The following is a 115,343-nucleotide window of genomic DNA, read 5'->3' as shown; positions in this document are numbered from 1 at the left end:
GAAATTCGTGCACTGAATCCGAACATTCGCATCGAAACACTGGTTCCTGATTTCCGTGGTCGTATGGATATTGCACTGGATCTGTTGAAAGACAACCCGCCAGATGTGTTCAACCACAACTTAGAAACGGCACCGCGTTTGTACCGTAAAGCGCGTCCAGGTGCGAACTATAAGTGGTCACTACAGCTACTACAAAAATTCAAAGAGCAGCATCCAGAAATCCCAACTAAATCGGGATTGATGATGGGGCTTGGTGAGACAAAAGAAGAGATCATCGAAGTGATGAAAGATCTGCGTGCTCACGGCGTAACAATGCTAACGCTAGGTCAATACTTAGCGCCAAGTCGTCACCACCTGCCTGTTGAACGTTACGTTCCACCAGCAGAGTTTGATGAGCTAAAAGAAGTTGCTCTTGGACTTGGCTTTACACATGCCGCATGTGGTCCATTTGTGCGTTCTTCATACCACGCAGATATGCAAGCTCAAGGTTTAGAAGTTAAGTAATCCATACTTAGATAACTAAATCGGTTAAAAGGCGATATGTCTTCGGATATGTCGCCTTTTTTGTGTCTATGATTGAATAGATGCAAATAGTTTTATAGGCTTACCACTGACTTTTTAAATCATGAAGGACAATGATAATGAAAAATTTAACGATGCTCGCTCTAGCTCTGACCGCAGCAGCCATTACAGCCGGTTGTTCTTCGAACACTCAAACAGACAACTACCGTGAAGCCTCTTTTGAACTCTGTAATACAGAAGTGGATATTTATTCGGTCAGTGACGACGGCAAAGTTCGGATTGTTTGCTCAGATGGTTCTAAATTCGCTCTGGCAAGTGAAGATACGCTAGAAGTGATGCGTGAAATTAATATCGAATACTGTGATGGTGAAGGTCTAGGTAAGTTTACAGAAAGTAACAAATACTACATGTTCAAATGTAAATCCGGCACGTTAATCAGTATGGCGAAATAGAATTGGTCATTGTTCTTTAACCACAGAAAGCCAGTTTCAAAACATAAAAAAGGCCTGCTATGCAGGCCTTTTCAATATCTTGTAAAGATTAAGCGTAAACAGGTAGACGCTTACAGATATCAAGAACTTTTTGTTTAGTTGCTTCGATAACTGCTTCGTCGTTGATGTTGTCTAGAACATCACACATCCAGTTAGCTAGTGCTTTCGCATCTTCTTCACCGAAACCACGACGAGTGATCGCAGGAGTACCAACACGGATACCAGAAGTTACGAATGGGCTGCGAGGATCGTTCGGCACTGAGTTTTTGTTTACAGTGATGTTTGCTGCACCAAGTGCTGCATCTGCTTCTTTACCAGTGATGTCTTTGTCGATTAGGTCAACAAGGAACAGGTGGTTTTCAGTACCGTTAGATACGATTTTGTAACCACGCTCTTGGAATTGAGCAACCATTGCCTTCGCGTTCTTAACAACACGCTGTTGGTAAGCTTTGAATTCAGGTTCCATAGCTTCTTTGAACGCTACCGCTTTACCAGCAATAACATGCATTAGAGGACCACCTTGGCCGCCAGGGAATACTGCTGAGTTCAGCTTCTTGTACATCTCTTCGCCAGCGTTTGAAAGAATCAAACCACCACGTGGGCCAGCTAGAGTTTTGTGAGTTGTAGTCGTTACGACGTGAGCGTGTGGGATTGGTGTTGGGTATACGCCAGCAGCAATCAGACCAGCAACGTGTGCCATATCAACAAACAAGTAAGCATCTACTTTGTCAGCGATTTCGCGCATGCGTTTCCAATCAACGATTTGAGAGTAAGCTGAGAAACCACCGATAATCATCTTAGGTTTGTGCTCTAGAGCAAGTGCTTCCATCTCGTCGTAGTTGATTTGACCAGCTTCGTCGATACCGTAAGGAATAACATTGTAGTGTTTACCAGAGAAGTTAACTGGTGAACCGTGAGTCAAGTGACCACCGTGAGCTAGGCTCATACCTAGAACTGTGTCACCTGGATTTAGAAGAGCCATGTACACTGCGCTGTTTGCTTGTGAGCCAGAGTGAGGCTGAACGTTAGCATATTCGCAACCAAATAGTTGGCATGCACGATCGATTGCTAGAGCTTCCGCTTTATCCACGTACTCACAACCGCCGTAGTAACGCTTGCCAGGGTAGCCTTCAGCGTATTTGTTTGTTAGCTGAGAACCTTGAGCTTCCATTACACGCGGACTGGTGTAGTTTTCTGAAGCGATAAGTTCGATGTGCTCTTCTTGGCGAAGAGTTTCTTCCTGAATGGCAGCGTATAGCTCCGGATCATAATCAGCGATGTTCATATCACGCTTAAGCATCTGTATCTCCTGACTCAGATTTGACTGAAAGTAGCAAAAAACCACACAACGACCAAAAGCAAACGTTTTCGTCACCGTAATATGGCGCGCATTCTACATAATTTGATTTATATCATAAAGCCCAAATTACAGAATTTATCATGCAGTTTTTTCATGTTGATTAACAATACTGCTCATCTTTAAAGCTTTTAAGATGAGTGTCTACATTTTCTTTACACAGTGTAAATTTGGAATTACATAGGTTTACCCTAATTTTTGTTCGCTAGCTACCGAAAAGATCGGGTTTTAATTAGTATCCACTTATTCTTTACCAATTACTTATTTTTTAGCAATTAATGGCATCTCAAATGGAAACACATTCACGGAAGGAAGACTGGATAGCAATCTTCACTGGCACATTTATCGTGTCCCAAGGCTTATTTTTTCTCAAAGCAGCCAATCTTATAACTGGTGGCACCGCGGGTTTGGCACTTCTTTTGACTCATATTTTCCCTTGGAGCTTCGGTACACTGTATTTCTTCGTTAACGTGCCGTTCTATCTGCTCGCTTGGAAACGCTTCGGTGTTAAGTTCTCGGTTAACACAGCAATCTCTTGTGGCTTGGTTTCTGTTTTTACGGATCACCTTTCGAACTTCATTGCCATAGAACATATTGATGCAGCTTACTGTGCTTTGGCTGGCGGCTTGTTAACTGGCTTAGGTATGTTGATTCTATTCCGCCACCGCTCAAGCTTGGGTGGTTTTAACGTGCTATGCCTGTTCATACAAGACAAATTCGGTATTTCAGTTGGTAAGACACAGTTAGTTTTAGACTGCATTATTGTTTTCGCATCTCTATTCTACTTAACACCATCGGTCATCATGTTCTCTATTGCTGGTGCTGTAGTACTGAATATCGTGCTTGCCATGAACCACAAGCCATCTCGCTATTCGGTCAAATATATCTGAAACTCATAAAAGAAAGCCCGCTAACTTAGCGGGCTTTTTAATACATGGAAATAAGGTCTGGCTAGTGCGTTGTGCGACCTTTATTGTCGTGTCCCAACTCTTTGTTGAGCTCAGCTTCAACATGTCCCGGAGCTTGTGTCTTAGCGGAGATCAATCGATACATTGCTGGTATTACAAACAGAGTCACTACAGTGGCAAATGCCATACCAAAGAAAATCACCGTACCCACCGCAACACGGCTCTCATAACCCGCACCTGTAGAAACAATAAGCGGGATAGAACCCGCCAGTGTAGTGAATGCCGTCATCAGAATTGGACGCAAGCGGCGCGCTGACGCATCGACAATCGCTTTTTCAAACTCAACACCTCGGTCACGTAACTGGTTAGCAAACTCAACGATTAAGATGCCGTTTTTCGTTACCATACCAATCAACATCACCATACCGATCTGGCTATATACGTTCATCCCCTGCCCCATAATCAACAGGCCAAGGAAACCACCGAAGACACCCATAGGTACCGTAAACATAATAACCATTGGGTTGATAAAGCTTTCAAACTGAGCAGCAAGAACTAAGTACGCAACTAGCAGCGCTAAAGCGAATACCGCCGCAACGCTCGATTGGTTTTCTTTGAAATCTTTTGACTCACCTGAATAGCTAACCGAGATATCACTAGGCAACATTTCTAACGCTTTTTGATCCATATAATCTAAAGCCTGACCTAATGTTGCACCGTCAGCTAAGTTTGCTGTTATCGTAATGGCTTTTTGTTTGTTGTAGTGAGACAAGCGAATAGCCGAGGCGACTTCTTCAATCTTAGTCACAGTATCCAGAGTAACCAGATCACCATTTCCGGTACGCATGTAAATCTGACTTAAATCAGCTGCGTTATTGAAGCTGTTCTCATCACCACGCAGATAAACGTCATATTCTTCACCACGTTCAACGAAGGTAGTCACCGCTTTACCACCTAACATCACTTCAAGCGTATCGGAGATATCTTGAACACTGATGTTAAGCTCTGCAGCTCTTTGTCTATCAACCGTTACCACCAATTCTGGTGTTTTCTCTGAGTAGTTGATATCCACGCCCGTCATCAAACCAGAATTCGCGGCTTCTACCTCTAGTTTCTCAGACCACTCTTTCAGCTCTGTATAATCCGAGCCTCCCAGTACAAACTGAACGGGTTCGTTAGAACCACCACGGAAACCCGGCATAAATGGAATAACACGTACGTCCGGAATACCTGTTAGTGCTTTTCTCACTTCCCCCAGAGCTTTTTGAGCGGTGATACTGCGTTCATTCCAGTCATCCAACGTCATAATGACGAAGCCAGTCTGGTCACCCGCGTTACCGCCAAATGCAGGAGATTGAATACTGAATGATTTTAGGAAACCCTGTCCGAGCAGAGGCTTTAATCGTGCTTCAACCAAGTCCATGTTGGCAGACATACGGTTATAGCTGGTCGCATCAGCACCACGTACCATGGTAAAGATAACGCCGCGGTCTTCCGATGGCGTTAACTGCGCTGGGACATTCTGCATAAATTGGTAGCTACCACCAATACAACCCAAAATGATTAACGGCGCTAACCATTTGAAACGTAATGCGTACTTCAACAGGAAGCGATACGAAGATTCAAGCTTGCCAAACAGTTTGTCTACAACACGGTTAAAACCGTTTGGTTTTACATTCGCTTTGAGGATCTTACTTCCCAGTACTGGTGTTAGCGTCAATGCAATCAGAGAAGAGAAGATGACAGACATTGCCAACAGTACCGAGAACTCTGTGAACAGCAGCCCCACCATCCCATCCATAAAGGAGATAGGCAGGAACACCATTACTAGTACGAGCGTGGTTGCAATAACGGCAAACCCGACTTCACGCGTACCTTTATAAGCGGCTAGCAGTGGTTTCTCACCCTGTTCAATATGATGGAAGATGTTCTCCACCACCACAATCGCGTCATCCACCACCAAACCAATTGACAGTATCAATGCCATCAAAGTAATTAGGTTGATAGAAAAGCCAAAATAGTAAGCTGCAATAAATGAAGAAATCAGCGATACAGGAACTGTGATAGCTGGAATCAAGGTTGCACGGGCTTGACCAATGAAGATGTAAAGCACCAAAACAACCAGACCACCAGTAATAAATAAGGTGCTGTATACCTCTTCTATAGAGCGTTCAATAAAGATGGTCGAGTCATAACTGATATTTAACTTGGTATCTGCTGGCAGAAACTTCTGAATATTGTCAACCTGCTCGTGAACTCGTTTAGCAACTTCTAGAGGGTTAGAGTCGGACTGAGGGATGATCCCCATACTCACGTTTACAACGCCATCTGTCTTGTAGGTCGAGTTCTCGTTTTCCGCGCCAAGGAACACATCAGCAACATCTTTCAGGTAGATAGGCGTACCACTGGCACGTTTAACAACCAAGTATTGAAAGTCTTCCGGCTTTTGATAAGTACGCGCAGTACGAACCGACATTACGGTTGAATCGTTGCGTACCTCACCTCCCGGGCTTTCAATATTTTCACGACGTAAAGCAGCTGAAATATCCGATGTGGTAACGCCGCGTCCTGCCATTAACTCCGGTTGAAGGCGAACATACATCACTTTGTACAAGCCACCAGAGACGTTTATAGAACTGACGCCTGAAATCAGGCTAAAGCGGTCAACAAGGACACGTTCCATATAATCAGTTAACTGAGTCCGGTCCATAGTGGTCGAACTCAAGTTGATATACATAGACGCTTGGCCAGAACCGTTGTTCTTATATACCAGAGGATCATCGGCTGCATCCGGTAGCGATCGCTGCGCACGCGCTACCGCATCACGAATATCACTGACACCTGTATTTAGGTCATAACCGAGGTTGAACGTAACCGTTATACGTGAAGAACCATTACGGGTTACCGATGTAATTTCATCGATGCCACTGATACCAGTGAGCTGTTCTTCAAGCACCGAGGTAATTTGGTTTTCGATAATGGTGGCGGAAGCACCTTGATATCGAGTGGTAACAGAAACGACGGGGTTTTCAATATCCGGCATTTCGCGCACAGCAAGCTTCGTAAAAGAGACAAAGCCAAACACACACAGCAGCATGCTCAGTACGAGCGCAGCTACTGGGCGTTTTACTGAAACATCAGAGATCAACATTAGTTGTCATCCTTGTTTACTGGGCGACCATCCACCGTCACTTCTAACACTTTAGCACCGTCACGCATGTTTACGATCCCTTGAACGACGACTTTCTCACCGATCTCGAGTCCTTGTTCAATCACAACTTGGTTTTCTACACGAGCTCCAAGCAGAACTTCTGTTCGAACCGCTTTGTTTTCTTTATTTACAACATAGACATAGCGCTTAGTACCAGAGTATTCGAGCGCTTGAACTGGAATAATCGGCGCTTCAATCGCTGGGAACGCTAAATTAGCTGAAACTAACATTCCCGGCTTAAGTAAACGTCCAGCATTTGAAAAATGAATACGCACTCTCAGATTCAAAGTCTCTGCGTTAACACGGGAATCAACGCCAACGACTTCACCTTCAAATGACTTACCCGGCCACGCATTCGTGGAACCAACCACTTTCATGCCTTTAGTGAGCATGGAAAGGTAACGCTCAGGTACTTGAAGATCCAATTGCATTAGAGAAAGGTTATCCAAGGTCATCAGTTCAGTGCTGGAGTTAACAATCTTGCCTCGACTGAAATCGATAAAACCCACAGTGCCATCAAATGGCGCTCTGATATGAAGGTCATTCCAATTGGCTTCTGATGCTTCTAAACGCGCTTGAGCAATATCGACACTGGTTTTCTGGGCATCAATTTCTGTCTGGGTAATAGCGCTTCTCTTCAACAGACGCTCGTATTCGGCCAGTTTACGTTTTTCATCACGCAGGTAAGCTTTTGCCTCAGCTACAGACGCACGGGCTTTTTCATCTGACAACTGAACAAGTATTTGGTTTTTCTTTACTTCTTGATTGGCTTTAACCGCGATGATGTCCACTTTTCCGGAAACTTCTGGAGAAATAATCACTGACTGCTCGGCTTCCAACTTGCCAACTAACGATAGAGATTGAGATACCTGATGCACCTGAACTAAATCAGTAACAACAGAGATTGCAGGTGCGCCTTTAGGGCCTGCGGCTATAACACCCTCACTTGCAAATAAAGCCATAGCAAGAGCGATAGAAAGAATCGAAACGTTTTTCATAAACCACATCAGCATATAAGAAAGAACTTTTATTATAACTAGTTATAGAGGGGCGAAACGTAAAGGAACGTAAATTTGATATTTCCATCTCCTTTTTGAACCACTATTTCAAAAAGAAAATGGGGAATTACGGCCATCTTTGCCCAAAAAGGCAGCATTCAATTCAAAAAGGCAAAAAAAGGGTTTACACCAAGTCCGAGTTTGATAATATGCGCTCCGCACTTGCTTGATGTGTTGGGAAAACATCATTTAAGCCTCTTCTTATAAAAGATTAGGAAAACACCCTGGAGGGGTTCCCGAGTGGCCAAAGGGAGCAGACTGTAAATCTGCCGGCTCCGCCTTCGATGGTTCGAATCCGTCCCCCTCCACCATATTTTCTTGTGAGATATTAACGCTCATGAGAGCAAAACTTGATTGATGCGTTGGGAAAACGTCAGTTAAGCCTCTTCTTGTAAAAGAATAGGAAACACCCTGGAGGGGTTCCCGAGTGGCCAAAGGGAGCAGACTGTAAATCTGCCGGCTCCGCCTTCGATGGTTCGAATCCGTCCCCCTCCACCATATTTTCTTGTGAGACATTAACTCTCATGAGAGCAAAACTTGATTGATGCGTTGGGAAAACGTCAGTTAAGCCTATTCTTGTAAAAGATTAGGAAAACACCCTGGAGGGGTTCCCGAGTGGCCAAAGGGAGCAGACTGTAAATCTGCCGGCTCCGCCTTCGATGGTTCGAATCCGTCCCCCTCCACCATATTTTCTTGTGAGATATTAACTCTCATGAGAGCAAAACTTGATTGATGCGTTGGGAAAACGTCAGTTAAGCCTATTCTTGTAAAAGATTAGGAAAACACCCTGGAGGGGTTCCCGAGTGGCCAAAGGGAGCAGACTGTAAATCTGCCGGCTCCGCCTTCGATGGTTCGAATCCGTCCCCCTCCACCATATACGGAAAAGCCAGCTCATTGAGCTGGCTTTTTTTATTTCAGATATTTGTTCACTCGATATAAACAAAAAGCCCCAACGCTTTGGGACTTTATTGCATCAAAACTATCACTGATGAAAGTGCTCGTTAACGCTCAAATCAATATAACTCTGGTTTCATAAGCTCTCAGCGTTTGTTTACGTTCCACCGCATGTTGTTCTATGTCAGCGTAGTTACCAATAAGATAACTAGCTTTACTTAGCTCTAGTTGCGCAGGCAGTTCACATTCAGCTTCTACACCATAATAGTTATTCAGGCATACCAATATCTGAGTAGTGCTACGTCTTAGATATGCGAAAACAGATTCGTGATCCGGTAGAAAATCTTCATAGTCACCGTCCGTAATTATCGGGATAGTTTTCCGTAGCTGAATCAGTTTCTGATAGTAGTAAAATACCGAATCTTCATCGTCTAATGCTTGCTCTGCATTGATATGTGGATAATTGTTCGCCACAGAGATCCACGGTTCTGCTTTGCTAAATCCGGCATATTGTTCGCTATTCCACTGCATTGGCGTACGAGAATTATCACGAGATTTCTGCGCCAAAATAGCCAGCATATCGGCATCGCTAACACCTTTTTGCTTAACCATAATGCCGTACATATTAGTGCTTTCAACATCTCGATATTGGGAAATCGAACTGTAACCCGGGTTCGTCATACCAATTTCTTCACCTTGGTAGATATAAGGTGTTCCCTGCATCATGTGTACAGAGGTGGCGAGCATTTTGGCTGACTCAACACGATACTGAGTATCGTTACCCAGCCGACTCACAACTCTAGGTTGATCATGATTACACCAGAAAAGAGCTCCCCAACCTTTTCCGTTTAAACCGGTTTGCCAGTGGTTAAACACTTGCTTGAGCTGAACGAAATCAAACGGTGCTTTGGTCCATTTTTCACCATTCGGATAATCCGCTTTCAGATGATGAAAGTTGAACACCATAGACAGCTCTTTGTTATCTAGCGAAGAATATTGCTGACAGTGCTCCAACGTAGTCGACGACATCTCACCCACCGTCACACTGCCATATTTTTGGAAAACATCGCGGCTAATCTCTTGTAAATACTCATGAACGCGAGGTCCATCGGTATAAAATCGTCGCCCATCTCCTAAATCATCGTTTGGGAAATCCTGCTGTTTAGAAATCAAATTAATTACATCTAAACGGAATCCATCTACACCTTTCTCAGCCCAAAAGCTAATCACTTCTTTGACTTCATCTCGAACCAACGGGTTTTCCCAGTTCAAATCCGCTTGTTCTTTCGCAAATAGATGTAAGTAATATTGATTGGATTTTTCGTCGTATTCCCAAGCGCTACCACCAAATTTGGATTGCCAGTTATTAGGAGCTTGCCCGCCTACTGGCGACTTCCAAATGTAGTAGTCACGATAAGGGCTAGATTTATCAGCTACAGCAGATTGAAACCACATATGCTGCGTTGATGTATGGTTAACAACGATATCCATTATGATTCGAATACCCTTTTGATGAGCCAACTCTAGCAAGCTATCAAAGTCACCCATGGTGCCAAAATCTGGATTTATCGAATAGTAATCCGCAATATCGTAACCATTATCTACCATTGGCGACTGATACACAGGTGTCAGCCAAATGGCATCAATCCCCAATTTTTGCAGATAATCCAATTTAGAAATAATTCCCTGGATATCCCCAGTCCCTTTTGCGCCACTGTCACAAAAACTTTTGGGATAAATTTGATATATAGAGGCGGTCTTCCACCAGTCAGATGCTGTATTAGCAAAGGCCATTCGAATCTCACTTACCAAAAATAAAATAGAAAAAGAGTGGCTAAAAGCCACTCATAAAAAGGTTTATGCTGATGCGGTTGATAGCACGCCTTTGCCTTGTGCGCGTTTGTACATCACCAAAGTCAAAGCTGCTGGAACCACAATTGCCACCAGCATTGCAATTAGGTAAACACTCCAGTATTGAGGTTGAATAGATAAAATGCCTGGTAAACCACCGACACCGATACCATTAGCCATCACGCCAGCGCTACCACACACCGCCGCAGCTAGAGCGCTACCAATCATTGCGCATAGCATTGGGAACTTGTATTTAAGGTTAATACCGTACATGGCAGGTTCAGTTACACCTAGATAAGCGGAAATCGCCGCTGGAACTGAGATATCGCGTTCGCCATGCTTTTTACTGATAAGAATGATGCCTACAACAGCCGATGCCTGTGCAATGTTTGACAGAGCAATTAAAGGCCAAATCGGTGTTCCACCAAGCTCTTGCATAAGCTGCAAATCCACTGCGTTAGTTGTGTGATGGATACCAGTGATCACCAATGGTGCGTACAAGAAACCAAAAATCATTGAGCCTAATACCGCGAAATCGCCTGTCATTGCAGCTTTGGCTGCAAATGCAACGCCGTTACCTAACATACGACCAAATGGGCCAATTAATGTATGCGATAAAATTACAGCCAGAATTAAAGAAACAAACGGCACAACGACAAGATATAGGTACGCTGGAATGACTCGTTTTAACGTGTTTTCAATAAAGGCTAGCAATACGCCCGCTAAAATGGCTGGAATAACTTGAGCTTGGTAGCCTACTTTTTCAATTACAAACAGGCCGAAATCCCAGACTTCTGGCACTTGCTTACCGATGAGATAGGCATTCATAAGTTGAGGAGAAACAAGCGTCACACCCAAAGTGATACCCAAAATTGGCGTACCACCCAATTTCTTCACTGTAGACCAACACACACCAACGGGTAGGAAGAAGAAAATTGCTTCGCCAATCAACCACAAGAATGAGTGAACACTTGCCCAGAACTGGCTAATTTCGGTTAGAGTTTGGCCATCGAACATCTTGATGTCGCCAATCACATTACGGAAACCTAAGATCAAACCACCGGTAATAATGGCAGGAAGCAGCGGTACAAAAATTTCTGCAAGATGGGAAATACCGCGCTCTAAGATGTTCATGTTTTGACGTGCCGCTAGTTTCGCATCTTCTTTCGAAGCCCCAGCCTGACCTGTTACATCCAAAAGCACTTTAAACACTTGGTCGACTTCGGTGCCAATAACAACTTGGAATTGACCTGCATTGGTAAAGCAACCTTTCACTATGCTGAGAGATTCCAAACCTTGTTTATCTGCCTTTTCTGGTTCATTCAGTACAAACCGTAAACGTGTTAGGCAGTGGCTAACACTGGCGATATTTTCGCTACCGCCAACCAATTCAACAAGACGCACGACATCTTGTCTCGCTATCTTACTCATACCTTTGTCCACCCTGTTACTTATAGCTTTTATATTAGTTGAATCAATAATGGGAACATTCCCACCAAAGTTTTCAGTATAGTGGCACAACTCATTAAAGCTTAAAATGGGAACAGTCCCATTAGTTGAGAACGATCACATTAGACGGTGAATTTTTCGACAAACTTAAGGTAAGAATAGAAAGCTATAGAAGATGAATGATCAAAGCGAAAAATGTTCATCGCTTTGATCAGAGAGTCGCTCGCTAGCGAATAGACGGCGTTTGAGTAAGATGGACAAGATGCTGAACATCTCCGCTAAGATGTTGAATTAAAAGCTTTGCAGCCTGTTTACCCGCTTGTCGATAACCTGGATCAACACTGTAAATCTTAGGAAATAAGAAGCTAAGAAGTTCATTTCCTCCAACCCCAGTAACCATAACATCTTCTCGCTGGCACTCTTGCAGGCGTTTGATAACCCCCAACGCTAAAGTGTCACTGGCACAAACAATAGCCTGAGTCTCTTTGTTTAGCACCTTATCGACCAGCTGATAGGCACTCTCGTGCTTCAGTTGCCCCGTTTCATAACAAGGCTTGAGTTGATGATTCTTACACCAATCGAGGTACGCTTTTAAACGCATTTCACCCGTTGTCGCATCCTTAGGATCAACACCGATAAAACTGATGCGATTTAATCCTTGGGATGTTACGTGTTCCAAGGCTTGGTTGATGATGCCAGTATTATCGTAATTGATAGAAGAGACTTGCTCGGAATGTGTTGCAATGACGACTGCTTTTAGCTGCCAAGGAACCAAAGCCTGAGCATCGAGATCAGTAAAGCCAAAGATAATCACACCATCGACGTTGCGTTTCATCAGCACATCTAAGTGTTCGTTGGTTTTCTCTCTATCAAACTGGCTTTCCATAATGACGACGTCATAACCGTTTGCGTACAGTGTCTCAAGCATACTGCTGACAGAACGATTTTCAGACGGCGAATCAAGACGAGAGATAATAACACCAACAACTTTTTGACTGCCACCACGCATAAGCTGTGCTGACTTTGAAGGAACGTAACCCGATTCTGCAATTACCTTCTCTACCTTCTCTCGAGTTTCAGGCTTCACTTTTGGATCATTGGTGAGTACGCGAGAAACGGTAGATTTACCGACTCCGGAAAGTTTTGCGATATCAAGAATGGTGAGTTTTTTGCTCATGAAATATGGTCTGCAAGGTGATAAAAGCGGTGGCGAAACCACCGCACTACTTATGCTCTAGGCCATATATAAGCAAAAATTCACTCTATCCGGCAAGTTTTATAGATAATACCTTTGACTTCTAACCTAGCGTCGTTGCCTTTCGTGAACAAGGTAACAGGATTAACGACCACAGAGGTGTGATCATCCAGTATGTATTTTGCCCCTGAGCCTGTTGGAATACTGACTAAACGGTACATGCTTTCAGACGTCCTCAATACTGCGTTTTCAGACGATACATAAGCCACGTCAAACTGCTTCTCATCGTCACACACGTAATGTTGGAAATCACTGTCTTTAACTTTAAGCCCATCGACTTCAGTTGAGCTTGAGCAGGCGGTTAATGCAGTCAAAGATAGTGCCATCAGGCAAAACGCAACAAGGTTATCGTTTCTCTTCATGATGATTCTCTCTTTTAGTAATAAAAAAGGCCGCACAAGCGACCTCCTAATACCAAACCCAGCAATGTATCTACTACCGATTACTTGTAATGGTATTATTTGCGCTCTTTTAAATAGTTAGGCACATCGCGCAAACTGTCCAGTACAACGGTCGCTAAACTTTCACCTTTTTCTGTCACAGGCTTACCAGTGCGCACTAAAATTTTAGTACCTACACCAGCAGCTTCGGCGGCCATCATGTCTTCGGCTTTATCGCCCACCATAACAGAATTCGCCATGTCGATTTTTAGAAAATCTCGAGCTGAGATAAACATACCTGGCTTAGGCTTACGGCAATCGCAATCTTCTTTATATTTACCTACACCATGTTCTGCGTGGTGAGGGCAGTAATAAATGCCATCGAGTTCGACGCCGTTATCAACGAAATTCCAATCCATCCACTGTGTTAATGAAAGAAAACGATCTTCGCTAAACATGCCACGAGCAATACCTGATTGGTTAGTAACAAGCACAAGCAAGTAACCCATTTCATGCAGCTTTTTCGTTGCATCAAAAACACCATCGATAAACTCAAAGTCATGTTCGTCGCTTACATAGCCATGATCCACGTTTATCACGCCGTCACGGTCTAAAAACACAGCTGGTTTCGCCAAAATATTCATCTCTATAAAGTCAAACTACGCGAATTATTGCACGCTTTATTTCTTTCATCACTATCTAATTACTTAACGATCTCTCTCGAATGACCATTTAGACGTCTAGACGTAAAAATATCTATTGACTTGAAGTTAGTTAAGCCATAGCATCCTCTACCAAGTTAGAACGAGTTAAATATTTTATTCTGTTGTTACTACTATTTTAGTAATACAAAGGTAACTCGTTACAAAACAACCAAGATTTATCCCTGCGCAGGTTTTTCAATGATTGAGATTAGTCACGTCAACAAGGTGTTCTATCAAGGCACGAAAGAAATCAATGCCTTAAAAGACATCAACCTTAACATCCAACAAGGCACAATCTTCGGTGTTATTGGCTCTTCAGGTGCTGGTAAAAGTACTCTGATTCGTTGTGTGAACATGCTAGAACGCCCAACTAACGGTAGCGTTATTGTTGATGGTGTTGATCTAACGAAGCTTAGCTCGAAACAATTGAGCGAAGCACGCCGTAACATCGGTATGATTTTCCAGCATTTTAATCTGCTTTCATCACGTACTGTGTTTGAAAACGTTGCTCTGCCACTAGAGCTATCAGGTAAAAGTGCAGCACACATTGATAAGAAAGTGTCTGAACTTCTTCAACTGGTTGGTCTTTCAGAGAAACGTGACACTTATCCATCAAACTTAAGTGGTGGCCAAAAGCAACGTGTTGCGATAGCTCGTGCTCTAGCGTCTGATCCAAAAGTATTGCTGTGTGACGAAGCAACCAGTGCTCTTGATCCAGCGACGACACAGTCAATTCTTGAGCTATTGAAAGAGATTAACCGTAAGTTAAATATCACTATCTTGTTGATTACTCACGAGATGGATGTAGTAAAAAGTATTTGTCATGAAGTGGCTATCATCGGTGATGGCGAGTTGGTAGAAAAAGGCACTGTGGGTGAAATCTTTGCTCATCCAAAAACAGAACTTGCACACCAGTTCATTCGCTCAACATTGGATTTATCAATTCCAGATGATTATCAAGCACGCTTACAGCAAACACGAGTTGAAGGCAGTTACCCATTGGTGCGCTTAGAATTTACTGGCGCCACAGTAGACGCGCCATTGATGTCGCAAATTTCACGTAAGTTCAATATCGATGTCAGCATCTTAAGTTCCGACCTTGATTACGCTGGCGGTGTGAAGTTCGGCATGATGGTAGCGGAAATCTTCGGTAACGAAGAAAACGACAATGCTGCAATTCAATACCTTCGTGACAATAAAGTAAAAGTAGAGGTACTTGGTTATGTCCTTTAATACCATCACAAGTTGGTTATCACTAAACGGTGACCTGCTTTTAACAGCAACTTGGCAAACAGTGTATATGGTAGCAGTTGCAGGAATTATTGGTTTTGCACTAGGTATTCCACTAGGCGTTATTCTTCACACCACTAAAAAAGGTGGTTTGCTAGAAAACACGAAATTGAACAGTGCACTTGGCGCAATCGTCAACGTTGGACGTTCAGTACCGTTTCTTGTGTTGATGGTTGCAATTATCCCTGTGACAAAGTTGCTTGTGGGTACTTTCATCGGCACAACAGCAGCAATCGTACCTTTAACCATCGGCGCTATTCCATTTGTCGCTCGCTTGATTGAAGGTGCATTGTTGGAAGTTCCAACTGGTCTTGTTGAAGCTGCACAATCTATGGGTGCGACACCAATGCAAATCATTCGCAAGGTGCTGCTACCTGAAGCAATGCCAACCATTCTTAACTCTGTAACTATCACGCTAGTAACTCTTGTGAGCTATTCAGCAATGGCAGGTACGGTAGGTGGTGGTGGCCTAGGTGATGTGGCTATTCGTTACGGTTTCCACCGTTACGATGTCGTGATAATGGCTGTAACCGTTGTCATGCTTATTGTTCTAGTACAAATAATTCAATCAATCGGCGATGCATTCGTACGCCGCGTTGATCACAGATAAAAACGATATAAGAATTTCTAACAAGGAGATTACCATGAAATTCAATCTTAAAAGTTTACTGACCATCGCTGCTGCTGCATCTGCTCTTGTGCTAGCTGGCTGTGGTGAAAAAGAAGTTGATAACAACAAAGTGAAAATTGGTGTAATTGCTGGTGCTGAAGCTCAAGTAGCAGAAATCGCTGCAAAAATTGCAAAAGAGAAATACAACCTAGATGTTGAACTAGTAACTTTCACTGATTACGTAACACCAAACGCAGCGCTAGACGACGGTTCAATCGATGCAAACGCATTCCAACACAAGCCATACTTAGATCAGCAAATTGCTGACCGTGGTTACAAACTAGCAATCGTTGGTAACACGTTTGTTTACCCAATTGCGGGTTACTCAAAACAAGTGAAATCTGTTGATGAGATCCAAGACGGTGACCGTATTGCAGTACCAAACGATCCAACAAACCTAGGCCGTTCTCTGCTTCTACTTGAGCAACAAGGTCTACTAAAACTACGTGAAGACGTTGGTCTACTAGCAACTGTACGTGACATCGTAGAAAACCCTAAAAACATTAAGATCGTTGAACTAGACGCAGCTCAACTTCCACGTTCTCTTGATGACGTTACGCTTTCTATCATCAACACAACTTACGCAAGCTCTATCAATCTGACTCCAGAGAAAGATGGTATCTTCGTAGAAAACAAAGAATCACCTTACGTTAACCTGCTTGTTGCTCGTGAAGACAACGTAAACGCTGAAAACGTACAAAATTTCCTAAAAGCTTACCAAACAGATGAAGTAGCAAACGGCGCTTCAGAAATTTTCCACGGTGGCGCAGTTAAAGGCTGGTAATCACTAGATTATTGCTAAGACTTTTAATTGTCAGATAGTTCAAGGGCTCCGATTGGAGCCCTTTTTATTGAAGGTGGTTGAGCCTTATGAACGGTCGATAAGTTTTAAAACTAATTACTTCAGATGATCCCAAGAGATGTTAGAAACGATTCGGCAGTTATCGCACTTGAAATGAAAAATGTCATGCAAGGGTTCTTCTAACAACCATTCCCCACCGCACTTAGGGCAAGGTCTCGCTTTCTCTTCCGCCAAACTCTTACCACCCACTCGGTATTGATAGTAATAAGTTGGAATTTTCGTGATGTATTCAATACGTTTACTCAGATCCCAGCCACGGCGGAACAAGTCACTGTCTACATCGCAAATCTCTTTCAAAGCCGCATGTTCAGCTTTGCAGCCACCCGCCATTTGCAGCTCATCACACGCTTGCCACTCTGTTTGCCATTTAATGACTGACTTATGGTCACCGTTTAACGTTGCTTCATTTCGATAAAGAGGTATCGGCAACAAAGTTTCACCACTGCGAAGCGGAGAACAGGTATGCACATAAGTGGTGTATAGAACCTGCCAACTTGGTGTTTCTTCTTCCGCAGCTTGCTCAGAATTGATGTCTCTGCCAAGCAAACGAAACTTTGGTGCTAGCAAACACGCATCAGAAAGACGATTAAAGCAAACTTTGACAAAATCCGAGTGATTATTTGGATGCAGGCTATCTTTTTCTGGGCAAACCACTCGAACAGAAAACTCCCCATCGCCCATGATGATTGGGAACTCACGGCCGAGTATTTGCCCGTTATAACGCAATGCATCCATTAATCCGTTGATGGCTTTGTCAACAGCGGTAATGGTAGTGTTATCAAAACATTCAAATTCCAGTTCAACAACGTACATTATGCCTGCACCTCTGGCTCAAGCTGTTCTAGAAAACTCGCTACATCTTCACTCAGAACTTGACGGTTATCTGTGCCTAACTTTTCGAGAATGACATTTCCGGTGAGATTGCATATCGACACAACTTCCATTTCATCGTCCGTGGTCGCGATGAATACTGTTGGTTTTTGCTTTAAACGGCGCTGCATGACTAGATGTCCGAGAATGTTTTCCTGCAATCGTTCGTAATCTTCATCGCTCCAAACTTGCAAAAGGTTAAGCGCATTGCCCTTCCAGCTTGCAGGCATGTCAGCACTGTATTGAGAGCCGTAAAACGCATGAATGTCTTCATGCAAAGCAATCTCTATCCCATTTTCAACATTGGTAAAATCAGCAGCGACATCTCTTATAACTGGTTGCCAGTAGACACTATCTGCAAGCTTTTGCGCCACACATGGCGAAACCCAGTCCAGTAGCTCTTCATTTTCAGGTAAATGTTGGTGCACCGCTTGATAGGCATCTAAATAGCGTTGGCTAAAAGTACGTAAGGCTTCTGCAACAGAATACGCCATGAAAATCTCCAATGTTCCCGTTCGATTGAGCTAACTCGCAGCCCTTTGATGACATAGGCTACGGTATTGCGTAAAATTCTGCTTATTCTAATCGAATTAAGCATTAAGTATGAGCAAATATTCCGATGCCAAAGAGTTAGCAGGTCTGACTTTAGGTAAAAAAACCGATTACTCACATCAATATGATCCTACGCTGTTGCAACCTGTACCACGCAGCTTAAACCGTGACGACCTTAATTTAGGTAATGAGCTGCCTTTTAAAGGCTGCGATATCTGGACACTCTACGAGTTGTCATGGTTAAACAGCAAAGGTCTACCTCAAGTGGCTATCGGTGAAGTTGCTATACCAGCTACCAGTGCCAATTTAATTGAGTCTAAGTCCTTCAAGCTTTATCTCAACAGCTTTAACCAGACGAAATTTGAAAACTGGCAGCAAGTGGAAGAACACTTAATTGCAGACCTTTCGGCTTGCGCAGGCGAAACCGTTGAAGTGAAAGTGAAGAAACTAAGCGACTATACCTCTGAACCAATTGTCACTATGAAAGGCGATTGTATTGACGATCAGGACATCGAAGTTAATAGTTACGATTTTAATGAAACCTTATTAGAAGGTGCAGCCCATGAAACTATCGTGGATGAGACGCTTCATAGCCATCTTTTGAAATCGAACTGTCTGATCACCAACCAGCCAGACTGGGGAAGCGTGGAAATTGAATATCGTGGTCCGAAAATTAACCGCGAAGCACTTTTACGTTATATAGTCTCTTTCCGTGAGCACAATGAGTTTCATGAACAATGTGTTGAGCGTATCTTTATGGACATCACTCGTTTCTGCAAACCGGAAAAATTGACCGTATTTGCACGCTATACACGCCGTGGTGGATTAGATATCAACCCATACCGTTCAACAGAACAAGCTGCACCACAAGACAATAAACGTATGGCTCGCCAATAAAAGGACTTAACTCAGGATGGGATTTATTCGCTGGAAGCTTTGGTTTTCTCTAGCTCTTTTCTCTTTTTCAGTGTTTTCACAAGCTGCGCCGTATTCATCACCGACGCTTAACGAAGCTGAAAGTTTGATAGAAATTTCGCCACAACAAGCTAAGGATCTTACCAGTGAATATTTGACGGTAAGAAAGATGGCCGAGAAAACTGAACAAAACCCATCTACCGTTGCCAGAGACGAAACCGATAGTCGTCTACGTACTCCTACAAGTACCGTAGACGCTATGAAAATTCTCGCCCAAGCCGAGTTTAACCTCGGTTATCCGATTGCGGCTTTTCGCTTGCTGGATGACGCCTACAAAACAACTCGAGAGTTCAATCTGCCTTATTTGCAGCTAGAGATTCAACTGCTGCAAATTCGCCTGCATTGGCTTGACGATAATGATGTAAACACTGCACGTGAAAAGCTGCGTGACATCACTCAGCAATACGAATCCATCAAAACCAAAGAACTTCCAGCAAGAGGTATTGGCTACAAAATCAAGTTGCTAAGGGCTGAGGTAGCCTCTAAAGCTGACGATGTTGAGCTGGCAAACAAACTTTTTAGTGAACTGAAGGACGATCTTGAGCTTCTGCAATCTGAAAATACTAAGATTGAGTACCACATTACTGTCGGCGGTCATTACTTAAACCATGAGCGTTATAATCTGGCACTATCAGAACTGTTGATTGCTTATTGGGGGGCTATTGAATCAAATTCCAGTGCATTGCTCGCCAGAACCAATACCTTGTTGGCCCAGCTATTCTATGAACGCCGAGTACTGGATAAAGCGCTGGTTCACCTGTCTCAAGCTGCAGATTTTTACGACAACTATGAGAAATCACCTAAGCTTGCTGTGGTATTAAAACGCATGGGTGATGTGTACTTTGATTTAGGCAAATACAACCTTGCATTAGTGCATTACTTCAACGTCATCGATCATGAAAATAATAACAACAATATCGAAAGTGTGATTGAGACTCGCTTAAACCTAGCTGCCACTTACATCCATCTTTATAACTACCCGCTCGCCGAACAGTATTTGTTGCGTGCGGAAGATCTGCTTCAGTACGCCGATCTCCCTAGATTAAAAGGAAAAGCGGCGCTTCTAAACGCGGGTTTAGCCTATCATCAACATCGAAGTGAACAGGTAATTTTAAACGCCCAGAGAGCACTGGCTATTAGCCAGTCCATCGCTAATCAAGATATTGAGCAACAAGCTTATCGCCTAATGTCACAAGGCTATGAGCAGACTGGTCAGTTTGCTCGTGCTATGGAAACGATGAAACGCAGCAATGTGTTGGAAAAACTTCATCAAGAAAAACTCAACCAAATCAGTGAAGATGCCTTCCGCCAACAAAAAGAGTTCGTTGAACAAACACTGCACTTAGTTGGACAAGAAAAAGAGCTTAAAGAGACCAAGCGCCAATACTCAAAATTGCAAAAATTAACCTTTACTCTGTTTATTGTCGCAGGTGGTCTGTTTTTGCTAGTTTTACGCCGTAGTTACGTTATTCAGACTCAAAACGAAGAAATTGAAGAACTTAATACCAACTTGTTTACGCACTCTCGCTCACGTCTGCGTAACTTACGTATGCTAAATGCGAAACTGCCGAAATCCCTACAGAGAAGCAGCCAAAATTTCGAGCTTTGGCATGTAGGTGAATTGATTCACGAGCCGCTAAACGATCGTCTGCGCTTTGCTATGATCGATGTACCGTTTCTACGCAACATGTACCTGCAACATGGCTACACTGCGGGTTTAGAATTGGAGCGTGCATTCGGAGAATACTTAAAATCGAAGATTGAAGAACCCGCAAGGCTCTATCATTTCTCTGACTCAAATTTACTCTATATAGAACCGAGTACCGACAGAGATAGCCCTCCAGAAGAGATGTTCGAAAAGATCCAAGAATGGATCCGAGAGTTCCAACCTGAGCGTAAAGTAAATCGAATTATTCGTATGGGTATTACTGATTACCCATTTTTGCCAAGAGCCTATACGGCTATCAACGATAAAGAATTGCTGGATATCTTATTGATGGCAACCAGTGCTGCTCGTGAACTCAGTATGAAGGAAAACTGCTCACATTGGGTCTATTTAAAAGCGATTGATAATGCGCCAGCAGCCAGCTTTGCTTCGAGCAATATGCGTAAATCTTGCAAACACGCTATCAACCAAGGTTTGATAAAAGTCCACTCATCTCACAATAATGAGGAGAATATCAAAAAAATATTAAAAGATGGTTAGTTCCCAGCCGATTAACAAAGAGATACGATGACGTATCAAATAAATTTGCTATTATCGACAGATTAGTAAGTAAGATTGTAATCTCCCTAAACATTTAGCATTTTTATAAATGGGCGTATTAGAGCAAGATATCCAGATTCAGTTACACCAACTCAAAATGCAGTTGGAGCAGACGCGTTTAACACATAGGGATAACTCGCTCAAATTTAAACTAGAGCAGAAAGTCCTTAAACGAATCGTCGCATCACTCAGTCTTGCCTGTAAGGGTGAGGATATTCGCCTCAACCAAAATTTGGTGGAATTACGAGAAGCGCTTGAACAACAGAAAGATGTCAGCATTTTAATTCCTCGCTTGGCCGTATTGGAGCGCATGTTGAAGAAGCAAACGTTAGACACCCAAAAGCAAAATCAGCATTTGGATGAACAGGTGAAGCATAGTGGTGAAGTGTTACTACGTATCCCAGGTTTGCCATCTAAAATCAAACGCGATCTTCGTGATCTTCTCAGTTTCTCAACGGGCCAAAACCTGCCTAAAGTTGACCAAGCTTTACGTCTTCTTGCTATCTATGAACGTTCAATCAAAATCATTACTACCAATCCAAATGCTGTCGTAGAAGAACTGACTCAAAGCGCGGATAAAGAGATCCTTCTCAAGCTGAATGAAGAGCTTCAGTTGCTAATCACAGAACTTGATTTTGAAGGTGAATCCGGCGATTTGCTCAATGATATTCGAGCAAAGCTGCTGCTCGGTGTTAGTACTCAAACCTTATTAGAACTCACTTTAGAAGTACTTAAGTTGGTTGTGGCAGGTACAAACTACGAGCGTAAAACATCAGAAAAATTTCTTGAGCAGGTGAATGCTTCCCTATCCACCAGCTTAAAAAGCTCGACTCAGAACGTAGAACAGAGCCAAAACTACTTTGAACACCGCAAAGATATGCACCGCGAACTGGGCTCTCTTGTTTCAAGAAGCCAACTTGCACTTCGTGATGGTACAGAAATCAACGCTCTAAAAAGCACGTTGAATCCATTGATGAGTGAACTTGCTTCGCTATCAGAACGACTGACACTGGCGGAAGCCCGAGAGCAAGCGCTGATCGAACGTATGGAATATTCCAAAAATCAAATGGAATCACTTTACGAAGTTACACAGGATTATCGCCGTCGTTTAGAAGATCAAGCTCAGCGAATGCTGCAAGATCCCCTCACCAAGGTTTACAACCGCACTGCCTTTAATGATCGCCTCGAACTGGAATACCGCCGTTGGATCCGCGCACAACACAACCTTCGTGTTGTAATGCTTGATATCGACAAGTTCAAAGTAATCAATGACAGCTTTGGTTATGGCGCAGGTGATAAAGCATTAAAAATTATTGCTCGTACCATCAAGAACAATATTGAAGATACCGATACCGTTGCGCGTTTTTCAGGTGAAGAGTTCGTATTATTACTGCCTGAACGTGCTGACTCAGAGTGCTACCAAATAGTACAAAAGATTCAGCGCAGCATTTCTCATTTGCCATTCAAGTTCCGTGATAAAAACATCACTATTACTCTGAGCGCAGCGAGCACATTGTTTAAAGATTCAGACTCTCCAGAAATTGTTCTTGAGCGTTTACACATCGCTTTGAACAACGGTAAGAAATTTGGTCCAAACCAAATCACTTGGAAATAACAGAGCCTTTGGGAATCTCATTGAGCAAATTTCAAGCAAACTAACGACAATTACACGATACAAATCACAGTTTATGGAGTATCGTGTTCTCCTTCCTCTATAAAGCGCACTAGATTGAAACTTGAAATATCAATAAGTTACCTTATTGATACTGATATACTCATCAAGAACCAGATTTGCTGTGATTAATCGCGTCTTCGTTTCTTTTCAATCGTAAGTAAAACAACCAAGTTAAAGAAGCATATAAATTTTCCTACGCAACTTTCTGAACACTTACTTGTCTTGATTGGTATAAGATGCGCTAATGCATTAGCGAATATATAAAGATCTTAACGATCTCTTTCCCTCTCAATTAAGGAGGCTCTCATGATCACTCAAGTCAGCCCGGCGGGGAGTATGGATTTACTCTCCCAACTGGAAGTAGAACGATTAAAAAAAACTGCATCCAGTGATCTTTACCAGCTTTACCGTAACTGTAGCCTTGCGGTGCTCAACTCTGGTAGCCACACTGACAACTCAAAAGAGCTGTTAGATAAATACACTAACTTCGATATTACCGTGATGCGCCGCGAACGTGGTGTGAAGCTGGAACTCACGAATCCACCAGAACACGCTTTTGTTGATGGTCACATCATCAAAGGCATCCAAGAACATTTATTTTCAGTGCTACGCGATATTGTTTACGTCAATATGCACATTGCTGAAGGTCAGCGCTTAAATCTAACCAGCTCAACTCATATCACTAACCTAGTATTTGGTATTTTACGTAACGCAGGAGCGCTTATTCCGGGCATTACTCCAAACCTAGTCGTATGTTGGGGTGGCCACTCAATTAACCCTATCGAATACCAATACACACGTGAAGTGGGTAATGAATTGGGTTTACGTGAGTTAAACGTCTGTACCGGATGCGGGCCTGGTGCAATGGAAGGCCCAATGAAAGGGGCTGCAATTGGTCACGCGAAACAGCGCTATGCCGACAAACGTTATATTGGTTTAACAGAGCCTTCGATTATCGCTGCAGAGCCGCCAAACCCTATCGTGAATGAGCTGATCATCATGCCTGATATCGAAAAACGTTTAGAAGCGTTTGTTCGTATGGCACATGGCATCATTATCTTCCCGGGTGGCCCAGGAACAGCAGAAGAACTTCTCTACCTGCTCGGCATCATGATGCATCCTGAAAATGCGACTCAGCCTATGCCAATTGTGTTAACGGGGCCGAAAGAGAGTGAAGAGTACTTCCGTTCTATCGATGAGTTCATAGGTGAGACATTAGGTGCTGAAGCGCAAAAACACTACACCATTGTGATTGATGATCCAGCTGAAGCGGCTCGTATTATGAAAAATGCGATGCCTAAAGTTCGTCAGACACGCAAAGACAACGAAGATGCCTACAGCTACAACTGGTCACTGAAGATTGAGCCTGAGTTCCAACTTCCGTTTGAACCGACCCATGAAAACATGGCTAACCTAGACTTACACTTAAACCAACGTCCTGAAGTGTTGGCTGCAAATCTGCGCTGTGCCTTCTCCGGTATCGTTGCAGGTAACGTGAAATCAGAAGGCATCCGTGAAATCGAACGTTATGGTCCGTTTAAACTGCACGGTGATCCTAAACTGATGAAGAAAATGGATAAACTGCTGAAAGACTTCGTTGAACAAAACAGGATGAAGCTTCCAGGTGGAACAGCCTATGTGCCTTGCTATCGCATTGAAAGCTAGACGCGGTAGTAATGTTGTTAAATTTCATTAGAATAAGGGGCAATCGCTCCTTATTTTTTTGTGTTTATGTCTATTCATCTTGTCATTATTGATGCTCTTAACCTCATTCGTCGCGTTCACTCTGCGCAACCAGACCCTAATGATATCGAGAGAACCGTAAACACAACCACTCGCACGCTACAACGTATTATCAGCGAATCAGAACCAACCCATATCATTGCTGTGTTCGACCACCACCTGCAAGACAGAGGCTGGCGTGCTGACCTTCTTCCAACCTACAAAGAAGGCCGTAAGCCCATGCCCGAACCGCTTCAACAAGGACTGGATCGCATCCAGCAAGCATGGTGGGAACTTGGTATCGATTCACTGCTTTCAGAAGGTGATGAGGCCGATGATTTAGTCGCAACCTTGGCATGTAAAGTGGCGAGTCATAATGAGAAAGTCACGATTGTTTCCACCGACAAAGGCTACTGCCAACTGCTATCACCCACTTTGCAAATCAGAGACTACTTTCAGCATCGTTGGTTAGACGAACCTTTCATTCAAAACGAATTCGGTGTGAAACCTTCTCAGCTAGCAGATTATTGGGGATTAACTGGTATCAGCTCGAGCCAAGTACCCGGAGTTGCTGGTATTGGACCGAAAGCTGCAAAAGAAATTTTGACCCAGTTTCCCGATATAGAGCAAGCTTACGCCAGCGATGAGTTAGCTCCTAAATATCGTAAAAAACTGGATGAACATATTGAGATGGCTCGAATCTGCAAACAGATATCAACACTTAAAACCGATATCGAACTCGGCTTTAATCTGCAAGATATTCGCTTTAATAAAGAGTAACCTTCACCCAAAGTTACTCCCATAAAAAACGCGCTAAAAGCGCGTTTTTTGTAATTAGGATTATCTTCTAGCTTATTAAAACTGTAGCTAGGCGACAATTGAATGCAGCCCCTACCGCTTTCAATCAGGACGAGATTAGTGTGGTGAGATCGTCTTTAACGTCTGCACGTGCACCGTGATTTCTTCACGATCATGATAAAGATGTTTCGCCTGAAGTTTAAACTTCACATTGTGATCTTTGAGGAATATCTTCAAGTTCTCAATATCCTGCAGCACTTCATCATAACGGCCTTTCATCGGCAACTTAAGGTTAAAGATTGCCTCTTTAGCCCAACCGCTGATGATCCACTCACCCATTAATTGCGCTACACGAGAAGGCTTTTCAATCATGTCGCAAACCAACCATGTCACGTTCTTACGTGGCGGTTCAAATTTGAAACCATCAACCATGTGATGTTTCACCTGACCCGTTTCCATTAAGCTATCCGCCATCATGCCGTTATCAATGGCATGTACGAACATCGAACGTTTCACCAACTGATACGTCCAGCCGCCGGGACAAGCCCCCAAGTCAACTGCCCACATACCTGAAGCTAAACGGTCATCCCACTCTTCACGCGGAATGAACACGTGGAATGCTTCTTCAAGCTTAAGTGTTGAGCGGCTTGGTGCGTCTGCTGGGAATTTCAGACGGGGGATACCCATGAAGAACTTAGAGTTGTTATGACTGTAGGAATATCCCACATAACAGTGACCAGACTTAACAAAGCACACATGAAGAACAGGTCTCTTCGCATTGTCTTTAGCTGTCAAAAGGCCTTTACCACGCATCGCTTGACGTAGTGGAACAGTAAACTTACGACAGAATTTAAGCAGTTCTTTTGCTTCGTTGGTATCCGGAGTTTCTACGCGAATATCTCCGCATAGAGGGAAATCTTCAAACTCACCCAGCTCTGAAAGAATCGGCGAGATACGATCTTCAGTAGGCAGTTCTGAAAGTTCAGCGGCAACGGCAAACATCTGGCGAGAGAAAATTAGCGCCTGAAAATCAATATCCTTGATCAGTTTGTCCGCATCACCCTCTTGGTAACACTCAAACAAAACATAACCAGCGTTTTTCACGACACGAGGGAAACCAAAAACCTCAAGCTGCGTTGCTTTATCTTGTATTTCACCTGCGCACTCTTTCTCAAAGCCCGCACGGCAATAGAGCATCACTTGTTTCACTGTTTCACCTCATCAAAATTCATGGCAGCCAGAGCAAAAAGTATCCAGCCGATGATAAAGAGTAGACCACCCATCGGAGTAATTGGTCCAAACCACTTTATCCCTGTCAGCGCCAACGCATACAAGCTGCCACTAAAACAAAAGATGCCGATGATAAAGCAAATCGCTGCTCGGCTAAAATATTTTTGCGCTTTTTCACTGCGGGACAATGCCAGCAAAATGCCACAAGCAATCAAAGCCGCAGCATGGATAAACTGATATTGCACCCCAGTTTGGAAGACTTCTAAATGGTATGCGGTGACATGCACTTTCAAACCGTGAGCTGCAAATGCACCTAGAGCAACGGCTATACCTGAAAATAATCCGCCAAGGGTAAGCAAATACTTACTTTTCATTGTTCTGTTCCAAAATAAATCGACTTAAATGTTCAACCGCAAGAGCAATATTGCCCATTTCAGTGTGTCCGGAAGACTTACGAGGTTTAAAGCTATGATCACCGTCAGGGATAAATTCAAGCGTGATATGGCTGCTGAAATCGAAACCATTGCACTCATCCCGAGTGCCAAAAGTGTCGCGCTCACCCTGTAAAATCAAACATGGTTTTTCCATAGTAGCTAAGTGTTCACCTTTGTATTTGTCGAGCTTACCCGGCGGATGGAAAGGGAAACCCAAACACGCAATACCTTTTACCATAGCATTATCACTTAAGAGAGAAGCCATTCTTCCTCCCATTGATTTCCCGCCTATCACAACTGGTTTCGACGCATAAGTGTTAATAATGTCTTCGAATGCTTCTAAAAGTTTCGGCGCTCTGTCTGGCGGGCGACGTTTACCGTCCTCAGATCGTTTTACCATATAAGGAAAGTTAAAACGCACGACACGAATACCCTTGTAAGCTAACCCTTTGGCAACTTGAGACATAAACTCATGGTCCATGTCGGCTCCTGCACCGTGAGCAAAGATAAACAGAGGGGAGTTTTCATCGCCCTCTATTCTTACGTTATTCATCTAACATCACCTCTTGTTCACTACGTGCCTTTTTCAACATCCAGTCACGGAATGTGGCAATACGACCCATATCTGCTTGTTTTTCATGACAAACCACATAGAAAGCATTCTTCGTCATTAACACTTCATCAAAAGGAGCAACAAGTCGACCCGCATCAATTTCAGGTTGTGCCAATACGTTGTTACCCAATGCAATACCTTGTCCATGAACAGCTGCTTGAAGAACCATTGTTGAGTGACTAAAAATCGGACCGTGATTTACGTTAACCCCGTCGATATGGTTTTCTTTAGCGAACTGCTTCCAGTCACGGCGAGAAGTATCATGTAACAAAGTGTGTAGCGGAAGGTCACTTAATGAGCTCAAAGGTTTGTGACCGAGCAACAATGAAGGGGCGCAAAGAGGGATCAAAAACTCCTGATAGAGTTTGTCAGCACGTAAACCGGGCCAGTGACCTCGACCATAATAGATAGCCACATCAACATCATCGGTTAGCGAACCTTCTTCCATATCAACAGCTTTAATTCGTACATCAATGTCTGGTTGCTGCTGATTAAAATCGGCAAGTCTCGGTACAAGCCACTGAATTGCGAAACTAGGCGGAAGGCTGATAGTCAACGCGCCTTTTTCACTACGTTCCAATAACTTATCGGTGGCTTCGGCCAAAGAACTAAAGATATCTTTAATATCTAGGAAGTAAGCTTGCCCCTCTTCTGTGAGCAAAAGAGAGCGATTACGACGGCGAAATAACTTCAAACCGAGAAACTCTTCAAGGGCCTTTATTTGGTGGCTCACCGCAGCTTGAGTCACAAAAAGTTCTTCTGCTGCACGAGTAAAACTCAAATGACGAGCGGCTGCTTCGAACACTTTCAGTGAATTCAACGGAGGTAATCGTCTAGACATGGTTCAATCCTATGTATTGTTCCAAATAATCATTAGTTTTTTTTATCTGAAACATTATAAATTGTCCGTTGCTAACCAGCCAGAGAAAATCTATATTTCGTCCCGTAATAGGAGCCTGAACGGCTTGATTCTTCTGAATCAATTGGCTTTATTATTACGATGTTGTGTTTGCATACTCGATTTTCGAGTTAGGTAGAATTCTACCACCTGTTTTGTGCAGTTATCCCCTGTTACAAAACATATACTTCCTGTATTTATTTTGACCTGTCTGTCAAATTTTTAGCACCGCCAATTGGCGGTGTTTTTTTATACCCAAATTTCTTGCTAACATAAAAAAACGCAACCTGAATCAACCGGTTGCGTTGTTATTCTTTGAACGTATCACACCAATAATTATGGGCGGTATACTTTCACATTCTTAAAGCCTTGCTCTTGTAAGTAAAGTGCTTGCAAGCGACTCATTACGCCACGTTCACAATACAATAAGTAAGTCTTAGACTGGTCAAGATCTCCGAACTGAGTCGAAAGCTTGAAGAAAGGAATGTGCTTCACTTCCACGCCTTCTATCTCTAGCGGATTGTTTTCTTCTTCATCTGCACTGCGAATATCAACAACGATAGCGTGTTCTTGCACTGCCGCAACTTGTTCAACTTCTGGTGCTTGTTCTTGACTCTCTTTCTCGATATCACGGATATCCATAACACGAGCATCACGAACTACCTGATCAAGAATGGCGAAATCAAATTTAGCTTCTTCCGCTTCAAGTTTCGCTTTTACCGCTTTCACTGTCGGGCTTTTCGAAATCACACCACAGTATTCTGGCATTGTTTTAGCGAAGTCTTCAGTGCCAATATCGCGCGCAAGCGTGATGATGTCTTCTTTATCCCAGTTAATCAGAGGACGAAGTATCAATGTATCCGTCACACCATCAATATGACGTAGGTTAGTCAGTGTTTGACTCGACACCTGACCTAACGCTTCACCGGTTACTAGTGCTTGAATACCGAATTTTTCAGCAACCTGACCAGCGGCACGCATAAACATACGCTTAAGGACAACGCCCATTTGACCGTCATCGACTTTCTCTAGAATCTCAGCAACTACAGGTTCGAAATCCACTGAGATGAAACGAACTTTGGCTGAAGAGCCATATTTGTTCCATAAAAAATGTGCAACTTGCTTAACGCCGATCTCGTGAGCTGGACCACCGAGGTTAAAGAAACAGTAATGTACTTTTGAACCACGTTTGATGTGCAGATAACTTGAAACACCTGAGTCAAAACCACCAGAAATCAGGCTCAATACATCTTCCTGAGTTCCTAGAGGGAAACCGCCTAAGCCCTTGTAGCGATTGATGATCTGGTTTAACAACTCATCGTTTACTTCAACGTTAATGGTTACATCAGGATTAGTTAATTTAACTTTTGCGCTCTCAACCGCTTGGTTCAAGCCACCACCTACGTAACGCTCAAGCTCAATCGAAGAAAACTCATGCTTACCGCGACGTTTAGCACGAACCACGAATGTTTTGTTTTCAATCAGACCACGGCTAGTCTCTAGAACTTGCTCGTAGATATCGTGAAGATCTTTAAACTCAGACTGTTTAACTTCTAGAACTTGCTGGATACCTGGAGTTCTGGTCAAAATTTCCAGAGTCTCATTGAAAAAACGATCGCTTTCAGACGTCACTTCAATATGGTCACGACGGTTAAATACCGCAACACCAGTGGTACGGCTTTTTACGATATTGCGAATATTAGACTCAAGAATTTTCGTGAAGCGCTTACGCACCGACTCACTCTTAACAAAGATTTCTGGATGTGGCTTAACAATAAATTTCATAAGTGTCTTCGCAATTAAAGTATTAACGTAATAGTAGCTTGTACTTAGCTATCTCTCAGAATTCAGCATTAACGCTAATTTCGTAGATGACCAAAGTGGGTATCACTAAGGGGGCGAGATTATACACGATAATGACGCGACGATAAAAGCACGCCAAAGAAAAAGGCAAGCTAATGCTTGCCTTTAATCTGTATACATATCTCTCAGCTACTGGATTGAGCCCGCTTGTGCTGATGGGACTTCATCACTGTAAACCGGCTCACCTTGCATAATGCTAATTTCTACACGTCGGTTACGAGCACGTTGAGCAGCAGTATCATTTGGACCTAGCGGCTCTGTATCAGCCATGCCACGAACTTGCAGACGCTGATGAGAGAAGCCACGAACTGTTTCCATCTCTTGAGCAACAGATACTGCGCGCTGAGATGAAAGATCCCAGTTTGAACGATATAACTCCGAATCAATTCTTTGGTTATCAGTGTGACCTGACACTCGAACAATTCCCGGAACATCTTTTACTAGATCAGCGATCTGACGTACCAAAGGACGGAACTTAGGTTGCAAGAATGCAGAGCCCTCAGGGAATGCGCCTTTTTCACGAATACGAATGACAATTTGCTGACCTAAGTTATCCACTTCAATAGCACCCTGCTCGATTTCACGTTGCAGCGCATTTTTGATGGTTTCCATTAAGGTCTCAGTAGCTTCAGAGGTTGCCTGAGATTGCTGTTGCTGAGATTCAGACTCGGTATTTTGGTTATCTTCAGTTGAGGTTTCTGGAGACTGACCACCGGTCATTTCGCCCGCGTCACGCATAGTGCCACCCGCTCGGTCACTGTCCCCTTCATGGAACTCTAACGTTTGCTGAGTGATGTCTATGGTTTGCTGCATAATCACATCAATTGGTGTTGGCTCAGGACGCCCTGGACGGAACTCTTGAGCAATGATGCTGGTACCTTTCGGAATGTCTTTCACTTCCAAACGGTTTTGCACACCAAATGCAAATTTCATCGAACCGGCAATCTGCTTGAACTTCAGCACATCCATTTCCGAAAACGAAAGCAGAAGTACGAAGAAGCACATTAACAGTGACATTAGGTCGGCAAATGTCCCTAACCAAGCGGGAAGCCCCGGAGGTGGACATTTACACTTTTGGTCATCCATCGTTCGCTCCGGTTATTATTCGTTATCTACATCAAGAGCTCGTTTGCCCTCGTTGAGATAGTTCTTCAAGTAGCTATCAATAACACGTGGGTTTTGACCGTCTTGAATTGCCAAAACACCATCCATAATGAGTCGGCGGTTTAGAGTTTCTTGTTCACGACGAAGAGACAACTTATCCGCGATCGGGAAAAACACCATGTTCGATAATACTGCGCCGTATAATGTTGTTAAAAGAGCAACCGCCATCGCAGGACCGATAGCTTTCGGGTCGTCCATGTTTGACAACATCGCTACCAGACCAACCAGTGTACCTATCATACCCATCGCAGGAGCAACATCACCAAACGCGCGGAAAACACTGGTACCAAACTCGTGACGTTCATCAGTCAGAGCAATATCTTTCTGTAGAGTAGCTCGCACTACATCGGCATCGTGACCATCCACAAGCAAATCGATACCCTTTTGCATGAAGCTGTTACTGATTTCCATTTCTTCCAAAGCAAGGAAACCACCTTTACGTGCCGCGTCAGCCATCTCTACGATTTTTGCGATCAGGTCTTCTGGCTCGTCAGCTTTAAACATGAATGCTTTACCAGCAATTTTAGCGGCGCCGAAAAATTGCCCCATGGTAAACTTCATTAGTACAACAAACGTTGAACCACCGAAAACAATTAGAATTGAGGTTACGTCAACGAACATCATTAGGCTACCGCCTAAAACCATCGCCATTACTACGAAAGCTAAGCCACCAACCAGACCTATCAGCGTTGCTAAATCCACGAAGCACTCCTCAGACAATATGTTCGCATTGTTTAGAGCCAAACGACTCTCAGATATTCTCTTATCGACAAGAGAATCAAATTCTTAAATAGAAAATTGACTAAAGGTCAATCGTCCTTAATTACGCCCACAACAAGTTTATACTTAAAGCGTGCCAATATGCACCTTCGACATTCATAGATTGCACAAAATGCTTGTTAATTGCAGTCCGATCGCGAATCCAAATTTTCATATTCGTTATCAATATCGACTAAAAACAGCAGTAATTCTGACAAAATTGATTGGTTAAATTTGACCATCAACACAGGCTAAGGTAACTTTCGTGCATCTTTCCCAAGGCAACAATATTATGGCGAGTAAAAAACCAGAAAACATGTCTTTCGAGGCGACCATTGAAGAGTTAGATCAAGTGGTCGAGCAGCTAGAAAATGGTGATTTAACACTAGACGATGCACTGAGAAAATTCGAACGTGGTATTGCTCTTGCTCGCTCAGGTCAAAGTAAACTGGATGAAGCTGAACAACGTGTTAGCATTCTGCTAAGCAACACCGATGATGCACCACTCAGTGAATTTAACGAATTACCTGAATAACTGATATCTATTGTTCTTAACTAATGTCGCTAGTCGTTTTGTCTCTGATTGATTTTTCTTCAATTGACATCACCACTATCGGCAGAACGAAACGTTTAAGAGTGTCCTATGATTGAGGCTCTAACCTCTTATCAACAACGAAATAATGAGCAGCTTGACCATTGGTTAAACCGCCTGCCAAACCAAAACCTATCGCTCATCGAAGCTATGCGTTACGGTTTATTACTGGGTGGAAAACGTGCTCGTCCTTATTTGGTCTATATTACAGGTCAAATGCTAGGTTGCTCTATTCAAGATTTAGACACCCCAGCATCAGCTGTAGAGTGTATTCACGCCTATTCGCTTATCCATGATGATTTGCCTGCAATGGATGACGACGAACTACGCCGTGGCAAACCGACTTGTCATATTAAGTTTGACGAGGCAACGGCAATCCTAACGGGTGACGCTCTGCAAACCTTGGCTTTTACCATCCTTGCTGAAGGTGCATTGTCTGATGAAGGCGAAGTCAACCGCATTAAAATGGTACAAGTACTGGCTGAGGCATCAGGTGCTCAAGGCATGTGCTTAGGACAAGCACTCGATCTTGGCGCAGAAAACCGTCTTATTTCGTTGCAAGAACTCGAAACAATCCATCGTAACAAAACAGGTGCACTCATGCGCTGTGCGATTCGCTTGGGTGCTTTGGCCGCGGGTGAAAAAGGATTACAAGTTCTGCCTCAACTTGATAAATACGCAGATGCTGTCGGCCTCGCGTTTCAAGTACAAGATGACATTTTGGACGTTATCGGCGATACCGAAACTTTGGGTAAACCTCAAGGTTCAGATCAACAGCTCAACAAAAGTACGTACCCAGCTCTATTAGGATTGGACGGAGCGATAAATAAAGCCCAAACTCTGTTACTGGAAGCACTTCAAGCACTTGAAGCCATTCCATACGATACTCAAAGTTTGGAAGAGTTCGCCCGATACGTCATCGAGCGCAAAAATTAACACTATAAGCGCGCATAATTATGACTCTTGATATTTCAAAATATCCAACACTGGCTCTGGCAAATACGCCGGAAGAATTACGCAGTCTGCCTAAAAACATTCTGCCAAAGCTTTGTGATGAACTTAGAACTTATCTGCTAAATTCTGTTAGTCAATCAAGCGGCCACCTAGCTTCTGGTCTAGGTACTGTTGAACTGACAGTAGCGATTCACTACGTCTATAACACGCCTTTCGATCAGTTGATTTGGGACGTTGGCCACCAAGCCTACCCACATAAGATCCTTACTGGTCGCCGTGAAAGAATGCCAACCATTCGTCAAAAAAATGGTCTTCATCCTTTCCCTTGGCGCGAAGAGAGTGAGTACGACACTTTATCTGTTGGACACTCTTCTACCTCAATCAGTGCCGCTTTAGGTATGGCTATCTGTGCGGGTAAAGAAGACGCCGATCGTAAGATCGTCAGCGTGATTGGTGATGGTGCTATTACTGCAGGTATGGCATTTGAAGCAATGAACCACGCCGGTGATGTACACCCAGATATGCTCGTGATCCTGAATGACAACGAAATGTCGATTTCAGAGAACGTAGGCGCATTGAACAACCACCTTGCTCAAGTTCTTTCAGGCAGCTTGTATACCTCGATCCGTGAAGGTGGTAAGAAGGTTCTTTCTGGTATTCCACCAATCAAAGAATTGGTTCGCCGCACTGAAGAACACCTCAAAGGTATGGTTGTGCCTGGAACTCTATTCGAAGAGTTGGGCTTTAACTATATAGGTCCTGTGGATGGTCACGACGTACTTGAACTAGTCAAAACGCTGAAGAACATGCGCGAACTGAAAGGCCCGCAGTTCCTTCACATTATGACTAAAAAAGGTAAAGGCTATGAACCTGCGGAGAAAGATCCGATTGGTTATCACGGCGTACCTAAGTTCGACCCGAGCCATAGCAGCTTGCCGAAAAGCTCAAGCACGAAGCCGACATATTCAAAAATCTTTGGTGACTTCCTATGTGATATGGCGGCGCAAGATCCAAAGCTAATGGCTATCACTCCTGCGATGCGTGAAGGCTCTGGCATGGTTCGCTTCTCGAAAGAGTTTCCATCCCAGTACTTCGATGTGGCGATTGCTGAGCAGCATGCCGTGACTTTAGCAACGGGCATGGCTATCGCTAAATACAATCCGATTGTGGCGATCTACTCAACTTTCCTACAGCGTGGTTACGACCAGTTAATTCACGATATTGCAATCATGAATCTGCCTGTGATGTTCGCTATTGACCGTGCAGGACTTGTCGGCGCTGATGGTCAAACTCACCAAGGTGCGTTCGATTTAAGCTTTATGCGCTGTATCCCGAACATGACTATCATGGCTCCAGCGGATGAAAATGAGTGTCGTCAAATGCTCTATACCGGTCATCAACATCAAGGACCAAGTGCGGTTCGCTACCCTCGTGGTAATGGTATGGGTGTTGAAATTAAGCAAGAATTTACTGCACTTGAAATCGGTAAAGGACGTTTGATGCGTCAAGGTGAGAAAGTCGCAATTCTAAGCTTCGGCTCTCTTCTTCCTTATGCACTTGAAGCTGCAGATGCGTTGAATGCCACAGTGGCTGATATGCGGTTTGTTAAACCATTAGACGAAGCTTTGATTAAAGAGCTTGCTGCAAGCCACGATATCATTGTGACACTGGAAGAAAACGTGATTGCCGGTGGTGCTGGTACTGGCGTGATCGAGTTCATGATGAAAGAGAAAATCATCAAGCCTGTATTAAATCTGGGTATCCCTGACCAATTTATTGCTCAAGGTACACAAGAAGAGATGCACGCTGAGCTTGGTTTAGATGGCGCAGGTATTCAAGCTGCGGTTGAAGCCTATATAAACAAGTAATAGCAAGCTATATAGACGTAAAAGCCTTCTCTACGAGAAGGCTTTTTCTTTTCCAAAACGCTTAACGCTGAGGATCGTTCCAATCAAACTCAGCAAATAGCTTTTGCCAAACTTCATCAAAAGCAGCTTTCAATACTAGCACTTGCTGGGTATATGGATGGACAAAACGCAACTCGCTGGCGTGTAGCATTAATCGGTGACAATCGTACTCATCTCGATACAAGCGATTATGTTTACCATCACCGTGAGTGGTATCGCCAACAATGGGATGACGAAGATGCGCCATATGACGACGTAGCTGGTGCTTACGCCCAGTCTTAGGCTTCATTTCCATCAAGCAGTAACGAGTAGTTGGAAACTTACCGGTTGAAAACGGCACTTCAACTTTCGCTAACGGCTGATACTCAGTCACCGCTGACTGGGCTTCTTTATCTTGCTTAGCAAACTTATCGGCAATTTTATCCAGTTCTTCTTTAAGCGGATAATCGAGCACGTCTCCCTCTTCAATCCAGCCTCGAACGATTGCGTGATACGTTTTTTCCATTTCATGATTGGCGAACATCGGCATCACGTTGGAAGCAATTTCACTCGACAACGCAAAAACCAACACACCAGAGGTGGGTCTGTCTAATCGGTGCAGGGGAAAAACATGCTGACCAATTTGGTCACGCAACGTCTGCATTACAAACTGGGTCTCATGTCTATCAAGCCATGAACGATGTACCAACATGCCTGCTGGCTTATTTACCGCAACCAAGTATTCATCTTGGTAGATGATATCCAACATTACTGACATACCCTATCAATGTGGTTTACGACTAAAAGAACAGTTTGAAACTCGTCTTGGTGCTTCCAAGCTTCATCAAAATAAGGGAACAGCTCAAAGCCTCTGGGAATGGCTTGCCCTTCATTGAGTAATTTCTGCATCGTTGGGATAAATACCCACTGAAGCCACTCATGAGGGTCAAGTGTATCAATCGAAAAAGGCTCAACACTTTGCATCGCTTCGATACTCGGTGGTGTGGTTTGCCAGACTTCACATTGGCGTAATTCCGCTTCTAGTCTTTCTAAAGCTTGAGCCAGTTTTGTGTTAATTGTCATGAATCACCAAGTTTGTTGGTCGTACACCTTGAAAAAGTGCCATAGAGTACCATTTATTGAGGAAAGAAGGGTTACCCCAAAAGAAATTCAGGAACATTTTGCTCCCATGGACAATATTCAAACACTGACAGCACTACTCAAAAACAGTGGCTGCCAATATCAAATCTTCGATCTTGGTCGACGAATTCAACCTATTGAGAATGATCAGTTTTCGCACGTCGAGCAAGGTCATCAAGCTTACCCATATCCAGTAAAACGTACTGCGCATCTAGCCATTGCTTACTGGAATGAAACCAAGCAACCTTGGATTTGGTTTCTTAAATTTGCTTTGGACGAACGTGGACTACTGCAACAAGCGGATGTCGGTCAATTCATTAAGTATGTCGTTGAAGCCATGGGCACTCGCCTCAACAAAGAGCTTACCGAAGAGCAGCAAGATAAATTGGCGAACAATCCTTATACCTTCAAACCGTCTGAAGACAAAATGGCTGTTTTTCACAGCCAAATTCGCGCAACACTAGCAATGCCTTGCAGCCAATACTATGAGCACGCTCAGCACTATTTCTCTGGCGGTCTTGGTTGGAATAATTGGCAAACCGTTGGTCTACAAGGGATTACTGATATCTGTGCGCGTTTAAACCAAGAACAGAATGGTCCTTTGGTTCGTAAAGCTCTATCTCACTTACCAACACAGCCACTATACGCTCTGCTCGGCGCTCTTGAGCATACAGAACTGCCAACCAAACTTGCTGAGCGCCTTGAAGAATTCGCACAAGCAGAGATATCAAGCCAAGACCCTGATCTGTTTTTACTCTCTGCATTAACTCGTACCCTATCTGGCGCAGATGATAAGAGACTCAGTCAGCTTATTGATTCAATTCTAGCAAGTTCTCGTTTGAGTCACCCTGAAGTACTGATTGCAATTGCTGGACGCGCTTGGAATGTGTTGAATAACAATACGAGAGCAGAGCAATTTTTGCTCAGACTGGCTCAAACAGGCAATCAAACCCTATTTAACCAATTGTTTGCTGATCTAGTCATGCTGCCCGAACTCAGAATGGTTCTTTTGCCTCTATTGCACGGCACACCCTCTGAAGAGCTCGCGCAAGCGCTGATCAAACTTCAACAAGATACAAAATCCTAAGGCGCAGCATGATTGGAGATTTATTGGCAATATTAGCGCTGTGCTTTGCCTGTTTTCTGTTTTGGCAGCAGAGGCGTCAATCTGAAATTGCTAAATCACATGTGTTGAGAAAATGCGACCAACTCGAACTCCAATTGCTTAGCGTATCTTTTGGTGGTCACAAATGGAAAACCAGCGATGGTCGCTGGCTTTGGCATACGGTTTACTTGTTTGAGTTTTCAGCTTTAGGTGATGACTGCTATCAGGGCAAACTTGAAATGCGTGGGTTTATGCCCATTCGCTTTAATTTGCCGCCACACCGAATGGTATAAATTTCTTTTTTATATTTAAGCTGCTTTAAGGTTTAGTCCACTCAAAATCATAACTCGGGGCGAAATGCTCGTCATTTTCGCCTTTGTTTTGAAAGCCCAACGCCTGCAATATCTTAATAGCCGAGATATTTTCAATCTCAGCGTTCGCAACAACTCGCATTAAACCCAATCTTTCACACGCTTTAGGAAAAAAAGCTTTTAATGCTTCTGACGCGAACCCTTGCTTCCAATACAACTTGTCAAAAATAAAGCCTAATTCCGCTTTAATATCGTCTCGCTCAATAAAGACGTGCCCCATAAACTCTCGATTGTAGTTATCCAATACCGCCATAGCATGAATAGAGGAATCGTTAAGCACGCGCTTAAATAGCTCTCTTGAGGCAGACACTGTCTTAGGGCCATTAAGGTAAGCCCTATTTTTAGCGCAGCAGTTGAGCATGAGAAAGTCCAACTCGAACGATTCTGTATAAGGAATCAACAGCGTTCGTCGTGTCACTATTGTCACAAACAGTCCTTGTTACAACATCAAATAAACAACGCCTTTGCTATTACTAACAAAGACAAAAATAATTAACCCACTGATTACTTTTAATAATTTTATTTTGGTATAGATAACGCTAGAGAAAGCTCTCTTGAAAGCGAAAGAAATGGTAGAGGCAACAACAAAACTAGAAACGGAAATATTCAGATTAAGAAAAACCCCAACACCGAAGTGCTGGGGTTTAAGTCTTGTGCGCAGCTTTCCCGCTACAGATGTATGCTTCCTGCATCATCCCTAAAAAACTGATTCCTTCAGTCTACTCCTGCATCGCCTTCCTAGCGGTGTCCGTTTTTATCCTTTGTGCTAACTATCCCGTTAGCGCTCATCACTTGTTCCTTGAGCGGTGTCCATGCCATCTTCCTGATGGTGTCCTACCCTTTCCTAGGGTTTATCCTTTTGCTTTCCTTGCCAACTAACTTCCTGTTAGCTGTTGAATCCGTTCGTATCCGTATCCATGTGGTGATTGTCCGTTAATCACCTTATCGTCCTGATATCACCGTCCAGTGGTGTATCCATTTCCGTGTCAGTTCCCTTCGACGAGGTTTAATCTACGCCTTTGAGTATTTAGTTCAATCACCCGATAGAAAATAATTCTGTACATAAAGCAAACGATTAAACTATTACGATAATATTCAATTAGTTACATCATAATTAGAGCATTTTCCGCTTAACAAAACTCTGATATCGCACAGTACTTGTAAGAGATCTCGCACAAACACATATTACTTTTGCCATCGCTCATTCTTGAATAATTTCGTATGCACAAAGCAAAAGCTATAAGTGCGGTATTTGAGATGGGAATAATCACTCAAACTGATATAAAATCGCACCATCAGATAGAAGGATGACCTATGCTCACACAAGACGTCACTAAAGAGCTCGAACATGTGCTAGACACACTACAGCAACAAGGAAAAGAACCGACTGTTGCTCTTGTGAAAGCACGTTTGAGTACATCAATTCCTATGGCAGCGCTTATCACTGCGATTAAAAGTTGGAAGAACGCTAACCGTGTTCCTAAAGTTGAAGTTGCGGTGCAAACAATCACTGAAGCTGACCGTATCAGTCAATTAGAACACACGGTCGCTCTGCTCACTCAACGTATTGAGCAGCTAGAGTTGCAACTTAATGGAAAGTCTCAATGAAAATCTGGGTTGATGCTGACGCTTGTCCAAAAGTAATTAGAGAAACGATTGTACGTGCTGCAGAGCGTACTGGTATTGAATGTACATTTGTTGCCAATCACATTATCCCAGTCCCTAAGCGAGTCAATATTCATTCCATCCAAGTTCCTGCGGGGTTTGATATTGCCGACAACGAAATTGTTAAACGTGTGGAAGCGAATGATTTAGTCATCACCTCAGACATCCCACTGGCTGATGAAGTGATAACCAAAGGCGCGTTAGCACTTAATTCCCGCGGTGAGCTTTACACCAAAGACACCATTAAAGCTCGTCTTAATATTAGGGATTTCATGGAAACTATGCGTTCAAGCGGCATTCAAACCGGAGGTCCAAGCGCACTTTCGCAGACAGAGCGACGTGAGTTCGCGAATCACTTAGATAGATACCTGTCTAAGTACAAAAAATAGTTTGATCGAAATATAAAAAACCTGCGATTTTCGCAGGTTTTTTATTTCGCTTATATAACCAATTAAGGTGTGTAGTACGTTGCAGCCCCAGGACCTACAGGTAAGCCTAGCAGGAATACCCAAACGTAGAACAATAAGCTCCAACCTACGATAAAGCAGATTGAGTAAGGAAGCATGGTAGCGATTAGCGTACCAATACCTAGGTTCTTCATGTAGCGAGTTGCAACAGCCAGAATCAAACCAAAGTAGCTCATCATTGGTGTAATGATGTTGGTTGTAGAGTCACCGATACGGTAAGCCGCTTGAATAGTTTCAGGCGCATAACCCACTAGCATTAGCATTGGAACGAAAATAGGTGCTGTTACTGCCCACTGAGCAGATGCAGAACCGATCATCAAGTTGATGATGCCGCACATTAGAATGAATGCGAAGAACAGCATAGGGCCAGTTAAGCCGATATTTTGCAGGAAGTCTGCACCCGCAACAGCAAACACTTGACCAAAGTTAGTCCACTTAAAGAAAGCAACGAACTGAGCTGCGAAGAATACCAAGACAATGTACATACCCATAGAAGACATAGATTTAGACATTGCATCGATAACATCGCGGTCTGTTTTCATCGTACCTACAACGCGACCATAAACGTAACCAGGGATTGCGAAGAATACAAAGATGAAAGCAACGATACTTTTTAGGAATGGAGAACCCGCTACACTACCGTCAGCAGAACGTAGGACACCATCAGCAGGAACAACTGTCCAAGCTAACAAAGCGCTTACTGCTAGCACTGCAATACCAGCTAGCTTCAGACCGCGTTTTTCAATGTCCGTTAGGCCGCCCATTTTATCTTTAGAAAGATCTTCAGACGCTTCTTCAGGGTTATATTTACCTAGTTTTGGCTCAACAATCTTCTCAGTAACATAAGCACCCATAGCTGCGATAAAGAAAGTAGAAACGAACATGAAGTACCAGTTCACTTCAGGCCCCACAGTGTATGTTGGGTCAATCATTTGTGCAGCCGTTTCAGTGATACCTGAAAGCAGTGGATCAACTGTACCGATCAATAAGTTTGCCGAGTAGCCGCCAGATACACCAGCGAATGCAGCAGCAAGACCTGCTAGCGGGTGACGACCTAAAGAGTGGAACAACATTGCCGCAAGTGGAATAAGAACCACGTAGCCAAGTTCAGATGCAGTGTTAGAAATGATACCTGCAAATACCACTGTCACTGTAACCATACGAGCAGATGCGCCCATAACAAGGCCACGCATTGCAGCAGATAATAGACCTGAATATTCAGCAATTGCGACACCAAGCATAGCAACAAGTACTGTACCTAAAGGTGCAAAACCAACAAAGTTTTTCACTAAGTTAGTAACGATCAGTTGCAGACCTTCGGCATTCAGTAGGCTAACAACATGGATCATACCATCAGCAGCACGACCACTAGCGCCTTCTGGACGAGGGTCCATAACGGAAACTTCAAAGTAGCCTGCAATACCTGATGAAATAAGAATCGCTAAACAGAAAATAGCGAATAAAGTAATCGGATGGGGTAATAGATTCCCTAAATACTCAACACCATCTAAGAAGCGGGTAAAAAAGGACTTTTTAGGTGCTGGTTTGTTTATTGAAGCAGACGAACTCATCTGTTTCCTCCTTGTAGTTTTCTCTGAGCATTTGTGACAAAAATGTCAAAAACGCGGCGAAGAGTACTTTAGGGAGTGAACATTACAAAATCAAAGATGTTACAGAGTGTTTCTATTTGAGCACAAAATAAACCAAATCAGCACCATACGTAGTGTTATAAACTACATAAATGTAAATATTAGAAATTATAGGTCAATCGCTATATTTAATATTAGGCAAGCATTTATCGCTGTACCGCTTTAAATCTAGGGTTAGCTTTACAGATAACGTAGAGACGTCCGCGACGCTTAACAATTTGACAATCTGGGTGACGATTTTTTGCGCTTTTTAAAGAACTTAGTACTTTCATTTTCAATACTTCGGTGAAAAACAATTGTTATAATATAACATAACGAAAGATAATTACTATCAATAATAATTACTACGGTTCTTTGTTAGGTATGATATTTTTCCCTTTCATTGCTACGAGAAATTCATTAAAGACCAATGCATAAAATCACTCCTATTGGGACTATCGAAAGCCCATACAAAGAGAAGTTCGCTGTTCCTCGTCAACCCCGATTGGTGCCGAGCGCTAGAGCTCGCATCAAGTTACTCGGCGAGTTGAACTGTTTGGAAGCGGTACGTGAGATAGAACAATTCAGTCATCTATGGCTATTGTTCTTATTTGATCAAAATCTTGAAGCAGGTTGGAAACCAACGGTTCGACCACCTCGTCTTGGAGGAAATGAAAGAGTGGGTGTATTAGCGTCCCGTTCAACCTTTCGCCCAAACGGTATCGGTATGTCGGCTGTGGAATTTTTAGGTATTAATAAAGAAGGCGATCAATTTTATATCGAAGTGGGCAGCGTTGATCTGGTTGATGGAACGCCTATCGTCGATATCAAGCCTTACATCCCCTATTCAGATGCCATTCCTGAAGCCAAAGGTGGCTATGCAGAATCGGAGCCCTCAACAATAAACGTAGAGTTTTCTGCACACGCTCAAGCAGTTCTGAACAGTTTGCCTGATTCAGCAGTGAAACAAGCGGTTATTAGTGAAGTTCTAGCACAAGATCCACGTCCTGCTTACAAGAAAAACAAGCCAGACGAGAAGCAATACGCCGTACATTTGTACGATTTGAACGTAAAATTCACTGTATCAGGTAACTTAGTGACAGTTACTACTATTGAACGCTTTTGACATTTGCATTTGGCTGATATTATTAGCGGCTAAATTTATTTACCACCTTGATAAACGGATACCATAAATGCGTACCAGTAAATATCTTCTTTCTACTCTGAAGGAGACTCCAAACGACGCAGAAGTAGTGAGCCACCAGCTCATGCTACGTGCGGGTATGATCCGTAAGCTAGCTTCAGGTCTTTACACTTGGCTACCTACAGGTCTTCGCGTACTGCGTAAAGTCGAAACTATCATTCGCCAAGAAATCGACAATGCAGGGGCTATTGAAACATTAATGCCCGTTGTGCAGCCGTTTGAACTATGGGAAGAAACAGGCCGTTCTGAAAAGATGGGCCCAGAGTTACTTCGCTTTACTGACCGCCACACTCGTCCGTTTGTACTAAGCCCAACAGCAGAAGAAGTGATTACTGCTCTTGTGCGTAATGAAGTGAGTTCATACAAGCAGCTTCCACTTAATCTGTACCAAATCCAGACTAAATTCCGTGACGAACGCCGCCCTCGTTTTGGCGTGATGCGCTCTCGTGAATTCTCAATGATGGACGCATATAGCTTCGACATCGATAAAGAAGGTCTACAAAAATCTTACGACGCTATGCATGATGCTTACTGTAAAGCATTCGACCGCATGGGTCTGGATTACCGTCCAGTATTGGCTGATAGCGGTGCTATCGGTGGTAGTGGTTCTCAAGAGTTCCACGTATTGGCAGAAAGCGGCGAAGACTTAATCGCGTTCTCTACTGAATCTGATTACGCAGCGAACATCGAAAAAGCAGAAGCGGTTGCACTTGCAGCAGAACTTGCAGCACCAACTCAAGATATGACTCTGGTTGACACGCCTAATGCGAAAACCATTGCAGAACTGGTTGAGCAATTTGAACTGCCTATCGAGAAAACCGTTAAAACGCTTTTCGTTAAAGCATCAGATGAAGTTGACGCAGACATCATCGCACTGATCATCCGTGGTGATCACGAGCTAAACGAAGTGAAAGCAGAGAACTTGAAAGAAGTCGCTTCGCCACTAGAGATGGCTTCTGAAGAAGAGATTCGCGCTCTAATCGGTGCAGGTCCTGGTTCACTAGGTCCTGTTGGTCTAACACTGCCATTCATCGTTGACCGCACAGTTGCTGTAACCAGCGACTTCAGTGCAGGCGCGAACGTTGATGGTAAACACTACTTCGGTATTAACTGGGGTCGTGACGTTCAACTGGGTAAAGTTGAAGACCTACGTAACGTTGTTGAAGGTGACCCAAGCCCATGTGGTAAAGGCACTATCATGCTCAAACGTGGTATCGAAGTTGGTCATATCTTCCAGCTTGGTACTAACTACTCTGAGAAAATGAACTGTGGTGTTCTAGGCGCTGACGGTAAGAACGTTATTCTGGAAATGGGTTGTTACGGTATCGGTGTGACTCGTGTAGTTGCAGCTGCAATTGAACAGAACCATGACCAATACGGCATCATTTGGCCAGACGCGATTGCACCGTTCCAAGTGGCTATCGTTCCAATGAACATGCACAAATCTGAACGCGTTCAAGAAGCAGCAGAGAAGCTATACGCTGAACTGACTGCTGCTGGTATCGAAGTACTGTTCGATGACCGTAAAGAACGCCCTGGCGTAATGTTCTCAGATATGGAGCTACTGGGTGTTCCTCATACGATCGTTATCGGTGATCGTAGTATGGACGAAGGCAACTTCGAATATAAAAACCGTCGCACTGGTGATAAAACTCCAGTGGCTATGGCTAATATCGTTGAGCACATCAGATCTCAAATGGCGTAATCACTAACGATTATCTTTAAAGGCTGCCCTTGTGCAGCCTTTTTTATTAATCCTAGATTCATCTACTCTCTTTTACACTGCTGAAAAATAAGAAGGAGAACGTTATGGATCTGAAAGCCCTACTCAATCAAGCACTCAACTCCAATTTGGTTCAATCTGGTAAGCAACAAGCCCAATCTTTAACTAAAGATAAAAGCCAACTTGCCACGCTAGGTGCCGGCGCACTTGGTGGCGGTATCATTGGACTATTGATGGGTTCAAAGAAAACGAAGAAACTGGGTAAAAAAGCACTCACCATCGGCGGTTCAGCGGCATTAGGTGCACTAGCTTTTAAGCTCTATAACGACTGGCAAGCAAATCAACATGAGGCACCAAAGCCTGCTACTTTTGACCAAACTAATCCTCGTCATGAGTTACTCATTCTCAAAGCGATGATCGCATCAGCTAAAGCGGATGGTCATGTCGATGAACAAGAGATGGAAAAAATCAATCAAGTGATTACTGAAATGGGTGCAGATAGTGAAGTTCAGACGCTCTTCCAGCAAGAACTGAAAAAGCCCTTAGACCCAAATGAAATTGCAGCATTAGCGCAAACTCCAGCGCAAGCTTCAGAGATCTACCTTGCGTCAGCATTAATTGCCGATGAACAGAATTTCATGGAAAAAGCCTACCTACAGGAACTCGCTAAACAACTTGGGTTGAATGAAGAATTGGTACAAAGCATCCATCAGCAGATAAATGGTGAATAAATCACCGACTGAAACGTAACATTGAGCCAGCTCAAAGGTAACTTTTGTCTTCAATCTGCTCTCTGTGTATATTGAGAGCAGTTATCATTTATACGGCAGACGTCTCGTTCTGTATTATTCATTCTGTATAAGCAAGTCGTTCTGTAAAAGTAGGATAGAGTTATGCAAGTTTACGGTTGTTGCGATTTAGTTCGTGAGTTATACGCTCAAATTGGTAGTGGCGATCAAGCCTATATTCCTCAAGCAATTAGCTGCGCGGTTCGTGCACTTAACGATGTAGCAGCGGATACGTCTTTACCAAAAGAAGTCAGAGAGAAAGCGGCATTTGCTGCGGCAAACTTACTGATTTCAGACTTCGAGGACAAATAATGAATCTCGCCAATTTCGCTTCTATGGATACCGTCATGTTAATGAGCATAGTCAACATGAAGCTACGAGATGACTTTAATGGTGATCTGGACAAATTAGCCTCTTACTTCGATATCGATCGCGCGGCTCTTGAAGCAAAACTGGCTACAGCAGGCTTTGAATTTCTGCCAGAAGCAGGTCAGTTTCGCTAATCTTCGAATTTGATGATGTAGAATGCAAAAAGCGCAAACTATTTGAGAGTATACAGTAACAAATGTGTCTATTTGCGTGTGAGTGAGTGACAGCCCTTTACTGGTAATGCTTCTTTTAGGTCTATAAAGCGTACATGCTATGTATAATGGTGTGTACGTTTTTTTATCCATGAAGGCTTAGTAAGGCGATGGTCTCACTGCGTGAAGACCATCGCCCTGCCAAAAGGGTATTTAAGGGAATGATCAGGCTGAAACGAAGATGGACATAACCGTGTTACCTATCTTGCTAAATTAGAAGATCATTAATTAGTTTAAGTATCCTTTTGCTTGGTACTTGTATTTGAAACACCCATAAATCCTCCGGATTTGATACACAAAAAAAATGCCAACCGAATCGGTTGGCATTTTTAATTCTAATGAGAATTAATTGATAATAGGTTGCGTTGGGGCAACTTCTAGATCAACTTTCTTAATTTGACCATTAAACTTGTACGGCAGTTTTTCACGGTATGCAGGCATTACGGGGGCACCGAGATCCATGCCGACATCCAAAGTTTCTGTTACTGAGAATCGAACTGGTACTGCCTGTTCAACTTTCCCTGAACCAACTTTTTTATCATTGATGTATAAATCAACGCTACCGCCATTGAACTCCTGCAAGTATTTAAACGGCTCTTGCTTGTACACAGCCGACAGTTTTACGTCACCAGCAGGAATCGCGGAGTCGGACTCAATGGTGTAATAACCTTTAGCGAAGAAGTTGTAGCCATATACCAACTTACCGTTATCAACATAGAACGACAGTCCAGCAGAACTGCCTCCTATTGCCATTAGAACACCATCGGCTTTCTGACCTTTAGCAATATTTACATAAGCATCAATTCGATGATCACGCTGATACACTGGTGGCACAGAGCCTTCAGGAACACGAGTAACACTTGCTGTATAGCTAAACTTGGTTTTGCCACTTGTTAAAGACGGACGATCAGGCGTTGCCGCTCGTTCTGCAAATCGGTCATCGAGTGGATACACCTCATTGATTTCCGCCTGATGGTCAAATTCTTTGACCATCTCTGCTAATTTCTCTGGCATTTCTTTCGCCAGATCATCCGCTTGAGAGAAATCTTTTTCGACGTTATATAGCTCCCATTTTGAATTTTTAAAGCCACGGGAACCACTCAACTGCCAAGGCACGCCATGGAATGCAGCCGCTACCCAGCCGTCTTTATAAATCGCTCGGTGACCGCCTGTTTCAAAATACTGAACGGTACGATGTGACTTAGCGGTTGGATTGTTAAATGAGTACATCATGCTCGTACCCGCCATTTCCTTCTGCTTTACCCCGTTTACCATTTTCGGAGCCGGGAGGTTAGCCGCTTCAAGTATCGTTGGCGTAATATCGACCACATGGTGGAACTGGTTTAGAATCGTGCCAGTATTCTTTATTCTAGCGGGCCATGAAACGATCATACCATTACGAGTACCACCAAAGTGCGAAGGTACACGCTTCATCCATTGGAAAGGTGTAGTACCAGCCCAAGCCCAGCCTACCGGGTAGTGGTTTTCGTGTAACTCGTTACCTAGCTCATCCATATATTTCAACTGAGACTCAACAGTATCTGGCACACCATTTTGTGTCATGATGTTATTGGTAGTACCTGTAAGAGAACCTTCTGCGCTCGCTCCGTTATCGCCTGCGATATACATAATCATGGTGTTATCTGCATCAGGCATGCTTTCGACTTTATCGATTAAACGCCCAATTTCATAATCGGTATAAGCTAAAAATCCTGCGAACACTTCCATATGACGGGCATACAGTTTTTTCTGGTCTGCGCTTAAGCTATCCCAGGCCTCTATTTCCTTGGGACGGGGGGTCAGCTTAGTGTTCTCAGGAATTATCCCCATCTCTTTCTGACGAGCAAAGACTTCTTCCCGATATTTATCCCAGCCCATATCGAATTTGCCTTTGAATTTATCAATCCATTCTTGAGGGGCTTGTAAAGGTGCATGAACTGCCCCCGGAGCAAAGTAGGTAAAATATGGCTTATCTGGATTAACTGATTTCTGTTGGTCAATCCACCCAATCGCTTTATCCACTAAGTCTTCATTCAATTGATAACCTTCTTCCGGCGTTTTTTCTGGTTCAACAGCCGTCGTATCATTAAACAACTGCGGTTCCCACTGACTCGTCTCTCCCCCCTGAAAACCATAAAAGTGTTGGAAACCTAATCCAGTTGGCCACTGATGGAATGGACCTGATGGCGATGTTTCCCAGTCAGGAGTGTTGTGCCACTTACCAAATGCACTAGTGCTATAACCATTTTGTGTTAATACTTCAGCTATACTTGCGACGGATTTTGGCCAGATAGAATTATAGCCAGGGAAACCCGTTGAAAGTTCAGAGATTGTACCAAAGCCGACTTGGTGGTGGTTTCGACCCGTTAGCAATGCAGCGCGAGTTGGCGAACTGATCCCCGTAGTATGAAAGTTATTGTAAGTCACACCACGCGCTGCCAGCTTATCCATATTCGGTGTCGGGATTAAGCCACCAAAGCGACCTGCTTGACCAAAACCTAAATCGTCCAGCAAGATAACCACAACGTTGGGAGCACCTTCAGGTGCTTTGATCGGTTGGGGATAAGCTGACTTCGATTGATCAAAGGTTTTACCAATTTTTCCGCTGAACTCAGCAGATTGTTGTATCGGTAAAACCGTTCTGTCTACGGTACTAGTAGGCGCAGCGTAGCTTGCTGATGAAATCAACAAACTCGTTATCGCCACTACCGGTTTTATTTTTGTTTTCATTAAGTTTCCTTAAGCACTTAGACGTTGTTGAAGAGAAACCTGGCTATTCACTACTTTGGCGTAGAATTTTTTTAGACCAGGGCATAAGTAATTGAGGCCAGATTCTCCTTGCGCTGTCTTGGTAAAACGGTTTTTGGGGCATTCACCAAAACACAAAGAGAGGAAAAAACACTGACGACAATCCGAAGGCAAATCCGATGTTTTCGATTTGCCAAAAGCTTGCTGTTTGTTTGAAAACACAAGATCCCCCATATGCGTTTCAGCGATGTTGCCGAGCTTATATTCGGGATAGACAAAATGGTCACAGGAGTAGACGTCACCATTGTGTTCAATGGCTACCGCCTTTCCGCAGAACTCAGCCGACACACATTTCTGTGCACCAAACCCAAACATTTGAGAAATAACATTCTCGAATTGATCGACGAAAACCTGTCCAAAATCCTTCTTCAACCATTCATCCCAAATGGCAGTCAGAAAAATTCCCCATTGCGTAGCACCTACCGACCAATGTGTTAGGTAAGTATCTTGTCCAATAGGAGAAAGACTTTTATCTCCAATTTGAATAAGATCCTGAGACCGCCACGTCTTTGGAGCCGCTTGGGTAAAGTCTTTTGGTTCAACACAAGGAATGAACTGAATGACCTGCGGTTTAACTTCATCTCGCAGAAAGCGGTAAACCTCAAGCGGAAAAGCGCCGTTGTCTTGATTTACAACACACAATGCATTGAAAGTAACTTGGTATTTTTTCAGTAACGTAATGGCATCCATCACTTTATCAAATGATGATTTGCCTGCTCTGTTAAGACGGTGAATATCGTGAAGATGTTTTGGACCATCAATAGAAATGCCAACTAGAAACTGATGTTCTTTCAGAAACTGACACCAGTTGTCGTTGAGCAAAATACCGTTAGTTTGCAAGTCATTCAGGATGGTTTGATCTGGCTTCTTGTATTGTTTTTGTAGTGCGATGACTTTTTCAAAGAAGGACAAGCCCATTAACGTTGGCTCACCTCCTTGCCAGGTAAAGACCACCTCATCGCCGGTTTGCGCTTCGATATACTGCTTAATGTAGAGTGCAAGTGTTTCGTCACTCATACCTGCATGCGATGGTTGTTCTAAAAGAGACTCTTTATGAAGATAGAAACAGTAACTACAATCTAAATTGCAGCGTGATGCTGACGGTTTAGAAACGGCGTGAAATCGATAAACATCATTATTGAGTTTAGGGAGCTGTAACTTTGGTGACTCAACATTATTAAAAGTACGCATTTCCAAGGTCATAGATAGAACTCAACTAAGTAAAAAAGATAAACTTAGTGTAGACTATGAACAACTATCACACACGGAATACCTGATGTGAAAAAATGGAAAATAATATAAACCTTAACCTGCTAAACGTGTTGATTTTATTGAAAACACATCGCAACATGCGCACGGTAGCGAAAATACTTGGCAAATCAGAAAGTGCTATAAGTAAAGACATCAGCAAATTGCGCAAAGAGTTTGGTGATGATCTCTTTATCAAGACACAGGAAGGTTTTATACCTACTTTCTATTTAAGCCAAATTTTTCCAGAACTCGAATCGGCTTATACGCAGTTAATCTCGATTGTAAATAAACCTATTGAGTTCCAACCGCACCTGTATCAGGAGCTTATATGCATTGCTATTGCCGACGCCGAATATGACCGCATGGTATCGCTACTTTACCCAAAACTCGCTGAACACTTTCCTCTGGCAAAATTTAGCTTTATTTCTTGGAACCCAGAAAGTCTAGAAGAACTCCGCCAAGGGAAAATAGATTGTGGCATTCACCTCCAAAATGAACGTTGTTCCAAAGATTTTTACCAGAAGACACTTAAAGTTGACCAGATGGTTGCGGCTGTACACAAAAAGTACAACATTGAGAGTTGGAATAGTCTCAAAGACATTCCATATGTATTTATAGATGTTCCCGGATGGAACGACTTCAACTATCGATTTACAGATATCCTACCCAAAGAACACAGAGAGCATGTGTCTTACGTTGTTCGAGTTGACAAGATCGCTTCTGCGCTGGAGATCGCAACAACATCGAAAGTAGCAATACAGTGCCCGACGCGATACTTATCCGAAGATTTTACTGTCATCCCTTATCCACAAGACATCAGATTTGATATCGCTTACTCGTTTTACTGTTTACAGACTAAACGGCATAGCCCTTTAAATAAACTATTGAGAAATATCATCAGCCTGTGTTACCAAGAATGCAGGCAGTAGCATAAAGGCCATCAGATGTTAAGGCTAAGTTAAAATTCTTTCGATAGACGCTTTGTTAAATAAGAAAAAAGTAGATCAAAATAGTAATAGGGAGACAATGTTAGCATGGTTCCCAACTTGATGTATGGAATCCACTCTTCCCCTGCCAATCTAAACTTAGCAGGATGAGATAAATACCGAGGGTTCCAACATGCTGACCAACAATGTTATTGCTATCGACTTAGCTAAAAATGTCCTTCAAATCTGCCATATCAGTATTCATGGCGAGTTACTTTTCAACCGAGCTTTAAGTCGACAAAAAGCTAAAGAATTTCTAACTAAAACTAAGCCATCTATCGTCGCAATGGAAGGTTGTTGCGGTTGTCATTATTGGGGATAGCTAGCTGAACAGTGTGGACATGAAGTCAGAATACTCAATCCTAAAAAAGTAAAAGGCTATTTAGAAGGCCATAAAACTGATCACAATGATGCTCTTGCCATTGCTAATGCAGCTATACAAATTGGTATAAAATACAGCCGACCTAAAACATTAGAACAACAAGCTATGCACTCTTTGGAAAGCAGTCGACGCTTTTTATCTCGTAGTGTCGTTTCACTTGGGCAGCATATCCGAGGAACTATCTTAGGCTACGGGATAGCAAATCCAAGAGGTGAAAAAGGATTAAAAGCCTCAATTCAATCCGTGTTAGATGGTGAAACTCCAATACCTGCAAATGTGGTTTCTGTTCTTGCCATGTTGTGGGAACAATACAAACTACTCAAGTCTAAATTGATTGAATTTGAAAAGGAGAAAAATGCCTTAACTCGCCAGATTGAGCCATGTCAAAGACTCATGGAAATCGAAGGGGTTGGTGAGACAACAGCAGCGATGCTTTACACCACTCTCGGCGATGGCAAGCAGTTCAAAAATGGAAGACAAGCTTCTGCATTTGTTGGACTGACACCTAAGCAACATAGCTCTGGCGGAAAAGTCTTTATGATAGGAATTAATAAGTGTGGTGGTGTCAAAGAATTGCGATCCCTACTCTATCTAGGCGCAATGTCTTATGTCGGCCGACTCCCAGAAAACCCAAGAACTCAAAAAGATGCCTGGTTAACGAAAATTATAAATCGTATTGGATTCAAAAAAGCCTGTATTGCCCTCGCTAATAAAATTGTGCGAACCGCATGGGCAATGCTTCGTTACGAAACAGAATATAAACCGATATTACTAACCAACTAGTTAAACAGAATTTTACGAAATGATGATGCATAAAAGGTAAGACCAACCTACTGAAAACCTGGCCGTTCTGTCATGCTTTTAAAAGCTGTTAACTCGATGAGGACAGTAGGTGCGCAAACATCAAAGGTTAGAAGGTAGCTCCTTCAAAAGAAACCGAATATACGTACGCATCTTAACTTTTATTTGCTAAATCACTTTGTAAATACGTGGATTCCATATACGGAATGGGGCACTTTCGTGCTAGAAAGTGCCGAATGAAACAGTTCTGGACAGAAATAGCTTAGAGTTAGTGCACTAAACCGTTAAACTCGAATAACTAAAAATATGGCAGCGCTCGCCTGTCATTCTACGATTTACGACCTACCTTCCTGTACGCATCCGAGCAATTTACTTAATAACGGATGGGCTTGTTCAATACCCAAATAAAGTATCGGTTGCGCGACACTTACTCTTATTTGTTAGGCCTGACTTTCTCAAAAAAACGGTTCCTCCATCAGCTCAGATCTGCTGACCTTAATTTTCATTGAATATTTCTCGTTAATATCGTTTACCAAATGAATAAACCATTCAGGCGCATGAGGTGAAACAAAAACATCTTCAATAAGTAGATCTAGATCGCAGGGGATGAGCTTTCCTTCTCCCTTGTATTTCATATCAGTTAAAAGTGCCCTGACTTCTCTTTCATGTTCGAAAGACTTCCTTTTGCGCCAAAAGGCATCATTTGGCCCAGCATAGTTTTTATTAAGATCAAGATATTTCACTCGCCCAATATTTATGGATGGGTCACGACCAAGTGATTCATACAATCCTTTGTAAGATGTTCGTATTGCGACCGCATTAGCAAGAAAACTTGAGTACAGACGCCACATGGCCTCAGATTCATGCTCGCTTTCATGCCAGCAGTTTACAAATGTTCTCTTCTTGCGAGCTTCTCCGCCCATCTCCATTTCTTTTAGTAATCGTTGAGCATCTTTCTCTATTTGTTCTTCGGAAAGCTCACACACATGCCCTTCAGGGGGATTTTTAATTGCACTTTTGAAAAAATCGAGATAATGGGAATCCCATCGTTCTTTATTCTTTCGAACTCCTTTGGCACCTTCGAACAAGTCTTCGAAACAATCTGTGCGCGTAAAATATATAGCTTTCGAAGATAATAGGCTCACATATTTAGTGAAATCCATATAGCGCCAAAGCTTTGTTTCTTGGTCAGGGGTTTCGTACGGTCTTGGGGTAAAGTAATGCCTTATTGCAGTTTCTTTGAGGCCACTAGAGCAACTATCACATACATATAGCGGCTCATCATTTTGACCATAACCTAAGTGTGAAGTATCACCCTCTTGAAACGCATGGCCACAGGATACACAACTATCATGATTTTCAAATGAAAGCCTGCGTAAGTCCGTAGTTAATCTATGTGTCATTTCTTGCATGGAGTACCCAGAGGTCTAAGAATTTATTAGATCCCAAAATGGGTAATTAACCCCCACTTTGGGCTTTTTTGCGCATCCGCCGGACACTTGGACTCAGCATAAGCACATGTTTGAATAAACTATCATCATTTACCATAAAATAATGAACAATAAAATTGAACAAGAAGGGACTTCACACCCGTTCCTTTTTGCATTAGGAAATCTATCCAGAACTCTTTAATTGAGATTGATTGGATGTACTTCCGCTAACGCGAAATGGGGCAAAAGTAAGCTTGTTCCGTTCGGTTCATGGCTGTACACTTACATTGAGTGCCTCGGGTATCTCTGCTTTTTCATTGAGCTGCTATTTGCTGTCTGGCCAGAAGTAATAGCATCAATCTGAATTCGGCGTAATTGCAAAGCAGCCCACCGAGGACATACGATAAGCCTAGGAGCTTTTCCCTCCCATATTTTTTTGGTGATAAAACACTGGGCACAGCACACAGAATGCGTTCCCTCTTCAATTTGAATGACAAACATTCTGTAGCCGTTTACAAAGCCATCGGCATTGCCTGTGGCTTTGTCGTATCTGGGACTAAAGCGACCTGCTGCATAAATTAGGAAATGAGTGCGAAAGGGTTGTTTCGCAATTTGGCGACAAGCTGTTGACGAATTTATAGCATGTATAGGACGGGTTACACATTAGCCCATTTTATCAAGCACTAGTTGGCTCTAAATAAGCTTGGGGCAGTTATGAGTTTAATACGCACGTTGTGAAATTCACATTTCAAAATAAATTCAATTAGTTAAGATAAAACACACACAGAACCATTTATTTTAATGGTGATAAAAAATATTTGTTCCCTTACCTTGAAAGTCAGGATATTTTTATTAGATCAGTCTTAACTTAAACGTTACAAAATAAATGTTATTAATCAATATACTGATCTTAAGTGAAATCTCAGTTTGGCCTTAAGTGAAATGTTTTTATCTTAAGGTCTACTATTATCACATCAATCTTCCATCATAACTCATTGTTATTAATCGTTTAATACTAACACCTTAGTAATTGTATTTGTAATTCGTTCAAATTTTAAGATCAGTTTCCAACTCCCCAAGACAAATTTCACCTAGTCTTTGGAAGTGCCCAAAGATGTAATTCACAGTAATTTATGTACGATTCGATATCATCGGTTGTTCTGCCTGTGGCACCTCCAATTAAGTGTAAATTTGGCAAATTAGCATATGTAATCAATTGAAATGTTCCCCCCTTGAAGATTTTTTAGTCATTCATGTATCAGCCCCTTGTGGGCGTATCATCAGTAATTACATGTAAACCCGAAAATCTTTGTCTGATATAAAATCTCAAACAAAGCTGAGAGCATATCCTGTTATAAAAAGTAGGTCATAAGCATGTTGCGAGCTTTTGCTCTATGACGGTTTGGGGCAGAAGCAAGTTGACCAGACTAGTAATCACTTCTTACTAACGCGAAAACTCCTTTCCAGAACCAATCGCTTAGTTGCCTTAATTTTCGGATTATACATGCAATTACTTTGTTTTACGTTTTTTATATAAAAAACAAAGAGATAAATCATGGGGATTACGTAGACCAAAACTGTGATTTATTGTCATTTCCTTCTAAAACAATAAGATAATAAAAAAACAAATCGTAGTAATTACATGTATATTCCCAAGAAGCTCAAATAAGATGAAGTCCTGACGTTTAACCATAGCAATACATTTCATTATTTAAACTATGTCTATTCACGAAACAATGAAGTGATGAGTCTTCTGGGCGTAAATTAGAAAGGGGTAGTTTTGATTTTATTACGCAACATGCGTTTCGAAAGTTGCGTAATAACAGTGAAAGACGCTTTGGGCAGAGAAAATTTGCGAAACAGCTTTCTTCAAAATTGTGCAAGACCCTCTTGCTCAATTGGCTGCTATAGAGTTTGTCCAACAGTCTGTTGGACAAATCAATGTTATGACGGCTTTCTGCTGCCCACTTGCCATTAGTCATCTACCTCACCCAGTAGCTTGCGAAGCCCTGTGACAAAGCCTCTAGGGAATACTTCGCTGTTGTCCTCCATGTTCTTAACCTGACCTGCCTGAGTGGTTTGCCAGTCGTTCTTCTCCATGCATTCATCAGAAATGGCATACGCTAAGGCTTTTTTCTCTGATTCGATTAGTACACCTGATAGGGATGGCGGCACTTCCACGCTTGGCTCCGCTGTAGTATCAAACTGGCGCACTGGGCGTTTGTCGATGGTAATGTTGGCGTGTTGCTTGAGCAAATTGACCTCTTTGCGGTAGCGGTTACGCTCAGCAATAATTTGACCAAACAAGGCGCGTACCGCAGGGTCTGGAATGCGCTCTAACAGTTTATTATCCGCAGGGATAGATTTAGACCGTGAGGTGTTCAATAGCGGCTTTTTTGTGTTGGTGTTGCATTTTGCCGCCCATGCCTCGATAAGTATTCGGTAGTGCTTGTTACGGGTAGCACGCAAAGCCTCATACGCCAATCCGCCATTTTCGGCAGAAACACGTCCAATTTGCGTAATGGAGAAGTCACGCTGACCTGATTCTGCATAGGCTTTTAGCGTGTCATTGAGCTTATCGAGGTTCTGCTGCGTGCGAGGTACTTTACCTTCTTTTAAGTCAGCCAGAATGACATCAATATCGAGTTCCATTAATCCTCCAATAAGTTCGGTAGTGCTATGCCATCTAGATTAATGGCTTTATCAGTCAGTGCATTAATACCCTGAGAGAACAACTTGTTATCGGTCAGGTATTCACCTGCTTCAATGTAGTTTGCCACTTTTCGGTAGCCTTCAAGCTTGTCGTCAGGGTCGGCGATTTTTGCCATTTGTCGCAGCATGGCATTGGCGGCGATGAGCTGTTGTTTGTCGTCCATTTCCATGAAAATCGGCTCAAAGCCTTTTTTCATCAGCACACGACTAAGCTGGCGTGAACGCTTTTCTATGGCAGGGGTTTTACGAAGTTCGTCCTGCAAATCAGGGTAGAACTCCGCGTCTTCACAAATCAGGGATAGATGCAGCAACTCAGAGTCGGTTTCAACAAACTTCAAGGCATGGCTGACATCTTGCTCAGAGCCAACCGCAATCAGTTTATCTTTTGTGTCATCGTCATTTCTGGCTTCTTCGACCCGCATAATTTTGATAATGAGTCCAAAGCAAGCTACCAGGTCTTTTGTGTATTCATCGGTTTCGACTTGCTGTTTTTCCCAGCGGCGCTGTAGGACTTGCAGTTCATCGTGCTTGATAAACGGCTTGCCTTGGTCTTCACAAAAGAACTGCTCATCTTTAAGGGCTTCCAGTTCACCCTCAATTTCCACAGAGAGGTTAGCCGCTTGATGCGCTTTGTAACTCAGTTGATTAAAGTGGGCATTGAGTGGCTTAAGATAATAGGCTTCGGTAATAAACCAGCGGCAGCGGATACAGTTTTCGGGGCCGTGGGGTACGCTAGCGTAAACTCTGGCATGTATGTCGGGTGAATTTTTGAGCAACTCACCACCATTCCAGCACCCCCCAAGGGTACTGACTTCATCCGATTTCACGGTGTTACCACCGACCAAACACAAACCACACGATCGTTCTTCCCAGCCAATCGGGTTACGGTTAACCAGTGCCGCCTGAATACTGTCATCACTGTGATACACCATCTTGCATTGGATTTGATCCATCGAGGCATCTTTAAGGAAATTGCGCACCGATTGCTTGGATTTCGCATCCAACTCACCATGTGCTTCATCCATTTTTTCCGCCATCACAGACGGGGTAATCTTGTTGTAGTAGATGGTCATCAGCAGGCGTGTATGGCCCGCCAATAGCTTAGAAATCACAGGCAGAGGCAATTGCGTGTCCATCGTATACGCCGTGATGAGTGAGACACGCAAACTGTGTAAGGGGAAGAGCGTGGACTTCTTTTCTCTTGTGTCGTCAGGGTAATCCACAACCAGTTTCAACCGCTCACCGTTATCTAAAGTGTGACCTTGCTCTGCAAGGTTGTTTTCTAGCTCAAATAGGAGTTGATACCAGAAAATATCTGTCGCGTTGTACCCAATAGGTTTATGTTTATCCTCGCCCTTTGCTGATGCATCACGAAACAAAAAGGCAGTCTCCCCCATACTTTCTAGCTGTTTGTCCGATTTCTTTTCATGAGTGTGCTTTCTCAGCAGGGAGGTGCAAACGGTGGGTTTTGCAATCGGGTTGTATTTTTCTTGCCAGTTACGTAGTTTTTCCAGCCAGTACAGCACTTCTTCATTTTGCCAAGGGATGATGTAGCCACGCTCCAGTTCGTCTTTGTTCTGGTCGGCGGTCTTGTTGGTGTTTATGTACAAACCTGTCGAATAAAGCCCTGTCATGGTGTCGTGAATGCGGCGGAAGATACCTTTACCGAACGGGCGTTTTTCACTGCCAAGGGCAAAATCATGCTTGGTGTTCACTACCCATTGACCTTGTTTATAGCGCCATGTGTCGGCTTCACCGCTGTCGAGCATCCGCACCTGATAGGTACGTAGCGGCAAATGGAGCTTCATAAAAAACACCATCGCTTTGACAGGCGACCAGAGTTGGTGAATGGTTATTTTCTTTTGCCCTTTACCTTTAATTTTACGAGTCACTTCTTTGGTGCGCCACACGCAGTCAGGGTCGGTTTTATCAATCAGCTCAGGCTCCACTTCAAACCAATCACCATCACTGCGACGAGCATTTTTTTGACCTGTCTGCTGCTGCGCCCATGTCCAGTGCTTGAAGTGACGATAGTAATAGGCAGGCAGCAGGGTTTCACCCCCTTTAAGATTTTGCTCAATGACGGTCAGTTCAACTTTGTCAGGCAGTGGACAAAGGATTTGGCGCAAGTCCTGAATGTAGCGATAAGGCAAGGGGTTGCGGACGGTTTCAGTCGTATTTCCTTGTATTTTGATTTTGCTTAGAGGGTTTTGAACCAGTGGCACAAGGTTGCCATTGTCATCTTCTTCCGAGAACACTTTTTCAATAACAAAATCGATGAAGTCACAGGGATAACTCACACCCTTTTGGATTGAAGTTGGGTTATTTAGTGTGGTTTTAAGCAGTGCGGTCAACTCCTCACTAGAGCATTGATGTCCTTGGTAGCCCTTAAACAACAATGAAACATCACCAACAGCATATAGTGCATGTATGGCAAGGTAGGATTCGAAGAAACGACTTAAAGCTTTCTGCTTTTCAGTGAGAGCAGTTGTTTGTGTCTCCATCCACTCAGCAGCCAATTCCTGCCATTGCTGCCATTCCATACCAAGCGTGGTCAGCATCCATGAGAAGGTTGAATCCGATGCGCGTCCGTCCTGTTTTTTGCCTTTTTGCCCCATTACTTACCTCTCAATTTTGGATGTTTGCCAGTGAAGTACCCCTGTGGGTCGATGTCATCAAAGCCATGCTCAACCAGTGCTTTCCAGTCTAGTGCTTTGACTTTGGATTCAGGGTTTGCCAGTTGCAGTGTCGCTTGGGTCAGTTCATCAGAGATTTCCTGCTGGCCTTTGCCTACGTAGGGGATTTGTGAATCTACGGACTTATGGTGCATACAGCGGCGAATCACCAAGGGGTTCAATCCTGAACGCTCTAGCCGTCTGCCGTAATTATGTCGATGTCCATGTGGGTCTTTGCCTTCTGCTTTGTTTGGTTCTAAACCAATGCGCTTCAAGCCGTTGGCGTAGTTATCATGAAAAGCGTTGATGGTGTAAGGATTGCCGAAAGCGCGGTGATGAAAAGAAATAAACGCATAAGGGTGGTGACAGTCTATACTGGCGCGGTACTTTTGATAGTTTTTCCAAAGTGACATAAACACTTTGCCATAGTCAGTTGGGAACCACTGAACCTGTATGTAGTTATCTTTATGGTCAACCACACGACCTTTCCAACCGAGATGCGCGGTGCCTTTCATGCGTTGACGAGGGATACGCGCATACTTTTCTTTTAAATACGTTTCTCTATTCTGATTTTTAGAACGAACTTCAGGGTCACTTGGCGCTTTGCCATCGACTTCATTGTAAATTCGAACGATTGCACTATCTGGGTTATTGGGGGCTTCAAACACATCTGTGACCCAAAGCGTTAAAGCCTCACTTTCGCGTAACCCGCCACCGTGCATGAGTAGGAGTATGAGTTTGTCCCTGAGTGCCACTCTTGGGTCACTTGCACCACCAATGCCATTCATATAAAAATCTTCCCAATGCTTTTCAGGAAAGGCGATAGCGTCATTTTCGGTTTTGGTGAGCGGTGTGCGCCCCTTAATCGTTCGCGCCTTACGGATGGTTTTATTGACTGTCTTATCTTCGATATGGCCGAGGAAATCGTTTTGGTTTTTGCGATACCATGCAGCGAAATTGAGTCGCTGATCGTGAGGGGTAGCATCACGCAAGGGATTCATCGGCGAAGTGCCTTGCTTGTTCGCTAACCAATCGGTGAATGCCGTCAGTCGGTGAATGTGCTTATTCACGTTACTGGTTGAACTTGGCACCCAATATAAACCAGAGGGGTCAAGTCCATCTTCACCAATCGTTCCTGTATACAACCGCTTAGAAAAGGTCTGGAAGAGCAACTTCGGATCGTCAAACAATCCTCTATTTGCTTCCATATAATCCAGCAACAAGGACACCGCTTGAAGAAATCCATTCATGACGGAGTTACTCACCCCGTCCACCTCTAGCTTGAGTAGGTAGTCCGTGACCGTACCTAACTCTCCTTGCTCAGTTAGCAAGATAGGCAGTTGGCTTTTGATTCCCGTATTGTCCTCTACAATCGTCGCTCTGACTTTTACTGATGACAAATTATGCTTTCCTTATACACATAATACACATCATTTACTATGTACCTATAATGTTAGGTGTGCAATAAAAAGGCAGATTTCTCTGCCTTAATACACATTATACACCCTTTGAGTTACTATATATAACAATGGGTTTGCGCTTTTGTTTACATGAAATTTAGTAGCTTTAATTCACGGGTCTGTTATTAACCCAAGTTCTTACGTGCGTTTTGGAACATACGCATCCAAGCACCGTTTTCACCCCAGCTATCTGGATGCCATGAGTTTGCCACTGTGCGGAATACACGCTCAGGGTGAGGCATCATGATAGTTACACGACCATCAGCAGTAGTTAAACCTGTGATTGCATTTGGCGAACCATTCGGGTTATTCGGGTATTGTTGTGTTGGGTTACCGAAGTTATCAACAAAACGGACAGCTACCGTGCCTGAGTTCTCGATTGCCGCAAGGTGTGCTTCATCACGAACTTCGACACGACCTTCACCGTGAGAAACTGCGATTGGCATACGAGAGCCAGCCATACCGTCGAAGAACACAGAATCAGATTTCTGAACTTCTACTAAGCTAAAGCGAGCTTCAAAACGCTCAGATTCATTGCGTACGAAACGTGGCCACAAATCTGCACCTGGGATCAGTTCTTTCAGGTTAGACAGCATCTGACAGCCGTTACATACACCTAGAGAGAACGTATCTTGGCGGTTAAAGAAAGTTTCAAACTGGTCGCGAGCCTGTGCGTTAAACAGCACTGACTTAGCCCAACCTTCACCGGCACCCAGTACGTCACCGTAAGAGAAGCCACCACAAGCCACAAGACCTTGGTATTCTTCCAATACAGCCTGACCTGTCAGGATATCACTCATATGGATATCGGTAGCTTCAAAGCCTGCACGGTCAAACGCTGCTGCCATTTCAACATGAGAGTTAACGCCTTGCTCACGCAGAATAGCCATCTTAGGCTTAGCGCCTTTGGCAATATAAGGAGCAGCTACGTCTTGGTTAGTATCGAAGCTTAGTTTCACGTTCAGACCTGGATCTGAATTGTCTTTCTTCGCTTCAAACTCTTGGTTTGCACACGCTGGGTTATCGCGAAGTGCCTGCATCTTATGCGTCATTTCAGCCCAGATAGTACGAAGATCTGTTCTTGAACGGTCGATAAGTACGGTGTCACCCGAAGAGATAACAACCTTGTCAGACGCCTCAACAGCACCAATAACGTGTGAACATGCAGCTAAACCGTTGTCTGCCAATGTTGCAAGTACAGACTCAAGTTCATCGTTCTTAACCTGAACAACTGCACCGAGTTCTTCGTTGAACAGTGCAGCTAGAACATCTTCACCTAACGCTTCAATGTTTGCTTGCACACCACAGTGACCAGCGAATGCCATCTCAGCAAGAGTAACAAATAGACCGCCGTCGCCTTTATCGTGGTAAGCAACCAACTTGTCGTTGCTTACTAGATTTTGAATGGCGTTGAAGAAACCTTTTAGTTGCTCTGCGTTGTCTACGTCAGCAGGCTTATCACCTAATTGCTTGTAAACCTGAGCTAGAGCTGTAGCACCTAGACGGTTTTTACCGTTACCTAGGTCAATTAGTACTAGGCTTGATTCACCTAAATCAGTACGTAGCTGAGGTGTAACTGTCTTACGTACGTCTTCTACACGTGAGAATGCAGTGATGATAAGTGAAAGTGGAGAAGTCACTTCTTTGTCTTCGCCATTTTCGTTCCACTTAGTCTTCATCGACATTGAGTCTTTACCCACTGGGATAGTCAGACCAAGTGCAGGACATAACTCTTCACCAACTGCTTTTACTGCTTCGTAAAGACCCGCATCTTCACCAGGGTGACCTGCTGGAGACATCCAGTTAGCAGATAGTTTGATACGTTTGATATCGCCGATTTCAGTTGCAGCGATGTTAGTGATTGCTTCACCAACAGCAAGACGAGCAGACGCACCGAAGTCAAGTAGAGCAACAGGAGTACGCTCACCCATCGCCATTACTTCACCGTGGTAAGTATCGTAACTTGCAGCAGTAACTGCGCAGTTCGCAACAGGAACCTGCCATGGACCAACCATTTGGTCACGAGCAACTAGACCAGTTACCGTGCGGTCACCAATCGTGATCAGGAATGTTTTCTCTGCAACAGCTGGAAGACGAAGTACACGTTCAACTGCTTCACCTAATTCGATACCTGAACGATCAATTGCTGGGCTATCAACCTTCGCTGTTTTCGCATCACGGTGCATTTTAGGCGTTTTACCTAACAGGATATCCATTGGCATATCGATAGGCGTATTGTCGAAATGCGTGTCTTCTAGTTTCAGTTCACGCTCTTCAGTCGCGATACCTACTACTGCGTATGGAGCACGCTCACGCTTACAGATAGCATCGAAAGCTGCCATGTTTTCTGGCGCAACAGCCAATACATAACGTTCTTGAGATTCGTTACACCAAATTTCCAGCGGGCTCATTCCCGGCTCATCATTTGGCACATCGCGAAGTTGGAAAATGCCGCCACGCTCGCCATCATCAACAAGCTCAGGCAGTGCGTTAGAGATACCGCCCGCGCCCACATCGTGAATAAATGCAATTGGGTTTGCTTCACCAAGCTGCCAACAACGGTCGATAACTTCCTGACAACGACGTTCCATCTCTGGGTTTTCACGTTGTACAGAAGCAAAATCTAGATCTTCGGCAGACTGACCAGAAGCCATAGAAGAAGCAGCACCGCCACCAAGGCCGATGTTCATTGCTGGGCCACCAAGTACGATCAGGCTTGCACCAACTGGAATCTCTTTCTTCTGTACGTGTTCATCACGAATGTTACCTAAACCACCCGCAATCATGATTGGCTTGTGGTAACCACGAACTTCTTCACCCGCGTGAGAAGTTACTTTCTCTTCGTAAGTACGGAAGTAACCTAGAAGGTTTGGACGACCAAATTCGTTGTTAAATGCTGCACCGCCTAGAGGACCCTCAAGCATGATGTCTAAAGCGGTAACAATACGACCCGGTTTACCGAAATCTGTTTCCCAAGGCTGTACAAAGTTTGGAATACGAAGGTTCGAAGTAGTAAAACCAACAAGACCTGCTTTTGGTTTACCACCAATACCGGTTGCGCCTTCATCACGAATTTCACCGCCTGAACCAGTTGAAGCACCCGGCCATGGAGAAATTGCTGTTGGGTGGTTGTGCGTTTCCACCTTCATCAGAATGTGCGCTTTTTCGTGGTTGTATCCGTACTGACGAGTTTCAGGGTTCGGGAAGAATCGACCAACTTCAGAACCTTCCATTACCGCCGCGTTATCTTTATAAGCAGACAGAACGTAATCAGGAGTCATCTCCATGGTGTTCTTGATCATCTTGAATAGTGATTTGTCTTGCTTAACGCCGTCGATTGTCCAATCAGCGTTGAAAATTTTGTGGCGACAGTGTTCTGAGTTTGCTTGTGCAAACATCATTAGTTCGATATCAGTTGGATTACGCTCAAGCTTAGTTACGAAGCTTTCAACTAGGTAATCAATTTCGTCTTCAGCAAGCGCAAGTCCTAGGGTAACGTTTGCTTCTTCAAGCGCTTTACGGCCACCTGTCAGTAGATCAACGTAAGCAACAGGCGCTGGCTCTGCAGATTTAAACAATGCAGCAGCTTGTTCAAGTTCAGTAAAAACCACTTCCATCATGCGGTCGTGGATTAACGCATTGATAGTAGAGATTTGCTCAGCTGAAAGTTCACCTTCTGACTCAATGTAGTAAGCCGTACCGCGCTCTAGACGCTTAACATTTGCTAAGCCACAGTTGTTCGCGATATCCGTTGCTTTAGAAGACCAAGGAGAAATAGTACCTGGGCGAGGAGTAACAAGAAGAAGCAAACCTTGCGGTTCGTGCTCTTGAATTGTTGGACCATAAGTCAGTAACTTTTCAAGCTTTTCGATTTCACTGCCGTCCAAATCCGCTTTGAGATCAGCAAAGTGCATGAACTCTGCATAGATACCCGTCACAGGTAGGTTTTGTTCACGACACGTCTCGAGTAGTTTATTAACACGAAACTCAGAAAGAGCTGGGGAACCACGCAAAATTCTCATGTGCAAAGGTCTCTATATCCATTGATTGAGGTGTAATTGGCATAAATTCATCTAATTTTCAGTACGTTAAACTAATTAATTAGAACTTATGCCGATTTCATCTCTTTGATGGGAGCGCATTATAGAGGATTTTTTTTTGTGACGTAACATCAAAAGCAACCGTTTGCGTCATTTTTTTTATTAAATTTGAATTTCACCCTGTTTGAACAAAATTCAGACACAACAAGCTTAGTCGTAAGCTATCACTTTGCCATCTGAGCAGCCTTTGATATAAAGGCACTAATTGATGTTAGAGATCTCGAATTAATGACAAAGCTTTTTTATCATTCACTCAGCCGTGGCCTATCTCTATTTTTACTGACTCTTTTAGTTAGCGGCTGCCAAATCGACTCCGAACCCAAAAGTGAACTGGACCAAATTCGCGAACGTGGCGTTTTGCGCGTTGGTACATTAAACAACCAACTTTCATACTACATTGGTCCTGATGGCCCTTCAGGGTTGGATTATGAATTAGCTCGTGAATTTGCGGCACAACTGAATGTAAAACTTGAGATGAAACCCGCTTATCGTCTTTCAAGTCTGTTCCCCGCACTGAAAAATGGCGAGATCGACATTATCGCTGCTGGTTTAAGCCAATCAGAAGAACGACTTAAAGATTACCGAGCAGGCCCAGCTTACTATTACGTATCTCAACAGGTTGTTTATAAAAAAGGACAATGGCGTCCACGTAATATTCAGCAATTGATGGAAAAGCAAAAAGAGCTTGAAGAAGCAAATGAGGGACAACCGGTTTTCAGCGTGGTTGATGACTCTCATTTTGAAACCACATTAAATGCATTGAAAAAAGACTACCCAGATTTCGATTTCCACATTGATAGCAATTCTGATGTGAATGATCTGCTCAAAAATGTTACCGACGGGTCACTACTTTTTACTATGGCTGATTCGGTAGAAGTATCGCTTTCTCAGCGTATTTATCCGGATCTTGCAGCTGCATTCGAAGTGACTGAAGACCAACCAATTTCGTGGTTTATGCGCCGATCACAAGATGAGAGCCTATACGCGATGATGATTGAGTTTTTTGGTGAGTTAAAACAATCCGGTTCGCTCGCGTCATTAGAAGAAAAATACATCGGTCACATCGGCACTTTTGACTACGTGGATACTCGCGCCTTCATTCGTGCACTTGATAATCGCTTACCAAAATGGGCACCACTATTTCAGAAATACTCAGATGAGTTTGACTGGCGTTTGATTGCAGCCTTGGCTTATCAAGAATCTCACTGGAACCCTAGAGCCAAATCACCGACAGGTGTACGTGGCATGATGATGCTAACCTTACCAACAGCGAAAAGTGTTGAAGTTTCAAACCGTTTAGACCCAGAACAATCGATTCGTGGTGGTGTGGAATACTTGCGAAGAATGGTTGCCCGCGTACCTGATTCTATATCAGATCACGAGAAAATCTGGTTTGCTCTCGCCTCTTATAACGTCGGTTATGGACACATGATGGATGCTCGTCGTCTCACCAAGCTTCAAGGTAGCGATGCTGATACTTGGGCGGAAGTGAAAGACCGACTACCTTTGTTACGCCAGAAGAAATATTTCTCTCAAACTATTTATGGTTACGCGCGCGGTGATGAAGCCAAGAACTATGTTGAAAACATCCGTCGCTACTATCAAAGTATCATTGGTCACTTAGAGCAGCAGAAAGTGCTCAGTGTGGAATCAGGTACCGATGACATCACTGTTATTCAACTACCTGAAGAGGATCTCAGTGACGAAAACGCACTCGATGAGTCAACGGATGATTCGCAAAACGATGAAGAAAGTTTAGATTCTGAGCAGGAAGAATCAATAAGCGATAATCCTGCATCAATTCAAAAATAAACACTTGATTTTTTTTGTCTGAACCCATAAATAGATATGTGCATCCGCTCTTACTCTACAAACAAAAAACAAGTAAGAGTTGGATACATAGAAACGTCAAATAAGTTTGCTAATTTGTAAATTTGACAGTTTGGCGCCCTGATTGGATTAATAATTGGGGTTTGTTGTGATAGTTAGTACTGAAAGGGGGATGTTTTATGCTAAAACGTAGGCCTAAACTCCTTAGCAAGGCAGTATCAGCTAACCGCCGTCGTCGTATGCTAGCCAATACAAAAAAGAAAGTGCTAGCACGTCACCGAGCGTATGTACATTTGGAAGATTAGTACTCGTTACAAGCTGATATTTTAGGGAGCAAACATCTACGCCCGTAGATGTTTGCCAAAATACCCACCACAATTGATATCTTTTCTTTTATCTCTTTCGTTTTCTTCTTAGCTTTCTATTCTTTTTCGTTTTGTTGATATTGCTTTTGTAGATCTTTCATTGCTTTGATTTCTTTACGGCGACGTTTAAAGAACGCTTGCAGCTGTTCGCGACATTCGTCTTCCAGCAATCCCTTCTCAATGGTTGCGTAATGGTAAGCCGCAGGACTATCAAAGATGTTCATGACTGTACCCGCAGCCCCTGCTTTAAGATCAGGCGCACCATATACAATACGCTTTACGCGACTGTGTAGCAAAGCCCCTGCGCACATAGGGCAAGGTTCGAGAGTGACATACAAAGTGGTATCGAGTAATCGATAGTTCTGTAAGTGCTCTCCCGCTTCACGTAACACCTGAATTTCAGCATGAGCTGTCGCATCATGGCTGCCAATTGACCGATTCCAACCTTGGGCAATGATTTCTCCATCTTTAACCAATACTGCACCTACAGGAACTTCGCCTTGCTCTTCAGCTTTAGCCGCTAAAGCTATGGCTTGGCGCATAAAGTATTCGTCTTGCTGAGTAAATTCAGCTTGGGGTTGAGTCATTGTTTTTCTCTTATTAACACTTGTATTTGCTTATCTTTAACGAACAAGTACTGTTCCTTGTTCCGTTGCGGACGCAATTATACAACAGCTTCACCAGATAAACCCTGAGTAAGGTAATCCACCAGCAAACGTACTTTGGCTGAGAGATGGCGATTGTGTGGATAGAGCGCCCAAACACCCTCTCGGTCATCACGATAAGGAGATAGCACTTCAACCAACGCACCGGAAGCTAAGTGTTCACTGACATAATAATCTGGCAGTTGTACCATCCCCATTCCTCGCAGCGCTGCATCTAATAACACAATACCGCTGTTACAGTTGATGTTGCCTTTCACACGAATAGAACGAGATTGCCCATGCTCTTTAAAGCGCCAGTGTTCATAAGTTCCAATCAGACACTGGTGCTGAGCCAGTTCAGACAAGGTATAAGGAACGCCATAGCGCGCTAAGTATTCCGGCGTTGCGCATACATGCAGTTGTCGATTACTCAGTTTCTTCGCTCGAAAGCTCGAATCCTCTAATTGCCCGAGTCTGATAGCTAAATCCACGCCCTGCTCGATAAGGTCGAGTTTTTGGTTGGTCAGTACTAACTCTAAGTTCAACTGCTCATGTTGCTGCAAAAACTGATGAAGCAGAGGCGCAATTTTCTGCTCACCATAGGTCACAGGCGCAGTCACCTTAAGTTTCCCTTGCGGTGTTTGCTGCATTTGGGTGACGGTTTGTTCAGCTTGTTCCAAACCTTCTACCAATACACGACACTGCTGAAAGTAAACTTGGCCAGCTTCAGTCAGTGATACTTTACGTGTCGTTCTCACCAGTAACTTAACTTTCAGTCTTTCTTCAAGGGTTGCAACTCGTCTGCTGATATTGGCCACAGAAGTGTTTAAACGCAGCGATGCTTGAGTAAAACTTCCACACTCCGCCACTGCGATGAACTCGTTAATCCCTTCCCAACTCGCCATCAATTCCCCTTCAATTATTACAATAACGTAAAAGTTATTCTCATTTTCACCCAATTATTAACTAAAGAGAAGCTTCTATACTAAAAGACTATTCATGGTGTTTGGAGTACACCCAACACTCCTAGTAATTGCATTGAAAGGACGATCACATGTCACAAGACAAATTCATAAAATCACGCGCAGCCGTTGCGTGGGGACCAAACCAGCCACTTAAAATTGAAGAAGTGGATGTGATGCTTCCTCGTAAAGGTGAAGTTTTAGTACGTATTGTGGCAACCGGTGTTTGTCATACAGATGCGTTTACTCTCTCTGGTGAAGATCCAGAAGGCGTATTCCCTTCTATTCTTGGTCACGAAGGTGGCGGTATTGTTGAGATGGTTGGTGAAGGCGTCACTTCTGTCGAAGTTGGCGACCACGTGATTCCTCTTTACACCGCAGAGTGTGGTGAGTGTAAATTCTGTAAATCAGGAAAAACTAACCTATGCCAAGCGGTTCGTGCGACACAAGGTAAAGGTTTAATGCCTGACGGTACGACTCGCTTTTATAAAGATGGTCAGCCTATATTCCACTACATGGGCTGTTCAACCTTCTCTGAATACACGGTACTTCCAGAAATTTCATTAGCGAAAGTAAACAAAGAAGCACCTCTTGAAGAAATCTGCCTGTTAGGTTGCGGTGTAACAACGGGCATGGGCGCGGTAATGAATACCGCTAAAGTGAAGAAAGGCGACACAGTTGCTATCTTCGGTCTAGGCGGTATTGGCCTTTCAGCAATTATTGGTGCTCGCATGGCTGGTGCAAGCCGCATCATCGGTATTGATATCAATGAGAAGAAATTCGAGTTAGCTAAACAGCTGGGTGCGACAGACTGTATCAATCCGCAGCACTTCGACAAGCCTATTCAGGAAGTCATCGTTGAAATGACAGACGGTGGCGTGGACTTCTCATTTGAGTGTATCGGTAACGTCAATGTAATGCGTCAGGCGCTTGAATGTTGCCATAAAGGCTGGGGCGAATCGGTTATCATCGGTGTTGCTGGTGCTGGTCAAGAGATCTCAACTCGTCCGTTCCAATTGGTGACAGGTCGTGTTTGGCGCGGTAGTGCATTTGGTGGCGTTAAAGGTCGTTCACAACTTCCGGGTATTGTTGAGCAATATCTTGCTGGCGAATTTGGCCTGCAAGAGTTCATCACTCACACCATGCCATTAGAAGAGATCAACGAAGCGTTTGAACTTATGCATGCTGGTGAAAGTATCCGTTCTGTTGTTCACTTTGATAAATAAGAACTTCAGCGAATAGAATCAGCATATACCCGAGATATAGAGTGGCTGTGATAGAACGCAGTCACTTTAATATAGCTGGGTATAGGAGGAATAATGAGTTTAATTAATCATAGCCAAGCAAAAGTGTTCGATGGCTGGCATAAGCAATACATTCATCAGTCCAGTACGCTGAATTGTGAAATGCGCTTTGCTATTTATCTGCCTTTAGAAGCGACTGAAGATAACCCAGTACCCGTATTGTATTGGTTATCAGGGCTGACCTGTACAGACGAAAACTTTATGCAGAAAGCTGGCGCGTTTAAAAAAGCAGCAGAACTCGGTATTGCGATTGTTGCCCCTGATACCAGCCCTCGTGGAGAAGGTGTCCCGGATGATCCAGAGGGCGCTTACGATTTCGGTCTTGGCGCAGGTTTTTATCTCAATGCAACCCAAGAGCCTTGGCAAGAGCATTATCAGATGTACAGCTACATTGTTGATGAACTGCCACAGCTGATTGAAGCGCATTTCCCTGTCAGTAAGCGCAAGTCAATTTCTGGTCATAGTATGGGTGGGCATGGTGCACTGACGATCGGTATTAAAAACCCAACTGCCTATTCGTCTATTTCAGCGTTTAGTCCAATTTGTCATCCAATGGCGGTGCCTTGGGGACAAAAGGCATTTCGTAACTACTTAGGTGAAGATAAGACTAAGTGGCAACAGTACGATGCGGTTGAGCTAATGAAAACCCATTTAGTCACCACACCAATGTTGGTTGACCAAGGCAATGCAGATAGCTTTTTAACCGAACAATTAAAACCAGAGACACTGCAATCAGCCGCCATCGAAGCAAAAGCCGATTTAATGCTGCGCATTCAACCTGGGTATGACCACAGTTACTACTTCATCCAGACATTTATCGATGATCATCTAGAGTTTCACGCTAAATATCTCAAAGCAGAGTAACTGTTTGCCTAAAAATAAAAGCCCGTATCGCGGGCTTTTTTGCATGCATAAAATAAGAGTCAGTCAAGCTCAACTATTGGGAACCAAACTCACTAAACCTAGAAATCATAGTTTGTAAGTTCACCGCGTGTTTATTGCCATGCCTGTCCAACCAAGAAGCTTCTATATCTACCGTTTTAAGGCTTCCCGATAAGCTGTTAGGTTCACTAACACTCCAGGTTAATGTATAAAAACTCCCAATTTGTTCTGCGCCAGAAACAATATCAGAGTCATAGGAAGCAACAGCAAAAGAAGTATCACTGGATAAAGCACCTCGTGTTCTAAACCATTCCAGTTTCTGTTCTGCAAGGTTTAATGCTTCAATACTGTGTAACGCAAAATCAGCTCTCTGTTCTATGTAGGATTGCAGTTTGATCAATCCCAAAACACTTACACCAATTAATAAAAACGTAATCATCACTTCAATTAAACTGAAACCTTGCGCTTTAGTTCGCATACCAAGATCCTTGTCTCCATCTAGGAGTATTGATATTGGCTTGGATACTATCAATAACATCACTATTGAATCGAAAATCTAACGAGTCATAAAATACGGCAGCCTGTCCCGGAGTATCGAAATACTGTCCACCAGCAAACGTAAAAGCTCCGTGTTGATAATAGGAAGTCTTGCTACGATACGATTCCTCGACAACACTAGGCACATGATTTAAATACTGATTAGCTTCAAATCCTTTCCAAAGATCAGGGGTCACAACAAACTCTGTATTGAAGTGAAACATAACTCCTTTAAATGGTTGTGCAGTAGCACCACCATCTGGCTTTCCCATTAGTGACAACAGTCCATCATGAACCAGTATTAACACCCCCTCCGTAGCGCCTGTAGCGTTGACCAAATCGTTGTATTCCGATCGCTTAATCTCGCAGCTACCCTCAATCCACAAATAGTGTTTACCAGTTCGAAAATGATTGGTAATCACTTGCCCACAGTTATGCACTACTTTCGGAAAACCCTGACCGACGATAACAGTTATCTGATCTTTATCTTTCACTTTATTGTGCTCGGTTGCTGGGATACCAAAAAACTGTTCAAACAGAGAGAGATTTTCGTCACGGACAAAATCTCGACCAAGGTTTCCCCATGAAGCCCCCAAAGACTTATGAGCAGGAGCGCATTCTTTACCTTTAGACTCAAAACGCTCATAGGGCTTCTTACCATGAATGACCCCTTTGTTGTCGATCACAGGCGCGTAAAAGCGATTTCGATAACGCAGTGCGACACACTCCCAACCATATTGCGAAAGCTTGCCGGGATCCGGTGTTGAAAAAGAGGCACTGGAATAGAAAAACAAGTCAGCGCTTGACTGCATTGCACCAGACTTTGCTTCGCTACTCATCAAAATATCTTTCTGAACGGTGCTGTGATTTGCAACTGCAACGATACGTTGACCGTAGGGGCGAGGAACGAATTGAGCGATAACTCCCTGCCCCGAGTCGCAGTCAGTCACCAGCTGAGGCACCTTATTTTCCGTTCTAAACTGGGCGTAGGCACACTCAATAGCCCCTTCTGCTAACCAGTGGTTTTGTCTTGTTTTCACTTCATTTTGTGAACGCTTAATCTGATAGAAAAGGCTCTTGTACGAGCCTAGCGTTATCACTAACGCAACCATGAGCAGAATCGAGGTGATCATTAATGTTGCGATGCCGTTTTGGCAACTTGGTTTCATTGCCAATTCCTCTGCTTAACTTTAATTTCTAGGCTTTGACGAATACTTGTGTCCCGAGTCAAAACGGCAGATAAACGCACAGTTAACAATGCACTCTTTGATTGATTTTCAAGTAAATGGCGATGAACAGAAAAATCGGTAACATGAATCTGATGAGGGTCAAACAAAGAATAACAGTTGCCATTAACGCCTGAAGTTGTTGCCTTAGCTACGCTTATTGGCGATGAGTTTCTTTTTTCACACAACATTAATCGAGATGTTTGCGCTTGATATTTGTAAAACACATGCTGATATTCAGATGCCGAGTTAGAAACTACTTTGTATACATACCCCAGAATCGCACTATTGCTGTCTATATGCATAACTTCCGTCGAATCTGAAAACATCACAGACTTGGAAACATCATCTTCAAAACCAGCCCTTTGAACGTCCTCTTTAAGTTGCTGCATAACACTGGTCATGTTTTGTAACAGCATGATCTGTTTCCCCTTTTCAGCAGCAGAACGCTGAGTCGAGATAAAAACTCCGCCCACGATGACTAACGCCATGCTACCCATCAAAGTGGCAATCATCAGCTCAACAAGCGAACTACCTGAAACATTTTTAATCACACTTCGGATAGCCATACAGTGCCTCTGCTTCCCCACAAATAATAATTCGACTCGCGCCAAAAGAACTTTTTAGTAGTAGCCGTTTACCTGCAGAAAGCGCTAATGACAGGCTCATATGACCATTGGTAATTTTGCCTCGCACGCCATCAAATTTGATTTGGTTTGATGTGTACCCAGATGAAAAGGTGACATCGCGATATTTTCCCCCGCTCATCACTTGAATCGTTTGTCCTCCGTTATTGTGGTCAGAGTCGGTTAAGCGTATTTCCCACAGTTCAGGGCGGGTAGGATCATTTGATAATTGAATGTGAGCCCAGAGATCTTGATTTCGATATATCGCCTCTGATTTAGCCTGAATAAGAAAACCGTGCAGGTCTTGAACAAGAGTGATAATTCTCTGTTTTTGTTGAAATTGATAGAAATTAGGTGCAGAGAAATAGAGCAATATTGTTAAGACCGCCAACGTTATTAGCATCTCTAATAAAGTGAACCCGCGAAGCATTTCCCAAATTCCTCTGTAAACCTTGTAAAGAATATGAATCAACTTGCAAGGATACTAACAGGTAAGAAAAATGGCGGAGATTGATATGGAGAAGTAATAGAAATGATTCGAACAATTTACTGCAAGATCGCACCACGTAAGCAACAAGGTTTGACACTCATCGAATTAATTTTCGTTGTCGCCATCATCGGTATTCTAGGTGCCATCTCTTACCCCAATTACAGCGACCACATCAGAAAAGTTCATCGAAAACAGGCAATGTCAGATATGGCTAAATTGCAGCTCTATTTAGAAGAACACTTTAATAACGGTTATTCAGCTGATGCAGTGCTGAGCAACGGGATATGCGGCAGCTTTTGCGAAACAGATAGCGATAGATATGAAATATCGGTAACCACCGGTCCAACGGGCTACCTGATTACAGCAACACCAAAAGCAACAAAAGGACAAAATAAAGATACCTGCTTAGGTAGCGTGTATGACAAGTTAACCCTATCCCATACAGGCGAAAGCTTGCCCACAGTTTGCTGGTTATAATCGCAAAGAGCCAAGAAGGAAAAACCTTCTTGGCATAGCTTCAACTAAATTTTGATGGTTTTCGTTTCGTTCAAATGAACAATCTCAATTTCTTGCCCATTAAAACTCAGTGTCGGTGCTTCGATATGCGCACTACTTTTTCCAGCAAATATCGCAGAAGCTATCCACTGACGACCAACATGAATATCGTGCGTTGAGACTGGAATATATGTCTGCTCAGGATAAAGGATATTGGAATTGGGTGGAGTGGTAACACACTGGGTATCCTTAGCGCTGTTTAGTAAATCAACTACTTGTGACTCTAACTCCTCCGTTACTACACGGCATTGAGTCTGCGACGATTCAATCACTGATTGAGGCAGCTTTTTGATAGAAAAGCCTCCTTCTACAGCCTCCAACTCTCGCTCACTATCAATACAATGCAGACGGATGTGCCAGTCAGAACAAGGAATTAACCACGTCTTTATTACAACGTTTTTCCATGGTCGCCACGTTGAGACTATATATTGATCCGTTACGTCAACAGACTCACACTCTCGGCGACCGCGGTAATAACCGTCACCTTCACTGAGCAGCAACATCGAATCACAGGCATTGTGTTTAAGCTGATAACGACCACGCTCAAGCGTAAATCCAAATAGATTGGAATAGGCAAACTTGGTGTATTTCGACTCAGTATTAACATAGTTGTTGAGTTCTAGCTGACCAGACGTCAGCATCCACACATGCTTTGACTCATCACTGTGGGTAATGATCTGATTGGCATGAGGAAGAATATGTATTCCGCTCATTGCAGGCAAAGGCTTCTCTTCGGCTTGCCAGAAAGGATGTTCTTCCCCAAGAGCAACCACCAAAAAGACTTTCGCCGCCCAATAGGTTGAGCCGGGCGCATTATAATCTTCAGCCATGATTAAATTGGAATAATGGTAGCCAATCGTCAGTAAACCTTGATGATCAAAAATGGGCTGCTTAAACCAGAATCGCAGATGACGCATCAGTAATCCTTTAACCACTCCAAGATCGTAAATATCTTCATCAACAAAAGCGACCGCGCTCCAAAATGCAGCTTCAGCAAATCGATAGGTTAAGCTGCGTCCGAATGCGATAGCGTCCCCATCTTTTGCAAACATCCATATAAAATCGTTAGCAAACAGTTTTGCTCGCTCAACAAACAGAGCAGAACGTGCTGGGTCATGAGATTTCATCAGTTTGGCGTAAAACAGACTATAGAAGTGGAATCCCATAGAGATGTAATAATCTCTAGGTCGACCAATACCATCACAATACCAACCGTCTGCTAGGTAATATTCTTCAATTTTGGCAAAGTGAAAATCTAGGCTTTTCTGATCGTAAGGCTTACCCGATAGCTGAAAACCCATCTGCACCATAATTGGAAAGAAATGCCAGTTATTATCAGGAATAGCCGCCCAAGCCGATTGCTCTAACCAAGTCTGGACATTGTTTGCTTCTGATTCGCTAAAGTGGTTCCAAAAACCTTCCCCAAGCAGAGCCATTCCGTAGCCATAAACCGCCATTTCAACGGCTCTTTGATCAAAATCGTTTATCTCTCCCCAATATTGAGGGTGATTTGGATCTGTACCAACTCGTATTGCATCAAAGTAATGCTCAACATTAGAGCTATTAAAGTCACCTGAAAGCAGAGGAAAAACACCCCATAATAGACGCGAGAAGGCTTCCATCTCAGCGATTTTCTTTCCGTAATGTGTGGTGGTTTCACCTAAAGCTAATCCACTGCATCCGGCTGTAAAAAAAGGATCCACAGCTTTAAGCAGTTCTTGGCAGCAAGCGGCTAACTCGTTGCGAGTTGCTAATGGATTATTGCTCAGAAATTGTTGAGTTTTGCTCATGATTTTTCTCTTAAAAAATACGCCAACTGAACTTAGAATTTTCCGTTTTTACTCTTGCTCGATATAAATTCTCAGGCCAACACTGCCTCAATCGGGCGTCATCAATATCTACGCTATCAATGTCGACATGGATAGATTGATCAAACTGAATTTGAGAGCTTCCAACTAAAATGTGCTTGTCAAAGACTTGAGGAAAGGAAGAAAAAATCAGTGAAAGCACCATTTCACTACCGCCTTCAACCTGCTCTTCAACTTGAATGTACTGCCCTTTAACATGAGTGACTTTGCGTCGATAAGATTTGAGATTTGCCTCGGGTGGATAAGCGTTGGACAGTTCCATAGCGATAGAGCTCACCTGAGGTGAAAACTCGACATTGACATCCGTTGCAGCGAAACTTTTACCGTTGTTTTGCATCACGGCTGAAAACGTTGGTAGGTTGTGCCAAGCACTCTGCATGGTCCATATCTCGTAGCGCCGCTCAGAAAAAGTCTTTTTGGTATAGGTGCCAACACCAACATCAATCAAGATTGGTTTACCAGCTTTATAAACAATGATGTTGCCGACATCGTTGTGATTGTGGCTATCTGCGTTATGCCCCGCTTTAACACTCAAAGCAAAGCTATTATCTCGCGAGATAAACTGACCAATGCTTGGATAATATACGTCCGGCTTAACACGCTCTTGTTCAGATAGTGACTGTTGGATTCGGGCACTCATCGCCTGCGCAAAGAATGCACCTTGTAGCTGATAATAGAGGCTGTATTCGTTTGCCAAACGGCTCTTTCCGCCGTTATTCACACTTCTTTGCCAGTCTTCCAATGCGTGCTGAATCAATACAGGAGAGTCTGTGGCAACGCCAAATAAGTACTCTCTGACATCACAAGAGTCTATGCGCGGAGCACTGTCCGCAAAGTTAAAATACCATTGCTCGTTAATATGGTTATTGGTGATGAAATTCGCCATGTTTTTAACTTTCGTTTCTTGAAAAACATTGAGATAAAAACCATCACTTACCTGATTCAAAATATCGATGCAGTTGAAAAAGCACAATCCTGCATGTCGGTAATAGACCACACCTTCGTTGCATGCACCGTCATCACCATAATCCTTCAAAAAACAGTTCAGAGCGTATACTGCTTTCTCAATCGCTTTCTGTTTCTTCTCTTGTGAATGAGGAAGAACAAAGAAAGTCAGCAAGACATTCTGCGTGCACCACGGCGTCCAGTTACACATAGATTCATCGCCATTTCCCATCCACCAAAAATGAGAATCAAGGAAAGGCTCAACAATCCGTTTAGTCACTTCAAGATTGAGTCTCTCTAACACAAAGGGGTATTGATGTTGTAGATCGGCTTGAAGTAAATAGTGCACCAGTGACAGCAATGCGCCAGTTTCTGCGGCAAATAGATCAATAACGGGGCGGGTAGTATCTGGGAATGGGTACAAGGTTGAGTCACGAACATATCCGTTATGAGCAGGTAACTGCCAGCCCGACTCTTCGCATATCAAGATAATGCCATCAACAATCTGAGCCAATAATCTCTCATCGGGGGAGAGACAATAGCCGAGCGTTAAATCAATAAGCATTTCTCGACGCTGAAAATATTTGGCTTCAAAATTCACCCGATTTCCCGACTGTGAAAAAGCCAGATAATCCGAAGCAAATAACTGTGTCCACGCCGATTCGTAAGCTTTAGCCAAATTCGTTTGAATCACCGACTGAACCCAAGACGGTAAAGCTTGCCACGCATTTCTGTCGTCGCAAGCTGGAAAAGGAGTCAGTGATGAAAGAGTTCGAACGTTAGTAAACGCTTGTACCAGTTCCATTGTCATTCCTAAAAGTAGAGCCACGCAGAACGTGGCTCATTTCAGATTAATTAAGTACTTGTGCAACGTCTTTGTTAAGCATCTTCAACGCATCATCAATGCTTTCACTTTCAGTCATGATTGCATCGTGTGTACGGTTTAGAATCACTTCAATTCGTGGAGTTAAAGAGTCAACAGGCATTTCTAGGTAAGTCTTGCCAATTTCAAGAGCGGCTAGGCTCTTCGCATCTTTAGGGAAACCGTCACGATTAGCCGCAATCTTCAAGATTTCTTCGTTTTGGTTAGCAGGGAAACCACCCGCTTTGGCTACAGCCAGCGCACCGTTGTGACTTGCTGCGAACTTGATGAAATCTAATGCTGCTTCTTGCTTATCAGAGTTTACGTTAACTGCAAGGCTGGTTACCGTTGCGGCTGTAGTACCCGCTTTCACACCTTTAGGGTGAGGCATTTTCACGATGCCCCACTCGCTGGCTTTACTCTCACCGGTTTTCAACTTCGCAATTTGTGTAGAAATAAACCAAGAACCCATAGGAAGCATTGCAACTGTTGAGTTAAACCAAGGACCTGAGTAGTGAGTGCTGGTTGCTTTTAGTGAAGCGTAACGAGGAACAGTACCCTCTTGTTGCAGTTTCAGAACACGCTCGTAGTAAGGTTTTAGGAACGAGTAATCTTTGCTGATCAACGTCTGTTTGCCATCAAACAGAGAAGGAAGCTGAACCGTTGAACGCCAAGTGTGGTAGTAAGCACCGTAGTTTTTGTTCGCACCAAAACCGCTGGTGACTTTCTCAGCTAACGCATCAAACTCTTCTAGCGTCATATCATTGCTTGGATAAGGTGTATTCGCCTTATCAAACAAAGCTTTGTTGTAATAAAGCACCCAGAAATCAAGGCGGATTGGCAGCGCATAAAGTTTGCCGTCAACAGTGAATTCGTCAATCAAACCTTGATAAGTAGCGTTATTTTTTAATTCGTCTGTTGGTGCACTTGTCATGTCTACCACGTTGTTTGAACGAATTAGGTCTGTGTACCCCGGAACATCTTTAACGGTCACGATATCAATGTTCTTCGCGCCACCAGAGAGCTGAGTCATCAGCATAGAGTTGTAATCCGCACTGCCTAAATCAACGGAGTTAACTTTCACATTTGGGTGCGCTTTCATGTAAGCATCTGCAATAGCGTTGAGTTCTACGCCGCTTGATACATCCCAACGAGCCCAGTTCAGGGTAATCGGGTCATCAGCGGCTTGAACTACACCGCCTACGGATAACAGAGATGTCAGGCAGAGTGTTGTAAGTTTTTTATTTAACATGACAAGTTCCTTCTATTTCTCGCTTTTTGGATTTATTCATCGTGTTAGCTATAAACAGCAAACACAGAGGAGGCATGATTGAAATAATAAATAAGAAAGATAAGGGAAACATCGCAACGGCAATTAATACAAATAAGCCAACGATTATGTTTATTTTTATAATTAGCGACGGTTTACCCATTTGTTTCAGCAAGGATTGTTTTAGTGTCTGTAAGTTACCCTCCTCCGGCTTCTTATTCAGGTATATAAATATTGTTGCAACCCACATAGCAAACACGAGTACAGAGACAGTCAAAGGCAGGCTGTAAATCGTGGCATGCTGTGTAAGTTGAAAGTAGATGTAGCCGCTGTAGGCAGGGATGCCGCTAGTAATCATCATCGCCCATAGGAAAGCGCAATCTCTGATGCTGACCTTTTTGAAATGCCACTTAAAGTCAGCGTACACAGACACACTTTTATCCTGAACCATCCTTTCGCATATTTTGTATGCAGCAATCAAACTGGCAGGAATAGTCACAACCAGCAACATTGAAATAAGCGTCAGTATATTCAGAACAAATAAATTCCACAGCTCGCGAAAAATAACGGCAAGTATAGAATTGTTGTCTTTAAATATACGGAGCATGGTATTCCTTAGCTTATAAATGCATTAACGACTGGGTCGTTTTTTCATTAAACAAATGAGCGTGTGTCATATCGACATATAAGGTTAACTTGTCGCCCACTTTGGCATGCAAACGTGAAGTGATTTTTGCCACCATTTTGTGCCCTTTACAGGTCAGGCTAAGATGTACTTCTGAGCCCATAGGTTCAGCAAGATCCACTTCAAACTCCATAGGCGTAATCAAACTCTCATCGATATCTTTTGGCGCTTTGACGTAGATATCCTCAGGGCGAATCCCCAACACTAACTCTTCATTCAATTGAGCATCCAAGGTTTGCGCAGAGAAACGCTTTGGCAACTTCAGGTTTGTTCCAAGAGCCGAGACTTTAAAATCGTTGCCATCCAGTAGCAGTTTTGCAGAGATGAAGTTCATTTGTGGTGCGCCAATAAAGCCCGCAACAAAGATATTGGCAGGGTTATCGTAAAGCACTTGTGGCGTGTCAACCTGCTGGATAATGCCATCTTTCATGACCACAATTCGGTCAGCCATGGTCATTGCTTCAACCTGATCATGAGTCACATAGATAAAGGTTGAATTAAGGCGTTTATGTAGCTTACTGATTTCTGCACGCATAGTGCCACGCAGTTTGGCGTCAAGGTTCGACAAAGGCTCATCCAACAAGAATACTTCTGGATCACGAACCATTGCTCTACCTAAAGCCACACGCTGACGTTGACCGCCAGACAAAGCTTTCGGTTTACGGTTAAGCAGGTGGGTGATATCGAGTATGTCAGCCGCTTCTTGAACTTTCTCTTCGATGATGTCTCTATCGACTTTACGCAGCTCTAAACCAAACGCCATGTTTTGGTATACCGTCATATGCGGATATAGCGCGTAGTTCTGGAAGACCATCGCGATGTCGCGATCTTTTGACGGCACATCGTTGACGAGCTTCCCGCCAATCATTAGCTCACCACTGGAAATGTCTTCTAAGCCCGCAATCATACGTAATGTCGTTGATTTACCGCAGCCGGAAGGACCAACTAAGATGATGAACTCTTTATCTTTAATTTCTAAATCGATGCTTGGAACAACAACATGTTTGTCGTCATAAGTCTTATTAATTTTATGTAGTGATATAGCAGCCATGTCTCTGTTCCTTTTACCAATACGGGTTCCAGTTGGTGGTCAAACGTGTCAATGCTTCAAGGTAGAAGTAATCTCCCCAAGAGACACACTCATCAACACCCTCTTCAGTACAGGTGTTATAAGGACTTTTCTTCGAATAGGTTCCATGTAGCAACAAACCGTTCGACTGTGTCGCGTCTGTTACTGCGTAATTGTCGATTAAGCTTTGAATCATTGAGCAAGCAATTGCTCGGTATTCTTTCGCTTTACCCTCTTCAACCAGATCCGCCATTTCCAATAGACCACAGGCAGTAATAGCAGCAGAAGAAGAATCTCTTGGTTCGCTGCTTCCGTCAGTAAAAGTCAGATCCCAGTACGGAATTTGATCTTCTGGCAAAAACTCCAAATACACCTTCAGCACTCGCTCAAACACATCGAGATACTTCTCATCTTTGGTGTAACGGTAAGCCAGAGCGAAACCGTAAATACCCCACGCTTGCCCACGAGCCCACGTTGAATCGTCTTTATAACCTTGGCATGCAGAGCCATATGATGGAGCACCCGTTTCCATATCCATAAAGAAGGTATGGAAGGTAGAGCCGTCTTCACGCACTGAGTTTTGGTATGTTGTTTCCGTGTGCTTCAGTGCAATATCAAGGTAGTGTTTGTCACCCGTTTGGTCGTAAGCCCAGTACAGCAAAGGCACATTCATCAAACAGTCAATGATATAGCGATAGTTGTCCGGCGCATTTTTCTCACCCCAAGCCTGAATGAATTCACCCACAGGCTGGTAGCGGGAGCACAGTTGGTCAGCAGCCAACAGTGCTGCTTTTTTCGCATCTTCATCTTTGGTGAGCATCCATGCTGCAACACACGATGGGGTATACAAGAAACCCATATCATGGTGTTCAACTTCGATTAGGTTTTCGATACGGTGCTTGAAGCTCTGAACCTGAATCTGCGCTGCATATTTGAAGATTGGATCGTGCGTCAACTCATAGCTTAACCAGATTGCTCCCGGCCAAAAGCCAGTTGTCCAAAGGTTGTTATCACATGCTTTATAAAAGTTGTTTTCACTCGAGTGGAACTGGCTGTCATAGGTGAACTGCTTGAGATTGCCTTTGACGATAGAAACAGCCTGCGTGATCGCGTTATTCAGACTCTGCTCTGAAAGTGTTTTGATATTCATTTAGTTAACCTTTTAAGCCTGATGAAGCGATACCCTCTACGAAGAAACGCTGTAGAGTTAAGAAAACAATCAGTACGGGAATTAAGCTCACAACTGATGCTGCCATGATCAGGCCGTACTCTGCTGAGTATTGAGAGATAAACATACGTAGACCTATCTGAATGGTTTTAAGCTTGGTTTCCGTCAGATAAATCATTGGTCCTAAGAAGTCGTTCCATGTTGAGACGAACGTAAAGATAGTCAGGGTCGACAATGCAGGTTTAGAAAGTGGCAGCATGATTTTGTACCAAATCTGGTACTCGTTCATGCCGTCAATTCTCGCCGCTTCACACAACTCGTCCGGAATGCTCATGTAGAACTGACGCATCAGAAACACACCGAAAGCGGTAAATGCTTGTAAACAGATGATCGCTGCGTGGGTGTTGTTCAGCCCAATCTCCCTCATCATGATGAACTGAGGAACCATGTAAGAGATCCAAGGAACACTGATAGTCGCGACATAGCCAAGGAACAACGCATCGCGATACGGAAAACGCAATTTGGCAAAGGCATAGGCTGCGAAACTTGATGTCAGCAACTGAAGAATCGTTACGATTACGGTTAATTTTGCTGTGTTGTAGATAAACAACGCCAGTGGGATTTGATCCCAAATATCAACAAAGTTTTGCCATCTTGGTACTGATGGAATCCACTCAATCGGGAATACGAACACATCCCTACTGAGTTTCAGAGAAGCAGACAACATCCAGATAAATGGAATGATCATTACAAGCGTAATAGCAATGATGACTGCATAGAGAACAAACTTCTTAATTGTTTCCTGCTTAGTTTTAGATTGCATTTTCATCTTATTACTCTTCGTACTTCTTGGCGTATTTGAATTGAATAATGGTCACGATAAGCACTAGTAAGAACAGAACAATTGCAATCGCTGATGAGTAACCTAAACGCCAGCTCACAAATGCTTCGTTGTACAAGTGGTAGCCCAATACCATGGTTGAGCTGCCCGGACCGCCCTGAGTAAGAAGTAATACATGATCAAACACTTTAAAGGATTGAATCATCAGCATTACTGAAACGAAAAACGTGGTGGGTGTAAGTTGAGGCACTGTGATTCTGATGAACTTCTGCCAGCTATTAGCACCATCGATATCGGCCGCTTCATACAATTCAGAGTTGATGCCCTGTAAACCTGCCAAATAGATCACCATGTAGTAACCCATGTTTTTCCAAACACCGAATAGGATGATGGTTGGCATAGCCCAGTCTTTATCTGCTGACCAGCCAGGCAGGTTTTGCGGATCAACACCTGAGTTGTAAAGCAGCATATTGACCGGACCCATATCAGGGTTGAAGACCATGTTCCATACCACAGCTACTGCCACCAACGACGCCACATATGGGAAGAACATTGCGGTTCTGAACAAACCTCGTCCTTTGATTTTTTGATTGAGCAGTACTGCGATAGCGAGCGCCGAAACTAAAGTAAGAGGAACAGAAAACAGCGTATAAACAATCGTATTCCAGAGTGAAATTTTAAAAATACGGTCTTCTAATAACGCAAAGAAATTATCAAGCCCAACGAACTCCATAGGATTAGAACCATCCCAGTTCATGAAAGCTAATAAGAAGGCGAATCCAATAGGTCCGAGCGTAAATATTGCAAAGCCTAAAAAGTTGGGAGCAATAAAAGAATATGCGGTAAGCATATCTCTCACTTTGCGATTCTTTCTAGCTTTTGCTTTTTCAGGATTTATTTTCACGGCCAGTGCTTGATCAGACATAGATAAACTCAATCTACTGAAATGAATTTATGTTTATTCAATCTAATAAATAAACGGCTTATTGCGATTATCTCCATAATCAAATCTATTATTCGGTATCAGTAACGATAAAAATGAGAGTACGATCAACTTACACATGGAAAAACAGGTAAATGTAAAATTTACACATAAACCAATCTTTTTACGTAAATAGTGAAAACTGTAAAATCAATATAATGCATTGTTTTTAAAGAGAATAAATAAAATACATCATTACATGTAAAAATATTCACATTTTATTTTTAAGGCTAAAATTAAATTAGATTGTGACCGAATATGCGAATTACCACTATCGATGTAAAAATTACTTCTCACTCCAAAATAACTGTGTTCAGATAAAAAGAAATTACAGATCGAATAAGTTTTGCCATGAAGCCTACCCTAGAAAACGTTGCCAAATTAGCGAACACCTCTATTGCGACCGTATCACGAGCGTTAAATGACAGTGGATACGTGAGTGACGATCTGAAATTAAAGGTGGAACAAGCCGTCAAGCAATTGGGCTATAAAAGAAAGGTCTATAAATCCCTTCCGCTTTCAACATTGAGCAAAATTGTTGTTATTACTAATGACGATTTCTCTAATCCAAATAGTTTTTATTATGCGGTTTTGTCCGGATTGAAATTCGAAGCTGAGCGACTAGAAATAGAAATTGAAGTGGTACTGATCGACAGTCTTCGAGAAAACAAAGAAGCACTTGAAGAGCAATTTGAAGGCGCTGACGCGGTGATTATGGTCGGGATGGAAAATCCTAACTTGCTAGATGTACTGAAATCTATCGGCAAACCTGTGCAGATTATCAATGGCAGTGACCCTTCGATGCAGTTCTCAAGTATTTCACCTGACTATGAATACGGTGGCTACTTAGCCGGTCAATACCTGTTAGAAGCTGGCAACAGGAACAACTGCATCATCACAGTTAACTTTCGCCAGTCGTTAACCGACCGACAATTAGGCTTTCAGCGAGCACACCGACAAATAGACATTCACCCAGAGCGAAGTTGTAAAGTGATAGATCTGGTCGAATATGCGAAAAAGCATGACCCAGAGTTGCATGACAAAATCATTCATGGCAATGCAGGCGGAGATTTTGGCGCAAAATATCTGCTACCGAAAATCATTGATGATGGTCTGCTTAATAACATTGATGGGGTTTTCTGCATCTGTGATTTGATGGCGATATCTCTCATGCAGACATTAAAGAGTAAGAAAATGGCGGATATATCGATCATCGGCTTTGACGATTTACCAATATCTTCTCTGGTTACGCCACAGCTTACGACAATCCGTTCTAATTACTATGATTTAGCCAAACAAGGTTTAGCTATGCTTATCAGTAAGCAAGCACACAGCACTATTAGTGGAATCCGCTCTTACATGGCGGTTGAGTTAATTGAACGTAATTCCGTCTATCCGCAAAAACACACTCAATAATCCCAGATTTTACATACAAATAAGGCCAGCAATGCTGGCCTTATCTTTATATCGAGTCACTAAGATTAGCTGGTTAGATCATCAAAGAACTTCTTAACGCCGTTGAAGAAACCTTCTGATTTTGGTTTGTGCTTTTGACCTGCTTCACCACCAAAAGAGTCTTCCAGTTCACGTAATAGTTCTTTTTGACGAGAGCTGAGTTTCACAGGTGTTTCTACCACCAGCTTCACTAGCAAGTCACCAATTGCGCCACCACGTACACTCTTAACGCCTTTACCACGCATACGGAACATACGCCCTGTTTGCGTCTCTTCTGGCACTTTAAGGTTTACACGACCATCAAGGGTTGGTACTTCAACTTCACCGCCAAGTGCTGCCATAGCAAAGCTTACAGGCACTTCACAGTAAAGGTTATTGCCGTCACGTTCAAAAATATGGTGCTCTTTCACGTGAACTTGTACGTATAGGTCACCTGCTGGCGCCCCCATCTCTCCCGCTTCACCTTCGCCAGACAAGCGAATGCGATCGCCTGTATCCACACCAGCAGGGATCTTAACGTTAAGCGTTTTAGTTTTTTGCTTGCGACCTTGACCATGACAATCATTACATGGGTCTTTAATGATCTTGCCCTTACCGTTACAGGTAGGACAGGTTTGTTGTACAGCAAAGAAGCCTTGACGCATTTGCACTTGACCGTGGCCATGACAGGTTCCACAGGTTTGTGCTGATGTGCCTTTCTTAGCACCAGAGCCATTACAAGTATCACAATGAACCAGTGTTGGTACTTCAATTTCTTTGCTACAACCGCGAACCGCTTCTTCTAGAGACAGTTCCATGTTGTAACGTAGATCAGCACCACGCTGCGCACGAGGACCGCCGCCGCCACGACGAGCACCGCCGAAGATGTCACCAAACACATCACCGAAGATGTCACCAAAGTCAGCACCGCCACCGCCGAAGCCACCACCGCCCATGCCGCCTTGTTCGAAGGCTGCATGACCATATTGGTCATAAGCGGCTTTCTTCTGATCATCAGTCAGAATTTCGTACGCTTCTTTTACTTCTTTAAACTTATCCGCAGCAGTCGCATCACCCGGATTGCGGTCTGGGTGGAATTTCATTGCTAGGCGCTTATACGCCTTTTTAATATCGCGCTCTGAGGCATCACGGCTAACGCCTAATACTTCGTAAAAATCACGTTTTGACATGTTTTAAACTACCAATTACTTTCAGCGAGAAGCGCTGTGCTTCTCCGTCTTTTATCAATCAATCTAGATAATATTACTGACAACAATTTTATTATTTACTTAGCAATCAATATGTTGATGCTATGAGTTGACGAGCAAATAGTATTATCTGGATAGACTCTACATCTACAAACATGCGGGCGAGAGAGAAACTCTGACGCCCGCAAGTAAATAGCATGAATCGTGAACACAGATGACTTGTAATGTAACAAGTCATCCGCTTACAACAAATTATTTCTTGTCGTCTTTCACTTCTTCAAATTCAGCGTCAACAACATCATCGTCTTTAGAAGCTGATTGTTGCTCAGCACCAGCACCTTGTTGTGCTTGAGCTTGCTGTTGAGCAATCTCCATTAGCTTTTGAGAAGCTTCCATCAGAGCTTGAACTTTTGCGTCGATTTCAGCTTTATCGTCGCCTTTCTTCGCTACTTCAAGAGCAGAGATAGCCGCTTCGATTTTCTCTTTGTCATCAGCTGGAAGTGCTTCACCTGCTTCAGCAACTTGTTTTTGAGTTGCGTGAATCATTTGGTCAGCTTGGTTACGTGCAGTTGCTAGCTCTTCGAACTTTTTGTCCGCTTCTTTGTTAGCTTCAGCTTCTTGAACCATTTTCTCGATTTCTGCGTCGCTCAAACCGCCAGAAGCTTGGATTGTGATCTTCTGTTCTTTACCAGTTTGTTTATCTTTCGCAGATACGTGCAGGATACCGTCCGCATCTAGGTCGAAGATAACTTCGATTTGAGGCATACCACGAGGTGCAGGTTGAATACCTTCTAGGTTGAATTGACCTAGAGACTTGTTGTAAGTCGCTTGCTTACGCTCACCTTGTAGCACGTGAATCGTTACTGCGTTTTGGTTGTCTTCAGCTGTTGAGAACACTTGGTTCGCTTTAGTAGGAATCGTTGTGTTTTTCTCGATTAGCTTAGTCATAACGCCACCCATAGTCTCAATACCTAGAGACAGTGGAGTTACGTCTAGAAGAAGTACGTCTTTAACGTCACCAGCAAGTACACCACCTTGAACTGCAGCACCAACAGCTACTGCTTCATCAGGGTTCACGTCTTTACGTGGCTCTTTACCGAAGAACTCAGAAACTTTCTTCTGAACCATAGGCATACGAGTTTGACCACCAACTAGGATAACGTCAGTGATGTCACCTACAGATAGGTCAGCATCCGCTAGAGCAACTTTTAGTGGGTCTAGTGAACGTTGAACTAGGTCTTCAACTAGGTTTTCTAGTTTCGCACGAGAAATCTTGATGTTCATGTGCTTAGGACCAGTCGCATCTGCAGTGATGTATGGTAGGTTCACGTCAGTTGACTGTGCTGAAGACAGTTCGATTTTCGCTTTTTCTGCAGCTTCTTTTAGACGTTGCATTGCAAGCGGATCGCTCTTCAGGTTAATACCTTGCTCTTTCTTGAACTCATCAGCCAAGTAAGTGATTAGACGGTTGTCAAAGTCTTCACCACCTAAGTGCGTGTCACCGTTGGTAGAAAGAACTTCGAACGTTTTCTCGCCTTCAACTTCATCGATTTCGATGATTGAAATATCGAATGTACCACCACCAAGGTCGTATACAGCGATAACGCGGTCGCCGCCTTTCTTATCCAAACCGTAAGCTAGAGCTGCTGCAGTTGGTTCGTTGATGATACGTTTAACTTCTAGACCAGCAATACGACCAGCATCTTTAGTTGCTTGACGTTGAGCATCGTTAAAGTAAGCAGGAACTGTGATTACAGCGCCAGTTACTTCTTCACCTAGGAAGTCTTCTGCAGTTTTCTTCATTTTCTTCAGAACTTCTGCTGAAACTTGAGGTGCAGCCATTTTTTGGCCTTTAGCTTCAACCCATGCATCACCGTTATCAGCCTTAACAATTTTGTATGGCATGATTTCGATATCGCGCTGAACTTCTTCGTCTTCGAAACGACGACCGATAAGACGCTTAATAGCAAATAGCGTATTTTCTGGGTTCGTTACAGCTTGACGTTTTGCAGGTTGACCGACCAATGTTTCGCCGTCTGTATATGCAATAATAGAAGGGGTGGTACGTTCGCCCTCTGCGTTTTCAATTACGCGAGGTTTGTCGCCGTCTAGTACAGCAACACATGAGTTAGTCGTACCTAAGTCAATACCAATGATTCTACCCATCAGGCTATCTCCGAAATAAATTCTCTGTTCGTTTGTTATGCCCTTATCGGGCAACAAGCTAAACATGTATGTTTGCTTCTTGTATGCCCAATAGATAAGGGCGTCAAAAAGCATTTCAAGGGGAAAAATGAAAAAAAATAAAAATTATCGGCTTTTTCGAGCAGTTTTTTTGAGGCTGAACAAAAACTCGGCACCAAAACAAACGGGAGGCTCAAGCCTCCCGTTTTACTAATGCGTTTGTAAGATTACTTAGCAACCATAACCATCGCAGGACGAACCACGCGACCGTTTAGCTCATAACCTTTTTGCATCACGAACATCACTGTGTTTGATTCGTGATCTGGGCTTTCTTGAATTGACATTGCTTGATGGAATTCAGGATTGAACGCTTCACCTTCAGGGTTGATTTCTTTCAGACCAAACTTCTCAACAACACCGATGAATGTTTTGTGAGTCAGTTCAACACCTTCAACCACAGGTTTAATCGCTTCGTTTTCTACGTCAGCTGCTTGAATCGCACGCTCTAAGTTGTCGATAACCGGTAGCAATTCTTCAGCAAAACGGTTCAAAGCAAACTTGCGAGCTTTATCCACTTCTTGCTCTGAGCGACGACGCATGTTTTCAACTTCAGCTTTAGCGCGTAAAACGCTGTCTTGCTGCTCTTTCAAACGTTGTTCGCTAGCCAATAGAGCTGCTTCTAACTGAGCAATTTTTGCTTCTTGCTCATCAAGCACTTCGCCTTCTTGCGCGTCTTGGTTCCAATCGATATCAGCATCAGTGCCGACAGCTTCAGCTTCAACTTCAACCGCTTCTGGCTTCAGCTCTTCATCTTTAACTTTGTTTTCTTCGTTGCTCATGATATCTCCTGCATTCCTTCAGTTATCGGGTTCTGATTAATAACCGCTAAGGAACTGAATTCTCTTTTACGTTCTTGACACAAAAATTCGCATAAAAGCGTAACTTGCCCTTATTATGGGGATGAAGAATTTTGATTCAAGCCTAATTCAGTTGGAAACTTATGAAAAAACCATTTGAAGTCATCGCCATCATCGGTAAGCCAAGAGATCAACAAGCCATTCAGACACACAAAGAATTGTATCAATGGTTAACAACTCTGGGTTATTCCGTATTTATTGACGATAGGCTCAAAGAAATCTTAACGGATATTCCTCAACAACACTTTTCAAGTTTAATCGAACTTGGCAAAAAGGCAGACCTTGCGATTGTTGTCGGTGGTGACGGCAATATGCTGGGCGCAGCTCGCGTATTATCTCGCTTTGATATTTCCGTTATCGGTGTCAACCGTGGCAACCTAGGCTTTCTAACCGATTTAAACCCTGAAGATTTCCAATCACGCTTACAAGCGGTGTTGGAAGGCGAGTATATGGAAGAAGAGCGCTTCTTATTGGAAGCGGAAGTTCATCGCCACGGACAAATCAAAAGCCATAACGCAGCTCTCAATGAAGCGGTACTGCACCCGGGTAAAATCGCTCATATGATCGAATTTGAGGTGTACATTGACGACAACTTTGCGTTCTCTCAGCGCTCTGACGGATTGATCATATCCACCCCAACTGGTTCTACGGCGTATTCTCTCTCTGGTGGTGGCCCTATTGTATCCCCTAGCCTCAATGCAATTACGCTAGTACCTATGTTTCCACATACGTTGTCTTGTCGCCCGCTAGTCGTCGATGGAAAGCGTCGAATTAAACTGGTGGTTTCCCCTGACAACCGAGGAACTCAAGAAGTAAGCTGTGACGGACAAATATCACTGCCTGTATCACCAGGTGATGAGGTGATCATTTATCAGAGCCCTAATGTGCTAAAGCTTATCCACCCGAAAGATTACAGTTACTACAGTGTATTAAGAAGTAAACTCGGTTGGTCGAGTAAACTTTTTTAAACCAAGCATTTAAATAGAATAAAGTATAAGCCTCAACAATAATGTTGGGGCTTATTTTTACTTACATTCATTAGAGATTAATTAAATTTTTACGTTTCATTTATTTCTCACAATAAAGTTATTCATTATTACCTCGTTTAATTGTGACGTATGATTTACTCCATATTCAAGTTAAGGACTTTGGTCACAATTATTATTTCAGCCATTTTACTTATTGAAAGACTTGGTTAAGAATCCAACCATCAGTCAACCAGCTATAACTCACAGCGGATTTGGATATGAGTACAACTCTAAAAAATCAAGACAAGTTATGGTCAAGCTCTCTAGCTTGGTACACGCACGACTATCAAATTTCAATCTTACCTTCTTTTACACACGCCTAGTCTGCTTGGTTGTTTTAGCATTCTTTCGAATCTATTAAACAACGGCAATCAACACTAAATCTAATTCTATCGTTTTCGATAATTCTGCCCAGCTTTATTTAAATTAAAGTTGTTGCCTAGTTATTCGCGAATGAATTTATTTAACTCGAATTTTAACGCTAATTATTTAGTGCGGTATTTTACACCCTAAATAAATATATGGGGCAGAAAATAATATCGCCTAAGAAAATCAAATTATTAAAAGGTATTATCATGGAAAACTTTAAACACTTACCAGAACCGTTCCGTATTCGTGTTGTTGAGCCAGTAAAACGTACTACGCGCGAATATCGTGAAGAAGCCATTATTAAAGCAGGTATGAACCCATTCCTACTAGACAGTGACGACGTGTTTATCGACCTTTTAACAGATAGTGGTACTGGTTCTATTACTCAAAGAATGCAAGCAGCAATGCTAATGGGTGACGAAGCATACAGTGGCAGCCGCAGCTACTATGCACTTGCTAATGCTGTAAAAGACATCTTCGGTTACGAGCTTACCATCCCAACTCACCAAGGCCGTGGTGCAGAGCAAATCTATATTCCGGTACTGATTAAAAAACGTGAGAAAGAAAAAGGCTTAGATCGTTCTAAAATGGTCGCTTTATCTAACTACTTCTTCGACACTACTCAAGGTCACACTCAAGTGAACTGCTGTGTAGCGAAAAACGTTTATACCGATGAAGCTTTTGATACTTCAGTAAACGCAGATTTCAAAGGTAACTTTGATATCGCGAAACTCGAAATGGCAATTGAAGAAGCAGGACCTGCGAACGTACCTTACATTGTCAGCACGATTACTTGTAACTCCGCAGGCGGCCAGCCTGTATCTATCGCTAACTTAAAAGCGGTATACGAAATTGCTCAACGTTATGACATTCCAGTCATCATGGACTCAGCTCGCTTTGCAGAAAACGCATACTTCATTCAACAACGTGAACCGGGTTACCAAGATTGGACTATCGAAGAAATCACTCGTGAAACTTACAAATACGCCGATGGCTTAGCGATGTCGGCGAAGAAAGATGCGATGGTTCAAATGGGAGGTCTATTGTGCTTCAAAGACGAGTCAATGATGGACGTTTACACAGACTGTCGTACGCTTTGTGTGGTGCAAGAAGGCTTCCCTACATACGGCGGTCTTGAAGGCGGCGCGATGGAACGTCTAGCTGTTGGTCTTTACGATGGTATGCGCCAAGACTGGCTAGAGTACCGCATCGGTCAGGTTCAATATCTTGTTGATGGATTGGAAGCCATTGGTGTTGTTTGTCAGCAAGCAGGCGGTCACGCAGCATTCGTTGATGCAGGTAAACTTCTACCTCATATCCCATCAGATCAATTCCCAGCACACGCTCTAGCATGTGAGCTTTACAAAGTCGCGGGCATTCGTGCTGTAGAAATCGGCTCACTACTATTGGGCCGTGATCCAGCAACCGGTAAACAACACCCTTGCCCTGCCGAGTTGTTACGTTTAACTATTCCTCGTGCAACTTACACTCAAACGCACATGGACTTCGTTATCGAAGCGTTTGGGAAAGTGAAAGAGAATGCACACAACGTTAAAGGACTCGACTTCACTTACGAGCCACCAGTGCTTCGCCACTTCACTGCTCGTCTAAAAGAAGTGGAATAACCTGAATCCAGCGCGCCTTTCGGGCGCGCTTACTCCCTCTAAATCACGCAAAACAAAATCTATAAATTTAGCGGGCTTATTTTCCAAACATGAAACTTAAACAAGAGTAACGATTATGAACAGTAATCCATCTTTAGTAGGCGGTGCTTGTATCATTGCAAGCGTCTGCGTTGGGGCGGGTATGTTAGGACTGCCGAGTGCAGGAGCTGGCGCTTGGACAACGTGGTCTCTTATCGCAATTACCTTCACCATGATCATGATGACACTTTCGGGCTGGATGCTTTTAGAAGCCTTCAAACGCTACGATCTTAAAGTGTCTTTTAATACGGTAACCAAAGATATCCTAGGCGATAATGTAAACCGAATTAACAACTTAGCGGTTTACTTTGTTGGCGGTATCTTACTTTATGCATACATCACCTCTTCAGGCTTAATTTTGGAAGGTGTGTTGGGTATTAACAACAAAATCGCTTCCGTCCTGTTTGTTGCTGTTTTCTCTCTTTTCGTTTGGCACTCTACTCGAGCAGTCGACAGGATCTCTATTGTTCTTATTGCATTTATGGTGCTGAGTTTCGTATTCGGTGTGTCAGGTTTAGCTGTAAATATCGATGCAAGCGTACTATTTGACCGCATCAGTGAAGAATCAAATTACGCTCCATATGCGATGGCTATGTTACCTGTGGCATTAACATCGTTTGGTTATCACCATTCAGTCGCCAGCATGCGCTCTTACTATGGATGTGAGAATCGTGCTAAATACGCCATTCTTGGTGGTACTGTTATTGCACTATTCCTTTATTTCCTATGGATGATCAGCATTTACGGTAACCTTCCACGTAGTGACTTCGGACCTGTAATTGCTCAAGGCGGTAACGTAGAAGCTCTATTAGCGGCACTAGGTTCGGTTATTGACTCTGATAAAGTATCAAATGCGATCAACACCTTCTCAATGGCGGCAATTCTGTCATCGTTCATCGGCGTAGGCTTGGGAGTATTTGATTTCCTAGCTGACCTATTCAAGTTTGAAGACACCAAACAAGGTCGCACTAAAACTTGGGTTGCAACGTTCCTTCCACCACTTGTGCTTTCTCTGCTATTTCCTTTCGGGTTCATTCTGGCGATTGGCTATGCAGGTGCAGCAGCAACCATCTGGGCATGTCTGATTCCAGCGTTATTAGCTCGTAAATCTCGCACGCTTGAAGGTGGTCAAGAAGGATTTATGGCTCCTGGTGGCAACGCCATGATTGGTACTCTGATCCTGTTTGGTGTCGCAACTGCTGTATTCCACTTTATGTCGATGATGAATCTTTTACCGACTTTCAGCGGCTAATAACATTCTATAAAACGAACAATAACGAGAAATACGATGGCAGAAATACTCAATACGACGAAAGCCCCTTTAGCAATCGGTCCTTATGTGCAAGGCGTAAACTTAGGAGCAATGGTAATCACCTCTGGGCAGTTACCGATTAACCCTGAGACGAAACAGATGCCCGAAGAAGTAGCAGAGCAAACCTTACAATCGTTAAACAATGCGCTGTCGATCATTCAAGAAGCAGGGCTAGGCGCTAGCAACATAGTGAAGACGACCGTGTTCGTTAAAGACTTAAACGATTTTCCAATTGTAAACAAAGTCTATGGAGAATTTTTTGAAAGTCACAACGCATCATTCCCAGCACGATCTTGTGTAGAAGTAGCAAGGCTACCTATGGATGCAAAAGTGGAAATAGAAGTAATAGCAACCAAATAGTCGCTAGTCTCTAGTCTCTAGGCAATAAAAAAGACGCTTTAAGCGTCTTTTTTATTTGAATTTATGCAATGTACGTTAGACCTAGCACACCAACAACAGCGAGCGTCGCGCCAAACATCATAAGGCTGGATAGTTTGTCAGCCAATGTAGATTGCGAGTTACTTTTTTCTAAAGAGTGCTTCTTATCGAAAATAGAAATTAGTGCTGAGTTCATGATTTACTGCGCCTTGTCACATTTTATACAGGGTGCGCATTCTAACTTTTTTGTGAACTTCGTCAAACTATTTAATGAGCATTTAGTAATCACTTTTCCAACTTAGTTGAAACATATAGCTCTCGCGGAGTTATACAATGTCTGGAATATCTGGTTAAAAAAACGGGATAGCCAACCAATCTTGTCACAGCTAAACCTCGTTCTCCTTCCACATTTTTAGAACACCTATCTTTACTGTATAAAGAAACAGTATATACTGTTCAAAAATACAGTATTGTTTAACTATACAGGTGATGAAAAATGCTGGCTCATTTAAGCGTAAACAACTTTGCAATCGTGAAATCTTTGCAGCTTGAGCTTTCACAAGGAATGACGACCATTACAGGCGAAACTGGTGCCGGTAAATCTATTGCTATTGACGCTCTAAGCTTATGTCTTGGCGGACGTTCAGAAGCAAGCATGGTTCGACAAGGTGAAGACAAAACCGAAGTCAGCGCCTCATTCATCTTAGATAACAATATTAATGCAACGCGCTGGTTAGAAGATAACGACCTTTTAGATGGCAAAGATTGCATTCTACGCAGAACCATCACTAAAGACGGTCGCTCACGCGCATTTATCAACGGAAGCCCTGTACCGGGTTCGCAACTAAAAGCTCTCGGTCAATTGCTGATCAATATTCATGGCCAACATGCTCATCAACAATTGATGAAACCAGAACAGCAACTGGCAATGTTAGACCAATATGCTAACCACACTAATCTGTTGAAAAGCACTCGTGTTAGCTATCAAAATTGGCGTCAAGCGAATAATCAACTCAAACAACTAAAAGAAAACCGCCTACAGAACCAAGCTCAATTGCAACTTTTGGAATACCAAATTAAAGAGCTAACTGAGCTTTCGATTGGGGAAGAAGAGTACAACGAGATTGAGCAAGAGCATAAACGTTTATCTAATAGCGGTGACCTTGCGCTGAACTGTCAAAAAGCGATCACGCTGATCGATGAAGGCGAAGAAGTTAATGCGCTAAGCCTACTGCAATCCACCAGCCACACCTTAATTGAATTAGCTGAGATGGATAGTACTCTTTCTGCTTTGCCTAACATGATTGCGGAAGCGATTATTCAGCTTGAAGAAGCAAATAACGAGCTTCGTTCTTATCTTGATCATATTGATGTTGATCCAGAGCGTATGGCTTACGTTGAAGAACGTTATTCAAAAATCATGTCTCTGTCTCGTAAACATCATGTTCTGCCTGAAGATCTGTATCAACATCATCAAGATCTACTAAAGCAGATTGAGCTGCTTGATAGCTCGGATGAAAAGTTATCTGAACTTGAAGCCGATGTTGAAAAACAGTATCAAGAGTTTCTATCGCAAGCTGAGAAACTGAATAAGTCACGTACTCGTTATGCCAAAGAACTGGATAAACTGATTAGCCAAAGCATGCACGAATTAAGCATGGAAAAAGCGCAGTTTAAAATTGATATTAACAGCCAATCCGATCACCCAACACCACTAGGTATCGACTCCATCACCTTCTTGGTTTCAACTAACGCAGGTCAACCGCTTCAACCAATTGCTAAAGTAGCATCAGGTGGTGAGCTATCTCGTATATCACTCGCTATCCAAGTGATCACTGCACAGAAAGTGGATACACCAAGTTTGATTTTCGATGAAGTTGACGTAGGTATTTCAGGTCCAACTGCAGCGGTAGTGGGTAAAATGCTGAGAAAGTTAGGCGAATCAACTCAAGTACTCTGTGTCACGCACTTACCTCAAGTGGCAGGTTGTGGTCATAACCAGATGTTTGTCGCTAAGCAAACCAAAGGCGGTCAAACAGAAACGCAAATGGTGAAACTCGATAACGAACAACGCGTATCGGAACTTGCACGACTACTTGGCGGTAGCCAGATTACTGAATCCACTTTGGCAAACGCAAAAGAGCTTCTAATTGCTGCCTAACACACAAAAGTAGCGATTTTTTGTCTGCTGTTTGCAACCAAACTCAAAATTCGTAGTCTCAACTAGCTCATAGCGATTTGATGTTTTTACATTCGCTGTGAGCTTGTTTATTATCTTGCGAGTTTTGTTTTACGGTTTATAGAAGTTTGAATATGCAGTTTACCAAATGGCTGATTGCCATTCCCCTAGCAGTGACTACCTTGTCTGGCTGCTCATTACTAGAAAAATTGGTTTATCGAATCGATATCAATCAAGGCAACTATGTTGAACAAGAAGCCGTAAATAAATTGAAATTTGGTATGAGCAAAGAGCAAGTACGTTTCGTTCTCGGTTCACCAATGTTGATAGAAAATGGTTACCCTGATACTTGGTACTACATCTATCACCATACCGAAGGTCATAAAGATTCAGAGCAGAAAAACCTTATCGTCAATTTCAATCCTGCGGGAACTTTGACTGATGTTTCTGGTGACTTCCCAGCTGGTGATGCATTTTTCGAAGGCATCAACTGATCTGTTTTAGATATTGAGTTTTCGAGTACTTAAATTTTTCGAAAAGAAAATGTTTGTACAACATCAAATGCAAAAAAGAGCTTGTTAACACAAGCTCTTTTCTATTATTCAATCTATGTTGTCAGGTTACTTAAGTTCTTTACTTAGTATTGGCTGCTTGAGCCCTTTGTTGCTCAACCCGTTTACGGCGAATTTCTTTTGGATCGGCCAATAATGGGCGATAGATTTCGATTCTGTCTCGGTCACGAACGGTTGAATCCAGTTTCACATTGCGGCTAAACACACCGACTTTATTCACCTTCAAATCAATCTCTGGGTACAAAGCTAAGATACCGGAAGTCTGAATAATCTCTTCTACGGTCATATCGTTGCTCACCACAAGGTTTAAAACTCGCTGCTCGTTCGGCAGAGCATAAACCACGTCAACATGGATGATATCGGATTCAATACTCATTATGCGTAAACCTGCTTTGCGCGTTTAGTGAATGCGTTAACCATATTACTGGTCAGTTCATTAAAGATTTTACCAAAAGCGAGTTCAATCATTTTGCTTGAAAATTCAAACTCCAACTTCAATTCAACCTTACAAGCCTGCTCATCCAACGGCGTAAAATGCCATCCACCGCGTAAGGTCTTAAATGGACCATCAACCAAATTCATCATTATTGATTCGCCATGACGCAATTCGTTTGATGTTGTAAATGTTTTACTTATTCCTGCTTTTGAAACGTCAACCGAAGCGACCATAGCCTCTGAAGAAGATTCCAATACGCGAGTACCAGAGCAGCCTGGCAAAAACTCTGGGTAGCGAGCGACATCATTAACTAAATGAAACATCTGCTCTGCACTAAACGACACCAACGCAGAACGACTAATTTGTTTCATCTTTACTCCTCATCATTGCCCGGACATATCGGTTAGAGCTGATTGTACTGTCATACTAATGTCACCTCAAGTAACTGCACATTGCTACTTGTTAGGCAGTCCACTTAACCTTATGCTACGCAAAGAAAAGCATTTCCTATCTAATCACCAAATCCGTATAATGCGCCCACTATGGTAAAGAAAAATTCAAAGACAAAAGCGGGTAGCAACACTATCGCGCTTAATAAAAAAGCTCGCCATGAATACTTTATTGAAGATGAAGTAGAAGCAGGGCTTGAGCTACAAGGCTGGGAAGTTAAATCTCTTCGTCAAGGCAAAGCAAATATCGCTGAAAGCTACGTTTTCATGCGTGACGGAGAAGCTTTTATTTCTGGTATGACAATTACTCCTCTACAACAAGCGTCTACGCATGTTGTAGCTAACCCTACTCGCGTTCGTAAACTGCTATTAAGTCGTCGTGAACTCGATAACCTATTTGGTCGAATTAACCGCGAAGGTATGACTTTAACAGCGTTGTCTCTTTACTGGTCTCGCTCTTGGGTGAAACTCAAAGTTGGCGTATCGAAAGGTAAAAAGCTTCATGACAAACGTGATGATTTAAAAGAAAAAGATTGGGCGAGAGAAAAAGCACGCGTAATGAAGAGCTCATTGCGTTAATCTTGACCAAACAGACGCACAGCGCTAGACAGGCAAAGCTTTTCTGGTACTATGCATCAACAACCTTGGGGCTGATTCTGGATTCGACGGGAATTTTGAAGTCTGAGGTGCATGCCGAGGTGCGGTAGGCCTCGTTAACAAACCGCAAAAAAATAGTCGCAAACGACGAAAACTACGCACTAGCAGCTTAATACCCTGCTAAGAGCCTCTTTGCCCTAGCTTCCGCTCGTAAGACGGGGAATTACAAAGAGTCAAACCCAAACTAGCTAGCTCGGATTCTCCCGCCTGAGAGATGAACAGCGAATTATAATTCAGGATAGTCATTCATTAGCGTGTCGGTTCGCAGGTGGGTGGCGAAATTAAAGATCGACTAAGCATGTAGTACCAATGGTGAATGATTTTCGGACGGGGGTTCAAATCCCCCCAGCTCCACCAAACGTTTGGAAAGGGCGATAACTCATAGAGTTATCGCCCTTTTTGTTACCACTCGCTGATAAGTAGACGGCTTTTCACACCTTTTACTTGTAGTCCCATAGCTTCGAATACCTCTTCAAAGTCAGAACATTGAAGTGGAAGTGTTGGAAGAGACAACGACGCTTCTGAAAAGAATCGAGACTTCAAAATCTGCTCTTCGCCCCAAGCCAGTTGCCACCAATCTAGAACACGCTGTTTTGAGTCGTGCAAGCGATGTGCAGTCGGCACCTTATCGCTTTTACGCAAATTCTCTTTCGTTGTTGTGGGTAACAAGTTCCATTTATCGTTATTAGGCCAATAGGCAAACGGCAAGCAGTGATCAACATGAAACTCATTTTTGAGCTTATCTCCACTCCATACACTATGAATATCTATATCTTGCTTACGTAGCTGTTCAACACGTTTTCGAACATCTTTAGTGTCGTGATCTTTATCAATCCACACTAAGCAATCATGATAAGTTTGCAGTGAAATTTCTCGGTCTTTGTTTCTCTTGAAACGCTGCATTTCTTTTATCCACTGATTGACAACCAAAGGCTCGATCCATGAGTGATATAAACGAAAGCAATCCCACAAGCTCTCATCAAGCACGAACTTGCCGTAACTTTCCAAAAACTGAGTATTTACAATAATCGAATCGGAGTGCTTTGGTTTCTGACGTTCCATAATGAAATGAGGATACTCAATGGAACCCTGATATGTGAACTTTACAGGTCCATCTTTAATGGTAGCCAGACTGTCTCTTATAGTTTTATCAAAAGCTTTTGCTTTCTCTCCAGTGAACAAACTTCCAATTGAAAGATCATCTGCTCCAAGTTTTAAATCCTTAAGTCTCTCCCACCCGTCTGGTTTAATAAAACCAAGACCCATCGAAGCATTCGAGTTTTGCTGGATATCTTCTTTATCTATGAGCCGCTTAAATTGTCGAATCCAATACAAAGCAACAAGTCCTAATGGAATCGCAACTTTACCATCACTACGATCGATGACAGCCCCTGAGTGAGCATCAGCTATTCGCAATAAGGTACGTAACAAAGCCAGCTTATAAGTGGCGGATTTACTGTCGTTCACTATGATGTGACGAATTTTGTTTAAATCACCAGATCCATCATCAGGCAGGGTCATAACGACGGTTTGCCACCAAACTGACTCTCGCTTCATAGAGTCATCACAGTCTGTAATCTGAGTGACATGAAGTGCACTGTTTTTCGACAGTTCTTCCAGCTCTACGACAGAAACATCATAGCTTTTACGACCGTCGTTAAACTCACCATGGCGTAAAGAGATCACCAATTTTCCATGTGGAGCTAACAGGTTTGAAAGCTTACGAAATGATCGTTCTCGATAGCTAGGCGCAATATGCATCCAAACTGCACTCACTAAGATCAAGTCAAACTGGATACCGAGGCTTTCCGTTTTAGACAGTGTAGGTAAGGAATCATCTAACCACGATACATTGAGCCCTGTTTTCTTTTGACCTAGTTCTCTCATTTCTTGACTTGGTTCTATAGCAAATACTTCACAACCATGCTCTTCAAACCATTTGGAATCACGTCCTGATCCAGCGCCTAAATCCAGAACTTTAGAGCCAGACGTCGGCCAATAACGCGACCATGATTGATGCACATGCTCAAATGACAAAGCGTCGTATTGTAAGGACAGAGCTTCGGCATTCTTATTATAGAAATCAGAGTTCGATGACGATGGCATAAAAAGCACTTGAAAATCAGTTTCCTAAATCATAATTCGAGTCTCTTTTGAAGGCGAGTAAGTTTGATAAAAGTACGAAGTAACTTGACCCAACTCACTCATCCTTGTCGCCTTTAACCTGCTCTTTCAGCCATTGGGTGAAAATTGCTGTCGTTTCATTTGGGTTATGAGTGATCAAAAAGTACCCTGCGTTGGCTAGTATTGGCTTGAATGGTGAAATAAGCTTGCCTGTTTCCAACTCATTTTGCAGCAGCATAGATCGCGCCATCGCAATGCCAACATTCGCTTCTGCGGCAGACATAGCCATATCAGTGCGGTTAAAGAAATGTCCTTTATGGGTCGATATTTCAATCCCCATTTCAGACGCCCAATAGAGCCATTCATAGTCTCTTGGGGCTTTCGCCCACGGCATTGCATCATGAAGTAAATTCACTTCATCCCAATGATTTTCATTGTTACCAATATCTTGTAGCCATGGGTGTGCTTTCAAATAGGAAGGACTCATTACAGGCAATAGCGACTCTGCCATTAACAGCTCTGAATTTTTGCGGTTGTAGGGGAAAGGCCCATAGTCAATGGCGAGATCAAAGTCTTTTCTTTCACTATCCACCAGCGCCCCTTCGGCAAATAGCTGCACTTGAATCTCGGGATATTGGTGATAGAAATCTTCCAGTTTGGGTAACAACCATTTGAAAGCCAGCGAAGGGGTCAATTTCAAGCGAATCTCTTTGCGGTTCTCACGTTGCTCCAAATTATGTAAGGATTCTTCAATATCTTGAAAGCTACGTTGAACAACCGATCTAAGTGTCTCTCCCGCCTCAGTTAATTTCACTCCACGCGAATGGCGTTCAAATAGGCTAAAACCTATTTTCGATTCTAACTGAAGCAGCTGCTGACTAATTGCCCCTGTCGTAATGTGCAACTCTTTCGCTGCCGCACTGAAACTCGGGTATTGTGCGACAAGCATAAAGGTATGTAATGCTGAAACTTGAGAACTCTTTAACATGGCTTTGCTTATAGTTTTACTAAACACTGCTGATAATTTTTATCGATTGTTAACAAAAGGTAAAGCAAAGAAACTAACGCTATAACAAATGAGGAGTTTCAAATGGAAGTTATTGTTCTTGGAAGTGGTGTCGTAGGTTTAACATCCGCATGGTATTTGTCTCAAGCAGGACATAGTGTGACTGTAGTTGACCGACAGCCTCGTAGTGCAGAAGAGACCAGTTTTGCAAACGCAGGGCAGATCTCTTATGGCTATTCATCTCCTTGGGCCGCTCCGGGTATTCCTCAGAAAGCAATAAAGTGGTTATTTGAAAAACACGCACCACTGAAAGTGAAGCCGTCACTTGATCCTCAAATGCTTCAATGGATGACACAAATGCTGGCGAACTGCCAACTTGCTCGTTATCAAATTAACAAATCACGTATGCTTGCCATTGCAAACCATAGCCGTGAGTGTCTACATGAACTTAAAAAGCACCACAACGTTGAATACCAAGGCCGTCAGAAAGGCACGCTACAAGTTTTCCGTAATGAAAAGCAGCTTGTTTCAATTGAAAAAGACATGAAGCTTTTGGAGCAAAGCGGCGTCCGTTTTGAACTGATGGATGTAGCATCTTGTATCAAACAAGAACCGGGACTCGCACCTGTGCAAGACAAACTTGTTGGTGGCCTCTACTTACCAGACGACGAGACTGGTGATTGCTACTTATTCTGTCAGCAGCTAACAGAACTAGCCAAGTCACAAGGCGTTCAATTCAAATTTGATACTCAGATTCAATCACTAGAGATTGAAGGCAAAAAGATCATGAGTGTCCAAACGGATAAAGGTCTGTTAAAAGCTGATGCTTATGTGGTTGCATTAGGTAGTTTCTCTAAACAAATGCTCAAGCCATTAGGTGTTGATGTACCCGTTTATCCAGTAAAAGGTTACTCATTAACCTTACCGATTGTGAATGAAGATTTAGCGCCAACCTCTACGGTTATGGATGAAACTTATAAGGTTGCACTAACACGTTTTGATAACAGAATTCGCGTTGCTGGCACTGCGGAGCTGGCAGGATTTGATCCTTCAATTCCAACGGCTCGTAAAGAAACTATTGAGATGGTGGTTCGCGATCTGTTCCCACAAGGTGGTGATTTTAGTAAAGCTGAATTCTGGACAGGCTTCCGTCCAATGACTCCAGACGGCACTCCAATCATTGGGGCGACACCAATTCAAAACCTATACACCAATACCGGCCACGGTACTTTGGGTTGGACTATGGCTTGTGGTTCAGGGCAAATTCTGTCTGACATCATCACTCATGGTGATGCAAAAATAGATATTTCTGGATTAGGCGTTTCTCGTTACCACAGCTAAAAACACTAACAATATTAAAAAAGGGTCTAAATAGACCCTTTTTATTTATGTATATACATATTATCCGCTACAAAATACCTTTAAGCCCACACAACTCCAAAGTGAAATTTTATTCACATCGCCATGCATAATTCTTACTTTAGTAATAACTTATTTATAAAAGACCAAACTTTAACCAAAAATAGAATTTATCGTTTATCGTACAGTATATAGTCAGAATTTCGTGTGAAAAATCACACTAATCAAGTCTATGAGATAATTTGGTTAACATTACCATTACAAAAGATTATTATCTGACACGCAAAACAAACACAACTATCACTCAACAGGGAAAATACTCATGCAGTCAATTGTTGATTTTCTAAATGGAATTATCTGGAGCCCAGCACTAATTTATTTGTGTCTAGGTGCCGGCGTGTTCTATTCAATTCTTACTCGTTTCGTTCAGGTTCGTCATTTCTTTGAAATGTGGCGCCTTTTACTTTCAGGCAAAAGTTCTTCTAAAGGCATCTCTTCATTCCAAGCACTTGCAGTTTCACTGTCTGGTCGTGTAGGTACAGGTAACATTGCGGGTGTTGCTGCGGCTATCGGCTTTGGTGGTCCTGGTGCAGTTTTCTGGATGTGGGTTGTAGCATTCTTCGGTGCGGCAACAGCTTATGCAGAGTCAACACTAGCGCAGATCTACAAAGAAGAAGACAACCAAGAGTTCCGTGGTGGCCCTGCTTACTACATTGAAAAAGCAATGGGTCAAAAATGGTACGCGTGGATCTTCGCTATCGCGACAATCTTTGCTTGTGGTGTTCTATTACCGGGTGTTCAATCGAACAGCATTGGTAACGCAGTTGAGACAGCTTTCGGCGCAGGCCCAATGATTGACACAGCTATCGGTACAATCAGTTTCGCAAAAATTCTTACTGGTACGATTGTTTCAATCCTTCTAGCATTCATCATCTTTGGTGGCGTTAAGCGTATCGCTAGCTTCACACAAATTGTTGTGCCATTCATGGCGCTTGCTTACGTAGTGACAGCATTCGTAATCATCCTGCTAAACATTGGTGAAGTACCACGTATTTTTGGTCTAATCATCGGTGATGCATTTACTCCTATGGCAGGTGTTGGTGCAGCAATTGGTTGGGGTGTTAAACGTGGCGTTTACTCTAACGAAGCAGGTCAAGGTACAGGTCCTCACGCTGCTGCGGCTGCAAGTGTTGAACACCCTGCTCAGCAAGGTCTAGTACAAGCATTCTCTATCTACATCGATACACTACTAGTATGTTCTGCAACAGCATTTATGATTCTTATCACTGGTGCATACAACGTACACGGTGGCGCTGAAGGTCTGTTCCTCGTTCAGAACCTAGCAACAGATGTAGCAGCTAACGGTCCAGCGTTTACACAAATCGCAATTGAAAGTGCACTGCCAGGCGTAGGTAAACCATTCGTTGCATTCGCGCTATTCTTCTTCGCGTTCACAACGATTCTTGCTTACTACTACATTGCAGAAACTAACGTTGCTTACATTCGTCGTACTTTCAAAGTTGACGGCCTAATGTTCTTCCTAAAACTGGTTATCATTGCAACCGTATTTTACGGTACGGTGAAGACGGCAAACCTTGCATGGGCAATGGGTGACGTTGGTGTAGGGATGATGGCTTGGTTGAACATCGTAGGTATCATCATCATTTTCTTCCTGTCTAAGCCAACGATGGCAGCACTGAAAGACTATGAAGATCAACAAAAACAAGGTGTCGAAGAATACCTGTTCAACCCAGTTAAACTAGGCATTAAGAATGCGACTTACTGGGAAGAGAAATATAAACGTAAGACAGGTCAAGCTCCAACAGCTGATTCAGAAAAAGAACAAGTTTCTGGAACTCCAGCAGAACAATCATCTAACTAAGATTAGAGTGATTAAAAAAGGGTTAGCTTAGCTAACCCTTTTTATTTGCAGAGAAAATTACTATTTAACTTTTCACGGTTTGCTGAACAATCTCTTCATTAGCATTTGGACGCTTTGCCCAATACCCTGCCAACAAAGAACCAGACAAGTTATGCCAAATAGAGAAAATAGTTCCTGCAACTGCTGACGCTGGCGTGAAGAACTTCATCGCCAATGCTGTGGCTAAACCAGAGTTTTGTAAGCCAACTTCAAATGCTACTGTACGGCTGATGGTTTCATTGAAACCAAGTACTCGACAGATCCAGTAACCAGAAGCCAAACCTACCCCATTATGCAAGATAACCGCAAGCGCTACGATTGGACCGATTGTCGCCAAATTGCCAGCATTCAACGCTACAACAATAGCAATAATAAAGACGATAGCTGCCATTGATATAATCGGGAGGACAGGTTCTATTTTCTCAGTTACTGAACGTAAGAACACATTCAATACAACGCCACCAGCAACAGGGATGAGAACAATTTTCACCAAACTCATCAACATGCTGGTTACAGGTACATCAACCGCTTTACCCGCTAGTAGTTCAACTAGTAGCGGAGTCAGCACTACACCAAGCAAAGTAGAAATCGAAGTCATTGTGATCGACAAAGCCACATCACCTTTTGCCAGATAGCACATAACGTTTGATGAGGTTCCACCAGCGACGCTGCCAACCAAGACCATGCCGATAGTGAGCATCGGGTCAAAGCCTAGCAGTAAGCTAATTAATAAAGCAGCAATCGGCATAACCGAGAACTGCAGTATTAAACCAACACCAATCGCCTTCTTATTCTGAATAACATTGAGAAAATCTTTAGGTTTTAGCGTTAAACCCATAGCCAACATTATGATTGTTAAAAGAGGGACAATTTGACCTTTATGCTCGACAAATAGACTTGGTACAAAATAAGCACATAGAGAGAACAATATTGCCCATAGAGGGAATAGTTGCGTGATAATCCTTAACATATACATTCCTGTTTAATTTTATATTTATAAGCCCGACCAACTGATGGCTACTTCTGATACGAGAACAATCAGAGGTAAGGGATAACTAGGCTCAAAGACCTAATATCAGGAACACGTTACTCCACTCTAAGAACAAAAAACAACCAGACATTTACTGTGGGTTAGATTTATTTCAAAAAAAAGGCCGACCTTAAGGTCGACCTTCTTAGAAAACAAAAGTTAATTAAGCAGCAACTTCTTTAAGCTCAGCTTTAACTTCTTCTTTAACAAACTTTGCTTTACCAACTGGTAGCACTTCACGACCGTATTCTGCGTTAAGAACTTGAGCCATTGCGAAGTAGATTGCGCTTGCGCCACAGAAGATACCTTCAAAGCCTGCAATAGTACCGATTAGCGCGCTACCAGTGAAATCACGTAGAGCTAGTAGTGCAAACAGGATAGTTAGTGAAGCAAATACAACTTGCTTAGCCATTGGGTAACAGCGTGAACCAATGTACATGAAACCAGTGAATACACCCCATAGAGCTAGGTACCAACCCATGAAGTGTTCTGGGCTAGCTGGTAGACCCATCTTTGGCATAACAATTAGGCCAACTAGAGTTAACCAGAATAGACCGTAAGAAGTAAATGCAGTCGTACCGAAAGTATCGCCACGGTTGTAGCACATAATGCCTACAATAACCTGACCTAAACCGCCGTAGAAGATACCCATAGCAAGAATCATAGAATCTAGTGGGAAGAAACCTGCATTATGGATGTTTAGCAGAATAGTGGTCATACCGAAACCCATTAGACCTAGTGGTGCTGGGTTAGCTAATTTAGTAGACATTCCTAACGTACCTTAAAAAAAGTGGATAAAATTTACGCGCGGATTTTAATGTACAGTTAGATAAAATAAATACCACATTTGCAAAAACTTAGATTTCATTTTTATAGTTATTGAGTTACAGAAAACCAAAAGCTATTCGAGCTGAACCAATTAAAAATAAATACCTATAAATCATAATGTTATATATAGAGATAAATGCTCACCATAGGACAATTGCTCATTTTTTAAGCATTGCAATATCTCAGACATATTTTCTAACTTAAAAAGAAAGCCCCAGAGGTTATCTGGGGCTGTGCAATTTTTACTAATCGAATCTTATTCCCATTCGATTGTCGCTGGCGGCTTACCAGAAATGTCGTAAACCACGCGAGAAATACCATTTACTTCGTTGATGATACGGTTAGACACTTTACCTAGGAAATCATAAGGTAGGTGAGCCCAATGCGCAGTCATGAAGTCGATAGTTTCAACAGCACGTAGTGATACAACCCAATCATATTTACGACCATCGCCCATTACACCCACAGAGCGTACTGGTAGGAATACTGTAAATGCTTGAGAAACTTTGTTGTATAGATCTGCTGCATGAAGTTCTTCAATGAAGATAGCATCCGCACGGCGTAGCAAGTCACAGTATTCTTTCTTGATTTCACCAAGAACACGAACACCTAGACCTGGGCCTGGGAATGGGTGGCGGTAAAGCATGTTGTATGGAAGACCAAGTTCTAGACCGATCTTACGAACTTCATCTTTAAACAGTTCACGTAGTGGCTCAACCAATCCCATTTCCATATCGTCTGGCAAACCGCCAACGTTATGGTGAGATTTAATCACGTGAGCTTTACCTGTTTTAGACGCCGCTGATTCAATGACATCTGGGTAGATAGTACCTTGAGCCAACCATTTCGCATTTTTACGCTTCTTCGATTCTTCATCAAATACGTCAACAAACACGTGGCCGATAGTTTTACGTTTCTCTTCTGGATCTGATTTACCTTCCAGAGCTTTAAGGAAACGTTCTTCCGCATCAACTTTGATAATGTTTAGACCAAACTTGTCGCCAAACATTTCCATTACTTGTTGACCTTCGTTTAAACGAAGTAAGCCGTTATCTACGAATACACAAGTCAATTTGTCGCCGATTGCACGGTGAACAAGCATTGCAACAACAGAAGAGTCCACACCGCCAGACAAGCCAAGGATAACTTCGTCATCACCCACTTGTTCTTTGATACGTGCAACAGCATCTTCAATAATTGATTCAGATGTCCATAGACGCTCACAACCACACACACCAAGAACAAAGTTCTCAAGCATTTGTTGCCCTTGCTTAGTGTGAGTTACTTCTGGGTGGAACTGAACACCGTAGTATTTCTTCTCTTCATTCGCCATTGCTGCGTATGGACAAGTATCTGTCTCACCAACTTTTACGAAGTCAGCTGGGATCTCAACAACTTTGTCACCGTGGCTCATCCAAACATCTTGAGTTTCAGCAAGGTCTTTGAACAGTGCAGATTCACCAGATACTTTAACTTGTGCGTAGCCAAACTCACGCTCTTCTGAGCTTGCAACGCGACCGCCTAGCTGCTCAGCCATAGTTTGCATGCCGTAACATACACCAAGCACAGGTACGCCTGAGTCAAAAACATATTGAGGTGCGCGAGGAGAGTTTTGTTCAGTCACACTTTCTGGACCGCCAGAAAGGATAATACCGTCAGGATTGAATTCGCGAATATCCGCTTCTTCTACGTCCCAGCTCCATAGTTCACAGTAAACACCGATTTCACGAACGCGGCGCGCTACAAGTTGAGTGTATTGAGAACCGAAATCTAGGATCAGAATTCGTTGATCATGAATGTTCTTTGTCATATTGAGCAATCTTATCAGCTAAATGGAGAATCGGAGGCGAGTCTACTCGCCTCTCTATAAGTCATCAAGTAAAAAAGCAAACGTTTACGTCGTACAAATATTCATTTAAGAAACTAACAACTACATTCAAACGTTTGTTAATACAACGCGCTATAAATCTAGTCGCGCTATTAACCCAAACGGTAGTTTGGAGCTTCTTTAGTGATTTGAACGTCGTGTACGTGAGACTCTGCCATACCTGCGCCAGAGATACGTACAAATTCTGCTTTAGTACGCATATCTTCAATAGTAGCTGAACCAGTCAGACCCATACTTGAACGTAAACCACCCATCTGTTGATGAACGATCTCTTTCAGACGACCTTTATATGCGATACGTCCTTCGATACCTTCAGGAACAAGCTTGTCAGCTGCGTTATCAGATTGGAAGTAACGATCTGAAGAACCTTGAGACATTGCGCCCAAAGAACCCATACCACGGTAAGATTTGTAAGAACGACCGTTAAATAGAATGATTTCACCCGGTGCTTCTTCAGTACCAGCAAACATTGAACCAACCATAACGCAAGATGCACCTGCCGCGATTGCTTTACAGATGTCGCCAGAGAAACGGATACCGCCGTCCGCAATAACTGGAATACCGTATTCGTTTGCAACTTCAGCAGCATCAGAAATAGCGGTAATTTGAGGTACACCTACGCCTGTTACGATACGAGTTGTACAGATAGAACCAGGGCCGATACCCACTTTAACTGCACTTACACCAGCTTCAATCAGTGCTTTAGCACCTGCGCCAGTTGCAACGTTACCGCCGATGATATCGAGATCTGGGTAAGCAGCACGAGTTTCACGAATACGGTTTAGTACGCCTTCAGAGTGACCATGTGAAGAGTCGATAAGTAGAACGTCAACACCAGCTTCAACAAGTGCAGCTACACGCGCTTCGTTACCAGCACCAGCACCAACTGCAGCACCTACGCGTAGGCGGCCACGTGCATCTTTACATGCGTTTGGCTTACGTTCTGCTTTATGGAAGTCTTTTGCTGTGATCATACCGGTAAGTTGGAACTCATCGTTCACAACCAATACTTTCTCAACGCGAGCTTCGTGCATCTTCTCTTGAACTTCAGCGCGAGTTGCGCCTTCTTTCACTGCTGCAAGACGCTCTTTAGGAGTCATTACAGAAACAACTTGTTTTGTTAAATCAGTAACAAACCGAACATCACGACCAGTAATGATACCCACAAGTTCATTGTTATCAGTAACAACAGGGAAGCCTGCAAAACCATGCTTTTCAGTTAGTTCGATAACGTCAGCAATTGTTGCTTCAGGGCTTACAGTTACAGGATCAACAACAACACCAGCTTCGAATTTTTTAACTTTACGAACTTCAGCTGCTTGCTGCTCGATTGACATATTCTTATGAATAAAGCCAATACCACCTTCTTGTGCAAGAGCGATAGCTAAACGAGCCTCTGTCACTGTGTCCATAGACGCAGAAATCATTGGAATATTTAGAGTAATATTTTTAGTTAGCTGCGTATGTAGATCGGCAGTGTTTGGGAGAACGGTGGAGTGTGCTGGTACGAGTAGAACATCGTCGAATGTCAGCGCTTCTTTGGCAATTCTAAGCATTTGCAATATCTCACAATTTAGAGGGTAAATATAAAAACAATCCAAATGCTCTTTTCGGATAGATATGTTGAATCATATCGAAAATTTACATTTGGATTAGATATTGCGGACGGATTATACGCCCGACGCAATCGCTTGGCTACACATTTTTTTCATTTTAATTTGCATTCCGCCCCTTGCTATGTATTATATTGCCGCTAATTTCCATACTCACGTCTGGTCGAAAAATTAGTGCCTTCCAATACCAATTCAAACATCTATACCGTTTCTCGTCTTAATGCTGAAGTCCGATTATTACTAGAAAATGAAATGGGCATAGTTTGGTTAATTGGTGAAATATCCAACTTCTCCGCACCCGTTTCTGGCCACTGGTATCTAACGCTTAAAGACTCTCGCGCCCAAGTAAAATGCGCGATGTTCAAAGGCAATAATCGCTTTGTGAACTTTAAGCCGAAGAATGGCCAGCAAGTATTGGTAAAAGCTCGATTATCTCTTTACGAACCACGTGGTGATTATCAAATCATCATTGAAAGTATGCAGCCTGAAGGTGATGGCCGCTTACAGCAAGAGTTCGACCAACTAAAAATGAAGCTTGCCTCTGAAGGTCTGTTTGCTCAAACCTTAAAGAAAAGCTTGCCTGAGCACCCAAGGTGCGTCGGAGTCATCACGTCAAAAACCGGTGCGGCTCTGCACGACATTCTGCAAGTACTTAAACGCAGAGATCCAAGCTTACCTGTCATCATCTACCCTACTCTGGTTCAAGGTGAAGACGCTGCAATTCAAATTGCTCAAGCGATTGGGTGTGCGAACTCTCGCGCAGAATGCGATGTTTTGATCGTCGGACGCGGTGGCGGTTCATTGGAAGACCTATGGTGTTTTAATAATGAAATCGTCGCTCGCACCATAGCAGCAAGCCAGATCCCGATTATCAGTGCGGTTGGACATGAAATTGACGTGACGATTGCTGACTTCGTTGCCGATGTCCGTGCGCCAACACCATCAGCGGCAGCTGAACTGGTTAGCCGCGACAACACCAATAAGAAGCAAGCGTTTCAAACATATCGTCATAAAATAGCCAGCGCTATGCGTCACTATTTTGCTGAGCAAAAAGTCGGATTGAAGCAGCTGCAACATCGCTTAGACAGACAACATCCAGCCAACCGTCTTCAACGCCAGCAACAACAACTCGATGAATACAGCATGCGTTTAGAGCGAGCTGTGCAAGTTCGAATTAACAAAACGCAGCAACATCTCGATAAGCAGAGACATCAACTGCAACTGTTATCACCTGAAAAAATCCTGCGTAATCAGCAGTATTTACTTACCAGTAAACAAAAAGAAATGAATGAGGCGATGAAGCGATACCTTGTCTCTTCCCGTCATACCTTTACTCGTCTTACAGATAAAATGAACGCTGTAAGTCCTCTGGCAACTTTATCGCGTGGCTACTCAATCACGCAAAATGCTCAAGGCGATGTAATTCACGATGCGAATGATGTGCAGCAAGGCGACTTAATTGTGACTCGCCTGAAAGAGGGTGAAATTCGCTCAGTCGTTAAGTAATTAGCTTAACTAGCTACAACATATAAAAATGCCACTGAAGCTATCAGTGGCAAATCTAACAGACTAACCTTTACGTCAACTTCATTACGTTAACTTCAGATTGTCTCTGATTTTCTTGGTTAGACTTTCAACATCGACTGGTCGAGAAAAGTAGTAGCCTTGCAATAGATGGCAAGCCAAATCAGCCAGAATTTGCGATTGTTCCTTAGTTTCTACTCCTTCAGCAACGATTGTAAGCTGCTTGATACTCGCCACAGCCAAGATGCTTTTTACTAAGTTGTACGCATCTTCATCTTCAACTAAGTCATTGATAAAGCTCTTATCAATTTTCACTTCATCAACAGGCAACTTAGATAGATAACTCAGTGATGAGTACCCCGTACCAAAGTCATCAATTGAGAACTTAATACCGACTGCTTTTAGTTGCTCAATCACTGCAACGGTTCCTGGGATATCGTTTAGAAACGTACCTTCGGTGATTTCAAACACGATACGGTTAGAATCAATGCCCGTTGCTTGAATCGTTGCAATTGTGCTTTCAACGAAACCTTTACTCATGAGTTGGTTTGGTGAAATGTTCACTGATAACGTTAAAGCGCCTTCACCATTCGGGCTGATTGACTGTATGTCTTTACACGCTTGAGTTAACACCAGATCACTAATTTTTCCTATGATGCCTTTCTTCTCAGCAATCGGAATAAAGTCCAGCGGAGCAACTCGACCTAGTTCTACGTTGTCCCAACGCACAAGAGCTTCTACACCTATGATCTTTCCATTCAATGTGCTGACTTGTGGCTGGTAGTGAACGTAAAATTCTTGATTCTCGATGGCAAAATCTAACAGATTAGAAATCTTGAAGTGACGTTCAGAGCTCTTGGACATGAAAGGAGAGTAGTGAACATTAAACAAGTTGTTTGCCTTCGCATACTTCATCGCTAGCTCACCATTACGCACAATAATTGAGCCTAAAATATTGCGGTTTTTGAAGTTCACCACTGCATTACGCACACGTAGCGAAATCATCTCGCCACAAACATCAAACTTTTCAAAGGTTTCTGTTTGTCTTTCGAAATCTATGCACGAACCTACTGATTTTTGGCAGATTACTACAAACTGGTCTGCGGATACGTGTCCAACAAACATGGTGTCGTCTTTAAGTTCTTCCAAAGCACTTGTCACTTGGCGGAGTATGCGGTCTCCAACTGCGAACCCGTATTGGTTATTCACTTTCTGGAAATCGACAATATCAATCAGCTGAAGTTGAAACTCTTCGCCCTTTTCTTGCAGGCATAGGTTATCAATGTAATCCGACGTTGCCTTTCTATTCGGTAACCCCGTTACATCGTTATACAAGGAGCGAAAAGCGATCTCTCTGTCTTTCTCTTCAATCTGAATCAGCTTTTCTTCAATTGTAGATTTGTATTGGTAAAGCTTTTTCGCAGTAATGTTGCGCAGGTAATAAATGATCCCAGCAAAAATGATGAAGACCAAAATGTGGAATAAGTTTTGGTTAGACTTTTGCTCAAGAATCAAATCGGTAACCATCTTTGCTTCCGATTCGGAATAGTTTTTGATGTCGTTGAGCAACTCACCGCTACCCAAAACGATATCCCAATCTTCCACGTAGCGAATATGCGTGATCTTCTGAGCTTCTGCATCACTCTTGCGATTATTGAATGATTTATCGCTGTACTCTACCCAAGACACACCATTGATTGCACTTTGGTAGATGTAGTGAATGAGCTCATCATCAATATCACTTTTGAAGAGATTATTTGAGTTTCTGTGTACGACAAATTTTTTATTTTTATCAATGACAAAGATGTAATCATCGTTGCCCTCATTCAATAGTTGAAATGAAGACATTGTTTTATCGAAAAGCGCAGAAGGGATGACATCGCCATCCGACAGATCATTACCCTGACGGATCACATCCAGCATCTTTAGCGTTGTCTTAACACGTTCTTCAACTTCTGTTTTTCTCATTTCAATGTATTGATCTTCAATACTGGTGATAACAGAAGCGATTAAGCTTTGTGAGAATAAATGTTGATTTACAAACGACGTACCAATTGCACATACCATAAGTACGCTTGGTAACCAGAGTAAATATCTTTTCAACACTTTGTCGGTCATGTTCGCGAGTTCTTTTCGTTTCATTTCGGCGTTAATCCAACGTTGTGTATGGATCCTCAGCCGCCAAATGATACAGATGAAAAGCGAATAGAATAGATATCGAGAACTGATCTCAACGTAGGGAAAATCTCACTCAATATTTGAATGAGATTAGATGATAATAAATTATTTTAATTCAGATAGTTATGCTGTTTTCTGAAACTCAAAACGGATACGTGATTTTGACTTTAACTCATTGCAGGTATTGCAGAAGTAATTAGCTGCACCACAAGCCTGCAATTTCTCTAATTCAGCATCGCATTCCGGACAAAATCCAACTTTCTTAAAATGCTCATCACAAGAAGAACAATGATACTGACCATCCCATTCAAGCTCTTTTTCACATTGAGGGCATAAGTTTTCCATGACAAAACTCCAACGTCTAAAACAACATAATTAGTACTGTAGAACGAGCTAGATCGACTTATGACATAATAAAGATCGTTATAGAGATCTCAATCCGATCTTCTGCTTTATCTGTTTTGATCAGCGATCTACCCTTAAAAGAACATTTATATAACCACAC

General features: G+C 43.0%; 97 protein-coding genes, 4 tRNA genes, 1 other RNA gene and 1 pseudogene (1 of these 103 only partly in view). 46 read left to right on the top strand and 57 right to left on the bottom strand.

Annotation, left to right across the window (positions count from 1 at the left end; all coding sequences use genetic code 11):
- Together lipA and ACOSVQ_RS00770 are read left to right on the top strand one after the other, a co-directional pair.
- Positions 1–504, top strand: partial view of a lipoyl synthase gene (lipA, locus tag ACOSVQ_RS00775; RefSeq protein WP_491980709.1) — the 3' portion only. It extends 462 nt beyond the left edge of the window; the window shows 504 of its 966 coding nt (coding positions 463–966); the start codon falls outside the window, past its left edge; it ends in the stop codon at positions 502–504.
- A 137-nt stretch (positions 505–641) separates the two neighbouring features.
- Entirely contained in the window at positions 642–974 is a 333-nt protein-coding gene (locus tag ACOSVQ_RS00770) for a hypothetical protein (protein WP_491980708.1), read from the top strand.
- 88 nt (positions 975–1,062) lie between these two features.
- Here ACOSVQ_RS00770 and glyA read toward each other — a convergent pair whose 3' ends face one another.
- Positions 1,063–2,313: a serine hydroxymethyltransferase gene (gene glyA, locus ACOSVQ_RS00765; protein WP_491980707.1), complete on the bottom strand. Its 1,251-nt coding sequence runs from the start codon at positions 2,311–2,313 to the stop codon at positions 1,063–1,065.
- Positions 2,314–2,660: 347 nt separating this feature from the next.
- On the opposite strand from glyA, the gene ACOSVQ_RS00760 reads away from it, so the two are divergent.
- Positions 2,661–3,260, top strand: coding sequence for a YitT family protein (locus ACOSVQ_RS00760; RefSeq protein ID WP_491980706.1), 600 nt, complete (start codon positions 2,661–2,663; stop codon positions 3,258–3,260).
- Between the two features lie 61 nt (positions 3,261–3,321).
- On the opposite strand, the gene vexH is transcribed toward ACOSVQ_RS00760, so the two are convergent.
- Together vexH and ACOSVQ_RS00750 are read right to left on the bottom strand one after the other, a co-directional pair.
- A complete protein-coding gene (vexH, locus tag ACOSVQ_RS00755; RefSeq protein ID WP_491980705.1) occupies positions 3,322–6,429 on the bottom strand; it encodes a vibriobactin export RND transporter permease subunit VexH in 3,108 nt (1,035 codons plus the stop codon).
- Positions 6,429–7,487: an efflux RND transporter periplasmic adaptor subunit gene (locus ACOSVQ_RS00750; RefSeq protein ID WP_491980704.1), complete on the bottom strand. Its 1,059-nt coding sequence runs from the start codon at positions 7,485–7,487 to the stop codon at positions 6,429–6,431. The genes vexH and ACOSVQ_RS00750 overlap by 1 nt, the downstream gene beginning before the upstream one ends.
- Before the next feature lie 286 nt (positions 7,488–7,773).
- Here ACOSVQ_RS00750 and ACOSVQ_RS00745 point away from each other — a divergent pair.
- The 4 genes from ACOSVQ_RS00745 to ACOSVQ_RS00730 all read left to right on the top strand — a co-directional run bounded on the left by ACOSVQ_RS00745 (position 7,774) and on the right by ACOSVQ_RS00730 (position 8,421).
- Positions 7,774–7,858 (top strand) — tRNA-Tyr (locus tag ACOSVQ_RS00745).
- A gap of 102 nt (positions 7,859–7,960) precedes the next feature.
- Positions 7,961–8,045, top strand: a tRNA-Tyr gene (locus tag ACOSVQ_RS00740).
- A 103-nt stretch (positions 8,046–8,148) separates the two neighbouring features.
- Positions 8,149–8,233 (top strand) — tRNA-Tyr (locus tag ACOSVQ_RS00735).
- Between the two features lie 103 nt (positions 8,234–8,336).
- A tRNA-Tyr gene (locus tag ACOSVQ_RS00730) sits at positions 8,337–8,421 on the top strand.
- Positions 8,422–8,555: 134 nt separating this feature from the next.
- On the opposite strand, the gene treC is transcribed toward ACOSVQ_RS00730, so the two are convergent.
- From treC to gmhB, 5 genes are all read right to left on the bottom strand, one after another.
- The gene (gene treC, locus ACOSVQ_RS00725) at positions 8,556–10,235 is read right to left on the bottom strand and encodes an alpha,alpha-phosphotrehalase (protein ID WP_491980703.1); all 1,680 of its coding nucleotides are present in this window, start codon (positions 10,233–10,235) and stop codon (positions 8,556–8,558) included.
- A 63-nt stretch (positions 10,236–10,298) separates the two neighbouring features.
- Positions 10,299–11,723 carry a PTS trehalose transporter subunit IIBC gene (gene treB, locus ACOSVQ_RS00720; protein ID WP_491980702.1) on the bottom strand — a complete coding sequence of 475 codons (1,425 nt, stop codon included), beginning with the start codon at positions 11,721–11,723 and terminating at the stop codon, positions 10,299–10,301.
- A 244-nt stretch (positions 11,724–11,967) separates the two neighbouring features.
- A complete protein-coding gene (gene treR / locus ACOSVQ_RS00715) occupies positions 11,968–12,918 on the bottom strand; it encodes a trehalose operon repressor TreR (protein ID WP_491980701.1) in 951 nt (316 codons plus the stop codon).
- Between the two features lie 80 nt (positions 12,919–12,998).
- Positions 12,999–13,358, bottom strand: coding sequence for an MliC family protein (locus ACOSVQ_RS00710; protein WP_491980700.1), 360 nt, complete (start codon positions 13,356–13,358; stop codon positions 12,999–13,001).
- A 95-nt stretch (positions 13,359–13,453) separates the two neighbouring features.
- Positions 13,454–14,011, bottom strand: coding sequence for a D-glycero-beta-D-manno-heptose 1,7-bisphosphate 7-phosphatase (gmhB, locus tag ACOSVQ_RS00705; protein WP_491980699.1), 558 nt, complete (start codon positions 14,009–14,011; stop codon positions 13,454–13,456).
- 267 nt (positions 14,012–14,278) lie between these two features.
- Here gmhB and metN point away from each other — a divergent pair, with 267 nt between their 5' ends.
- From metN to ACOSVQ_RS00690, 3 genes are read left to right on the top strand one after another with little or no spacing between them, the layout of a single operon-like run.
- Positions 14,279–15,313 (top strand): methionine ABC transporter ATP-binding protein MetN, encoded by a 1,035-nt coding sequence (gene metN / locus ACOSVQ_RS00700; protein ID WP_491980698.1) that lies wholly within the window; start codon positions 14,279–14,281, stop codon positions 15,311–15,313.
- Positions 15,303–15,980, top strand: coding sequence for a methionine ABC transporter permease (locus ACOSVQ_RS00695; RefSeq protein WP_165310565.1), 678 nt, complete (start codon positions 15,303–15,305; stop codon positions 15,978–15,980). The genes metN and ACOSVQ_RS00695 overlap by 11 nt, the downstream gene beginning before the upstream one ends.
- Positions 15,981–16,014: 34 nt before the next feature.
- Positions 16,015–16,824: a MetQ/NlpA family lipoprotein gene (locus tag ACOSVQ_RS00690; RefSeq protein WP_491980697.1), complete on the top strand. Its 810-nt coding sequence runs from the start codon at positions 16,015–16,017 to the stop codon at positions 16,822–16,824.
- A 114-nt stretch (positions 16,825–16,938) separates the two neighbouring features.
- Here the strand turns inward: ACOSVQ_RS00690 and ACOSVQ_RS00685 are convergent, their stop codons facing one another.
- Positions 16,939–17,715 carry a Zn-ribbon-containing protein gene (locus ACOSVQ_RS00685; protein WP_491980696.1) on the bottom strand — a complete coding sequence of 259 codons (777 nt, stop codon included), beginning with the start codon at positions 17,713–17,715 and terminating at the stop codon, positions 16,939–16,941.
- A complete protein-coding gene (syd, locus tag ACOSVQ_RS00680; protein ID WP_491980695.1) occupies positions 17,715–18,266 on the bottom strand; it encodes a SecY-interacting protein in 552 nt (183 codons plus the stop codon). Before syd ends, ACOSVQ_RS00685 begins: the two co-directional genes overlap by 1 nt.
- A gap of 109 nt (positions 18,267–18,375) precedes the next feature.
- Between syd and queF the strand changes: the two genes are divergently transcribed.
- The 5 genes from queF to xni all read left to right on the top strand — a co-directional run bounded on the left by queF (position 18,376) and on the right by xni (position 25,742).
- On the top strand, positions 18,376–19,221 hold the full coding sequence (gene queF / locus ACOSVQ_RS00675) for an NADPH-dependent 7-cyano-7-deazaguanine reductase QueF (protein WP_491980694.1): 846 nt from the start codon (positions 18,376–18,378) through the stop codon (positions 19,219–19,221).
- Positions 19,222–19,237: 16 nt separating this feature from the next.
- Positions 19,238–21,505, top strand: coding sequence for a tetratricopeptide repeat protein (locus tag ACOSVQ_RS00670; RefSeq protein ID WP_491980693.1), 2,268 nt, complete (start codon positions 19,238–19,240; stop codon positions 21,503–21,505).
- A gap of 109 nt (positions 21,506–21,614) precedes the next feature.
- Complete coding sequence (locus tag ACOSVQ_RS00665) at positions 21,615–23,180, top strand: GGDEF domain-containing protein (protein WP_491980692.1); 1,566 nt, start codon at positions 21,615–21,617, stop codon at positions 23,178–23,180.
- 366 nt (positions 23,181–23,546) lie between these two features.
- Positions 23,547–24,905 carry a nucleotide 5'-monophosphate nucleosidase PpnN gene (gene ppnN / locus ACOSVQ_RS00660; protein WP_491980691.1) on the top strand — a complete coding sequence of 453 codons (1,359 nt, stop codon included), beginning with the start codon at positions 23,547–23,549 and terminating at the stop codon, positions 24,903–24,905.
- 66 nt (positions 24,906–24,971) lie between these two features.
- Positions 24,972–25,742 (top strand): flap endonuclease Xni, encoded by a 771-nt coding sequence (gene xni / locus ACOSVQ_RS00655; protein ID WP_491980690.1) that lies wholly within the window; start codon positions 24,972–24,974, stop codon positions 25,740–25,742.
- Between the two features lie 135 nt (positions 25,743–25,877).
- On the opposite strand, the gene rlmM is transcribed toward xni, so the two are convergent.
- The 7 genes from rlmM to pomA form a co-directional block, all read right to left on the bottom strand.
- On the bottom strand, positions 25,878–26,969 hold the full coding sequence (gene rlmM / locus ACOSVQ_RS00650) for a 23S rRNA (cytidine(2498)-2'-O)-methyltransferase RlmM (RefSeq protein WP_491980689.1): 1,092 nt from the start codon (positions 26,967–26,969) through the stop codon (positions 25,878–25,880).
- Positions 26,966–27,364, bottom strand: a complete 399-nt coding sequence (locus tag ACOSVQ_RS00645; protein ID WP_491980688.1) for a DUF423 domain-containing protein — start codon at positions 27,362–27,364, stop codon at positions 26,966–26,968. Before ACOSVQ_RS00645 ends, rlmM begins: the two co-directional genes overlap by 4 nt.
- Entirely contained in the window at positions 27,354–27,977 is a 624-nt protein-coding gene (locus ACOSVQ_RS00640) for an alpha/beta family hydrolase (protein ID WP_491980687.1), read from the bottom strand. The genes ACOSVQ_RS00645 and ACOSVQ_RS00640 overlap by 11 nt, the downstream gene beginning before the upstream one ends.
- Positions 27,970–28,878: a transcriptional regulator GcvA gene (locus ACOSVQ_RS00635; RefSeq protein ID WP_491980685.1), complete on the bottom strand. Its 909-nt coding sequence runs from the start codon at positions 28,876–28,878 to the stop codon at positions 27,970–27,972. The genes ACOSVQ_RS00640 and ACOSVQ_RS00635 overlap by 8 nt, the downstream gene beginning before the upstream one ends.
- A 393-nt stretch (positions 28,879–29,271) precedes the next feature.
- On the bottom strand, positions 29,272–30,720 hold the full coding sequence (gene thiI, locus ACOSVQ_RS00630) for a tRNA uracil 4-sulfurtransferase ThiI (protein ID WP_491980684.1): 1,449 nt from the start codon (positions 30,718–30,720) through the stop codon (positions 29,272–29,274).
- Between the two features lie 207 nt (positions 30,721–30,927).
- The gene (locus ACOSVQ_RS00625) at positions 30,928–31,884 is read right to left on the bottom strand and encodes a flagellar motor protein MotB (protein WP_491980683.1); all 957 of its coding nucleotides are present in this window, start codon (positions 31,882–31,884) and stop codon (positions 30,928–30,930) included.
- Between the two features lie 15 nt (positions 31,885–31,899).
- Complete coding sequence (gene pomA / locus ACOSVQ_RS00620; RefSeq protein WP_491980682.1) at positions 31,900–32,664, bottom strand: flagellar motor protein PomA; 765 nt, start codon at positions 32,662–32,664, stop codon at positions 31,900–31,902.
- 349 nt (positions 32,665–33,013) lie between these two features.
- Here pomA and xseB point away from each other — a divergent pair, with 349 nt between their 5' ends.
- The 3 genes from xseB (at position 33,014) to dxs (ending at position 36,135) form a co-directional block, all read left to right on the top strand.
- Positions 33,014–33,256 (top strand): exodeoxyribonuclease VII small subunit, encoded by a 243-nt coding sequence (gene xseB, locus ACOSVQ_RS00615; RefSeq protein WP_491980681.1) that lies wholly within the window; start codon positions 33,014–33,016, stop codon positions 33,254–33,256.
- 108 nt (positions 33,257–33,364) lie between these two features.
- On the top strand, positions 33,365–34,249 hold the full coding sequence (gene ispA, locus ACOSVQ_RS00610) for a (2E,6E)-farnesyl diphosphate synthase (protein WP_491980680.1): 885 nt from the start codon (positions 33,365–33,367) through the stop codon (positions 34,247–34,249).
- A gap of 20 nt (positions 34,250–34,269) precedes the next feature.
- Positions 34,270–36,135 (top strand): 1-deoxy-D-xylulose-5-phosphate synthase, encoded by a 1,866-nt coding sequence (gene dxs, locus ACOSVQ_RS00605; protein ID WP_491980678.1) that lies wholly within the window; start codon positions 34,270–34,272, stop codon positions 36,133–36,135.
- A 61-nt stretch (positions 36,136–36,196) separates the two neighbouring features.
- On the opposite strand, the gene truC is transcribed toward dxs, so the two are convergent.
- Positions 36,197–36,922 carry a tRNA pseudouridine(65) synthase TruC gene (truC, locus tag ACOSVQ_RS00600; protein WP_491981104.1) on the bottom strand — a complete coding sequence of 242 codons (726 nt, stop codon included), beginning with the start codon at positions 36,920–36,922 and terminating at the stop codon, positions 36,197–36,199.
- Positions 36,922–37,236 (bottom strand): YqcC family protein, encoded by a 315-nt coding sequence (locus tag ACOSVQ_RS00595; RefSeq protein ID WP_491980677.1) that lies wholly within the window; start codon positions 37,234–37,236, stop codon positions 36,922–36,924. Before ACOSVQ_RS00595 ends, truC begins: the two co-directional genes overlap by 1 nt.
- Positions 37,237–37,342: 106 nt before the next feature.
- Here ACOSVQ_RS00595 and ACOSVQ_RS00590 point away from each other — a divergent pair, with 106 nt between their 5' ends.
- Both ACOSVQ_RS00590 and ACOSVQ_RS00585 read left to right on the top strand, forming a co-directional pair.
- Positions 37,343–38,380 carry a DUF3549 family protein gene (locus tag ACOSVQ_RS00590; protein ID WP_491980675.1) on the top strand — a complete coding sequence of 346 codons (1,038 nt, stop codon included), beginning with the start codon at positions 37,343–37,345 and terminating at the stop codon, positions 38,378–38,380.
- Positions 38,381–38,388: 8 nt separating this feature from the next.
- Complete coding sequence (locus ACOSVQ_RS00585) at positions 38,389–38,691, top strand: DUF3301 domain-containing protein (protein WP_491980673.1); 303 nt, start codon at positions 38,389–38,391, stop codon at positions 38,689–38,691.
- 25 nt (positions 38,692–38,716) lie between these two features.
- Here the strand turns inward: ACOSVQ_RS00585 and ACOSVQ_RS00580 are convergent, their stop codons facing one another.
- Positions 38,717–39,196: a GNAT family N-acetyltransferase gene (locus ACOSVQ_RS00580; RefSeq protein ID WP_491980672.1), complete on the bottom strand. Its 480-nt coding sequence runs from the start codon at positions 39,194–39,196 to the stop codon at positions 38,717–38,719.
- Between the two features lie 887 nt (positions 39,197–40,083).
- On the opposite strand from ACOSVQ_RS00580, the gene ACOSVQ_RS00575 reads away from it, so the two are divergent.
- Positions 40,084–40,377, top strand: coding sequence for a hypothetical protein (locus ACOSVQ_RS00575; RefSeq protein ID WP_491980671.1), 294 nt, complete (start codon positions 40,084–40,086; stop codon positions 40,375–40,377).
- Positions 40,374–40,823: a YaiI/YqxD family protein gene (locus tag ACOSVQ_RS00570; RefSeq protein ID WP_491980670.1), complete on the top strand. Its 450-nt coding sequence runs from the start codon at positions 40,374–40,376 to the stop codon at positions 40,821–40,823. The genes ACOSVQ_RS00575 and ACOSVQ_RS00570 overlap by 4 nt, the downstream gene beginning before the upstream one ends.
- A gap of 62 nt (positions 40,824–40,885) precedes the next feature.
- Here the strand turns inward: ACOSVQ_RS00570 and ACOSVQ_RS00565 are convergent, their stop codons facing one another.
- Together ACOSVQ_RS00565 and ykgO are read right to left on the bottom strand one after the other, a co-directional pair.
- A complete protein-coding gene (locus ACOSVQ_RS00565; protein ID WP_491980668.1) occupies positions 40,886–42,472 on the bottom strand; it encodes an AbgT family transporter in 1,587 nt (528 codons plus the stop codon).
- Between the two features lie 224 nt (positions 42,473–42,696).
- Complete coding sequence (ykgO, locus tag ACOSVQ_RS00560; RefSeq protein WP_102940270.1) at positions 42,697–42,822, bottom strand: type B 50S ribosomal protein L36; 126 nt, start codon at positions 42,820–42,822, stop codon at positions 42,697–42,699.
- A 137-nt stretch (positions 42,823–42,959) separates the two neighbouring features.
- Here ykgO and tsaA point away from each other — a divergent pair, with 137 nt between their 5' ends.
- The 5 genes from tsaA (at position 42,960) to ACOSVQ_RS00535 (ending at position 46,747) form a co-directional block, all read left to right on the top strand.
- Positions 42,960–43,655, top strand: a complete 696-nt coding sequence (gene tsaA, locus ACOSVQ_RS00555) for a tRNA (N6-threonylcarbamoyladenosine(37)-N6)-methyltransferase TrmO (protein ID WP_491980667.1) — start codon at positions 42,960–42,962, stop codon at positions 43,653–43,655.
- 67 nt (positions 43,656–43,722) lie between these two features.
- Entirely contained in the window at positions 43,723–45,438 is a 1,716-nt protein-coding gene (locus ACOSVQ_RS00550; protein ID WP_491980666.1) for a proline--tRNA ligase, read from the top strand.
- Between the two features lie 104 nt (positions 45,439–45,542).
- Positions 45,543–46,187: a tellurite resistance TerB family protein gene (locus tag ACOSVQ_RS00545; protein WP_491980665.1), complete on the top strand. Its 645-nt coding sequence runs from the start codon at positions 45,543–45,545 to the stop codon at positions 46,185–46,187.
- Positions 46,188–46,349: 162 nt separating this feature from the next.
- The gene (locus tag ACOSVQ_RS00540) at positions 46,350–46,556 is read left to right on the top strand and encodes a YaeP family protein (protein ID WP_042488988.1); all 207 of its coding nucleotides are present in this window, start codon (positions 46,350–46,352) and stop codon (positions 46,554–46,556) included.
- A complete protein-coding gene (locus tag ACOSVQ_RS00535; RefSeq protein WP_165310535.1) occupies positions 46,556–46,747 on the top strand; it encodes a DUF4250 domain-containing protein in 192 nt (63 codons plus the stop codon). The genes ACOSVQ_RS00540 and ACOSVQ_RS00535 overlap by 1 nt, the downstream gene beginning before the upstream one ends.
- Before the next feature lie 423 nt (positions 46,748–47,170).
- Here ACOSVQ_RS00535 and ACOSVQ_RS00530 read toward each other — a convergent pair whose 3' ends face one another.
- On the bottom strand, positions 47,171–49,555 hold the full coding sequence (locus ACOSVQ_RS00530; protein WP_491980664.1) for an arylsulfatase: 2,385 nt from the start codon (positions 49,553–49,555) through the stop codon (positions 47,171–47,173).
- Positions 49,556–49,564: 9 nt separating this feature from the next.
- Entirely contained in the window at positions 49,565–50,836 is a 1,272-nt protein-coding gene (locus tag ACOSVQ_RS00525; protein ID WP_491980662.1) for an anaerobic sulfatase maturase, read from the bottom strand.
- A gap of 83 nt (positions 50,837–50,919) precedes the next feature.
- On the opposite strand from ACOSVQ_RS00525, the gene ACOSVQ_RS00520 reads away from it, so the two are divergent.
- Both ACOSVQ_RS00520 and ACOSVQ_RS00515 read left to right on the top strand, forming a co-directional pair.
- Positions 50,920–51,813, top strand: a complete 894-nt coding sequence (locus ACOSVQ_RS00520; protein WP_491980660.1) for a LysR family transcriptional regulator — start codon at positions 50,920–50,922, stop codon at positions 51,811–51,813.
- A gap of 190 nt (positions 51,814–52,003) precedes the next feature.
- A pseudogene (locus tag ACOSVQ_RS00515) lies at positions 52,004–53,035 on the top strand (IS110 family RNA-guided transposase).
- Positions 53,036–53,508: 473 nt separating this feature from the next.
- Here the strand turns inward: ACOSVQ_RS00515 and ACOSVQ_RS00510 are convergent.
- The 5 genes from ACOSVQ_RS00510 to purL form a co-directional block, all read right to left on the bottom strand.
- Positions 53,509–54,465, bottom strand: a complete 957-nt coding sequence (locus ACOSVQ_RS00510) for a hypothetical protein (RefSeq protein ID WP_491980659.1) — start codon at positions 54,463–54,465, stop codon at positions 53,509–53,511.
- Between the two features lie 1,992 nt (positions 54,466–56,457).
- Positions 56,458–57,135, bottom strand: a complete 678-nt coding sequence (gene gmtX / locus ACOSVQ_RS00505) for a gamma-mobile-trio protein GmtX (protein ID WP_491980658.1) — start codon at positions 57,133–57,135, stop codon at positions 56,458–56,460.
- Positions 57,135–59,813 (bottom strand): gamma-mobile-trio integrase GmtZ, encoded by a 2,679-nt coding sequence (gene gmtZ / locus ACOSVQ_RS00500; protein WP_491980657.1) that lies wholly within the window; start codon positions 59,811–59,813, stop codon positions 57,135–57,137. Before gmtZ ends, gmtX begins: the two co-directional genes overlap by 1 nt.
- Positions 59,813–61,270, bottom strand: a complete 1,458-nt coding sequence (gmtY, locus tag ACOSVQ_RS00495) for a gamma-mobile-trio recombinase GmtY (RefSeq protein ID WP_491980656.1) — start codon at positions 61,268–61,270, stop codon at positions 59,813–59,815. Before gmtY ends, gmtZ begins: the two co-directional genes overlap by 1 nt.
- A gap of 185 nt (positions 61,271–61,455) precedes the next feature.
- Positions 61,456–65,352, bottom strand: a complete 3,897-nt coding sequence (gene purL, locus ACOSVQ_RS00490) for a phosphoribosylformylglycinamidine synthase (RefSeq protein WP_491980655.1) — start codon at positions 65,350–65,352, stop codon at positions 61,456–61,458.
- 306 nt (positions 65,353–65,658) lie between these two features.
- Between purL and mltF the strand changes: the two genes are divergently transcribed.
- Together mltF and ACOSVQ_RS00480 are read left to right on the top strand one after the other, a co-directional pair.
- A complete protein-coding gene (gene mltF, locus ACOSVQ_RS00485; RefSeq protein ID WP_491980654.1) occupies positions 65,659–67,242 on the top strand; it encodes a membrane-bound lytic murein transglycosylase MltF in 1,584 nt (527 codons plus the stop codon).
- Positions 67,243–67,439: 197 nt separating this feature from the next.
- Positions 67,440–67,565: a hypothetical protein gene (locus ACOSVQ_RS00480; RefSeq protein WP_281347259.1), complete on the top strand. Its 126-nt coding sequence runs from the start codon at positions 67,440–67,442 to the stop codon at positions 67,563–67,565.
- 116 nt (positions 67,566–67,681) lie between these two features.
- Here ACOSVQ_RS00480 and tadA read toward each other — a convergent pair whose 3' ends face one another.
- Complete coding sequence (gene tadA / locus ACOSVQ_RS00475; RefSeq protein WP_491980653.1) at positions 67,682–68,212, bottom strand: tRNA adenosine(34) deaminase TadA; 531 nt, start codon at positions 68,210–68,212, stop codon at positions 67,682–67,684.
- Positions 68,213–68,289: 77 nt separating this feature from the next.
- On the bottom strand, positions 68,290–69,174 hold the full coding sequence (locus ACOSVQ_RS00470) for a LysR family transcriptional regulator (protein WP_491980652.1): 885 nt from the start codon (positions 69,172–69,174) through the stop codon (positions 68,290–68,292).
- A gap of 149 nt (positions 69,175–69,323) precedes the next feature.
- Between ACOSVQ_RS00470 and ACOSVQ_RS00465 the strand changes: the two genes are divergently transcribed.
- Entirely contained in the window at positions 69,324–70,457 is a 1,134-nt protein-coding gene (locus ACOSVQ_RS00465) for an S-(hydroxymethyl)glutathione dehydrogenase/class III alcohol dehydrogenase (protein WP_491980651.1), read from the top strand.
- A 93-nt stretch (positions 70,458–70,550) separates the two neighbouring features.
- Positions 70,551–71,399, top strand: coding sequence for an S-formylglutathione hydrolase (gene fghA / locus ACOSVQ_RS00460; RefSeq protein WP_491980650.1), 849 nt, complete (start codon positions 70,551–70,553; stop codon positions 71,397–71,399).
- Positions 71,400–71,472: 73 nt separating this feature from the next.
- Here the strand turns inward: fghA and ACOSVQ_RS00455 are convergent, their stop codons facing one another.
- The 4 genes from ACOSVQ_RS00455 to ACOSVQ_RS00440 are packed head-to-tail and all read right to left on the bottom strand — an operon-like array spanning position 71,473 to position 74,236.
- Positions 71,473–71,895: a type IV pilus modification PilV family protein gene (locus ACOSVQ_RS00455; RefSeq protein WP_491980648.1), complete on the bottom strand. Its 423-nt coding sequence runs from the start codon at positions 71,893–71,895 to the stop codon at positions 71,473–71,475.
- Positions 71,885–73,123 (bottom strand): hypothetical protein, encoded by a 1,239-nt coding sequence (locus ACOSVQ_RS00450; protein WP_491980647.1) that lies wholly within the window; start codon positions 73,121–73,123, stop codon positions 71,885–71,887. The genes ACOSVQ_RS00455 and ACOSVQ_RS00450 overlap by 11 nt, the downstream gene beginning before the upstream one ends.
- On the bottom strand, positions 73,120–73,749 hold the full coding sequence (locus ACOSVQ_RS00445; RefSeq protein WP_491980646.1) for a pilus assembly protein PilW: 630 nt from the start codon (positions 73,747–73,749) through the stop codon (positions 73,120–73,122). Before ACOSVQ_RS00445 ends, ACOSVQ_RS00450 begins: the two co-directional genes overlap by 4 nt.
- The gene (locus ACOSVQ_RS00440; RefSeq protein ID WP_491980645.1) at positions 73,727–74,236 is read right to left on the bottom strand and encodes a GspH/FimT family pseudopilin; all 510 of its coding nucleotides are present in this window, start codon (positions 74,234–74,236) and stop codon (positions 73,727–73,729) included. Before ACOSVQ_RS00440 ends, ACOSVQ_RS00445 begins: the two co-directional genes overlap by 23 nt.
- Before the next feature lie 96 nt (positions 74,237–74,332).
- Between ACOSVQ_RS00440 and ACOSVQ_RS00435 the strand changes: the two genes are divergently transcribed.
- Entirely contained in the window at positions 74,333–74,773 is a 441-nt protein-coding gene (locus ACOSVQ_RS00435) for a type IV pilin protein (RefSeq protein ID WP_491981103.1), read from the top strand.
- 44 nt (positions 74,774–74,817) lie between these two features.
- Here ACOSVQ_RS00435 and ACOSVQ_RS00430 read toward each other — a convergent pair whose 3' ends face one another.
- The 8 genes from ACOSVQ_RS00430 to ACOSVQ_RS00395 are packed head-to-tail and all read right to left on the bottom strand — an operon-like array spanning position 74,818 to position 84,484.
- Positions 74,818–76,641: a DUF2264 domain-containing protein gene (locus ACOSVQ_RS00430; protein WP_491980644.1), complete on the bottom strand. Its 1,824-nt coding sequence runs from the start codon at positions 76,639–76,641 to the stop codon at positions 74,818–74,820.
- 10 nt (positions 76,642–76,651) lie between these two features.
- Complete coding sequence (locus ACOSVQ_RS00425) at positions 76,652–78,469, bottom strand: heparinase II/III domain-containing protein (RefSeq protein ID WP_491980643.1); 1,818 nt, start codon at positions 78,467–78,469, stop codon at positions 76,652–76,654.
- 46 nt (positions 78,470–78,515) lie between these two features.
- A complete protein-coding gene (locus ACOSVQ_RS00420) occupies positions 78,516–79,778 on the bottom strand; it encodes an extracellular solute-binding protein (RefSeq protein ID WP_491980642.1) in 1,263 nt (420 codons plus the stop codon).
- A complete protein-coding gene (locus tag ACOSVQ_RS00415) occupies positions 79,768–80,403 on the bottom strand; it encodes a hypothetical protein (protein ID WP_491980641.1) in 636 nt (211 codons plus the stop codon). Before ACOSVQ_RS00415 ends, ACOSVQ_RS00420 begins: the two co-directional genes overlap by 11 nt.
- A 13-nt stretch (positions 80,404–80,416) precedes the next feature.
- The gene (locus ACOSVQ_RS00410) at positions 80,417–81,532 is read right to left on the bottom strand and encodes an ABC transporter ATP-binding protein (RefSeq protein WP_491980639.1); all 1,116 of its coding nucleotides are present in this window, start codon (positions 81,530–81,532) and stop codon (positions 80,417–80,419) included.
- 13 nt (positions 81,533–81,545) lie between these two features.
- Positions 81,546–82,700 (bottom strand): glycoside hydrolase family 88 protein, encoded by a 1,155-nt coding sequence (locus ACOSVQ_RS00405; RefSeq protein WP_491980638.1) that lies wholly within the window; start codon positions 82,698–82,700, stop codon positions 81,546–81,548.
- Positions 82,701–82,704: 4 nt separating this feature from the next.
- On the bottom strand, positions 82,705–83,547 hold the full coding sequence (locus ACOSVQ_RS00400; protein WP_416922796.1) for a carbohydrate ABC transporter permease: 843 nt from the start codon (positions 83,545–83,547) through the stop codon (positions 82,705–82,707).
- A gap of 4 nt (positions 83,548–83,551) precedes the next feature.
- Positions 83,552–84,484, bottom strand: a complete 933-nt coding sequence (locus ACOSVQ_RS00395; RefSeq protein ID WP_416922798.1) for a carbohydrate ABC transporter permease — start codon at positions 84,482–84,484, stop codon at positions 83,552–83,554.
- A 408-nt stretch (positions 84,485–84,892) separates the two neighbouring features.
- Between ACOSVQ_RS00395 and ACOSVQ_RS00390 the strand changes: the two genes are divergently transcribed.
- The gene (locus tag ACOSVQ_RS00390) at positions 84,893–85,957 is read left to right on the top strand and encodes a LacI family DNA-binding transcriptional regulator (protein ID WP_491980637.1); all 1,065 of its coding nucleotides are present in this window, start codon (positions 84,893–84,895) and stop codon (positions 85,955–85,957) included.
- A gap of 65 nt (positions 85,958–86,022) precedes the next feature.
- On the opposite strand, the gene dnaJ is transcribed toward ACOSVQ_RS00390, so the two are convergent.
- The 3 genes from dnaJ to grpE all read right to left on the bottom strand — a co-directional run bounded on the left by dnaJ (position 86,023) and on the right by grpE (position 90,206).
- Positions 86,023–87,165: a molecular chaperone DnaJ gene (gene dnaJ / locus ACOSVQ_RS00385; protein ID WP_042489044.1), complete on the bottom strand. Its 1,143-nt coding sequence runs from the start codon at positions 87,163–87,165 to the stop codon at positions 86,023–86,025.
- 270 nt (positions 87,166–87,435) lie between these two features.
- Positions 87,436–89,349 (bottom strand): molecular chaperone DnaK, encoded by a 1,914-nt coding sequence (gene dnaK, locus ACOSVQ_RS00380; protein ID WP_491980636.1) that lies wholly within the window; start codon positions 89,347–89,349, stop codon positions 87,436–87,438.
- A 245-nt stretch (positions 89,350–89,594) separates the two neighbouring features.
- Positions 89,595–90,206 carry a nucleotide exchange factor GrpE gene (grpE, locus tag ACOSVQ_RS00375; RefSeq protein WP_491980635.1) on the bottom strand — a complete coding sequence of 204 codons (612 nt, stop codon included), beginning with the start codon at positions 90,204–90,206 and terminating at the stop codon, positions 89,595–89,597.
- A 161-nt stretch (positions 90,207–90,367) separates the two neighbouring features.
- Between grpE and nadK the strand changes: the two genes are divergently transcribed.
- From nadK to ACOSVQ_RS00355, 4 genes are all read left to right on the top strand, one after another.
- Positions 90,368–91,252 carry an NAD(+) kinase gene (gene nadK / locus ACOSVQ_RS00370; protein WP_491980634.1) on the top strand — a complete coding sequence of 295 codons (885 nt, stop codon included), beginning with the start codon at positions 90,368–90,370 and terminating at the stop codon, positions 91,250–91,252.
- Positions 91,253–91,887: 635 nt separating this feature from the next.
- A complete protein-coding gene (gene tnaA / locus ACOSVQ_RS00365) occupies positions 91,888–93,306 on the top strand; it encodes a tryptophanase (protein ID WP_491980633.1) in 1,419 nt (472 codons plus the stop codon).
- 115 nt (positions 93,307–93,421) lie between these two features.
- On the top strand, positions 93,422–94,636 hold the full coding sequence (locus tag ACOSVQ_RS00360) for an aromatic amino acid transporter (protein ID WP_491980632.1): 1,215 nt from the start codon (positions 93,422–93,424) through the stop codon (positions 94,634–94,636).
- Positions 94,637–94,672: 36 nt separating this feature from the next.
- A complete protein-coding gene (locus ACOSVQ_RS00355; RefSeq protein WP_491980631.1) occupies positions 94,673–95,056 on the top strand; it encodes a Rid family detoxifying hydrolase in 384 nt (127 codons plus the stop codon).
- A gap of 61 nt (positions 95,057–95,117) precedes the next feature.
- Here ACOSVQ_RS00355 and ACOSVQ_RS00350 read toward each other — a convergent pair whose 3' ends face one another.
- Complete coding sequence (locus tag ACOSVQ_RS00350) at positions 95,118–95,270, bottom strand: hypothetical protein (RefSeq protein WP_491980629.1); 153 nt, start codon at positions 95,268–95,270, stop codon at positions 95,118–95,120.
- A gap of 300 nt (positions 95,271–95,570) precedes the next feature.
- On the opposite strand from ACOSVQ_RS00350, the gene recN reads away from it, so the two are divergent.
- Together recN and bamE are read left to right on the top strand one after the other, a co-directional pair.
- Positions 95,571–97,235 (top strand): DNA repair protein RecN, encoded by a 1,665-nt coding sequence (gene recN, locus ACOSVQ_RS00345; RefSeq protein ID WP_491980628.1) that lies wholly within the window; start codon positions 95,571–95,573, stop codon positions 97,233–97,235.
- Between the two features lie 152 nt (positions 97,236–97,387).
- Positions 97,388–97,747 (top strand): outer membrane protein assembly factor BamE, encoded by a 360-nt coding sequence (gene bamE / locus ACOSVQ_RS00340; RefSeq protein WP_491980627.1) that lies wholly within the window; start codon positions 97,388–97,390, stop codon positions 97,745–97,747.
- A gap of 139 nt (positions 97,748–97,886) precedes the next feature.
- Here the strand turns inward: bamE and ACOSVQ_RS00335 are convergent, their stop codons facing one another.
- Together ACOSVQ_RS00335 and ACOSVQ_RS00330 are read right to left on the bottom strand one after the other, a co-directional pair.
- Entirely contained in the window at positions 97,887–98,201 is a 315-nt protein-coding gene (locus ACOSVQ_RS00335) for an RnfH family protein (RefSeq protein ID WP_491980626.1), read from the bottom strand.
- Positions 98,201–98,632 (bottom strand): SRPBCC family protein, encoded by a 432-nt coding sequence (locus ACOSVQ_RS00330; RefSeq protein WP_102965368.1) that lies wholly within the window; start codon positions 98,630–98,632, stop codon positions 98,201–98,203. The genes ACOSVQ_RS00335 and ACOSVQ_RS00330 overlap by 1 nt, the downstream gene beginning before the upstream one ends.
- Positions 98,633–98,803: 171 nt before the next feature.
- Between ACOSVQ_RS00330 and smpB the strand changes: the two genes are divergently transcribed.
- Both smpB and ssrA read left to right on the top strand, forming a co-directional pair.
- Positions 98,804–99,289, top strand: coding sequence for an SsrA-binding protein SmpB (smpB, locus tag ACOSVQ_RS00325; RefSeq protein ID WP_112404473.1), 486 nt, complete (start codon positions 98,804–98,806; stop codon positions 99,287–99,289).
- Positions 99,290–99,356: 67 nt separating this feature from the next.
- Positions 99,357–99,724: a transfer-messenger RNA gene (gene ssrA / locus ACOSVQ_RS00320) on the top strand.
- A 45-nt stretch (positions 99,725–99,769) separates the two neighbouring features.
- On the opposite strand, the gene ACOSVQ_RS00315 is transcribed toward ssrA, so the two are convergent.
- Both ACOSVQ_RS00315 and ACOSVQ_RS00310 read right to left on the bottom strand, forming a co-directional pair.
- A complete protein-coding gene (locus tag ACOSVQ_RS00315; protein ID WP_491980625.1) occupies positions 99,770–101,473 on the bottom strand; it encodes a class I SAM-dependent methyltransferase in 1,704 nt (567 codons plus the stop codon).
- 94 nt (positions 101,474–101,567) lie between these two features.
- Positions 101,568–102,479 (bottom strand): LysR substrate-binding domain-containing protein, encoded by a 912-nt coding sequence (locus ACOSVQ_RS00310; protein WP_491980624.1) that lies wholly within the window; start codon positions 102,477–102,479, stop codon positions 101,568–101,570.
- A gap of 102 nt (positions 102,480–102,581) precedes the next feature.
- Between ACOSVQ_RS00310 and ACOSVQ_RS00305 the strand changes: the two genes are divergently transcribed.
- Positions 102,582–103,838, top strand: a complete 1,257-nt coding sequence (locus ACOSVQ_RS00305) for a D-amino acid dehydrogenase (RefSeq protein WP_491980622.1) — start codon at positions 102,582–102,584, stop codon at positions 103,836–103,838.
- 340 nt (positions 103,839–104,178) lie between these two features.
- A complete protein-coding gene (locus ACOSVQ_RS00300; RefSeq protein WP_491980621.1) occupies positions 104,179–105,738 on the top strand; it encodes an alanine/glycine:cation symporter family protein in 1,560 nt (519 codons plus the stop codon).
- A gap of 64 nt (positions 105,739–105,802) precedes the next feature.
- Here the strand turns inward: ACOSVQ_RS00300 and ACOSVQ_RS00295 are convergent, their stop codons facing one another.
- From ACOSVQ_RS00295 to guaB, 4 genes are all read right to left on the bottom strand, one after another.
- Positions 105,803–106,747 (bottom strand): bile acid:sodium symporter family protein, encoded by a 945-nt coding sequence (locus ACOSVQ_RS00295; protein ID WP_491980620.1) that lies wholly within the window; start codon positions 106,745–106,747, stop codon positions 105,803–105,805.
- A gap of 223 nt (positions 106,748–106,970) precedes the next feature.
- Complete coding sequence (locus ACOSVQ_RS00290) at positions 106,971–107,576, bottom strand: acetate uptake transporter (protein WP_165310494.1); 606 nt, start codon at positions 107,574–107,576, stop codon at positions 106,971–106,973.
- 315 nt (positions 107,577–107,891) lie between these two features.
- Positions 107,892–109,445 carry a glutamine-hydrolyzing GMP synthase gene (gene guaA / locus ACOSVQ_RS00285; RefSeq protein ID WP_491980619.1) on the bottom strand — a complete coding sequence of 518 codons (1,554 nt, stop codon included), beginning with the start codon at positions 109,443–109,445 and terminating at the stop codon, positions 107,892–107,894.
- A 170-nt stretch (positions 109,446–109,615) separates the two neighbouring features.
- A complete protein-coding gene (guaB, locus tag ACOSVQ_RS00280; protein WP_491980618.1) occupies positions 109,616–111,079 on the bottom strand; it encodes an IMP dehydrogenase in 1,464 nt (487 codons plus the stop codon).
- A 231-nt stretch (positions 111,080–111,310) separates the two neighbouring features.
- Here guaB and xseA point away from each other — a divergent pair, with 231 nt between their 5' ends.
- Positions 111,311–112,642, top strand: coding sequence for an exodeoxyribonuclease VII large subunit (gene xseA, locus ACOSVQ_RS00275; RefSeq protein ID WP_491980617.1), 1,332 nt, complete (start codon positions 111,311–111,313; stop codon positions 112,640–112,642).
- Between the two features lie 84 nt (positions 112,643–112,726).
- Here the strand turns inward: xseA and ACOSVQ_RS00270 are convergent, their stop codons facing one another.
- Together ACOSVQ_RS00270 and ACOSVQ_RS00265 are read right to left on the bottom strand one after the other, a co-directional pair.
- Positions 112,727–114,802 (bottom strand): EAL domain-containing protein, encoded by a 2,076-nt coding sequence (locus ACOSVQ_RS00270; protein WP_491980615.1) that lies wholly within the window; start codon positions 114,800–114,802, stop codon positions 112,727–112,729.
- Positions 114,803–114,961: 159 nt separating this feature from the next.
- On the bottom strand, positions 114,962–115,183 hold the full coding sequence (locus tag ACOSVQ_RS00265) for a zinc ribbon domain-containing protein (RefSeq protein WP_491980613.1): 222 nt from the start codon (positions 115,181–115,183) through the stop codon (positions 114,962–114,964).
- Positions 115,184–115,343: the final 160 nt, after the last annotated feature.

Source organism: Vibrio sp. HM8-C (genome assembly GCF_058630515.1).
This window is presented reverse-complemented; position numbering and strand designations above follow the sequence as displayed.

Excerpts from the sequence above, each read along its gene's own strand:
- ACOSVQ_RS00770 (WP_491980708.1), top strand. The coding sequence starts at position 642 with ATGAAAAATTTAACGATGCTCGCTCTAGCTCTGACCGCAGCAGCCATT.
- glyA (WP_491980707.1), bottom strand. The coding sequence starts at position 2,313 with ATGCTTAAGCGTGATATGAACATCGCTGATTATGATCCGGAGCTATAC.
- ACOSVQ_RS00760 (WP_491980706.1), top strand. The coding sequence starts at position 2,661 with ATGGAAACACATTCACGGAAGGAAGACTGGATAGCAATCTTCACTGGC.
- vexH (WP_491980705.1), bottom strand. The coding sequence starts at position 6,429 with ATGTTGATCTCTGATGTTTCAGTAAAACGCCCAGTAGCTGCGCTCGTA.
- ACOSVQ_RS00750 (WP_491980704.1), bottom strand. The coding sequence starts at position 7,487 with ATGAAAAACGTTTCGATTCTTTCTATCGCTCTTGCTATGGCTTTATTT.
- treC (WP_491980703.1), bottom strand. The coding sequence starts at position 10,235 with ATGGCCTTTGCTAATACAGCATCTGACTGGTGGAAGACCGCCTCTATA.
- treB (WP_491980702.1), bottom strand. The coding sequence starts at position 11,723 with ATGAGTAAGATAGCGAGACAAGATGTCGTGCGTCTTGTTGAATTGGTT.
- treR (WP_491980701.1), bottom strand. The coding sequence starts at position 12,918 with ATGAGCAAAAAACTCACCATTCTTGATATCGCAAAACTTTCCGGAGTC.
- ACOSVQ_RS00710 (WP_491980700.1), bottom strand. The coding sequence starts at position 13,358 with ATGAAGAGAAACGATAACCTTGTTGCGTTTTGCCTGATGGCACTATCT.
- metN (WP_491980698.1), top strand. The coding sequence starts at position 14,279 with ATGATTGAGATTAGTCACGTCAACAAGGTGTTCTATCAAGGCACGAAA.
- ACOSVQ_RS00695 (WP_165310565.1), top strand. The coding sequence starts at position 15,303 with ATGTCCTTTAATACCATCACAAGTTGGTTATCACTAAACGGTGACCTG.
- ACOSVQ_RS00690 (WP_491980697.1), top strand. The coding sequence starts at position 16,015 with ATGAAATTCAATCTTAAAAGTTTACTGACCATCGCTGCTGCTGCATCT.
- ACOSVQ_RS00685 (WP_491980696.1), bottom strand. The coding sequence starts at position 17,715 with ATGTACGTTGTTGAACTGGAATTTGAATGTTTTGATAACACTACCATT.
- syd (WP_491980695.1), bottom strand. The coding sequence starts at position 18,266 with ATGGCGTATTCTGTTGCAGAAGCCTTACGTACTTTTAGCCAACGCTAT.
- queF (WP_491980694.1), top strand. The coding sequence starts at position 18,376 with ATGAGCAAATATTCCGATGCCAAAGAGTTAGCAGGTCTGACTTTAGGT.
- ACOSVQ_RS00670 (WP_491980693.1), top strand. The coding sequence starts at position 19,238 with ATGGGATTTATTCGCTGGAAGCTTTGGTTTTCTCTAGCTCTTTTCTCT.
- ACOSVQ_RS00665 (WP_491980692.1), top strand. The coding sequence starts at position 21,615 with ATGGGCGTATTAGAGCAAGATATCCAGATTCAGTTACACCAACTCAAA.
- ppnN (WP_491980691.1), top strand. The coding sequence starts at position 23,547 with ATGATCACTCAAGTCAGCCCGGCGGGGAGTATGGATTTACTCTCCCAA.
- xni (WP_491980690.1), top strand. The coding sequence starts at position 24,972 with ATGTCTATTCATCTTGTCATTATTGATGCTCTTAACCTCATTCGTCGC.
- ACOSVQ_RS00645 (WP_491980688.1), bottom strand. The coding sequence starts at position 27,364 with ATGAAAAGTAAGTATTTGCTTACCCTTGGCGGATTATTTTCAGGTATA.
- ACOSVQ_RS00640 (WP_491980687.1), bottom strand. The coding sequence starts at position 27,977 with ATGAATAACGTAAGAATAGAGGGCGATGAAAACTCCCCTCTGTTTATC.
- ACOSVQ_RS00635 (WP_491980685.1), bottom strand. The coding sequence starts at position 28,878 with ATGTCTAGACGATTACCTCCGTTGAATTCACTGAAAGTGTTCGAAGCA.
- thiI (WP_491980684.1), bottom strand. The coding sequence starts at position 30,720 with ATGAAATTTATTGTTAAGCCACATCCAGAAATCTTTGTTAAGAGTGAG.
- ACOSVQ_RS00625 (WP_491980683.1), bottom strand. The coding sequence starts at position 31,884 with ATGGATGACCAAAAGTGTAAATGTCCACCTCCGGGGCTTCCCGCTTGG.
- xseB (WP_491980681.1), top strand. The coding sequence starts at position 33,014 with ATGGCGAGTAAAAAACCAGAAAACATGTCTTTCGAGGCGACCATTGAA.
- ispA (WP_491980680.1), top strand. The coding sequence starts at position 33,365 with ATGATTGAGGCTCTAACCTCTTATCAACAACGAAATAATGAGCAGCTT.
- dxs (WP_491980678.1), top strand. The coding sequence starts at position 34,270 with ATGACTCTTGATATTTCAAAATATCCAACACTGGCTCTGGCAAATACG.
- truC (WP_491981104.1), bottom strand. The coding sequence starts at position 36,922 with ATGTTGGATATCATCTACCAAGATGAATACTTGGTTGCGGTAAATAAG.
- ACOSVQ_RS00595 (WP_491980677.1), bottom strand. The coding sequence starts at position 37,236 with ATGACAATTAACACAAAACTGGCTCAAGCTTTAGAAAGACTAGAAGCG.
- ACOSVQ_RS00590 (WP_491980675.1), top strand. The coding sequence starts at position 37,343 with ATGGACAATATTCAAACACTGACAGCACTACTCAAAAACAGTGGCTGC.
- ACOSVQ_RS00585 (WP_491980673.1), top strand. The coding sequence starts at position 38,389 with ATGATTGGAGATTTATTGGCAATATTAGCGCTGTGCTTTGCCTGTTTT.
- ACOSVQ_RS00575 (WP_491980671.1), top strand. The coding sequence starts at position 40,084 with ATGCTCACACAAGACGTCACTAAAGAGCTCGAACATGTGCTAGACACA.
- ACOSVQ_RS00570 (WP_491980670.1), top strand. The coding sequence starts at position 40,374 with ATGAAAATCTGGGTTGATGCTGACGCTTGTCCAAAAGTAATTAGAGAA.
- ACOSVQ_RS00565 (WP_491980668.1), bottom strand. The coding sequence starts at position 42,472 with ATGAGTTCGTCTGCTTCAATAAACAAACCAGCACCTAAAAAGTCCTTT.
- ykgO (WP_102940270.1), bottom strand. The coding sequence starts at position 42,822 with ATGAAAGTACTAAGTTCTTTAAAAAGCGCAAAAAATCGTCACCCAGAT.
- tsaA (WP_491980667.1), top strand. The coding sequence starts at position 42,960 with ATGCATAAAATCACTCCTATTGGGACTATCGAAAGCCCATACAAAGAG.
- ACOSVQ_RS00550 (WP_491980666.1), top strand. The coding sequence starts at position 43,723 with ATGCGTACCAGTAAATATCTTCTTTCTACTCTGAAGGAGACTCCAAAC.
- ACOSVQ_RS00545 (WP_491980665.1), top strand. The coding sequence starts at position 45,543 with ATGGATCTGAAAGCCCTACTCAATCAAGCACTCAACTCCAATTTGGTT.
- ACOSVQ_RS00540 (WP_042488988.1), top strand. The coding sequence starts at position 46,350 with ATGCAAGTTTACGGTTGTTGCGATTTAGTTCGTGAGTTATACGCTCAA.
- ACOSVQ_RS00535 (WP_165310535.1), top strand. The coding sequence starts at position 46,556 with ATGAATCTCGCCAATTTCGCTTCTATGGATACCGTCATGTTAATGAGC.
- ACOSVQ_RS00530 (WP_491980664.1), bottom strand. The coding sequence starts at position 49,555 with ATGAAAACAAAAATAAAACCGGTAGTGGCGATAACGAGTTTGTTGATT.
- ACOSVQ_RS00525 (WP_491980662.1), bottom strand. The coding sequence starts at position 50,836 with ATGACCTTGGAAATGCGTACTTTTAATAATGTTGAGTCACCAAAGTTA.
- ACOSVQ_RS00520 (WP_491980660.1), top strand. The coding sequence starts at position 50,920 with ATGGAAAATAATATAAACCTTAACCTGCTAAACGTGTTGATTTTATTG.
- ACOSVQ_RS00510 (WP_491980659.1), bottom strand. The coding sequence starts at position 54,465 with ATGCAAGAAATGACACATAGATTAACTACGGACTTACGCAGGCTTTCA.
- gmtX (WP_491980658.1), bottom strand. The coding sequence starts at position 57,135 with ATGGAACTCGATATTGATGTCATTCTGGCTGACTTAAAAGAAGGTAAA.
- gmtZ (WP_491980657.1), bottom strand. The coding sequence starts at position 59,813 with ATGGGGCAAAAAGGCAAAAAACAGGACGGACGCGCATCGGATTCAACC.
- purL (WP_491980655.1), bottom strand. The coding sequence starts at position 65,352 with ATGAGAATTTTGCGTGGTTCCCCAGCTCTTTCTGAGTTTCGTGTTAAT.
- mltF (WP_491980654.1), top strand. The coding sequence starts at position 65,659 with ATGACAAAGCTTTTTTATCATTCACTCAGCCGTGGCCTATCTCTATTT.
- ACOSVQ_RS00480 (WP_281347259.1), top strand. The coding sequence starts at position 67,440 with ATGCTAAAACGTAGGCCTAAACTCCTTAGCAAGGCAGTATCAGCTAAC.
- tadA (WP_491980653.1), bottom strand. The coding sequence starts at position 68,212 with ATGACTCAACCCCAAGCTGAATTTACTCAGCAAGACGAATACTTTATG.
- ACOSVQ_RS00470 (WP_491980652.1), bottom strand. The coding sequence starts at position 69,174 with ATGGCGAGTTGGGAAGGGATTAACGAGTTCATCGCAGTGGCGGAGTGT.
- ACOSVQ_RS00465 (WP_491980651.1), top strand. The coding sequence starts at position 69,324 with ATGTCACAAGACAAATTCATAAAATCACGCGCAGCCGTTGCGTGGGGA.
- fghA (WP_491980650.1), top strand. The coding sequence starts at position 70,551 with ATGAGTTTAATTAATCATAGCCAAGCAAAAGTGTTCGATGGCTGGCAT.
- ACOSVQ_RS00455 (WP_491980648.1), bottom strand. The coding sequence starts at position 71,895 with ATGCGAACTAAAGCGCAAGGTTTCAGTTTAATTGAAGTGATGATTACG.
- ACOSVQ_RS00450 (WP_491980647.1), bottom strand. The coding sequence starts at position 73,123 with ATGAAACCAAGTTGCCAAAACGGCATCGCAACATTAATGATCACCTCG.
- ACOSVQ_RS00445 (WP_491980646.1), bottom strand. The coding sequence starts at position 73,749 with ATGGCTATCCGAAGTGTGATTAAAAATGTTTCAGGTAGTTCGCTTGTT.
- ACOSVQ_RS00440 (WP_491980645.1), bottom strand. The coding sequence starts at position 74,236 with ATGCTTCGCGGGTTCACTTTATTAGAGATGCTAATAACGTTGGCGGTC.
- ACOSVQ_RS00430 (WP_491980644.1), bottom strand. The coding sequence starts at position 76,641 with ATGAGCAAAACTCAACAATTTCTGAGCAATAATCCATTAGCAACTCGC.
- ACOSVQ_RS00425 (WP_491980643.1), bottom strand. The coding sequence starts at position 78,469 with ATGGAACTGGTACAAGCGTTTACTAACGTTCGAACTCTTTCATCACTG.
- ACOSVQ_RS00420 (WP_491980642.1), bottom strand. The coding sequence starts at position 79,778 with ATGTTAAATAAAAAACTTACAACACTCTGCCTGACATCTCTGTTATCC.
- ACOSVQ_RS00415 (WP_491980641.1), bottom strand. The coding sequence starts at position 80,403 with ATGCTCCGTATATTTAAAGACAACAATTCTATACTTGCCGTTATTTTT.
- ACOSVQ_RS00410 (WP_491980639.1), bottom strand. The coding sequence starts at position 81,532 with ATGGCTGCTATATCACTACATAAAATTAATAAGACTTATGACGACAAA.
- ACOSVQ_RS00405 (WP_491980638.1), bottom strand. The coding sequence starts at position 82,700 with ATGAATATCAAAACACTTTCAGAGCAGAGTCTGAATAACGCGATCACG.
- ACOSVQ_RS00400 (WP_416922796.1), bottom strand. The coding sequence starts at position 83,547 with ATGAAAATGCAATCTAAAACTAAGCAGGAAACAATTAAGAAGTTTGTT.
- ACOSVQ_RS00395 (WP_416922798.1), bottom strand. The coding sequence starts at position 84,484 with ATGTCTGATCAAGCACTGGCCGTGAAAATAAATCCTGAAAAAGCAAAA.
- ACOSVQ_RS00390 (WP_491980637.1), top strand. The coding sequence starts at position 84,893 with ATGAAGCCTACCCTAGAAAACGTTGCCAAATTAGCGAACACCTCTATT.
- dnaJ (WP_042489044.1), bottom strand. The coding sequence starts at position 87,165 with ATGTCAAAACGTGATTTTTACGAAGTATTAGGCGTTAGCCGTGATGCC.
- dnaK (WP_491980636.1), bottom strand. The coding sequence starts at position 89,349 with ATGGGTAGAATCATTGGTATTGACTTAGGTACGACTAACTCATGTGTT.
- grpE (WP_491980635.1), bottom strand. The coding sequence starts at position 90,206 with ATGAGCAACGAAGAAAACAAAGTTAAAGATGAAGAGCTGAAGCCAGAA.
- nadK (WP_491980634.1), top strand. The coding sequence starts at position 90,368 with ATGAAAAAACCATTTGAAGTCATCGCCATCATCGGTAAGCCAAGAGAT.
- tnaA (WP_491980633.1), top strand. The coding sequence starts at position 91,888 with ATGGAAAACTTTAAACACTTACCAGAACCGTTCCGTATTCGTGTTGTT.
- ACOSVQ_RS00360 (WP_491980632.1), top strand. The coding sequence starts at position 93,422 with ATGAACAGTAATCCATCTTTAGTAGGCGGTGCTTGTATCATTGCAAGC.
- ACOSVQ_RS00355 (WP_491980631.1), top strand. The coding sequence starts at position 94,673 with ATGGCAGAAATACTCAATACGACGAAAGCCCCTTTAGCAATCGGTCCT.
- ACOSVQ_RS00350 (WP_491980629.1), bottom strand. The coding sequence starts at position 95,270 with ATGAACTCAGCACTAATTTCTATTTTCGATAAGAAGCACTCTTTAGAA.
- recN (WP_491980628.1), top strand. The coding sequence starts at position 95,571 with ATGCTGGCTCATTTAAGCGTAAACAACTTTGCAATCGTGAAATCTTTG.
- bamE (WP_491980627.1), top strand. The coding sequence starts at position 97,388 with ATGCAGTTTACCAAATGGCTGATTGCCATTCCCCTAGCAGTGACTACC.
- ACOSVQ_RS00335 (WP_491980626.1), bottom strand. The coding sequence starts at position 98,201 with ATGAGTATTGAATCCGATATCATCCATGTTGACGTGGTTTATGCTCTG.
- ACOSVQ_RS00330 (WP_102965368.1), bottom strand. The coding sequence starts at position 98,632 with ATGAAACAAATTAGTCGTTCTGCGTTGGTGTCGTTTAGTGCAGAGCAG.
- smpB (WP_112404473.1), top strand. The coding sequence starts at position 98,804 with ATGGTAAAGAAAAATTCAAAGACAAAAGCGGGTAGCAACACTATCGCG.
- ACOSVQ_RS00315 (WP_491980625.1), bottom strand. The coding sequence starts at position 101,473 with ATGCCATCGTCATCGAACTCTGATTTCTATAATAAGAATGCCGAAGCT.
- ACOSVQ_RS00310 (WP_491980624.1), bottom strand. The coding sequence starts at position 102,479 with ATGTTAAAGAGTTCTCAAGTTTCAGCATTACATACCTTTATGCTTGTC.
- ACOSVQ_RS00305 (WP_491980622.1), top strand. The coding sequence starts at position 102,582 with ATGGAAGTTATTGTTCTTGGAAGTGGTGTCGTAGGTTTAACATCCGCA.
- ACOSVQ_RS00300 (WP_491980621.1), top strand. The coding sequence starts at position 104,179 with ATGCAGTCAATTGTTGATTTTCTAAATGGAATTATCTGGAGCCCAGCA.
- ACOSVQ_RS00295 (WP_491980620.1), bottom strand. The coding sequence starts at position 106,747 with ATGTTAAGGATTATCACGCAACTATTCCCTCTATGGGCAATATTGTTC.
- ACOSVQ_RS00290 (WP_165310494.1), bottom strand. The coding sequence starts at position 107,576 with ATGTCTACTAAATTAGCTAACCCAGCACCACTAGGTCTAATGGGTTTC.
- guaA (WP_491980619.1), bottom strand. The coding sequence starts at position 109,445 with ATGACAAAGAACATTCATGATCAACGAATTCTGATCCTAGATTTCGGT.
- guaB (WP_491980618.1), bottom strand. The coding sequence starts at position 111,079 with ATGCTTAGAATTGCCAAAGAAGCGCTGACATTCGACGATGTTCTACTC.
- ACOSVQ_RS00270 (WP_491980615.1), bottom strand. The coding sequence starts at position 114,802 with ATGAAACGAAAAGAACTCGCGAACATGACCGACAAAGTGTTGAAAAGA.
- ACOSVQ_RS00265 (WP_491980613.1), bottom strand. The coding sequence starts at position 115,183 with ATGGAAAACTTATGCCCTCAATGTGAAAAAGAGCTTGAATGGGATGGT.